This window comes from Actomonas spartinae, from assembly GCF_051209155.1.
In the GTDB taxonomy this organism is placed as follows: domain Bacteria; phylum Verrucomicrobiota; class Verrucomicrobiia; order Opitutales; family Opitutaceae; genus Actomonas.
The window spans coordinates 113664-197556 of record NZ_JBPJGB010000005.1 but is presented as its reverse complement, the minus strand read 5'-3'; the positions used below and the strand labels follow the sequence as shown (position 1 = coordinate 197556).

Below are 83893 nucleotides of genomic sequence, written 5' to 3'. Positions count from 1 at the left end.
TCCGAAGTTCATGTTCGTGAGTTCATCGAGATCACGAAAGAGCACATCCATGCCTCCCGAAACCAAGAAAGAGGCTAACCAATCGCCGGAGACAAGGCCGACAAGTCGGCCTGTCTCAGCTTAGACGTTAGGGAACCATGGCGGTAATATTCATAGCAGTTGTATGCGCCCTCCTCGGCTTCGTGTTCTTTTCCTTTGGCATTGGCAATTTGCTCGTCGACCACCTCCCGGTCTTGCGGAAGGCCAATTTGACGGATGATGAAAAGAAGAGAAAGAAGCGGACCGGGTGGAAACTGATCGCGGTTGGCGTGGTAGTGGCACTTGGAGGTTTCACATTCGCGTGGTTTAACGCACTTCCGGGTCCAAGCTTTTCTGAGGTCAAGGAAGCGATGGAATCTCATCTCCAAAATAATGAGCCTGAAGCTGAGTTTAACGGCATGGGTATTTCATGGTCACTCGACCACGGCCCGGAGGGAGTCGATCATTACACAGTTACACTTGAGACCAACGCGGTGCGAACGAAGTATTTGGTTCACTTTGATCCGGTGACGAAGGAGATTCGAACAGTTGAAAGAAAACCCTAACAAATCGACGCAGACAATGACCTACGGCTTCGCCTTCGGTCATGTCTGATCTCAAGCGTTCGGCATGCGGACTCGTGCAACTTGGCTCAGTAGCGCCTTATCGGGATTGATTGTCGGCTCCTTGGGTCGAGCAATGGCAGAAAGATCTTCAGGTATCGCCATCGGCTCATTCGTAGTCCTGCTTTTCGGGAGCTTCATCTTCGCGGTGATGGGCACTGCGCAAATCGAGCATGAACGACGAAGAGCAGGCCGAGAAACCGTATGGGCGATGTTATTTGCGATTCCAGACGACCACTTCGACAGGTATTTGTTACCTTGTCTTGGTAGGGGGGGGTATGGATTTCATCAATAGGCTTCGGGGTATTTTCGATGAATTTGTTCCTGAGATGAAAAGTCGAACCAACCACCGCAGCCAACGAGGCGCTGACGCGCCTCGCGGCTGAGTTCAGACGTTAGCCGGAGATGACCTTTCAGGACTACTGCTCGTTGATTCAGAAGTCGGTCGCGGAGTCCGGTTACGATGGTTTCCATCCGAGTGCGTGCGTGCCTGGCATTGAGTCCGACGATCACCATGTTCTCGAAAGCGAATTGACGGACGAAGGAGAAGAGGCGGTAGCGTTGTCTTGGGCGGAATCCCTTGCGCGGGGTTCGAAGACGATGTTTCTAGCGTTTCGTGGCGGAGAGCGAAGGGTCACAGTCCTCGAGCTGAAAGACGGAGCCGTAGTTGAAGGGCTCGTCATCCGCGTGAATCCGTATACCGAGGTTTCAGGATGAAAGCTCCGAAAGAAAAGAGGCGAACCAACCACCGCAGCCAACGAGGCGCTGGCGCGCCTCGCGGCTGAGTTCAGACGTTCGACATGAAAACTAAGATTTTACCGATTCTTTTGTTCGTGTGCCTGACATGCTCAGCTGAGACCACTAGCTCTTCTGAAGCACACCTTCCTCTTCCGAAGTTCGCAGCGCCGGTAGGCGCGGTTCTCGACGCGAACCTACCGGAGATATCGCGATTCCTCGACCAAGAGCTGGTCGGAAAGAGCAGAGAGGAAATTCGCGTTTGGATGAACACCGTGATCGAAAATCGAGGAGACCTCGGAGCGACAAAGGACGCGAAAAGCGAGTTCTTAGCGCTTAGTTCGGGTGGCGCACCACTGTCGATAAAGCGGTCATCACTATCCGTTCGCGTCACCTACGATGCGGATGATCGTGCGAGGAAAGTTCGATGCACACTAAAAGAATAGTCGAACCAACCAGTCGAGCCAACGAGCCACATCGCTCCGCGCTGTGACTCGCGGCTCACCTCTAACGTTCGGCGAAAGCACATCTTGATAATGGGTAGCGACCTTCGATTTCATGAAGCAACGCGCGAGGATATTCCGGATATCGTGCGCCTACTTTCGGATGATCCTCTCGGGAGCCTTCGAGAGTTGGATGTAGCGCCCCTTCCAGGAAGCTACTATTCCGCATTCGAAGCCATCAATCGCGATCCGAACAATGAGCTCGTTGTGGCGAAATCTGCCGGATCGGTTGTTGGCACCCTTCAGATCACTTTCATCCCATTTGTCACTTACTGTGGAAGTTGGAGGGCGTTGATTGAAGGCGTGCGGATCGACCGGAGATTTCGATCACGTGGAATCGGCCGGGAACTCATCTCTTGGGCTGTAGAGCGATCCAAGTTGCGAGGTTGCCACATGGTGCAGTTGACCTCGGATAAGAATCGACCTGAAGCGATTAGATTCTACGAGCGACTCGGATTTGTCGCCTCTCATGAAGGGCTCAAGCTCCACCTCCAATCCGGAGAGAAAAAAGAGCCGAACCAACCGGTTCAGACAAGACCGACAAGTCGGCCTGTCTGACCTCAAACGTTCGACATGAATCCCGGATCGACCGTCCCATTGTCCAGCGTTGAGCGAATCCGCGAGTGGTGCGGGTCAGATGTAGGCGGGGTCGTGGTTCGCGGAATGAACACCATCATCGATATCGTAGACTGGCTCGAAGAAGAGGATCTCCTAGGCGAGGTTTTCCTCTCTTTAGGTTTTTACGGATTTGTGGTGTCGGATCGGCCGGAGATCATTTGGGGGCGGAATATGCTCCTGCTGAATGCCCGATACTCCGAAGACTTAGTGATGTTCGAATACCACCGAATCGAAGGCTCCGCGGACGTCGATCATCAGCTGTGCAGGAGAGAAGAGGCGGTTGAGAAATTCAGACAGTTTCTTACCTACAAGTTCGGCATCCACCGACCGGAAAGAAAAGAGTCGAACCAGTCAGTGCAGACAAGGCCGACAAGTCGGCCTGTCTGACTTCAAACGTTAGCCGACCGGATTCGCTATGCTCATCTACTACATTTTCGGAGTGTTCTTCGTGCTCATGTTGAACATCGCGGTCGGTTTCCTCCGCACGTTTGAGGAGGTCCTAAACATCCCCTTCCTCATGTTCACGATATTGATCGCCGGGGTTACTTTGGCCGAGATCCGTAAGCTGAAGAAGAAGGCAGACCAGTATGACGCAGAATTTAGAGGCTAACCAACCGCCGGAGCCAACGACGGCCAGGGCCGCCGTTGGCCGCTCCGTTGTCCTCCAAGTGATCCGCACATTTCCTTCGCTGGTCGTTGCGGCTTAGCTTTAGCGTTCGACGTAGTTACATGAAAAGTGCACCCACTGGATTTTTTCTTTCGCTGCTCGTGCTCGTGAGCGGATGTGACAAGAAGGTCGAGTCGGTGAGCAAACCACCGATCGTCGAGAATCCCATCGTTGCGGACGATCCCGCGACTTGGCCGCGTTCGGTTGATGAAGCAGCAACTCGAATCATCGCGAGTCTTTCTGAGGAAGATAAGAAGACGGTCAGAGAGACTCCCCGTGATGAGCTGATCATGTTCCATATGGGTTGGGGCATGGGCATCCGAAACAGCACAGGCCTCTGGCGCGGAAATGAGGAGTTACTGAAGGACACTGGCGTTGAGCATCCTGACGGCGCGTCCATGGTGATCATCGAAGCAATTTGGGAGCGTCTGCAGCAGCAATGAAACAAGAGTCGAAAAAATCAGCGCAGGCAATTCGGGCCAGCTGCACTGTCCCTTCTGTCTGACCTCAAACGTTGGCAAGATATGAAACGGCCACTCGGCATATCCATACTCGCTGTTCTCTATTTTCTCGGAGGCGCTGCGATGTTCATCATGCAGCTTGGGTTCGCCTCGAGACTTGCCGAAGGATTTGGAGCCGTCGGCGTGTCCGCGGTAGTCGCCCACCTCGCCGTCGGGTTCCTCGCTCTGCTTGGACTCGGAGCGGGATACGGAATGTGGACCGCCAAGAGATGGGGTTGGTGGTTAGGAGCCTTTTATCTCACCTACTCGGTTGCCCGAAGCGCCAATGCACTGATCACGCTTCCCGGACTGATCGAGAATGCGGGGCTTTCCTCGGCAGAGGCCGCACCGCATTTCATCAAGTTCGCCGGCCGAATCATCGTTCATTCACTGATTTGTTGGTATTTTTTCAGTGAGGGAGTTGAGCGGTATTTCCAAGTTGTCGAAGCTTCGCGATTGAAGCGCCTCGGAAAGTTGGTGGGCGTCACCTTGGCGGTCGCAGCATTCTTTGGTGTTTTGAATGCCATTGCCTGAAAAAGTGCGAACCAATCGCCGGAGACAAGGGCGACAAGTCGGCCTGTCTCAGCTGCAACGTTGATATGGCGGCTTTGGATCAAGCGTAAAATGGGGATGCGTATCCAAGGCGTGGAGACGTCGGTTTGAGGGTTGGGGTATGGTCGCCGGAGGCGGCAAGGAGACAGGGGCCTCGTTGTTGTGGTAACGCGTGCATTGGTGCGGATCCCGGGTGAACCGTGGTCGCGCTGATCTGCGTGGATGGATGCCAATGGCGTTCCCATCGGTGCTTTGGTGGGTCAGGCCCGCATTCCCTCGGCTTTCCCAGACACACCCAAGGTCCCGGATTGAGCTGTTGCGCGGTCTCAGCTGAAACTTAGGTCAAGCAGGCGAGCATGCATCTCATCCTCTCAAAAGATCTGAAACCCGTAGTGGAGGCGAATCTCCCGGCGATCGCCGCTCGATTGGCGGCGCTGCTGCCGAAAGCGGAGTTTCATCATGTCGGCGCAACTGCGATTTGCGGCGCACTCACAAAAGGGGACGTCGATGTGTTGCTGCGGGTCGAGCAGGCGGACTTCACCTCTGCTGTTTCAGTGTTGCGGCGCCATTTCGCGATCAAGCAGCCCGAGAATTGGACAGAGTCATTCGCCAGCTTTGGAGACGATGACGCTTACCCTTTCCCTCTCGGAGTGCAGCTAATGGTAAGAGACTCGGAATCCGATTTCATGCTGTTCTTGCACGAATACTTCAGTTCCAACGCCGTTCGTTTGGCCGAATACAACCGTATCAAAACTGAGTCCGCCCCTTTGGGCCCCGACGCCTACTGGAGAGCCAAAGATCGGTATCTGTCGGCCATCCTCCAGTCGCGCCCCGCCATTGGCCGGCGAGCATCAGAACCCGCGCCGGGTCGCGCGACTGGGGCTGACGAGGTGGGGGAGGGGTAGAACGTAGGTAACTACCATGGCGGAGGACGATGCAGCGATTGAAGTGGTGCCCCATGACGTGGGGTGGGCCCGCCTTTTCCGGGCTGAGCAAAAGGCGCTCGGGCGGGTTCTCGGACCTTGGCTTGCAGGGCCGATCGAGCATATCGGCAGCACGGCGGTGCCGGGACTGGCGGCGAAACCGGTGATCGACATCATGGCGGGGGTCGAGTCGCTCGAAGCTTCGCACGACGCCATTCTTGCGGTTCGTGAACTGAACTACCTTTACGCTCCTTTCCGCGCCGAGGTGATGCATTGGTTCTGCAAGCCGCGGCCATCGCTTCGAACGCACCATCTTCATCTGGTGCCGGTCGGCAGCGAGTTGTGGTCAGCACAGATCACCTTTCGCGACCGGCTCCGCGCCGATGCTACGCTCGCGAGCGAATACGCCGTGCTGAAGCGCCGGTTGGCGGCGAAGTTTCCCCACGACCGGGAGGCCTACACGGAGGGGAAAACCGCCTTCGTGGCACGGGTCATTGACGGGGCCGCGCGCGGAGGTGATCGTGCGCGGTCGTCAGGCTTCTGACGGGGCGTCGACCGGGAAGTGGCAGGTGAAGGTGGTGCCCTGGCCGACGGTGCTGTCGAGCGACAGGAAACCGTGGTGGAGGTGCACGAGTCGGGCGACCGTGGGGAGGCCGAGGCCGGTGCCGCGTCCGGCCGGTTTGGTGGTAAAGAAGGGTTCGAAGAGGCGGGTGCGCACCTCCGGCGGAATGCCGCTGCCGGTGTCGCTGACGGCGACGATGAGGTAGTCGCCGGGTTTGCTTTCGGCGCTGGCGGTGAGGCTCTCCGGGGCATCGATGATGCGACGATCGAGCCGGATCGTGAGTTGGCCGCCGGTGGGCATGGCGTCCCGCGCGTTCACGCAGAGGTTCATGAAGATCTGGTGCAACTGCGAGGCGTTGGCGGCGATGGTCGGCAGGGGCGCCTGGTCGCTTTTCTGGAAGCGCACTTCGATGGTGGCGGGAAAGGTTTCCGAGGCGACGTCGGCGACTTCGCGGGCGATTTCGCCAACATCGACTTGGCGGATGTCGGTGTCGGAGCCGCGCGAGAAGGCGAGCAGTTGGCGCAGCATCTCGGCGCCGCGGCGGCTGCTGGTGAGGATGGTGCTGAGCGACTTGCGGTCGGACTCCCGGGCGTTGAGCTCCATGAGTGACGCGGTGCCCATGACGGCGGTGAGGATGTTGTTGAGGTCGTGGGCGATGCCGCCGGCGAGTTGGCCGAGCACTTCCAATCGCTGCATGCTGATGAGCTGGGCCTCGAGCGATTTGCGCTCCGTGACGTCGCGCAAACTGAAGATGATGGCGTCCCCGGGAAGGCGGGCGGCGGCGATTTCAACCTGGTTGGGGATGCGGCGGGCGTAGACCAGCTCGGTGACCACGGAGGCACGGCTGGCGGGCGCATCCTGCTTGAGTTGCCCGCTCAGGTGATCGGCGGCGTCCTGCCCGAGCAGGTCGCAGAACTTGCCGTTCACCGGCGCTTCCGGGGAGAGCAGTTCGCGCGCGGCGGGGTTGATGAGGTTGATGTTGCCTTCGCGGTCGGTGACGATGACGCCGTCGGGCGCGTGGTTGATCGCCTGCTCGAACCGGGCGCGCTCTTCGTAGAGGGTGCGAAAGCGGTTGATGCGGGTGATGGTGCGCAGGCGAATGCGCAGCTCGGCCGTATCGATGGGTTTGGTGATGAAATCGTCGGCTCCGGCCTGCAGGCCTTCGAGGCGGGATTTGCGGTCGTCGAGCGCGGTGAGAAAGAGGATCGGCACTTCGCGCAGGCCTTCGATATCGCGGATGAGGCGGCAGGTTTCGAAGCCGTCCATGCCAGGCATCATGACATCGAGCAGAATGACGTCGGGGGAGTGTTCCCGGGCCTTTTCGATCGCCTCGATGCCGTCGACGGCTTCGACGAGATGGTAGCCTTCGGGTTTGAGCAGCGAATGGAGAAGCACGCGCGACCGCTCGGTGTCATCGACGATGAGGACGGTCGCGGGGTGGTCGGACATCGGAGAAAAGGTGGGAGGAGGATTGGCGAATGCCGGGACGGGTTTTGGGCGCGGAAACGGAGTGGGGCGCGCGGTCGGAGCTCACTGTGGGAACTCGGGGCAGGCGGATCAATTAATTTGGCCGTTTTCGGGGCTGGAGGTAGCGCTGGAGGGTTTCCCTAAAGTCCGTCAATGAAAAGGGCTTACAAAGGTATTCGTCGGCGCCCGCCCGCAGGGCGCGCTGGCGGTCGGACTCCATCGCCAGGGCGGTGACCATGATGATCGGCACGGTGGAGAGGCGGGGGTCGGGCAGGCCACGGATCGCTTTGGTGGCTTCGATGCCGTCCATTCGGGGCATTTGCACATCCATCAGCACGAGGATGGGAGAGATCTGGCAGAGCAGTTCCAAGCCCTCAACGCCGTCGCGAGCGATGACGCCTTTGAAGCCGAGGATGCGGAGGTAGCTGCGGATGAGTTCGGCGTTGGTGGCGTTGTCCTCGACGATGAGCACGGTCTCGTCGTCCCGGACGGGGCTGGTTTCATCGAGCCCGGCGCCGGACTTCGCCGAGCGCGCGGGCTCGTCTGCGCTCCCGGACGTTGGCGCCGGGGTGGTGTTGCCGGCGGGCACCCGGGGGGCGACCGGCAGGTCGAGGTGGAAATGGCTGCCTTCGTTTGGCACGCTGGTGACGCTGACCTCCCCGTGGTGGAGTTCGGCGAGGCGGCGAACGAGGGTGAGGCCGAGCCCGGAACCTTCGAACTGGCGCGAGAGGGTGCGATCAATCTGATGGAAGGGTAGGAAGATGTCGGCGAGGTGTTCGGGGGCGATGCCGATGCCTGTATCGGAAACGGTGATACGAAGGTGTCCCGGAGCGGGTTGGCGCACCTGCAGTGTCACGGTGCCGCCCTCGGGGGTGAATTTGACCGCGTTGGAGAGCAGGTTGATCACCATCTGGCGAAGCCGTTTGGGGTCGGCCCAGATGAGGGTGCCCTGGTGCTGGAACGACGTGCGCACCGCGAGGTTTTTGGCGCCGGCGCGGGGAGCGATCAAGGCGATCGCCTGTTCGCATTCCTCCCGGGGATCGATGCTCTCGGGATGGAGGGCGAGTTGATTGAATTCGTCCTTGGAGTAGTCGAGAATGTCCTGGATGAGCGAGAGCAGGTGGCGACCGTTGGCGTCGATGGCGTCGACCGACTTGATCTGTTGCTCGGAGAGGCGACCGAATTCGCCGCTCAGCAGGAGCTCGACCGAGCCGAGCATGACGTTGAGCGGGGTGCGGAGTTCGTGGCTCATCATGGCCAGGAACTCGCCCTTGGCGTGGTCGGCGGCGCGCGCGGCGGTGAGTGCCTCGGTGAGGTCGGCGGTGCGCTCGCGGACGGTTTGCTCCATCTGCTTGAGGACCGATTCGAGTTTCTCGTGGGAACGGTCCCGATCCTTGATCGCGTCTCCCAGGCGTTGGTTGGCCTGATTGAGTTTTTCGGTGGCGGCGACCACATCGGTCTGGATCTGGCCCAGCTCGACGGCGACGGGGGCGTCAATCGCGGGGGCGGCGGAGGGGGCGCCGCGGCCGAGGGTCGCGGTGTGATGGGCGAGTTGGCGGAGCGGGGTGGTGATCTCGGTGGCCGTGGAGCGGCTCAGCAGATTGACCAACGCAACGGCAAGCAGGGTGAGGATGAGGCTGAGGAGAAAGAGCTTCACCGATTCCGATTGGGTGCGCCAGAGCGGGTCTTCGAGAATGAGGGTCCAGTTGGTGCCGGTGATGGGGCGCGCATGGCAGCGGAAGCGTTCGACGCGCAGGGTCTCCGGCCGCCACCGGTCGTGGGTAAAGTCGGTTTTGCCCATGCCAACTTCGTCGATGAAAACGGTCTGCAGGATGTCGGGCACGAGCTCCGGGCCGATCGTGCTGGGCAGCAAAAGGGGGTGCCCCTCGGCGTCGAGGATGAGCATGTCGTGGTCCAGCAACTCCTCCGGCAGTTGCATGCGGCGGATGAGTTCCGCGAGGTCCAGATGGCTGTGCACGGTCGCGGCTTCATTGCCATCGCGATCAGTCAGGGTGGTGGTGAAGGGAGCGGCGTTGGCCGGTGGGTGGGGAATGCGCGCGGAGACCAGCGGATTGCGGGGGTTCGCGCTTTGGAAGGTGAGGGCGGTCCAGCTCGGTCGTTTGCGCAGCCAGGCTTGAAGCTGCGCCTCGGTGGGCAGGTTGGTTTGGTTGAGGACGAACTCCTGCTCCCACTCGCTGGCGCCGACGTCCAGGATGTGGGTGACCTCGCGCTCGATCGCGGCGGCTTTGGAGCTCAGTCGTTGCGCGGCCTGCTCGGTGACCTTTGCGTCCAAGACGCCGAAGAACAGGAAGCTGAAGATGAGGATGGGGAGCGCCGTCAGAGAGGAGAACTGGGCGGTGAGCAGGCTGTGAAGATTGGGCAGCGGCGTGGGTTGGCCCAAGCTCTCGCGCAAACGTCGAAAGAAGCGACGGTCGGCGATGGCCTGCGCGACGAGCGCGATGCTGAGGCCGTTGAGCGGATACTTCACCAAAGCGAAGTAGTTCGAGGGGAAGCCAAGGTAGGAGTTGTTGAGGAAGTAAACCGCGGCGACCGGGGTGCCCCAAAGCAGCCAGAACAGGAGTGAGGCGCGGAAGAGTCGCAGTCCGCGCCGCTGCATCAGGTGGCCCACAACAAACGCCTCCAGGCCGTAGGTCGTGATCCCCCAAGGATGCAGCCAGTAGTTCCACGTCAAAACGAAGGCGGTCAGCCCGGCGACGAGCCCCACCCAGCGCCCGAAGAGTGCGGCCGCGAGCAGGGGAAACAGGCCGCCGAGTGCCCACTCGATGTTGGTGAAGAGAACCGGCCGCAGGGTGTTCAGCGCCAATCCCGCCAGACCAGCCGCCAGGGCGATACCGATGGGGAGAAGTTTACGCATATGGAGCCTGCCTGATCATCGGGGCGGTGAGATTGAGCAGTAAACTTGGTGTTTTTGCAGATGGCAGGCGATTGCGGAAACTACGGAGTGGCGAGGGTAGATTGTGCTAAGTGCTTGCTGTTTCGCGGTCTGATAAACGGACGGGTCCATTCGGACGGGCGCGCTCCACCGCCCCGGGGAATGGGGGGGCAAATCAGGCGGCGGGGATCAGCTTGCGGCGAGGGCGGGGAAAAAGCACTGGAAGCAGGCACCTTTGCCGGGCTGGGTATCGACCGTCACATGGCCGCCATGCCGTTGCGTGAGGCTCATCACGGTGGCGAGGCCCAGCCCTGTGCCGTGGTCGGGGCCTTTGGTGGAGAAGAAGGGTTCGAACAAATGGGCCCTCACCTCGTCGGGGATGCCGGGGCCGGTGTCGGCGACTTCGAGCACGGTGTAGGCCCCGGCCTTGACCGCGGCGGCGACCAACGAAGGCGCCGCATCGGTCACGGTGCGGGTGGTGACGCGCACGGTGATCCTGCCGCCGGTGGGCATGGCGTCGCGGGCGTTGACCGCGAGGTTCATGAGGATCTGGTGAATGTGAGTGGGCTCCACCAGCACCGGGGCAACCTCGTCGTCGGCCTCGAGTTTCAACTGGTAGTCCATGCCGAAGGACTTGCGAATGAGGGTGGTGACTTCGCGGGCAATGGTGCGCAGGTCGGTGGCCACGGACTCGCCGTCGGAACCGCGGGCGAAGGCGAGGAGCTTGCGCAGCATGCGCACGCCCTGGTTGGCGGAGTTGATGATGTTCTCGGCGTATTCCTGGTTGTCGTCGCCGGCCGCGAAATCCATGAGCTGCGCGTTGCCGCTCACGGCGGCGAGGATGTTGTTCACGTCGTGCACGATGCCGCCGGCGAGGTGGCCGAGGAGGTCGAGCCGCTGCGCCTGCATGAGGCTCGCTTCGAGCTGTCGCTTCTCCGTCACGTCACGGAGGTTGAATTGGTAGGCGTGATCGCGTTCCCACGGAATGAGCGCGGCCGTGATCTCCACGATCGGCGCGGCGCGGCCGGGCTCCACGACCGCCAGGGTAGTCTCAAAGGGCAGGCGGTGGGGATGAAAGTGGTGCACCCCATCGAGCCACCGGACCCAGGTGTCCCGGGTCTCCGGCGTGAACAATTGTTCGAAGGTCGCCGGGCGGCGGGCTTCGGGGACGAGTTTTTCGAAGCTGGTGTTGACGATGAGGAACTCGCCGGACTGCCGCACGACCGCGATGGGGTCGGGCGCGTTGGCCAGGCTCGACTCAAAGCGGGCGGCTTGTTCGGAGAGCCGACGGAAACGGTTGAGGCGAGTGATGGTGCGCAGGCGGGTGCGCAGTTCGCTGGAATCGAAAGGCTTGGAAATGAACTCGTCGGCGCCGGCCTCAAGTCCCGCCAGCCGGGAATCCCGATCGTCGAGCGCGGTGAGCAGGAGCACGGGCACGGATTCCAAGGCCGGGTCGGAACGCAAGCGGCGGCAGACCTCGAAGCCATCCATGTCGGGCATCATCACGTCGAGGATGATGGCATCGGGTTGGACTTGGGCGGCAAGTTGCAGGGCGGCGAATCCGTCCTCGGCCTCGACAATGCGGTAGCCGTCGCGGCGCAAGGTGGCGCTGAGCATGAGCAGCGAGCGGGGATTGTCGTCGACGACGAGCAAGGTGCTCGTGGGGGCGGGGGAACTCATGACGGGGTCTCCGGGCTGAGGGTCGGCAAGTGAAGGGAAAAGGTGGTGCCCGCGCCGGGCGTGCTGCGGACGCTCAGTTCGCCGCCCAGGAGGGTGACGAAGCGGTGGGCGATCGCCAGGCCGAGTCCGGTGCCTTCGTGGCGGCGGTCGAGCCCGCCGTCGATTTGGGCGAAGGGTTGAAAGAGCTCGGCCTGTCGTTCCTCCGCGATGCCGATGCCGTTGTCCTGAACCCTGAGCACCGCGTCGCGGGGCGACGACATCGCCACGGTCACGGTCACCTCGCCACCGGCGGGAGTGAAGGCGATCGCGTTGGTCACAAGTTCGATCAGCACGCGCCGCAGGTGGCGCGGATCGGTCAGCAGCTCGGCTTGCGCGGGGCTTTCCCACCTGAGGCACACGTCCTTGGCCTCGGCGGTGCGACGGAGAGACAACAGGGTGTTCTCCAGCAACTCGCCAAAGTGGCAGGGCTGGGCGACGACGGGCATCTTGCCCACCTCGAGTTTGGTGAGATCGAGGATGCGGTTGATGAGGCCGAGCAAGGCTTGGCTGCTGGTCTCGATGCCTTGCGCGAATTCGGCGGTTTGGGCCGGATCGGGATCTTCCCGCAACAGGGCGGCGAAGCCGATGACCGCGTTGAGCGGCGTGCGCAGTTCATGGCTCATGGTGGCGAGGAACTCGCTCTTCGCCCGGTTGGCGGACTCGGCGATTTCCTTGGCGCGGCGCAACTCGTCGCGACTGGCGCGCAGGCGTTCGGCCAGGGTGTTGGCGTCCTGCAGGGCGACTTGGTGCACCTGCAGCAGGTGCAACATGTCGATGGCCGGATCGTGCACGGCATAGTCGGCCACCTTCAAGTGATGGCGGCGCAGGTCGCCGGGATCGGTGAACCACGGCGAACCGAGCAGCACGACGCGTTCGGCGTCGAGCGAGACCATCTGGCCACGCAGTTTGACCTGGGTCTCGCGCTCGGTGAGGAGGAAGAGATCGGCCGGCGATTGACTGATCGTGGCGAAGGTGAAGGGGGCGTCGGGCCGCTCGAGGTCGAAGACCGCCGGACCGTTCGCGCCGGGTAGCACAGCCGGGCAGATACGGGCGAGCGACGCGCCGACCTCGCGGATGACGAGCTGGGCATCGAAGACCACGTGAAAGGGGAAAAGCGCGGCGAAGCCCGCCGGGCTCAATTGCACGGAGCGAGGAGGCGGCGTGGCGCCATCGGGCGGGCTGGGGGGCGAGGTGCTCAAGACCAGTCCACCAAAAAAACGTCGTGGTCGGCGCCGTCGGTTCGTCGCTCGATTTGCTGGATCGTGACCGGCGTCTTGAAGTGTTCCCCGAGGCCGCGCATGAGCCCGACCACAAATGGCGCGAGGCCCTCGCGATGGGTGTAATAGTGCAGGTGCAGAGCGGTCTCGCCGGCATCGGTGCAGGTGAAGCGCGGCGGCTGGAGCTTGGGGTAGATCATCACCACGCGGGAATGGAAGTTGGGCAAATTGAGCAGGAACTCGCGCAGGTTGCTGCCGCCGGCGTCCATGAGTGCGCCGTAGCCCTCCATGGCGGTATATTTCACCCAATGCATGCCGAAGGCCTCGAGAATTTGCTCGGCCGGCGCGCCGAGCTCCGCGCTGGCGGCGGCGACCAATTGGTAGGTGAGGTCGTCGGGGTAGGCCTGGTTGCTGATGAAGACCTCCTCGTCGACGCCGGAGCGTTCCTTGATGCGCTCCCAGGTTTCGTTCCCGTGGTGCATCCGGACCATGCCTTCGACTGCTTTGTTCACCATGCCATACATGCACCCCTTTCTCGGCTCGAATCGCGGAATCTTCAGTGTTTCCTGGCGGTGGAAACGACGAAAGTGGTGGCGGCGGGCGACTGTGGTTCGGTCGGAGGGGGAGTCGGCAGGGCACAAAAAAGGCCCAACGAGCCGAAGCTCGCTGGGCCAAATTTGGGGGGTGGGCGTTCGCCACGCGCTCTTTCCCGATGGTCTGACATTAGGCGCTCTCGCTTTCGCGGGCTGCAGACTCCCCGACGCCACTCCGCACGGCATGCGCGGCTTTCGATCTCATGGCGGGATCGCTCTGGCTGTTGCCAGCCGGAGTTTATTGAGTGAGGCCTCTGCGCCTGGTTCGACCTCTCCCTGCCGGGAGCGGTTCGCCAAACGAGGTGTCGATGTGCTTGCAAGGACGTTACCCTCACATCGGCACCGTTCTCGCGGGGTCGGCCCCGGCTTTTGGCCGGGCGTTGGCCCCGTGGGACGGGTCTGACCTCTTACCTCTCAGGCTGCCTTCCACCTTGCAATGGGGTGACGCGTTTTTCGCGCCGCTCCTTTGTCGAGACCGTGACGAGCTTTGCCAGACTCCTGCGGTCTCCTGTGTCTCGCTCCTGTTTTCGCGCCGCCGCCCTCTCGGGTGGGGCCTTTCGACGGTTTGCAGTCCGTCCAGGTTCGTTCCACAGGCTGGCTTACGGTAGCAGCCGGAACCCTCTGGGTCACCGTATCAGTGGGGCGTTCGAAACTTCCGCTCCACCTGACTCGACTCGCGCGCGGTTTCTGACTTCGCGGCTTGTCGCTCAGTTCCTGATTCGTGTTTCTAGACCGGGCACGACCCCGGCCAGAGGAACTGGTGATATATGCCTCTCGCGGCGCACGAGGCGCTCAGCATGAGGGGGTGAACCGGACCAGCTCCGATTCCCCTTTCCCCGGTTGCCCGGGCGTATCCCAGTCTCCGCTTCCGACGGGTTTTTCATGCCGTCATGCGCTTGACTGTTCTATCAAGGAACGAGGAGGAAGCTGGCTGATTTTTGCGAAAAAGTCACGAATTTGATATGCACAAGTTATTCACCATCAGAGGTATGGTGAATAAGTGGTGAATAACTTGTGCGTTGTTCACGCCTGCGTTTGGCACACCCTAGGCTTGAAATCGTGCGGGGCTCCCCGAGCGTGGCGGTCTTGGACGCGTCGCCTTCCTCACTGCCGATCTACGAACTGGAAACCGCACTGGTGCGCACCTTGCGCGACCACGGTCGTCTGTTGCTGCGCGCGCCGACCGGCTCGGGCAAGTCGACGCAGGTGCCGCGCATGCTCCTTTGTCACGGGTTTTTGGATACAGGGGAGGCGATCGTGCTCCAGCCGCGAAGGCTCGCCGCCCGCCTGCTGGCGCGGCGCGTGGCGGCCGAGGAGGGCGACGAACTGGGTGGTGTCGTGGGATACCAAATACGCATGGAGGGCCGGAGCTCGGCGCGCACGAAGATCAAGTTTGTCACCGAAGGCGTGGTGCTGCGGCAGATGTCGTTCGACGCCCGATTGAAGGGGGTGAGCGTGCTCATTTTCGACGAGTTTCACGAACGCCACCTTTACGGCGACATCACGCTGGCGCGGGCCTTGCAGATTCAGCGCGAAACGCGGCCGGACCTGAAGATCATCGTGATGTCGGCGACGCTCGAAACCGGTCGCCTGCGGGATTATCTCGCACCGTGCGAGCTCCTCGAATCGGCCGGACGCACGCATCCGGTGGAGATCCGCTACCTGCCACGCTCGCCCAACTTTGACCGGGAGCCGGTGTGGGAGGTCGCGGCGCGCGCCTGCGCCGAAGTCGCCGCGCGGAACGACGGCGACCTGTTGGTCTTCATGCCGGGCGCGTATGAGATCAGTCGCACCGTGGCGGCGGTCGAAGCGGATCGTGCGCTGCGTGATTTCGAGGTGTTTCCCTTGCATGGCGAGTTGCCCCCGGAGCGGCAGGACGCGGCGGTGTCGCGCTCGGCGCGGCGCAAGATCATCGTGTCCACCAACGTGGCGGAAACCTCGCTCACCATCGAAGGGGTGACCGCGGTGGTGGACGCCGGGCTGGCGCGGATGGCGCGTTTCGACGCGCATCGCGGGATCAACACCTTGCTGATCGAGAAGATCTCGCGGGCAAGTGCCGACCAGCGAGCCGGCCGCGCGGGGCGGACGGCGCCGGGCGTATGCCTGCGCCTGTGGAGTGAGCGCGAACACGCCGACCGGCCGGCGCAGGAATTGCCGGAGGTGCATCGATTGGATTTGGCGGAGGTGGTGCTGACCTTGAAGGCGGCCGGGATCAATGAGGTGGGGAGTTTCCCGTGGTTGGAGAAACCGGAGCCCAAAGCGTTGGCGCGGGCGGAGCAGTTGCTGGCGGATTTGGGCGCGATTCGTTTCGGCGGCGACGGCGCGATCACGCCGATCGGCAAGAAGATGCTGCGTTTCCCGCTGCACCCACGCTATGCGCGCATGATGATCGAGGCCGAGGCGCGCGGTTGCGTGCGCAGTGTGGCCCTGATGGCGGCGCTCACTCAGGGGCGAAACTTTTTGCTGCGGGGCGTGCCCCGGGAAGTGGAGCGGGCGCGCGAAGACACCTTGGGCGACGAACGCGGCAGTGACTTTTTTCAGCTCATGCGCGCGTGGCAGTTTGCGCACGAGCAGCGCTACCAGCTGGATGCCTGCAAGCGGCTCGGCATCCACGCGCAGGGGGCGCGGCAGGTGGGGCCCTTGTTGCAGCAGTTCCTGTCGATCGCGGAAAAGGAAGGTCTGCTCATCGGCGACGACCGCGGCAGTGCTGACGATGTGTGCAAGTGTGTGCTGGCGGGCTTTTCGGATCAGTTGGCCAAGCGGCTCGATCGCGCGACCCTGCGCTGTGAACTGGTGCACGGACGGCGCGGGGTGCTGGCGCGTGAATCCATCCTGGCCGATGCCGAGTTGTTGGTCGCAGCAGAGATCAGCGAAATCGAAGGCCGGGGCGGGGAAGTGAACGTGTTGCTCTCGCTCGCGACGGCGGTCGAGGAAGCGTGGTTGAATGAACTCTTTCCGGAGCACTTCGTGGAAGCGATGCCGACGGTTTACGACGAGTCGACGCGGCGGGTGGTGGTGAAACGGGAGCGGCGCTTCCGTGATCTGGTGCTGGAGAGCAAACTGACCGCGGAGACCCCGCCGGAAAGCGAGGCGGCGGAGATCCTCGCGCGCGAGGTCATGGCGGGGCGGATCAAGCTCGGCGAATGGACCGAGGTGGTGGACCGTTGGATCGTGCGGGTGAATCGCCTCGCCGAGTGGTTCCCGGAGCTGGAGGTGAGCCCTATCACGCCGGAGGATCGTGCGATCCTGGTTGAGCAGATTTGTCTGGGGAGTTTCGGTGCGCGCGAGTTGAAGGACAAACCGGTGATGCCGGTGCTGCAGCAATGGTTGCGGCAGGAGCAGTTGGCGGTGTTGGACGACTATTTGCCGGAGCGGATCGAGATGGCGAACGGACGGCGGGCGCGCATCCGCTACGCCGAGGAAGGTCCGCCGATCCTGAGCGCGCGGGTGCAGGAGTTGGTGGAGATCAAATCGACCTTCGCCCTCGGCCACGGGCGGGTGCCGGTGCGTTTCGAAGTGCTCGCGCCCAACCAGCGACCGATTCAGGTGACCGACGATCTGAAGGCATTTTGGGAGGACCTTTACCCTAACAAGATCCGGCCGGAGTTGTCGCGGCGCTATCCCAAGCACCCGTGGCCTTGAGGCCGAATTGGGGATATTCTGTTTCCATGCCGTGAGGTTCGTTCTGCAGCCGGGGACTTCACTGATTTTCACGGATACGATGTGGCGCGCAGATCCGTGCTTATCCGTGTCAACCGTGGCCCTTCGCTCCATCTGACGAGGGTTGAGCCGGGCGCTTGTTTCGAGCAGCGGCTGCCACTGTGGCCAAGGCTGCCTGCCGTTGCGCCCAACCCGACCTGAGTCAGCCCGCGCGGTGCGAGTCGACGAAGCGGCGCAGTTCCCAATCCCGAAAGCCGGCAATCACGTCGCGGCCCCAGATCAGGGTGGGCACCTGACAGCGTCCGGTGCGGCGAATGAGCCGGGTGCGCGCCTCGTCGTCGCGTGACACATCATGTTGTTCATAATCCACCTGCTCCTGGCTCAGAAGACGGATCGATTCCAAGCAACTCGAGCTGCCGGGTCCGACGAACAGAATGGGGCGATTTTTGCGAGGCATGACGACGGACTTCTTTTGATAAACCGTGCGGTGATTCTCTCAACGATACTGCCATCGTTCTGCGAAATTAGAGACCGAGCTAATTGATTCTAAATTTGGACGGAAGCGTTGCTGATATTGGGTAGTATTGGGCCTAATTGAACTTGGGGGAGATCGCCCAGTTGAGGCTTGCGAAGTTAGCCGGTCGGCGAGGCCGGGGGCCGACTGGTAAGCAGGGGGCTCCGATTGAAATGTCTGTGTAAGGTCGGAATGGGGTAGCCTGGAGGTAGCGCAGGCGGTCTCGCGACGGTGCGTTGCACGGTGACGGCATGGTCTTCGGCCGCGAGGCAGAGACACAGACAGGAATGTCGGTGTGACCGCCGCGCGGGGGAGAGCCTTGCCGACTTAGCGCTTGGTGCGGCGCTTCTTTTTCGGGGCGTGGTCGATGCGCAGGTAGGTCTTTGTTTCGAGCATCTCCTCGTAGAACTCGAGCCAGCGCACGCCCTCGCGGGGTTTGATCTCGTCGCGCTTGGTGGCGGCGTCGATCTGGTGCTTTACGCGGCGGCAGAGGTCGGTGTGCTGGTATTGCACGCCGGCGACGACATCGCGGATGCGTGAGCCTTGGAGCGTCTCCTCGATGTAGAAGCCGTTCTCTTCGTCCTCCTCGAGGAAGACGTGCAGCTCGTTCACGCGGCCGAAGAGGTTGTGCAGGTCGCCCATGATGTCCTGATAGGCGCCGGTCAGGAACACGCCGAGGTAGTAGGGCTGGTCGTTGAGCGGGTGCAGCCGGAGGTGATCCTTGGTGTCCTCCAAATCGATGAAGTGGGAGATCTTGCCGTCGGAGTCGCAGGTGATGTCGACCAGGATGGCATTGACCGACGGTTCCTCGTCGAGCCGATGCAGCGGGGCGACGGGGAAGAGCTGACCGAGGGCCCAGTGGTCGAGCAGCGATTGAAAGACCGAAAAATTGCAGACATATTGGTCGGCGAGCACGGAGGAGAGCTCGTGCAGCTCCTCGGGCGTGTAGCCGGACTCGGTGTTTTCCGAGGCGATCTCCTCGCAGATTTGCCAATAGAGCGACTCGGCGGCGGCGCGGTTTTCGAGATCGAGGTAACCGAGGTTGAAGAGCGAGAAGGCCTCCTCCTTGCGCTGCACGGCGTCGTGGAAGCGTTCGAGGCGGCCGAGCTCGGACTTGTTTTTGGCCAAGGCTTCGAGCGCGCGCACGACCTTGTGTTTGCGCTTGGGGCGCTGCTTCACGCCGAGCGTCTCACGTTTGTTGATACGTTCGAATACCTCGAGCACGAGCAGGGAGTGGGGGGCCACGACGGCGCGGCCGGATTCCGAGACGATGTCGGGCACATCCACCCCCATGTCGGTGCAGATGTCGCGCACATTGGCGACGACGTCGCGGGCGTATTCCGCCATCGAGTAGTTCATCGAACTCTCGAAGTTCGTGCGCGACCCATCGTAGTCGATGCCGAGGCCGCCACCGACGTCGAGCAGGCCCATGGGGAAGCCCATTTTCACGAGCTGGCAGTAGAAGCGGGATGCCTCCACGACGGCGTTCTTGATGGTGAGGATGTTGGGCACCTGCGAGCCGATGTGGAAATGCAGGAGGCGCAGGCAGTGGGTGAGCTTGGCTTTGCGCAGCTTCTCGGCGGCAAAGAGGATTTCGGCCGTGTTGAGGCCGAACTTGGCGTTGTCGCCAGTGGAGGTGGCCCACTTGCCCTCGCCGCGGGTGAGCAGCTTGGCGCGGAACCCGATGAGCGGTTCCACGCCGGTCTCCTGGGCAAGCTCGATGATGTGGTCGAGTTCGCTGAGCTGTTCGACGACGAGCACGATCTGTTTGCCAAGTTTGCGGCCGAGCAGGGCGATGCGGATGTAGTCCTGGTCCTTGTAACCGTTGCAGATGATGAGGCGGTTGGGCCCCTCGTGCATGGCGAGCGCAATCATGAGCTCGGGCTTCGAACCGGCCTCGAGACCGTAATCGAACTCCTCGCCCGCATCCACGATCTCTTCCACGACTTCGCGCAGCTGGTTGACCTTGATGGGAAACACGCCGCGGTAGCGTCCATCGTAGTCCTCTTCAGCAATCGCTTTGCGAAAGAGTTGATTGAGCTGCTGGACGCGATGACGGAGCAAATCCTGGAAGCGGATGACGAACGGGGCCTTGAGCCCCATCTCGACCGCTTCGTCGATGACGTCCTTGATGAGGACATTGCGGCCATCGGCCAGTGGGCTCACCGCGACGTTGCCGGTCTCATCGACGCTGAAGTGGCCGGAACCCCAGCGTTTGAATCCGTAGAAATCTTCGGATTGAGCGGTGGACCAAGAGGAGACGGAGTCGGTCTTCAACGGGTAAAAGGGGAGGTGGGTTTACTGGCTTGCTTTTTGAACTTCGAGAACGGTTAGATGCCCGTTTCTTCTTTTCAAACTAGCAACACGCAACGACGAAAATGACCTCGTTTTTCCCTCTTCTCGCCCAATCCGCCCCCGGCGGCAACGGCGGCGTTATGATCATGTTCTATGTCCTGCTTTTCGCGGCGATGTGGTTTCTCATGATCGCGCCGCAACGCAAGAAGCAGAAAGAGCACGAAAAATTGGTCAAAGAATTGTCCAAGGGCGACGAGATCATCACCAACGGTGGCGTCATCGCGACCATCGTGGCGGTAAAGGAAGATCGCCTGGTCATCCGCTCCGCGGACGACACCAAGCTGGAGCTCGGCAAGACCTTCGTCACCCAGGTGTTGAAGAAGACCGACCAGTAAGTTTCGCCCCCGTCTCCGATTCTCCGTGTAACCCCCTTTCGCAACGCCTCGTCGCGTTGAAGTCGTGGATAGAACTGCGCTGAGCCACCGCCCGCCTCTCGTCCCGGCGACCCCCTTTTCAACAAACCCAAAACACCAATGTTCAAACGCAACCTCTGGAAGATCGCGCTGACGACGTTCATCTGCGCATGGGCCGTCTCCTCGATCCTTCCGCTCCAAGACACCGAGTTCAACGACTACATTGTCGACCAGGTTCAGGATCGTCCCAGCGAGTTCAACGCCCTCATGGCGCAGGCTCGTGAGCGGGCCGAATCCGGCCAAGCCGCCAGTGTGTTCGTCGCGCTCAAGCAAATCGGTTCCGAACAACGCATCGACCTCACCCAATACTTCCCGCAAGTGCGGCTGGAGGCGTCGTTGCACAACATCGACAAGCGCAACGCCATCCTGCTCGACCACCTGCTCAAGCAGTCGAAGGGCAAACTCCAGCTCGGTCTCGACCTCAAGGGCGGTGTCTCGTTCATGCTCGAAGTCGCCGATGATGGCGTCGCCGGGGATGTCTCCGAATACGAACGCGAGGAGAACCTCTCCAAGGCCATCGAAATCATCGGCGAGCGCGTGAATCAGTTCGGCGTCGCCGAGCCGATCATCCGTCCGGTCGGCACGAACCGCATCGAGGTGCAGCTGCCGAATGTCAGCACCAAGGACAACCCCGAGGTGGTCGAAAACGTCAAGAAGCCGGCGCGCCTCGACTTCCGCCGCGTGCATCCGTTCATGTCGCCGCTTGAGACTCCGGCCAGTCAGACGCCTCCCGGCTACGAGATTCTGGTCGAGGAGCGCGAAGCCCGCGATGGCACCATGCAGGATGTGCCTTACTTCGTGAAGCGTCTCCCGGAAATGACCGGTGAGTCGATCGATGTGGCCTTCGCCACGACCGACGAGTTTGGCCGTTTCAAAATCAATCTGCGTTTCACCGACGAAGGCGCCGAGCGCTTCGCCGAGGTCACCGGCACGATCGCGCAGGAGTCGCAGCAGGGCGGCCTGCTCGCCATCGTGCTCGACGGCAAACTTTACTCCGCCCCGCGCGTCTCGCAGCGCATCAACGGCGGCTCGGCCGAGATCACCGGTTCTTTCACCCAGCGTGAGGCCATCGACCTCGCCAACGTGCTGAACAACCCGCTCGACGTGGAGCTCATCATCCGCGAGCAGAACGAGGTGGGTCCGTCGCTCGCCGCCGACGCCATTCAGTCCGGTGTCGATGCCTCCGAAATCGCGGTCATCCTGGTCGCGCTGTTCATGGTCGGTGTTTACACGATCGGCGGTCTGTTCGCGGTGCTCAGCCTCGCGGTCAACTTGCTCATCGTGCTCGGCGCCCTCGCCAGTATCGGCGCGACCATCACGCTGCCGGGCGTCGCCGGTATCGTGCTCACCGTCGGTATGGCGGTGGACTCCAACATTCTCATCTTCGAGCGTATCCGCGAAGAGTTGACCGCCGGCAAATCGCTCAAGGCGGCCTTCCTCGCCGGCCACGAAAAGGTGCTCTCCACCATTCTCGACGCCAACATCACCACGCTCATCACGTCCTCGCTGATGATCGCCTTCGGCACCGGTCCGGTGCAGGGCTTCGGTGTCACGCTCACCATCGGTGTGTTCTCCACCGTGTTCTGCGCGCTCATCGTGACGAAGCTCCTCCTCGAGTTCTTCATCGAGGGCGACATCATCAAGAAGTTCCCGATGATGCTGCCGTCGAAGGTTCCCACCTTCGACTACCTCAAGTTCGCCCGCCCGGCCTTTGCGGTCTCCTGGCTCATCGTCTTGGTCGGCATTGGCATGGTGGCCTACAAGGGGCACCGGATCTACGGTATCGACTTTGTGGGTGGTGACCAGGTGACCCTCACCTTCACCGACCGCGCGGCCTTCACCACCGCCGACGTGCGCGATACCCTCGAGGGCACCGGCATCGGCGAAGTGAATCCGATCTTCCAGACCGACTTCGATGGCGAGAACGAGACCCTGCAGGTGCAGGTTCCGGTCGGCCATGGCGACGAGGTGCTGCCGGAGCTCCAAGCGGCCTTCCCGGGCGCAGGTTTTGAGTCCATTGGCCAGTCTTCCATCGGTCCGTCCATCGGTGCGGAGATTCAGTGGAACGCCTTGATGTCGCTCGGTCTCGCGATCGTGGGCATCCTGCTCTACGTCGCCTTCCGCTTTGAGTTCGGCTTCGGTCTCGGCGCGGTCACCTCGACGGTGCACGACATCCTCATGACCGTCGGCATCTTCGTGCTGTTCGACCGCCAGTTCACCGCTCCGATGGTGGCGGCCATCCTCCTCATCGCCGGTTACTCGATCAACGACACCATCGTCGTGTTCGACCGCATTCGCGAGGAGCTGAAGGCCAACCCGGACATGAAGCTGCGCGACGTCGTCAACACCGCCATCAACCGCGTCTTCACCCGCTCGTTGCTCACCAGCGCCACGACCTTCCTGGCGTCGCTCGCCCTGTTTGTCTGGGGCGGTGGTGTCATCAACGACCTGGCCTTCACCTTCCTGGTCGGTGTCATCACCGGCACCTTCTCCTCCATCTTCATCGCGAGCCCGATCTTCTACTGGTATCACAAGGGTGACCGTAAGCATGTGGAGCGTCACCAGGACGTGAAACCGACCTACGAGTGGACGGGTTCGAGCCGCGCATCGGAGTAAGCTGACCGACCAAGCATTCGATGCGCTGGACCTACACGCCGCCCCCGGCTGAAGAGGTCGGGGCGCTGAGTAGGAGCGCCGGCGTGAGTCCGGTGCTCGCGGAGCTGTTGTGGCGCCGTGAAATCGTCGATGACGCCGCGGTGCAGAAATTTCTGCGCCCGGCGCTCGCCGAGCTCGGTGACCCCTTCCTCCTCGCCAATCTCGATGCCGCGACCGAGCGTCTCGCGATGGCCATCGCCAACCGCGAGGACATCGTCGTGCTCGGCGACTACGACGTCGATGGCGTCAGCAGCACGACGCTGCTCGTCAGCCTGCTGCGTCGCTTCGGCCTGAATCCGCGCTTCATCGTGCCGCGGCGCATGGAGGATGGTTACGGCCTCTCCGTGAGTGCCATCGAGCGCGCCTTGGAGGACGGCCGTCCGCACCTGTTTGTCGCGCTCGACTGTGGCACCAATTCGCAGGATGAAGTCGCCTTCCTGCAGGAGCGGGGCATCGACGTCATCATCATCGACCATCACCGGGAAAAAGAGGGTGCGGTGGCGTCGGCCACGCTGATCAATCCGCACGTGTATCCAGGCGATGATGACGCTGCCTGGCGCCACCTCTGCACAGTCGGTCTGGTTTTCAAACTCGCCCACGGTCTGCTCAAGCGCCTGCGCAACGAGAACCATCCGGTCGCCTACCGCATCAAGTTGCGGGATTATTTGGACCTCGTCGCGATGGGCACGGTGGCTGACCTCGTGCCGCTCACCGGCGAGAATCGTCTCATGGCCCGCTACGGGCTGCGCATCCTGCAGGGCGCCAACCGCCCGGGCATCCGCGCGCTCATGCAGGTGGCCGGCGTGCGTCCGGAGCAGGGGATCAACCCGGTCGACATTTCCTTCCGGCTCGGACCGCGCATCAACGCCAGCGGCCGGCTCGCCGATGCCGCGCTTTCGGTGGAGCTCATGTTGAGTGAGGACACGCGTTTCTGCATCCAAACCGCCGAGCAACTCGACGCCTTCAATCGCGAACGGCAGGACATCGAGCGCCAGATCACGACCGAAGCGGAGGAGATGATCGAGACGCTCTACGCCGATTCACCCGGCATCGTGCTGTATGCGGATGGTTGGCATCCGGGCGTGGTCGGCATCGTGGCCGGTCGGGTCTCGCGCAAATACAACCGCCCCTGCGTCGTGCTCGGCAACGAAGGCGAGCAAGCCAAGGGCTCGGGGCGCAGTGTCGATGGCATCAACCTCGTCGAGGTTCTGGCCGACTGTGATCAGCATCTCGGCAGTTGGGGCGGTCATCCCATGGCGGTTGGCGTGGCGGTGCCCAAGGAGCAGCTGGAAAACTTTCGCCGCACCTTTGCCGCGGCCGTGCAGGCGCACGTGGGCGGCGAAATCGAGGAGCGCGAGTTGCCGATCTCGGCCTGGATTCAACCTGAGCAGATCGGGGTGAAGCTCATGGATGAATTGGATGCGTTGCATCCGTTCGGGCAGGGCAATCCCGAGCCCGTGTTTGGCCTGCGTGGGATTGCGCTGCGCCAGCGTCCGGATGTCTTCAAGGGGCAGCACTTCCGCTTCAGCTTCGAGGACTCGCGCGGCCGTCGTTTGTTCGGCGTGGCCTGGAAGATGGCCGACCGTCTGCCGCCGGCGCGGACGCCGCTCGATCTCGCGGTGCACCTGCGGTGGAACCACTTCAACGATCGCAAGCTGTTGCAGCTGGAGCTCGTGGATTGGCGCGAAGCGCGGGTGGAGTAGGCCGATCCAAGGTGATGCCAGCCCGCTTCGGCGGGCGAGGAAGTCGGCCGTCTCCATGAACGGCTCGATCAACACACTTTAGGCGAGGCGCTTGCGCCCGCTTTCGATGGGGCGGTTTTTGGGGCGGAGGGCCGAGAGGCGAGGTAGCGCCGCGCAAGCGGGCAGCCTACCATGCAGAATCGACCGTAGGATGTGGGCCAGGCGTTTGCGCCCGCTTTCGGTCGTTCGCGGCTTGCGGCTCAATCGGTTCGAACGTCATCGGCATGGTCTCCAGACCGCGCCGGTTGCGGAAGGCCTGCCTCAGGCGATGATCGCCGTCGTTGGGCGCGGGCTCAATGCCGAGCACATCACAAAGAAATGGATACACGTGCACGTTGTCGACGGGCGGCAGGAGCAGGCCGGGTTCGAGTCCGGGACCCGTGGCGAGGAAGAGCGCGCCCATGTCCGGCTCGATGGGGTCGTAGCCATGGTCGCCGGGACTGGGCCGGTGTCCGGCCGTGAGGCGCGCGCGCGTGGTGATGTGCCAGCCGAGGTCGGGCACCAACACGATGTCGGGGATTCGCGGGTTGGACGAGTAGTGCAGGCGTTCCGGCACGTCGGCTCGAGCGTAGGCGTGCAGGTGTGGGTGGACGAAGAGTTGTCCGACGAGCGCGGTGGTGTCGGCGGGTGGTTTCACCTTCAGGCCTCCGGCGGCACCGGAGAACACGACGTCGACGGCGTCGAGATCGATCAGCTCGTCGAGCACGATGAGGTTGTCCGGGGCAACGTCGGTCATGCCGTGATCCGCCGTCACGACGAGTGTGGTGTCTGCCCACACGTCGCGCTCGAGCAGGGCCTCGCGCAGACTGCGGAGGGCGGCGTCGATGTCCCGCAGGGCGGCTCGGGTTTCAGGAGCGGTCGGTCCGTGGCGGTGGCCGGCGCTGTCGACGCGATCAAAATACAAAGCGATGAACTGCGGCCGTTCTTCGGGCGGCAAATCGATCCACTCGAGCACCTGGGCCACACGCTCCGTCGGAGTCATTTTCCCGCTGAAAGGCAACCAGGTGGTCGGGTGTTGTCCGTGAATGTCGGCCGAGGCGCCGGGCCAGAAGAGCGAGGCGGTGCGCAGCCCTTGGCGTTGCGCGGTGAGCCAGATGGGTTCGCCGCCCCACCAGCGGCCTTCCCGTTTGGCGGGGTGGGGACCGATGCCGAACCAGGCGTTGAAGTCCGCATCGAAGAAACGGTTTTGCACGATGCCGTGCGACTCCGGCCGCAGCCCCGTCACGAGGGTGTAGTGATTGGGAAAGGTTTTGGACGGATAACTGGGCCGCAGGTGGGCGGCGCGGACGCCGGTGGTGGCCAGCTCGCGCAGAAAGGGCGCGTCGTGCAGCTCGGGGTAGTCCCAGCGGGCGCCGTCGATGGAGACGAGGATGACGGTCGGCGCGGCCACCACGGCGGCGGTGGCGAGAGCGCCGTGAACGGCGAGGATGAGCAGGCGCATGAGAGGGCGTCGCAGCATGCGCGGACGGTGGGCAAGTGGACCTGACTTGGCAATGCGCCGCCCGTGACATTTGAGCTGCGGCGCGGAGCGGGGCACGCGGCGGCCTCAGCGGGACTGCGTCAGAACAACTCGACGTTGGTGGCGAAGTAGTCAGCCGCGGCTTTCTCTTTCGCGGTGCTGGGCGTGGCGGCGTTGGCGGTGCGCTTGGGCGTGGCGGTGGCCGCCGCGGGCAGATCCTGGGGCGAGCTGGCGTGGTAGCCGAACTGCGACAGGAGTTTCTTCACGCGCGACTCGAGTTCGTTGGCTTCCTGGAGAATTTCAGTCGAGGCGGCGGCCGTCTCTTCGGCGGCGGCGGCGTTTTGGCCGGCGATGGTTTCGAGACGGCCCATGGTGGAGTTCACGTGGCGGATGCTGTTGTCCTGTTCGCCGGTGGCGTGAGCAATGCGGGAGGAAAACTCATCCACTTGGGTGACGTGGCCGAGGATTTCATTGAGCCGGTCGCTGACGTGGCGGGATGCCGTCTCGCCCTGACTCATGTTGGCCTTGGAGGCTTCGATTTTATCCGCGGTTTCGCGGGCGGCCTGGGCGCTGCGGTGGGCGAGGCTGCGGACCTCCTCGGCGACGACGGCGAACCCGGCGCCGGCCTCACCGGCGCGAGCGGCCTCGACGGCGGCGTTGAGGGCGAGAAGGTTGGTTTGGAAAGCGATCTCGTCGATGGTCTTGATGATCTCCGCCACCTGCGCGTTGGCCTGGCCGAGGCTTTGGACCCGATCGAGCATGTCCTGGGTTTCGCCTTGGCCGGCTTCACTCGACTGGCGGGCGGTGGAGGCGATGGTGGTGAGCTCGGCGGCGCTGGTCGCGTTCTCCTTGGTTTTGTTGGCGAGGTCCTGCACGGCGGCAACCGTATCCATGAGGATGGAGGCCTGAGCCGAGGAACTGCTCGCGAGTTGCACGCCATTGGAGGACATCATGCGCACGTGGTCCTTGAGCACGGACACGCTGTCGGTCACGCCGGCGAAAGTGCTGGCGAGGGGGCGGATGATGAAGAAGCCGATGATGCGATTGACGGACACCAAAAGTCCGATCGCGGTGACCGCGAGGGCGATGGCGGCCACGAGAAAGCTGCGCTGCAGGGCGGCCTGCGCCGGGGCCAAGGCTTCGGCCTCGTCGATTTCGGCGGCAAGAAACCAGGGGAAATCGGGGTGCTTGAGGTAGCTGCCCACGACGGTCTGGCCTTGTGGGGTGGTGAAGTGACCGACGGTGTGTTCGCGTGACTTGGCGAGAGCAAGCGTTTCGCGGGAAAGCTTGGGCTGTGGGTCGAGACGCTCGTGCGTGATTTCGTTGCCGTTGAGGTCGGCGAGATAGAGCCGACCGGACTCGCCGAACTTGAGGCCGCGGTTGAGCATGGCGGTGATGAAATCGATGCTGATTTCCATCACGACCTGACCGCGAAGTTTGCCCGCGTCGTCGATGACCGGGGCGATCGAGAGTTGGTGATTATGGTCCTTTTCGGCGAAGGCGTGGAAGTCGGTGACGATGGGCTCACGTTGGCCTTGGCCCAAGAACGTGTTTCCGGAGAGATCCTGTCCGGAGTGCGAACTTCCCGTCTCGCGATGGCCGGGACTGAGCACGACATGCCCCTTTTCGTCGGTCACGAAGATGTGATGACTTGGGCCCCAATGGGCTTCCTGCAAGGTGCGAATGGCATCGAGCGCCGGAGCCGGGTCAGCGCCGTTGAGGAGGGCGTCACGGACGCGGTCATCGCTGGCGAGGCTGGTGACGGCGGCGATTTGTTCGTGAAGGAAAAGGTCCAGCACGCCGTGGCGTGAACGGGCGGTTTGCTCGAGTGCGGTTTCGGCCCGGTGACGCTCCTCTTGGTAGCGCGCCTGCGCGATGAAAGCATTGGTGGCCAATACCGGCACCATTGCGCAGGCAATGATCACGAGGGTAAATCGCAGTCGATTGGTTTGGGCCGAACTCATGGGATTGGGAGGGACGGCAAACCTGGGCACCGCCACCTGAGTCGAATCGGCCCGATTCGAGCGGACTTAAGATGAACTTTGGCTAAGTGGCGGGCGCCGGCGACACGTGGACGGCGCAGGCTTTGTAGCTGGGCTGCCGCGAATGCGGGTCAAAGGCGGGATAGGTCAACCGGTTCACCGTCGCAAAGTGCATGGGCAAAAAGACCTGACCGGCGGCGACAGTGGGAGTGAGCAAGGCCCGGGCCGTTAGCCGGTCGCGCCGCGAGGCCACGGTGACGAGGGCGCCATCGGCGACCCCCAGACGCGCGGCGTCGGATGGGTTGAGTTCGACGTGAAGCTGGCGAGGCGCAAGGCGATTGAGCACTTCACTCTTGTTGGTGCGGGTGCCGGTGTGCCATTGGGCGGAGGATCCGCGCCCGGTGTTCAGCCACAGGGGGTAATCGGCACAGGGCGCCTCGGGTGGCTTCGTCGGTGCCTCGAAGATCAACCGGGCGCGACCATCGGTCGTGAAGAAGTGACCGTCGGCGAAGAGCCGACGCTCCTGCGGGCACGGGTGCTCGGGCTCGGGGGCGACCGCGGCGATGCGCCGACTGCTGGAGTTGCGGGGTGGTTGCGCATTGGCCGTGGCAGGGAACGGCCATTGAATGCCGCCGGCCTGCTGCAACATGTCGTAGGAGGTGATGCCGGAGATGTCGCAGGGTTGGCCGCGCGTTAAGCGAGCCAGCGACTGAAAGGTCGCCTCCGGCGTCGACCATGCTTCAAACATCGCCCCGCAGCCCCAGGCCTCGGCGATGAGTTTAAAGATGGAGAAATCCGCCAGGGCCTGGCCGGGGGCGCGGGCGACTTTACGGACGACACCGATGCGGCGCTCGGAGTTGATGAAGGTGCCGTCTTTCTCGCCCCAGCCGGCGGCGGGCAGCACGAGGTCGGCCATGCGGGCCGTCTCGGTGGTCGCATACATGTCCTGCACCACGAGGAAATCGAGTTTCTCGCGCAGGCGGGCGAAGCGGCCCTGATTGATCCACGAATGGGCGGGGTTGGTGGCAATGACCCAGAGTCCGCGGATCGTGCCGGTTTCGATGCCGTCGATGATTTGGTCGTAGGCCATCGAAGGGCGGTCCGGAATGGTCGTCGCCGGAATGCCGAGTTCGGCGGCGACCCCGCGGCGGTGGTCCGGGTTCTCGAAACTGCGACCACCGAAGAGCGAGGTGGTGTTGCCAAAGAGGCGCGAGCCCATGGCGTTGCACTGGCCGGTGATGGAGTTGGCCCCGGTGCCCGGGCGACCGATGTTGCCGGTGACCAAAGCGAGGTTGATCAGGGCCTGGGTCAGGCGGGTCGACTGGTGACCCTGATTGACACCCATCGTCCACCAGAACGACACCGCCTTGCCTCGATGAATCAGTGTAGCCAGTTCGCGAATACGTTCGGCCGGAATGCCGCATTCCACGGCGCAGCGCTCGGGGGCGTAGTGCACGATGAACTCCACCAGGTCCTCGTAACCGGAGGTGTGCGCATCGACGAAGTCGCGATCGATCCAGCCGCGGGCGATCAATTCGTGCAGGACGCCGTGGAGCAGCCAGAGGTCGCTCTTGGGTTGGACCGCGTAGTGATCGCTCGCCGCCATCGCGGTCTCGGTGCGCCGGGGGTCGATGACGACGATGCGCGGGGAGTGGGGGTTGCGCATCACGCGCTGCCACATGATGGGGTGGGCAATGGCCGGGTTGGCGCCGACGAAGACCAACACGTCGCTGTGCTCAAAATCGGCGTAGGTGTAGGGCGGGGCGTCGAAACCGAAGGCCTGTTTGTAGGCGGTGTGGGCCGTGGCCATGCATTGCCGCGTATTGCTGTCGGCGTGCAGACCGCCCATTCCGAACTTGAACAGCGCGCCGAGCAGGGCCATTTCCTCGGTGGGGATCTGGCCGGTGGAAAGAAAGGCGATGCTGTGTTGCCCGTGTCGTTCCTGCACGCCGCTCATGCGTTCCACGAAGGTGCTCAGCGCGGTCGACCAATCGGTGGGGCGCAAGGTGCCGCTCGACGGATCGCGCAGCAGCGGCGTGGTCGCGCGGTCGTTCGCCTGCAGGGGGGTGAGCGCTTCCCAACCCTTGGGACAGGCCATGCCGAGATTGACCGGGTAGGCGGTGTCCGGGGTGAGGTTGATCGCGGCGCCGTCGCGGTCGAGGTGCACCTTGAGTCCGCAGCCGGTGGCGCAAAAGCCACAGATGGAGCGCACCGTGGCGGCGGGCGCGACCTTTGCCGGCACGCGGCCGAGGCCAAATTGCCCGGGTTGCTGCACCAATTCGGCGGTGGTCGGCCCTTCGAGCGGGCGGAGAATCTGCTGCAGCGCCGGATTCATGACGCGGCCACCCCCGGCATCTTGGCGGCGTCGACCGCGCGGAAATAAAGGTAGCGCTCCAATAGCTCACCGCTCAACCAAGCCACCGCCGCAACCAAACCCACGGCCAGTAAGTTTGTAACCCAATAGGTTACAATGGCACCGAAAGCGCTGATTAAGAGGAGGAAGCGGGCGGTGAAAACTGGGGCGAGTTGGGTGCGGAGGAGGTGGGCGGAGGGGGTGGCTTGGCGGCGTTGTCGGTGTTCAAAGACACCTTTCGCGAGCAGCAGCGCGGCGGCCAGCAGGGGGAGTCCAGGCAAGGTGGCGGCGACGGCGACGGTGCCGCCCATGCGGATGGCCGTGGCGGGCGCGCGCCAGAAGCGACGGGGCGTGTCGATGTAGATCATGGCCGAGCAGAAGACCGCGATCGTGCCGATGAGCGCGGCGGGCAGCGCCGGCACCTGCGCGGGGAAGAGCGTGGTGGCGGCGAGCAGGGGGAACCACAGACCGAAGAGGACGGCCTCACGGCTGAGCCAGGAACGGCCCAAGCCGAGGAAGACGCGCCAGGCGCGCAAGGGGCGACCCAGGTGGACGACACTGGCCAAGAGGCCGATGGCCGCGAGACCGAGGGCGGCGTATCCGATCCAGGGTGACGCTGCGAACGGCGCGGCGAAACTGAACCCGAGCGCGACCTGCGTGGCGACGAGGAGAACAACCAGCGGGAGGTGGGCCGGTTGCACTTGCGGCGTGGCGGCATCGGCGGGTCGCAGGTTGTCGGGCAAGGTGCGGCGGCTGACGTAGCGCGTGGTGGGGCGGGTGAAGTCCGGATCCGGGGCGGCGGCGAGGAAGTCCGACGTATCGACGCGGGGGCGGGAGCCGTTGAGGTCGATGGCGACCTTCACGATTTTGATCGCGCGGGTGGGGCAGGCCTGCACGCAGGCGGGGGCCTCACCCTCGGAGAGGCGGCCGTGGCACATGTCGCATTTGCGGACAATCCCGAGGCGCTCGTTGTATTTGGGCACGTCATACGGGCACTTCAGAATGCAGTAGCTGCAGCCGATGCATTGGTCGTCGAGGTGCCGCACGATGCCGGTGATCGGATCCTTGTCGTAGGCGAGCACGGGGCAACCGGTGAGGCACCCAGGATCGGCGCAGTGGTGGCAGGCCGAGGTGATGGTCTGCTGGAAGGGGTGAGCTTCGTCGCCGCCGATGAGGTGGCCGACGTCGCGCCAGGTTTCATCGTCGTCGAGTCCGTTCAGCGAGTGGCATCCGGCCACGCAGGCCTTGCAGCCGGAGCAGGAGTCGAGGTCGACCTCGAAGGCGTATTGTTCGCCCGGACCGGGGGCGGTGAGGGGAATGAGATCGCGGTAAACCGGCTCGAGGTCGGGCAGGGTCGCGGACTCATGCACGCGCGAAAAACGCGCGACCGGCGTCTGCAGCGTTTGCTGCTCGGCCAGGAGTTCGTCGACCAGCGCCAACAAGTGAGGTTTGCCCGGAGCGATCAATTCGGAGGGAGAAATGAGAGGGAAAAGTGAATGGGGAACGCGACGCGGGTGGGGTCAGTAGACGTCGCGGGCGTAACGCTTGGCGGCCTTGAGGTCGTTGACGAAAGCGCCGGCTTCCTCAGCGGTCTTGCCGCCATGGGCGGCGACAATGTCGTGCAGCGCGGCGTCGACATCCTTGGCCATGCGTTTGGCGTCGCCGCAGACGTAGAAGTGCGCGCCGTCCTCGAGCCATTGCCAGAGCTCGGCGCCGGCTTCGCGCATGCGGTCCTGCACGTAGACTTTCTGGGCTTGGTCGCGGGAAAAGGCGGTGTCGACGCGGGCGAGCACACCGGTGTCCTGCCAAGCCTTGATCTGGTCTGCGTAAAGGTAGTCAGTCGCGGCGTGTTGGTCGCCGAAGAAGAGCCAGTTGCGTCCGGTGGCACCGGTGGCGGCGCGGTCTTCGAGGAAGGCCCGGAACGGCGCGATGCCGGTGCCCGGGCCGACCATGATCATGGGTTTGGTCGGATCGGACGGTGGGCGGAAGGCCTTGTTCGTGTGAACGAAGACGCCAGCCGTGCCAGCGGCCAGGGCGCGTTCGGCAAGGAAGGTGGAGCAAACACCTTTGCGCGTGCGACCGCCGGACTCGTAGCGGACGGCGCCGACGGTGAGATGGACTTGGTCGGGGTGGGCATGGGGGCTGGAGGAAATGGAATAGAGACGAGGGGACAGCTTCCGGAGGAAGGCGGGATTTTTGATTTGGGATTTTAGATTTTCGATTGAGTCCGGAGCAGCCGCGGTGAGGGCATCGAGGACGTCGAGGATTGTATCGGTAGCGGTGAGGCCGAGCGTCTCGAGCAAGGCCTTGGTGGGCTTGCCGAGGTCGTAGGCGGTGGTGAGCGCGGTGCGCAGTGGCAACTCCCCGGTGGGCGTGTTGACCGCCTCTTCGCCATCACAGCCGAGGGCGGTGAGGACGGCGGCGACTAGTGCGGGGCAGTTTTGCGGAATGACGGCGAGCGCATCGCCGGCTTCGTAGGTGAGGCCACTGCCGGCGAGGGAAAACTCGACGTGGTTCACTTCCTTGGCCGAGCCCGCGCCATTGAGGTTGCGCACCGTCAGCACCGGGGCGGGAAACGGGTTCTTCTTCCCGTAGGTCGGTGTGGTGGTTTCAGCCGCCGCCGGTGTGAGCTCAGCGGCGGGAACCCCGGCTGCGCCCAGAGCGGAGAGCGAGGTGTCGAGCCAAGCCGCGAAGGCGTCATCATAGTCGACGTCACAATCGACGCGATCGGCGATGCGGGTGGCCCCCAGTTTGGCGAAGGCGTCGTCGAAGTTTTTGCCGCACTGGCAAAAGAGTTCGTAGTTGGTGTCGCCGAGGGCGCAGACGCTGTAGCGCAAGCTGGCGGGCAAGGCCGGCGCACCGTCGGCCAGCACCGCGTCGTGCAGCGACTTGGCGTTGTCCGGTGGCTCGCCGTCTCCGTAGGTGCTGGTGATGACGAGCACGTTCTGATGTTGGGCCAGTTCGGCAGGTGACGCGTTGGCCATGTCCACAATCGTCGGCGCGAAGCCTTTGGCGGTTGCGCTCTTGGCGGCCTGCTTGGCGAGGGACTCGGCGGTGCCGGTTTGGGAGCCCCAGAGAATGGTCAGCGGTGCTGCGGCGGGCGCGGCCGCGGTGGCTTGATCCAACGGCGCGCGGGAGAAGGCGCCGGCAAAGAAACCGTTGAGCCAGGCGCGTTGGGCGGGCGTGAAGGGGGCGCTGTCGGGAACGAAGGGCACGGTCGGGTTCATGCGGAAAAGAGCTCCTGAAGTTCGCCCACGCTGTGGCGGCGGGTCCATTGAACGAAGGTTTCGCCGCTGTCGTGGGAAGTCTGATACGTATTGAGGATGCGATCGAAGAGGGCGGGGAGCTCGTCGTGGCCGACGCCCTTGAAGATTTCGCGGGCGATGCCCTGCTCCTGGTCCATGCCGCCGCCGAGCACGATGTGGTAACCCTCGCGGCCGTCCTTGAGTTTGGTGGCGATGCCGCCGAGATCGCCGCAGTAGTGCTGGGCGCAGGAGTGGGCGCAGCCGGTGAGGTGGATATTGACGGGGAAGGCGAGCTCCTCGAGGCGACTGCGCAGGTGCTTCATGAGGGTCACGGCGTGGCCCTTGGTGTCGGCGGCGGCGTATTTGCAGCCCTGGTTGCCGGTGCAGGCGATGACGCAGCCGGCGCAGGTGGAAGCCTTGGTGGTGAGGCCCATGCGCTCGAGGCTGGTCTCCACGCTGGCGACGAAGGCGTCGTGGATGTGCGGGATGAGGAAGTTTTGCCAGACGGTGAGGCGAATCTCGCCCTGGCCGAAATGATCGGCGAGATCGGCGACGCGGCGGGCCTGCCACGATGCGAGCTGACCGACGGGCACAACCGGACCAATGTAGTTGAGGCCACGCTGGGCCTGGCGGTAGGTGCCGAGGTGGCCATGCTTGAGCACGGGCTTGCGCGGTGCGCAGGCCTCGAGCGGCAGGCGCTGGAGCGGGAAGGCGACGCGCTTGGCGCTCTCCTCGACGAATTTTTCGTCACCCCATTTTTCGAGCAGGTATTTAAGGCGGGCCTTTTTGCGGTTGGTGCGGTCGCCGTTCTCGACGAAGACGCGGACCATGGCCACGGCGAGAGGGACGGCTTGGTCGGGCTTGATCAAGAGGCCGGTGTCGCGGGCGAAATCCTGGTGGCCGGTGATGCCGCCGAGCTGAACGCGAAAGTAGATGCCAGGTTCGATGTCCGCGTGACCTTCGCCCACGCGGACGGCGAAGAAGCCGATGTCGTTGGTGTCGGCGGCGGCGGAGATGGAGCCGCCGCCGTCGAAGGCGATGTTGAATTTGCGGGGCAGGCCGTAGAGGTCGCGTTGGTTGAGAATGGTGTGGTGCAGTGCCTTGGCGTAGGGGCGCACGTCGAGGAGTTCGTCGCGATCGAAGCCGGCGGTGGGGGTGGCGGTGATGTTGCGGATGTTGTCGGCGCCGGAACCCTTGGAGGTGAGGCCGAGGTCCTGCACGCGGGTGAGGACGTTGACGATGTCCTTCGGCGCGAACTCGCGGAGTTGGATATTGTTGCGTGTGGTGATGTCGAGGCGGCCGTTGCCAAGGTCGTCGGCGAGGTCGGCGAGACCCCGCAGCTGGGTGCTGGTCAGAATGCCGGCGGGAATGCGCAGGCGGCACATGAAGCTGTTTTGGGCGGGGGCGACGTGGAAGAGGCCGTAGAACTTGAAACGGAAGCAGTCGGCTTCGTCGGGGAATTGGTTGCCGTTGGCGTGGGCGACGAGGCGGTCCCACACGTCGAGGCCGTTGAGCTCACGCTTGATGAGCTCGGGTTTGCAGAGGTCCTCGATGGGGGTGCCGTAAACCGTTTCGGTAGCCGGGTCCGATGCCGCGGGAGCGCCCGCAAGCGGGCGGCCTAGGTCGGTTGAGGCGGCGAACTGGCCCGAAGCGATGGCGCCGGCGAGGAAACCTTGGAGGTATTCCTTCTGTTCGGCGGTGAAGCCATCGGTCGGCGGCGTGGGCAGGGATGTGTTCACGGGATGGAGTTGAGCAGTGGCAGTGCCGTGGCCTCGCTTTGGGCAATTAACGCAACGAATGAAATCGCTCGAAATGATGAACAGGATGTGTCGTTTGCCTTGGCGCCCACGACCGAATGGGCCGTGGGCGCCGGTGCAGGCTAGACAGCGCCTACGGCTCAGTAGGCGAAGTTGACTTCGAAGCTGATGCGCTGGGTGTCGCGGGCGAAACCGTCGCTGTTGAAGTCGGCGTATTTCGCGATCGCGGTGAAGCGGTTGGCGAATTTTTTGGCCACGACGAAGTCGAATTCGGTGCCGTAGTCGGCGCCGCCGGACTCGGCGGAGAAGTCGTGGTAGAAGGCGGTGAGGTTAAAGCCGGCGACCGGGCCGCCGACGCTCACATAGAGGTCTTCGAGACCCGTGCCGGGCGTGCCGAGGAAAAGGTCGGCGAAGCCGTTGAAGGCGTGGAGCGTGGCGAGCGGCGTCTTGAAGCCCTGGCCGTTGTCGCTGCCGAGCACTTCGTAGCCGACCTTGGCGGTGATTTTGCCGAACTTGGCCCCGAGTTCACCGACGTAGTAGGTGGCGGTGTAGTTGAAGGGGCTGTTGCCGTAGTCGGACTGGGAGGCGGCTTCGATGCGGTAGAGCACCGAGGTGGTGTCATCGATCTTCACCGCGCCGCTGTAGCTGGCGCCGTAGGTGGCGCTGGAGTTCGCGGCGGCGTTGTCGAAATCGAGCAGGTAGGCGTAGCCGGAGAGCGTGCCGCCACCGAGCTTGAAGCCGGCGTTCACGATATGGCTGTCGGACTCGAAGTCGCGGACATCACTGAAGATGCGGTTGATCTGCCACAGGTAGCCATAGGAAAGGGTGAGCTCGGGGGTCGGCTTGCCACTGATCGTGAAGGCGTCGTAGGTCTGCTGGTCCTGGCGCCAGCCGACGTCGCCGATGAAACGCACGTTGTCGAGGACAATGCGCTGGCGTCCCAGTTTGCCGGATACGGAGTCGCCGGCATAGCCAAAGAAGGCCTGATTGACCTCGGTGCCCTCGATGTCGGCGATCACGACCTGGCCGGCGCCGCCGGGGTTGAGGCCGGCTTGGTTGTAGCTGTCGGAATCGAAAGCGTGGACGTCTTCGCCCTCCATCATGAAATACCAGCCGTTGAACTTGCCGGAGGTGAAGCCGAGGCGGTTGCGGAAGGTGAGGGCGTTGGAATCGGCGACGCCCGGTTGGTCGCCATATTCGAAGCGGAGACGTGAGTTGAGGGAGACTTTCCCCTCGGAAAACACCTCGTCGAGCGTCGAGGCGGCAGTGGCCGCGGAGGCGGCGAACACGCAGGCGGCGAGGCCGCCCAGCGAGATTTTTGGACACAACTTGGTCATGATAGGCAGATTTTGACGGTGCAGGATCGGGTCGGGTTTTCGGTCAGAACATCGCGGCAATCGCGCCGCTGATGCGTTGACGGAAAGTGGGTTGGGCGGCCGGTTGGCCGGGGCGGGCCGGGGGGGCCTTGGCCTTTTTGGCGTGCTCGCATTCGTCGAGGAAGCGGAGCAGACGTTCGCGGTAGGCGAAGAAACGATCGTCGGTCATCATGGCGTCGCGATCGCGGGGGCGGGGGAAGTCGATTTCCATGAGCTCACCGACGCGGGCGCCGGGGCCGTTGGTCATCATGCAGACGCGGTCCGACATGTAGATGGCCTCATCGACGTCGTGCGTGATCAACATGGTGGTGATCTGGTCGCGGTCGAGGATGCCGAGAATGACATCCTGCAGCTCCATGCGGGTCAGCGAGTCGAGCCGGCCGAAGGGTTCGTCGAGCAGGAGGATCTTGGGCTTGAGCGCGATGGCGCGGGCGATGCCGACGCGCTGTTGCATGCCGCCGGACATCTCGCGCGGGTATTTGTGCATGGAGGAGGCGAGGCCGACGGCGGAGAGGGCGTAGGCGACGATGTCCTTCTTCTGCTGCTTGGTGGCATGGGGATAGACCTCCTTCACGCCGAGCATGACATTGCCCCAGGCGGTGAGCCACGGGAGGAGGCAGGGGGCCTGGAACACAACCGAGCGGTCGGGGGCGGGTCCGGCGATTTCGCGGCCGTCGACCACGATACCGCCATCCGAGATCTCGTTGAGGCCGGCGATCATGGTGAGCACGGTGGATTTGCCGCAGCCGGAGTGGCCGATGACCGAGATGAACTCACCCTGGCGCACGGTGAGGTTGAAGCCGTCGACGACTTTGACCTCGGCCCCGAAGGGATTGGGGTAGGCTTTGACGAGGTTGGAAATCTCGAGGAAGCGATCGTTTTTCATGCAGCGGAGGAATCGGAGTCGTCGTTGAAACGGGTATTGGCCTCGCGGATACCCTCGCGGGTGACCGCGCGAGGGGGCTCGCGGCGGCCGGTGGAGAAATCGGCCGGCAGGACGTTGGGCATTGCGAGGGTCTGGTTGACGCGCAGGGCCTTGGCCTCGCGGTTGAGCTCGAGCAGGTAGTGGGTGATCTCGGCTTTCAGGTGTTTGAAGGCCGGGTCGTGATTCATGGCGGTGCGGTCGCGGGGCCGCTCGAGGGTATTCTCGAACGAGGTCGCGAGGGTGGCGTTCGGACCCATGGTGAGCGGGATGACGCGGTCGGCGAGGAGCAGGGCCTCGTCCACGTCGTTGGTGATGAGCACGACCGTGCGGCGGTCCTGCTCCCAGATGCGGGTGATCTCGTCCTGTAGGTTGGCGCGGGTGAGGGCGTCGAGGGCGGAGAGTGGTTCGTCGAGGAGCAGCACACCGGGCTGCATGGCGAGGGTGCGGGCGAGGGACACGCGCTGGCGCATGCCGCCGGAGAGTTCGCGGGGCTTTTTGTCGGCCGCGGGGGTGAGGCTCACCATCTCGATGTAGCGGGCGACATGGGCGCGGCGTTGGGCGGCGGTGAACTGCGGGAAGACCGATTTGACCGCGAGCTCGATGTTGCCCGCCACACTCAGCCAGGGCAGCAGCGAGTAGTTCTGGAAAACGATGCCGCGTTCGGGGCCGGGTTCGGTGACGAGCTCACCGGCCATCCGCACCTCCCCTGTATCCGGTTGTTGGAGACCCGCGAGGAGGTTGACGAGGGTGGACTTGCCGGAACCGGAGAAACCGATGATGGCGACGAACTCGTTCTCCTGCACTTGCAGGTTCACCTCGTGCAGCACCTCGGTGCGGTTGTTGGACGGTCCGTAGCCGACGTTGACCCCTTTGAGCTCAAGGTAAGGCGCGGGTTTAACCGCAGAGGACGCAGAGGTCGCAGAGGAGGGCGCCAGTGTATCTGTGTTCATCTGTGTAATCTGTGGTTGAGAAAACTGATCAGATCGCGGTCGGTGCGCCGTCGAAGGAGACGAGGCGTTGGAGGACGATCATGATGCGGTCGAAGGCGAGGCCGATGGCGCCGACCACGAAGACCACCACGAACATTTGGGCGAAGGTCTGGGAGCTGCCGTTGTTGAACATGTCCCAGACGAATTTACCGATGCCCTCGGAGGAGGAGAGCAGCTCGCCGGCGATGAGCACCATCCAGCCCACGCCGAGCGAGATGCGCAGACCGGTGAACATGAGCGGCAGTGCGGAGGGAATGACGATCTTGAAGAGGCGGGCGAAGAAGCCGAGGCGCAGGACGCGGGCGACGTTGAGGTGGTCCTTGTCGATCGAGGCCACACCGAGGGCGGTGTTGACCAAGGTCGGCCAGAGGGAGCACATCGCGACGGTCAGCGCGGAGGCGAGGAAGGCCGGATTGACGTCCATGCCGGCAAGGCCGGGGATTTTGTCGAAGAAGCGCAGCAGGGCGCTGTCGGAGGGATCGGGGATGAAGCCGCCGACGATGATGAAGATGATGGGCAGCCAGACGATGGGGGAGACCGGCTTGAAGAGGGAAATCATCGGCGTCATCGCGGCCATGAAGATGCGCGACAGGCCGCAGAGGATGCCGATCGGGATCGCGATGACGGAGGCGACGAGGAAGCCGAAGATCACGCAGCGCACGGAGCGGTCGATCTGCGCCGGCAGGGTCCAGGGTTTGGAGTAGGTGGCGGTCTCAAGCGTGGCGAGGTTACCCTCCTGCTGCTGAATCGCGGTGGCGGCCTTCAAAGCAGCGGCGGGGTCGGACGCGGCGGCGAGATCGGCGCGGAGGGCGTCGATCTGGGCTTGAGCGGTGGCGACCTTGAGGTCGCGGTTGTCATCGGTGAGGAGGTCGCGGCGCTTGCGCAGGAATTGCAGTTCCTCCTCGAGGCGGTTGGAGGCGGTGCGGGCGGCGATGAGGGGCGGGTATTTGGCGTTCTCGAGGGCGGTGCGCTCGTCGCGCAGGGCTTGGATCTCGGCGGTTTCGGCGTCGGTGGCGGCCTGGTCGGCCTGGACGGCGGCGAGCAATTGTTCGGCGGTCGCGTCGCCGGCGACGACTTGGGCGGCGAGGGCCTTCAATTCGGTTTGGCGGGCCGCGGCCGTGTCGCGGTATTCGAGGCGCTTGGCGCGGTAGGCGGCGTTGATGTCGGCCGTGCTCTCCTTGAGGTGTTCGCGGGAGGCGGCTTCGGTGGCCTTCACTTCCTCGGCCGCGGTGGCGGCGAGGGGCGTGAGTTCGGCGATGCGGGCTTCGACGGCGGCGAGGGCGGCCTCGCGGTCGGCGCCGGTGCGCAGCATATCCTCGCCCTTGATGGTTTCACGTTCGTGGAAGGTGAGCACGCCGCTGGCGGCGTCGACCACCACCCCGGGGGTCGGCACCTCACCGGATTTGGTGGTGTGACGCGGTCCGGCGTAGTTCCAGAACATGAGGAAGAGCCCGAACGTCACCAGGGGGATGACAATGAATTGGCCGATCTTCTTGAGCTGGGCTTTCGGTTCCTCGCCGTAGCAGAGGCGGACGACGGGGTCGAACACCTGGAGGCCGGCGGTATCGAGGGCTTTGAGGATCTTGTATTTCATTTCTGGAGACAGGAAGGGCGAGGCGGCGCGGCGGAGAGGGAAGGGGGCGGCGGGGCCGTTTGGTTACGGTCCCGCCGCCGCTAATGAACTACAGCTAGGGACTAACTTCGGACTGAGTTTTCTGGAATGGAGCGGGACTCAGATGGAGTCCTTGTTGCCGATGGCGAAGGAGTTGATGTAGCCGATCGGGTCGCGGGCGTCGTAGGGGTTGCCGTCGATGAACTCATCGGTGGCCGGCTTGTAGCCATCGGTGTCCCACGGGATGTCGGCCTCGGCGATGTGGCCCTCTTCGAGCAGGAGCTTGGCGGCGGCGAGGTAGACGTCGGGCAGGTAGATGTCCTTGACGGTTTCGGCATACCACTCGGCGGGTTTGCTTTCGGTGATCTGGCCCCAGCGGCGCATTTGGGTGAGGAACCAGATGCCGTCGGAATACCACGGGAAGGTGGAGTGGTATTTGAAGAAGACGTTGAAGTCGGGCATCTCGCGCACGTCGGTCTTCTGGAAAATGAAGGTGCCGGTCATGCTGTTCTTGATGACGTCGTAGTCGGCGCCGACGTAGTTGGGTTGGGCAAGGATGCGAACGGCTTCCTCGCGGTTGACGAGCTTGCCGGAGGCGTCGGTCTCATCGAGCCACTTGCCGGCGCGGATGAGGGCCTTGATGACGGCGATGTGCGTCTGGGGATTGGCGTCAGCCCAGGCCTTGGACACACCGAAAACCTTTTCCGGATTGTTCTTCCAAATGTCGTAGTTGGTGGTGACGGGAACGCCGATGCCCTTGGCGACGGCCTGCTGGTTCCACGGTTCGCCGACGCAGTAACCCTGGATGTTTCCGGCCTCGAGCACGGTGGGCATCATCGGAGGCGGGGTGACGGAGAGTTCGACCTCGGCGTCGGTGCGACCACCGATGTCGGTGGCGGTATACATGCCCGGGTGGATGCCGGCGGCGGCGAGCCAGTAGCGGATCTCGTAATTGTGGGTCGAGACGGGGAAAACCATGCCCATCTGGAGCTTGGCGCCCTTGGCGAGGTATTCGTCGACGACCGGGCGGAGGCCCTTGGCGGAAATGGGGTGCTCCGGAGTGGGCGTGTCGAGGTCGAGGTCCTCGAGCTGCATCTGCTCCCAGACCGCGTTGGAAACGGTGATACCGTTGCCGTTCAGATCGAGGGTGTAGGCGGTGACGATGTGGGCCTGGGTGCCGATGCCGATGGTGGCGGCGATGGGCTGACCGGAGAGCATGTGCGCTCCGTCGAGGTTACCGGAGATGACGTTGTCGAGGAGCGTCTTCCAGTTGGGCTGGGCGATCACTTCCACGGCGAGTCCTTCGTCGGTGAAGAAGCCCTTTTCCTTGGCGATCACGATCGGGGCGCAATCGGTGAGTTTGATGAAACCGAATTTGAGTTCGGTTTTTTCCGGAGTGAGCTGGGCGGGGGCGCGAACTGCGCCAGCGACGGCCAACAGGCCGACGAGGACGGTCGAAGCACCGCGACGCAGGCGGGTCGAGAAGCGTGGAAGGGAGCGAATCATGGCAGGATAGACAGGTTGGAATCGGGTCGCAGATGAGTGCGCGGCTTGCGCAGTCGCCCCCTGTTTTAGCCGCAGAAATGCCAAGCGTGCCAAAATGGACAAAAAGCGACATGTATCGATTCGCTGAAAATGCGTCAGATCATTCATACATGAGTCGATCCGTTGGCTGCGGTGGGGAGAAGTGGCGGCAGCATGCGTTTGGTAAATGCGCCGCGCGGACCTTGCGAGAGGCCGCGTGCGTCCGAGCGGCGCGGTGGTGAGCAAAAGCGCTCTGAGGGCTGCGATCACTTTTGCGCGATGAAGACTGCCAGGCGGGATCAGGCCGGGGAGGGCCGTTCGTCGCGACTCATGGCCTGTTGATGCAGGTCGCGGCGAAATAGATCGCGACTGAGGTTGGGAGGCACGCTCAGGCCGGGAGTCAGCACACAGTGACGCCGCAGGCTCTCGAGAATTTGATCGCCTTGGTGCGGGTTGGGCACCGCGCTCTCGCCGACACCGAAGCGGAGGAAGGTGGATTGATCGGCGGTGCGGCCTTGGCCCAGTTGCATCGGACCGACGAGAGAGGCAGCGATGACCTTGGCGGGCTGGTTGAGGTATTCGCGGCGGGCGAGCAACTTCACGAGTTCGGGGCGAAAGGTTGCCTCCTCGCAGCGGGCGGCGGCGGCAGTGAGGGCCTTGATCAGCCGGAGGTGTTCCTCGTGACGATTCTGCGCGAAGTCGGAGCGAACCATGAGCACCTTTTCCGGCTCGCCGGGATGGATTTGGTCGCTGGTGGCCGGGCACCAGCCGATGCCGTGCTGCACCGCGAGGGAGTTCCACGGTTCGCCGACGCAGTAGCCGTCGATGGTGCCGGCGGAGAGATTGCGAAAAACCTGGGGGGGCGGAACGGTGACGATGCGCACGTCGCGCCGCGGGTTGATGCCGCCGGACGTAAGCCATTCGCAGAGGTGCAGATAATGCGTCGAGCAGTGGCCGGGCACGCCCAGCACGACTTGGTGTTCGTGCCGGCGACGGATGATTTCGTCGTGGAAGGATTGCGCGTCGCGCACGCCGGCGTCCCACCAGGAATTGGCGAGTGTGATGGCGTTGCCGCCCATGCTCAACACACAGGCAGTGAGGCAGGGCGTGGCGGGCGCGCCGAGACCGAGACGGGTGGAGATCAACAAGGAGCTGATGGCCTGAGCCGCCTCCAGTTCGCCGAAGGCGATCTTGTCGCGAATGGTCGCCCAACCCAGTTCCCGGCGGAGGTTGACCTCGAGGCCTTGTTCTTTGAACAAGCCGTATTCATGCGCGACGATGAGTGGCGCGGCGTCGACCAGAGCGATGAATCCCAACCGCACACGCAGCCCGGAGACAGGGCGTTTGGTGGCTGAGGTGGTAGAACGGCGTGGCATACAAGGCGCGGCCTCAGCTAGCGGAGTGCCAAGATGATGAGCTTGGCGCATGAAATGCTAGGTGATGGTTCGTTCCGCTCATCCAACGACCCATTCGTATGCCCGCTCTCCTCGACAGTCGCCAACTCCTTGCCTTCACCACGCTGGCCCGCCACGGCAGCTTCACGCGCGCGGCCAAGGAACTGTTTCTCACTCAGTCCGCCGTGAGCCACGCCATCAAGGCGCTCGAAACCGATCTCGGCACCAAAGTTTTTGACCGGGTGGGCAAGAAGGCGCACCTCACGCAGGCCGGCGAGCGCCTGCTTTCGCACGCCGACCGGATTCTGCGCGAGATGCAGGATGCGCGCAGTGGCATCGAGGAGTTGAGCAGTTGGGGCCAATCGCGGCTGCGCGTGGGTGCCAGCACGACGGCGTGCCAATACCTGCTGCCAAGCGTGCTGCGCGAATTTAAGCAGAGTTTTCCCGAATGCGTGATCCGCATCGAGCCGGCCGACAGTCCCGGGATGGGCGATGCGCTCCGCGCCAACGAGATCGACCTGGCGCTCATGCTGCGTCCGCCGAGCCGCGAGGACATTGATTTTCGGCCGGTCTTCGTGGATGCCTTGGAGATGTATGTGGCGCCCAACCATCGCTGGGCCGGCAAACCGCAGGTGGTGCCCTCGGCGGAGGATCGGGGCAAGGAAACCTACGTGCTCTACAACAAAGGCACCTACACCTACCGCATGGTCTTCGATTACCTGCGTGGCGAAGGCGTGACGGTGCAGAATCCGATCGAGATGGGGAGCATGGAGGCTGCGAAAGAGTTGGTGAAGATCGGTCTGGGGGTGGGCGTCTTCGCCCGTTGGGTGGCGCAAAAGGAAGTCGAGGAGGGCTCCTTGGTGCCGGTGCCGCTCGGTCAGACGCCGTTGCGGCGCGAGTGGGGTTTCGGCCATCTCAAGGGCCGCCAACTCGGTCTCGCGGAGGAGACCTTTCTCGGCCTGTTTGAAGCGGCCGCCGAAATGCTGGACCTGGAGCGTCCGGAGCGCGCGGCCTAGCCCATGACGCTCGTCGGGGCTTCAGGTGGTCTTCAGCGTCCGAACCAGCACGCCGACGAACGTGGCACCGAGTAATACGGTGAGTGGCGTCGCCACGGCCTCAGGAAGATAAGTGCCGAGCAGTTCTGTTCCGGCTTGGGCCTGCATGGCAGCGTTCAACCACAAGGTTTGACCGTAAGCCGCGCGCAGCGGCGCGCCGTCGGCGAAAACCAAGAGCTCCGCGGGAACGTGAATCTGTTCCAGGATCAGTTGCAGACCCACGCCCATCGTGAAATCGAGAAGCAGCGCGGCGGCGACCAGCGATCGCGCGCGGAGCGAGAGATGCGTCAGCATGACCGCGGCGGCCGGCAGGAACACCAGCGCCACCGTGAGCAAACAAATGTGCGCGACGCCCCAAGGGCCGGCTTGGGTGTGCGCCGCGATGCCCAACAGCACCAGGGCCGCAGCGGGAACAGCCGCGATCCCGTGGCGCCGCAAGAACGGCCACCAAAGGCGATGGCCCAGGAGCAAAAGCAGCAGGCCGCCCGATCCCAGCAACCCGGGCAGGGTGCCCTGGTAAAAATGAAACGCGTGGTCCCGGGCGGCGGCCCACGGGTTGCCGGGCGGATTCCACGGTGAATCCGCCGCGGGGAGCAGACCGGCTGGCAGCATGGTGCGCTGCAGGTTGATCCAGAACGCAGTGACTGCGTCGCCTTCCTGGGCGTAGCTCACGGTCGAGTTTGAAGCGAAGGTGGTCACCCATCCAAAGCGCGTGATCGACCACGTGAGCCACGTGCCCATCACCAGCAGGAACAGTGCGGCTGCGATCGGCAGAGCGCGGAGAATAGCCCGCCGATGAGTCGCGCGCCGGGCGAGCCATGCGACGGTGCCCACGGCCACGACCAGATAGATGGCGGCCGAATAGTGACTGGCCACAGCGCCGCCAGCGAAGGCTCCGGCCCACTGCAAGTCGCGGCTCCTGCCATGCCGTAGTCCGCGCCAGGTTTCGACGCCGGCCAACAGAATCCAGGCAGCGGTGCCCAGCTTGGTCCATGGAAACGTGGCGTTTTGCGTCAAGGTCGGGGAGGCCATGAAAAGCACCAGCAACCAAGCTTCGGCGCGTTGACTGTGTTCAGAGGTCAGTTCTGCCAGCAGCAGCCGGGCCGGCAGCAAGGCCAAGGCCCCGAGGCAGAGCATGCCGACTTGAAAATGCGCGTAGGTGTCGCCGGTGGCCGCGAGCACGAACGCGAGGATGGTGTTGAGGAGCGGTGGGCGGGAAGGGAAGGGATCGGTGGCGAAGAAGCGCTCGTCGCCCGGCGCCTGGTGCAGAATGTGTTGGGTGCGATGGTAGTGGCCGATCCAATCATTGGTCCAATCGCCGCCGGAGTAGTGACGGATAAGCGCGAGACACGCGAGCAGCCAGCCGGTCCAGACCAGCAGGTGGAGCAGCAAGCCGCGAGTCTGCCGGTCGTGGGCCCAAGTATTCAGTTCGCCACGACAGAGCCACAGCGAAGCCGCCGCGCCGACGCTGGCGAGGAACCACCAACCCGCCGGAATCTGCAGGAGGTGGAGGAGGGTGCCGAGGAGGAAGAGGGACAGCATGCCCGCAAAGGGCGCCAGCGCCGCGCGCCGCCAAGGGGCCAGGTCCCGTGCGCGAACCCACGGCAATCCGCTCCCCCAAAGAAGCACGATCAGTCCCAATACGGCCATTGGGCTCAGAGTCTCAACGGACGAAGGATTCTAGGAAGCAGAATCTTGGCCCACTTTGGCGAAGAGCCAACGGGCGAGGGCGGGCAGGATGATGATGGCGGCGATCATGTTGACGAGGAACATGAAGGTGAGCAGCACGCCCATATCGGCCTGGAATTTGAGCTCCGAAAAAATCCAGGTGCTTACGCCGATCGCGAGGGTGAGACCGGTGAAAACGACCGCGCTGCCGGTGCGGGTGAAGGCTTCGAACATGGCATCCTCAAACCCCATGCCTTCGGCGCGCGCCGCCATGAAGCGGGAAAAGATGTAGATGCCGTAGTCCACGCCGATGCCAACGCCCAGCGCGACCACGGGCAGGGTGGAGGTTTTGAGTCCGATCTGCAGGGCGACCATGAGCGCGTAGCCGAGGTAGCTCACCAGCAGCAACGGCAGCACGATGCACAACATCGCGCGCACGGAGCGGAAGGTGACGAGGCACAGCGTGATGACCGCGCCGAAGACCCAGAAGACGATCGGGTATTGCGCGGCGGCGACGACCTCGTTGGTCGCGGCCATCACGCCGGCGTTGCCGCTCGCGAGGCGGAATTTGACCTTGTCCGAGGGATTGGCGGCCGCGAAGGCCTTCACCTCATCGGTGATGCGCGTGAGCGTCTCGGCCCGATGGTCGGTGAGGAAAATGAGGATGGGCATCACGCTGCCGTCGGCGTTGAGCAGGCCGGTTGAGGTCTCGATGGGAGAAACAGCCTGGGCGAGTGCCTGGGGGTGTGAGGGCAGGATGCGCCACTTGAGCGAGCCCTCGTTCCAGCCGGCGTTCACGGTCTTGGCGACGGAGGTGAGGCTGATGATCGACTGCACCCCCGGGACCTGGCTCATGTGACCTTGGAACTGATCCATCAGCGTGACGACGTCGTAGTCCACACAGGCGTTGGGACCGCCCTCGGCGATGACCTTGAGAATGTCGACCCCAATGGAAAAGCGGTCGGTGATGATGCGGCTGTCCTCGTTGTAACGGGACGTCTGACGCAGTTCGGGCACGCCGGCGTGCAGGTCGCCGATGCGAACCTTTTGGGATTGGCCGAAGGCCCACCAACCGAGTCCGACGCAGATCACCAGAATCGTGGCCGAGACGCCCGGGCGCATGACGATGCAGATCTTCTTCCAGGCGGCGTCGGTGCGGGTGCGCCGACCGGAGATCTTTTCGCGGTAATGGTCGGGCAGTTCGACGTAGGAGAGCAGAATGGGCAGTAGGAAAAGGTTGGTGATGATGATCACCGCGACACCGAGCGAAGCGGTGATGGCCAGCTCGCGGATGACTTCGATCTTGATGATGAGCATCGTGACGAAGCCGAGGGTATCGGTCAGCAGCGCCACCCCACCGGGCACCAACAACTGACGGAAGGCCGCGCGGGCCGCCTCGACGCTGCTGTGACCGGCAAAGGCCTCGGCGCGGTAGGCGCGCATCATCTGCACACCGTGGCTGACGCCGATGGCGAAGATGAGGAAGGGCACCAGGATCGAATAGGGGTCGAGACCGAAGCCGAGGGCGTTGAGGACGCCGAGTTGCCAAACCACCGCGATGAAGGCGCAGGCGAGGGTGAAGGCGGTGAGCTTGAGCGACTGCGAATAAAAGAGGACGAGCAGGCCGGTGATCACGAAGGAAACGCCGAAGAAGAAGAGCACGTTCTGCGCGCCGTCGGAGATGTCGCCGATGACCTTGGCGAAGCCGATGATGTGCACGCCGAGGCGCACATCGACGGCCCAGCCCGAGAACTGACCGCGGATGTTGTCCTCCAAGGCCTTGGCGACCTCGATGTAGTCGATGCGCTCGCCGGTGGCGGGATCGACCTCCAGAAGTTGGGCGCTGATGATGGCGCCGGAGAAATCGTTGGCGACGAGCTGCCCGAGTTTGCCCGACTTGATGATGTTCTCCTTCACCTTGGCAAAGTTGGCGGGCGTGGGAGTGAAGTCGGCCGGGATGACGTTGCCACCGGAGAAACCGCCGTCGACCACCTCGACGTAACGCACGTTGGGGGTGAAGAGAGACTGCACCTGGGCCCGGTCGACGCCGGGGAGGAAGAAGACCGCATCGGTGGCTTCGCGGAGGGCGGCGAAAAACTCCGGGGTGAAGATGTCCTGCCCGTTGCGCGCCATGAGGGCGATGACAACCTGATTGGCGCCGCCGAAGTCGGATTCGTATTCGGTGAAAGTCTCGATGTAAGGGTGGTCGAGCGGCAGCGACTTTTTGAAACTCGCGTCAACGTGCGTGCGTGACGCGAACCACGCCATGAGCACCGTGAGCAACGCGAAACACACGACCAACTTGGTGCGCTGACCGAATACGAAGTTCTCGAGCAGATCGGTGATGCGATCCTTCATGAAGAGGGGTGGGGCACAGAAGTCACAGAGGCGGCAAAGAAGTCACGGAGGCACAGGTGAAAGGAGTGCAGTGGGAGGTGGAGTGGCTCTGTGCGCTCTGTGATCAACTCAGTGTCCTCTGTGTCTGAAAATTCTGCCTACGGAGCCAGTTGCGCGCCGTGCTCTCCGAAGGTGAGGAGTTGGCCATTGGGGGTGAGAAGCAGTTCGGCGATGCCCGAGGTGGCGTCGGTCGGGGCGGTGAAACTCTTGCCGCCGTCGCGGCTGATCCACCAGGTGCGGGCTTGGCCGGTGAGGATGATGCTGTGGGCGGCGTCGAGTTCGATGCCGGTCATGAGCAGGCCGGTGCCCGGCGTTTTGATGGCGGTCCAGGTGTCGCCGCCGTCGGTGCTGCGATAGACGCGGCCGCGCAGGCCGTAGGCGAGCAGGGTGTGGTTGGAAAGCTCCAGCACGCCGTAGAGTGAACCGTCCTCGTCGGTCGACAGCGTGTCCCAGGAGGCGCCGTTGTCGGTCGAACGGAGGAGCATGCCGAGTTCGCCGGCGAGGAAGAGCGTGCCGTCGTTCAGCCGCGTGATGCGGTTGAGATGCATGTCTTCGTCGAGAATGAACTCCTGGTCCCAGGACGCGCCGGCGTCGTGGCTGACGAAGTAGGAGCCGAAGGCGCCGACGGCGATGAGGTGACCACCGTCGAGTGCCAGCAGGTCGAGGAAGGGAGACTCGGGGTCGGGGCCGGTGTATTGAAGTTTCCACGACAAGCCGCCGTCGGTGGTGCGCAGGATGACGGCGCCGTGGCCGGCGGCCCAACCGTTGCGCGCGTCGGCAAAGCTCACGGCGCACAGGGTGGTGGCGACGCCGGACGGGGTGTCGGTCCAGGTTTTGCCACCGTCGGTCGAGCGGCGGATGAGACCGCGCTCGCCGACGGTGATGATGGCATCACCGGCGAGGGTGGCGTCGAGCAGCAGCGGGCCGGAGACGGCGGCGTGGAGACCGGTGGCAACGGAAAGCGCGATCAACGCGAACAGGACGCGGGCCAGGGTGGTTCCCGCGGTCGGAGGAACCGACCCACGGGATCTGCGCTGATCGCTGGCGGTGCTCACTTGATGCCGGAACGGCGGAGGGCGGCGGGTGAGTAGTCGCGTTCGTCGCGCTGGATGCTGAAGTCATACATCGGCTGGTCGTTGTCCAAGCCAATGGCGAGGTAGCGGCCCGCGATGAGGTCGGTGTGGACCTCAAGCGTGCTCCAGAAGGTTTGGGCGTCGTAATAGTTGATGCAGTGGGCTTCGGAGACACGCCAGAGTTCGCCGCGCGAGTCGTATTGGTCGACGGCGAGGATCTGCCAGGAGTCTTCGTCGACGTAGAGGGTGCGGCGCGGGTAGAGGTGGCTGGTGCCTTCCTTGAGTTTGGCCTCCACGACCCAGACGCGGTGCTTTTCGTAGCGGGCGAGGTCCTGGTTGATGTGGAGCGGGGTGAGGATGTCGTCGGGCGAGATCTGGTCGCTGTGCAGTTTGTAACTGTTGTAGGGGACGATCATCTCGCGCTTGCCCACGAGTTCCCACGTGTAGCGGTCGGGCGCGCCGTTGAACATGTCGAACTGGTCGGAGGTGCGCATGCCGTCGGCGGCGGTGCCGGGGTTGTCGTAGGCGACCTGCGGGGCGCGGCGCACGCGGCGCTGACCGGCGTTGTAGACCCAGGCGCGGCGCGGTTCGACCACCTGATCGAGGGTCTCGTGGACGAGCAGGATGGTGCCGGAGAGACGGGCCGGCGCGAGCACGGCCTGTTGGAAGAAGATGATGGTGTTGTTGAGGTCGCCGGGACCGATGTCGTCGCGGGCGTAGTTGAACCAGAACTCGTCCTCAAATTCGACCATGGTGTAGCTGCCGTTGCGCGACGGGGCGGCCTGACCGATGCGGCGCACGGCGGCGTCACCGCGGTAGCGCAGGAGGTGGTTCCAGAGGACCTCGAGGCCGTTTTGCGGGACCGGGAAGGGGATGCCGCGGATGGTGCCTTCAACGCCGGAGCCGTCGTTGACGAGGCGGGCGGTGGGGGCGAATTCCTTGGTGGCGTCGTAAATGCGCTGCGGGGCGGACGCGCTGCGGTGGCTCGGGTAGACGACGAGTTTGTAGTCGTCGTAGGTCTCGAGCAGCGCGATGGCGCCGGCGGTGAGTTGGTCGCGATATTGGCCGAGGTTGGCGCGGGTGATCGTCACGATCGGCGCGTCGCCGGCGTAGGGATCGGGGTGATGGTCGCCGACGCTGTAGCCGGCGGGCGGCGTGGTGATGCCGCCGGTCCAGGCCGGGATGGAGCCATCGGCGTTGCCGGCCTTTTCGGCGCCGAGCGGGGTGAGGTCGTTGCCGAGGCGGGCGAGGTCAGCTTCGCTGATTTCGGCCAGGGCAAAGGAAGCGCAGGCGGTCGAAAGGAGAAGACCACCGGAGAGTCGAAGAAAGGTTTTCATATCAGGGGTGAGGTGGCTCGGGGGGGTTAGAAGGAATACTTGAGCGTGGTCGCGAAGTAGTCGCGGTCGCCGAGGAGGTTTTGCACGCCGCCACCGAAGTAGGAGACGTAGCGGACGTCGGCGGACCAGGCGTTCTGCCATACGAACTCGGCGGAGAGGCTGAGCGACTTGCGGCCCTCAAGGTAGTTGGAGAGGGGGGCCGGGCTGTTGCCGGAAACATCGTGGCTGAAAGCGACGGTGGGCAAGACGTTCACGCCGGCGAAGACGTTGTTGTATTCGAGGCGGGCGAGAAGTTGGTAGCCCCAGGCAAAGTCGTCGGCAAAGTAGCTGGTGGGCGTGGCGGGCAGGGTGCTGCCGGTGCCGATCATGGCGGTGGGGTCGCCGGAGGTATAGGTGCCCTGCACCTCGTAGCGAAGCACGTCCTTCGCCGGAATGTCGGCCCAGAGGCCGCCGATTTCACCGACCATTGTGAGCGAGCTGGCGCCGAGGGTGGGGCCGAAGACCTTGGTGAAGGTGCTCTGGGCGGTCCACACATCGTGGCGGCGATGGCCGCGGATGATCTGGCGGTATTGGCCAAGGTAATTGCCGAGCTGGTTGTTGGCGCCGAATTGAGGGGCGAGGGTGGAGAGCGCGGCGAAGAGCAGCTCCACGTCATCGACCTGCAGCGGCATGTCCTGCTTGTAGGAGACCTCGCCCTGCCAGGCGATGCCGAGGTTGGCGAGGTCGGCGTTGAAGGAGGCGCCGAGCATCGTGATGTCCTCGGGGTATTCGATGAAGTAGTTGGCGGTGGCGGCGGCGGAGAGCAGGCCGAGCTGCTTGGCGCCGGCGGCGATCTGTTGGGCACCGGGGTAGAAGGCTGCGAAATTGGCGAGGGTGGGGTGCTGCGCGATGGCGGCGAGCGGCACATCGGTGAGCGCGGCGCCGAGGAGCTGCGGCAGGATGGAGGGGATGGCCTGGGCCGGCACGCCGTTGGCGAGCATGGCCGGGACGAGCTGCTGCTGCGCGAGGGCGGAAGCCGTGCCCTGCACCTCGGCTGAGCTGATACCCCGCGAAGGCGTGAGGGCATTGATCAGCGGGAGGCGGCTGTGGAATTTGGCGAAGTAGAGGCCGAACTCGGTGTCGTTCAGGCCGGGAGCGAGGTAGCGCAGGGCGAGGCCCCATTGATTGTAGTCGTTGCCCTCGTCGTCGCGGCCGCGCGGGATGGCGCCGAGTGTGCCGGTATCGGACAGGGCGCCGAAACCGAGGTAGACCATGTCGCCGCCGCGGGAGGCAAAATCGTTGGTCGAGAAGAAGGTGCCGGCCGGCTCGATTTCGGTGTGGCGGAACTCGAGCAACCAGAAGGCCTCGACGGAGAGGTTTTCGGTGAGGTCGGCCGCGACCTTGAGCATGTTGACGGGCAGGAAAGCCTCGCGGACTTCGGCGCCCGGCACGCGGATGTTGGCGACCTCAATCGGGTTGATGATGTTGTTGCCGTTTTGCAGGAAGGTGGACTCACCCAGGCTGAGCACCTGGCGACCAAAACGGATGTCCAGCGGCACGTCCCCGACATCGAAACGGAACACGCCGTAGAGGTCGAAGTAGTCGAGGCGATTGCCGGAGTAATCGAGGGCGGCCGGCGTGAGCGGCTTGCGCAGGTTGTTGGCACCTTCAACCGCGTCGTCGTAGAACCAAGAGGCGCGGGTGAAGAGGCCGAAGGTGTCGCCCAACTGGACCTCAAGTTCAGAGGTGACCTTGAAGGCTTTGGAAACCCAACCCTTGCCGAAGTTCAGGTTGCCGTCGTCGCTGTTGACGGAGTTGGCCAGGCCGCCGTTGGAGGTGCCGATGAGCTTCGGGTCCGGATCGTCGAGACGGTATATGCCGCCGACGGAAATCGTGGTGTCGAAGCTGCCACTCAAGTCGCCTGCGGTGAAGGTGATTGCAGACAGAGACGAGGCAGTGAGGAGTGAACCCGCGAGCCACCAGGCTCGGGCTGAGGTGTATGGTTGCATGGACGTTGTGTGGTTCTTGAGTCGAGCCGCTCGGCCCGGGGGGCCGGCGACACAATCACCCGGTTAATGGGTTGGGGGTTTTACCCGCGTGATCTTGTGACGCGAAAGTTACGATCTGGGTGATGCGAGACAAGCGGTAAAAGCCCGAACGGACGGGGCCGGAAGTTACCCATTTGCTTGGATTCAACCCTTGCGGTGGCAGGCAATTGGGTAAGTTGTGCGTTTGCCCACATGCAGGCCGAAACGCACATCCACATCAAAGGTGCCCGGGAGCACAATTTGCAGAACCTCGAGCTGCGCCTGCCGCGGGGAAAGTTGGTGGTGATCACGGGGCCGTCCGGCTCCGGCAAATCCTCGCTCGCCTTCGATACGGTCTACGCCGAGGGCTACCGCAAATACATGGAGTCCTTGTCGACGTCGGCGCGGCAGGTGCTCGAGCAATTGCCGCGGCCCGACGTCGACTACGTGCACGGCCTTTCCCCGGTGTTGGCGATTGAGCAACGCACGGCCGGCGAATCACCCCGCAGCACGATCGCGACGGTCACCGAGGTGGCCGACTACGCGCGGTTGTTGTGGGCGTTGCACGGCGAGGCGCATTGCCCGAAAGACGGTGGCAAAGTCGTGCGACGCTCGCTCGATGACAACGTGGCGCGGGTGCTGGCCGAGGCCGCCGGCCAGCGGGTCATGGTGCTCGCGCCGGCATTGCGGGCGAAACCGAGTGTGTTGCGCGACGAGTTGCCCCGCCTGCGCCAACGCGGTTTTCAGCGCGTGCGGCTTCAGGGAGAGGTGAAACAGCTGGATGACCCCGCGCTGTTGCCGACGGGTTTGCCGCCGGTCGAACTGCCGGTGGACATCGTGGTGGACCGGCTTGTCGCAGCCGTCGATCAACGCAGCCGACTGGCGGACTCACTCGAGCTGGCGTTTCGCGAAGGCGGCGACCGCGCGGTGATTCTGGCGCAGGCGAATCGGGATGCACCGTGGCGCGAGATTCAGCTCAGCCAGTCGCTGGCCTGCGAGGTGTGCGGCGATGTCTTCGAGAAGCTCACGCCGCGGCACTTTTCGTTCAACCACAGCCAAGGCGCGTGCACGACCTGCGGTGGACTCGGGCGCAAGCTGCGTTTCGTGCCGGAGCTGGTGGTGCCGGACCCGAGCAAGAGCGTGCGGGGTGGTGCGATCAAACCGTGGCGCCTCGGCGGGAAAAATCTCATCATCAAACACAACGCGCTGCTCAAGCAGCTCGCGGAGCAGTTGCCCTTCGACGCCAACACGCCGTGGGCGGAGCTGCCGGAGACGGTGCGCGAGACCTTGTTGCACGGGGCGGGGGAGCGACTGTTCGCCTTCAAGCTGAAGCGCATGCGCGAACCCAAGGCGATGCCGTGGTCCGGTGTGATCCCGGCGCTGGATGAAACCTGGCGCGATACGGAGAGCGACGGCTTTCGCGCTCGGCTCTCGACCTTCATGATCAGCGGCGCGTGTCCGGAGTGCCACGGCACCCGCCTCAACGCGCGCAGTGGTGCGGTGGTGGTGCGGGCTGGGGAACGGACGCTCAACCTACCGGAATTCTTCGCCCTCGATGTGAGCGCGGCGCACGAGGTCGCGGTGGACTTGCAGGAACGATTTTCAAAGGAGGAAGCCTTGCGCGACGTCGTCACTGGGATCGAGCAACGGCTGCGTTTTCTGGGACAGGTGGGTTTGGGTTACCTGTCACTGGATCGCGACTACGGCACGCTGTCCGGCGGCGAGTCCCAACGCGTGCGGCTCGCGACCCAACTCGGCATGGGCCTGATGGGCGTCATCTACGTGCTCGACGAGCCGAGCATCGGCCTGCACCCGGCGGACAACGAGCGTTTGCTCTCGCTGCTCACCGAACTGCGCGATCGCGGCAACACGGTGTTGGTGGTCGAACATGACGAAGACACGATGCGCTTGGCCGACGAGATTCTCGAACTCGGTCCGGGAGCCGGCAGTGAAGGCGGCCGCGTGCTCTTTCAGGGCCCGCCGCGGGAGCTGATGAAGCCGTCGACCAAGGCCAGCGTGAGCGGCCCCTATCTTGCCAAGCGCGTAAAGGTCGAGAAATCGGTCGCCAACAAATCTCCCGCCGGCGCTTTCCTCACCGTGCGCGAAGCGCGGCAGCACAACCTGCGCGGCGTGGATGCCCGGTTTCCCGTCGGGTTGCTGACCTGCGTGACCGGCGTGTCCGGTTCGGGCAAGAGCACGCTCGTCAACGACATCCTCGCCGCCGCGGCCGCGAAAAAATTGAACGGGGCGAAGTCGGTGGCCGGATTGCATCGCCACATCGAACACCTCGATTTCTTCAACAAGCTGGTGCAGGTCGACCAGTCGCCGATTGGGCGGAGTCCGCGATCCAATCCCGCCACCTACACCAAGCTGCTCGACCAATTGCGCGACCTTTACGCGCAGGTTCCGTTGGCCAAGGTGCGCGGTTACAAGGCGAGCCGGTTTTCCTTCAACGTGCGCGGCGGTCGCTGTGAGCGCTGTCAGGGAGACGGCGCGATCAAACTCGACATGCAGTTCATGGCCAACGCCTACGCGCCATGCCCGAGCTGCGGCGGCAAACGCTTCAACCGCGAAACGCTCGAAGTTCTCTTCCACGGCTACTCGATTGCCGACGTGCTCGCCATGTCGGTGCGCGACGCCATGGAGCTGTTTCGGAATATCCCGCGGATCATGGACAAGCTCGAGACCCTGTCGGCGGTGGGGCTCGGTTACCTGCAACTGGGCCAGTCCGCGACCACGCTTTCGGGCGGCGAGGCGCAACGCCTCAAACTCTCGCTCGAGCTCTCCAAGCGGCAGCAGGGCGAGACGCTCTACATCCTCGACGAGCCGACCACGGGCCTGCACTGGGTCGACATCCAGCACCTGATGAATCTGCTCTTCAAACTGCGCGATGCGGGCAACACCGTCATCGTGATCGAGCACAACCTCGATGTCATCAACCTCGCCGACTGGGTCATCGATCTGGGGCCGGGGGGCGGGCGCGACGGCGGCGAGATCGTGTATGCAGGCGACCGTCGCGGCATCGTCGACGAACCGCGCAGCCTGACGGGGGCGGCCCTGCGACGCTGGGCGCAAGCGCCGGATGGATAACAACCTAGGAAGAAGTTCTTAACCCAAGTGGGGTTGCGGCCGAAGACAAAGGAGCATGCGTGAACCCCGCCCCACAAGTTCCTGGGGATGGCCACGCTGTCTCCTTCTTTCTTCATGATCGGTTCCATTAAGTTCTGCGTCGCAGGAGTGCGCACGCCCGAGGTCGCGCTCGCCGCGGCGGCGGCGGGCGCTGATGCGATCGCGGTGGAAGTTTCCCCGACGTCGCCGCGTTGCGTGGAAGCGACGGACCGGGCCGCGTGGTGGGGGCAACTACCCGAGGGCCTCACTAAAGTGGCGCTCGTGCGCAATCCCGGCTTTGGCGACCTGGAGGCCGTGGCGGGGGATGAGTTCGATCAGGTCATGATCTATTTCCCCAACGAAACCCCGTTCTTCGAGGTGGCTTTGTGGACCGATACGGTGTCGCCGGAGCGGCTGTGGTTTGCGCCGCAGGTGTTGCCGGGCGGAATCCTCGATCTGGCGTTCTTGCCGCTGGCGGATCGCATGGTGCTCGATCGCTACCGACCGAACTCGATGGACCTCGAAGCGAAGACCGGCGATTGGGGGGAATTTGCGCGCCTGCAGGCCATGCATGCCAAATGCGAATGGGTGTTGGCGGGCGGCCTCGGCACCGAGACGATCGCGGACGCGATCACCGCCGCGCAGGCCCGCAGCGTGTTGCTCAGCGGCGCTGCGATCGAAAGCGCTCCGGGCGAAATCGATCTGGCGAAGATGCAGGCTCTGCTCAATGCGGCGGAGCTGCTGGCGGCCTGAGGCGGTGCGGTGGTAATCCTTCAGCGGGCCAGGGGCCGGCCAAGTCCCGCGCAGGCTTGGCCAAGCGACGCGGCGCGCGGCTGAGGCGGTCGGCGTATCCTGTCACCATGCACCTGAACTTACATCTCCCGGCGGTGCCGCTGAGCCGGGGTGAGCGCTGGTTCCTCGCCATCGCCTGGATGGTGATCGTGGCCAAGTGCGTGTTTGTGAACTGGGCGTTCCAACACTGGAGCGTTCCGCTGCACGCCAACTGGGTCATCCTGCCCACGCTCGCCTTCGCGGCCGTCGCCACCGTTCTCTGGGTCACGCACAAGGAATAGCGCCGCGCACGCAACGCGCCGTGATCGCCGCGCCTGCTCAGCGCACGGCGGCCCAGACGCGTTGCACGTCGTCGTGGTCCTCAAGCGCCTGCAGAAACTCGCCGACCTCGGCGCGTTGGTCGTCGTCGAGGTCCGGGAACATTTTGGCCACGTAGCCGATCTCGGCCGTGACGACGGACCAGCCGTTTTGGGTCAGCCAAGTGGATACGGTGTGGGTGTCGGTGCGCTCGGTGAGGAAACGGGCGCCGAGATGATCCTCGGGGATGTCGTCGTTTTGCTCGTTGGTGAGCGTTTCGACTTCGTTGGCACCGGCTTCGATCGCGGCCTCCTCGGGGTCGAGGGCGGTGTCGGGGTGGGAGGCTTCAACGATGCCCACGTGTTCGAAGAGAAACTTGTTGCTGCCGGCGAGGCCCAGTGCGCCTTTGCGGAAGAGGACGCGGATCTCGGGCGTGGTGCGCTGCACGTTGTCGGTGTAGGCCTCGACGATGACCGGCACCTTGTGGGGCGCGTAGCCCTCGAAGACAACCTGATCCATGATCATCTTCTCGTCGCCGATGCCGGCGCCCTTGCGGATGGCGCGTTCGATGACCTCGCGGGTCACGCTGGCTTTGCGGGCCTTTTCGACGGCGGCGAAGAGGCGGGGGTTGGCGTCGATGTCCGGTCCGCCGAGTTTGGCGGCGACGGAGAGCTCTTTGACGATCTTGCCGACAAATTGCCCCTTCTTGTTGTTAACGATGGCACGTTTCGCGTGCAGCCATTGGCGACCCATGAACTGCTGCTAGAACTGCCGCGGCCGGTCGGCAAGCGCGGAGATGGGGTGAAACTATTTTGGGTTTCGGGTGAATCTTTCCCGAACCAGCGGCGTCACAAAAGGTCAGACATCCCTGCTTGTTATGAAAAAGATCCTTCTCTCCACGATCACGCTCAGCGCGCTCCTTTGGGCCTCCGGTTGCCAGACGGCGGGCGAGAATGAACGCCAGGGCGCCAAGGTCGGCGCGTTGGCCGGTGCCGTCATCGGCGCGGTCATTGGCAATCAGTCCGGCGAGGCCGGGGCTGGTGCTGCCGTGGGCGCCGCCACGGGTGCGGTGGTGGGATCCGCCATCGGAGCAGAAAAAGACAAGGAGAACCGCCGCTACGAGCGCGGCACCGTGCGGGCCGAGCCGGCGCGCGACCAATACGGCTACTCGCTCGACGATTACATGCGCCTGATGACCAACGAAGAAATGGACATCCTGCAGGCGCGCGCCGACGCCCGTCCGGAAGTGCCGATGGGCCAGTTGCTCACCGACCGCGAGAAAGCCAATCTGCGTCGTCGCGAGGTCGCTGATCGCGAGATCGGGTCCTGAGGCGCGTCTGACCAGCTTGGCCATTGCCAAGCGTCGGTGAGCTTGCGTGCATGTCCGGATGCCCGATTCGGAAAGCCCGCTGCGACCGCCGAGAGCGGGCACTGCATTCGATCCGGATGTGGTGCTCGAACGCTTTCTCGCAGCCATGTCTGCGCGCGGACTGGAGCTCTACCCGGAACAGGAGGAAGCGATCCTCGAGCTGTTTGGCGGCAGCAATGTGATCCTCAACACGCCGACCGGTTCGGGCAAATCACTCGTCGCGGCGGCGGCGCACTATCGCGCGCTCTGTGCGGGGGAACGCTCGGTCTACACCTGCCCGATCAAGGCGCTGGTGAATGAGAAGTTCTTGTCCATGTGCCGGGACTTCGGTCCGGAAAACGTGGGCATGATGACCGGCGATGCCTCGGTGAACCCCGAGGCGCCGATCCTGTGCTGCACGGCGGAGATTCTGGCCAACATCGCGCTCGCGCGCGGTCCGGACTCGGACGTGCGGGTGGTGGTGATGGACGAGTTTCATTATTACAGCGACCCGGAGCGCGGCTTCGCCTGGCAGGTGCCCTTGCTCGCGATGCCGCAGAGCCGCTTCCTGCTGATGTCGGCCACGCTGGGAGACACCGGTTTCTTTGAGCGGGAGATGACACGCGTGACCGGCGCGCCGTCGGTCACGGTGCGGAGCGACCGGCGACCGGTGCCCCTGAGTTTTGAGTATTCCGAAACGCCGTTGACCGAGCGTGTCGCCGAGTTGGTGGCGGGGGGCAAGGCGCCGGTGTATCTCGTCTATTTCACCCAGCGATCCGCCTCGGAGTCGGCGCAGGGTTGGATGAGCCTCAACCTCAATACCAAGGAGGAGAAAGCGCGCCTCGCGGAAGCCCTCGAAGGCGTGCGCTTCAACAGTCCCTACGGCAAGGACATGAAACGTTGGCTGCGGCACGGGGTGGGGGTGCACCACGCGGGGCTGCTGCCCAAATATCGCATCCTGGTGGAGCGACTGGCGCAGCAAGGGCTGCTCAAAATCATCTGCGGCACCGACACGCTCGGCGTCGGTATCAACGTGCCGATCCGCACCGTCGTGTTCACGCAGTTGTGGAAATACGACGGGCGCAAAGCCGCGGTGCTAAGTGTGCGGGACTTTCGGCAGGTGGCGGGGCGGGCGGGGCGCCGCGGCTACGACGACGAAGGTCTGGTCGTGGCGCAGGCGCCCGAACACATCATCGAAAACAAACGGGCGGAAGCGAAGGCGGCGAGCGACCCGAAAAAGAAGAAGAAACTTGTGCGCCGGACCGCACCGCCGGGGGCGGTGGTGTGGGACGAGCGCACGTATCAGAAACTTCAGGACGCACCGTGCGAGGAACTGAGCTCACAGTTTGGCGTGTCACACGGCATGTTGTTGTTGGTGCTCTCGCGCAGCGGCGACGGTTGTCGGGCCATGCGGGACCTTATTCGTGACTGCCACGAGACGCCGCACAAGAAGGCCCAGTTGCGCCGGCGCGCCTGGCAGTTGTTTCGCGGCCTCATTGAACGCGGCATCGTCGAGCCGCAACGGCAACTGGACGGGGCGAGTGGTCCGATGGCCGGTGGCCGTAAGCTGCGCATCAACGTGGAGCTGCAGGAGGACTTTTCGCTGCACCATGCGCTTTCTTTGTTCCTGATCGATACCCTGCCGTTGCTCGATGCGGAGTCACCGGATCACGCGCTCGATGTGCTGACGCTTTGCGAGTCGATCGTGGAGGACCCGGATGCCATTCTTCGTAAACAGGTCGATCGCCTGAAAACCGAAGCACTGGCGGAGATGAAAGAGGACGGCGTGGCCTATGAGGAACGCATGGAAAAACTCGACGCGATCGAGCACCCGAAGCCCCTGCGCGATTTCCTCTACGAACGCTTCAATGAATTCGCGGCCAAGCATCCGTGGGTGGAGCAGGAGAACGTGCGCCCCAAATCGATCGCGCGGGAGATGTTCGAGCGTTACGACTCCTTTGCCGACTACGTGAAACGCTACGGCCTGCAGCGCAGCGAAGGGTTGTTGCTGCGACACCTTTCCCAGACTTGGAAGGTCCTGAGTCAGACGGTGCCGGCCGGCTTCAAAACCGAGGCGGTGACGGAGTTGGAAGTTTACTTCCCGGAACTGATTCGTGGCATCGACTCCAGTTTGTTGGAGGAATGGGAGCGGATGCAGAATCCCGACTTCGTCGCGGAGGATTCTCCCGAGAAGCCGACCCGTTCCACACCGGTCGATATCACGCACAACCCGACGGAGTTCACGCGCCTGGTCCGGTTTGCGGTGCATCAGATCCTCCAGGATGCGAATGCCGGCGACTTCGATGCGATGGCCGATCGCACCGGTGCGACGGAGCGCGAGATCGAGGACGCGTGGCGCCCCTTCTTTGATGGGTTCGGTCGCTTGCGGCTCGACCCGGAGGGACGGGCCAGCAAGCACACCCACATTGAGCGGGACGCGGCGGAGTGGCGGGTGGCCCAAGTGCTGATCGACGGCGAAGGGCAGGGAGATTGGGAGCTGCGCGTTGCGGTTGATTTGGCGGCCTCCCGCGCGGCGGGTGAGGTCGTGTTGCGCTGGGAAGGCGTCGCACCCATCGGCGGCTTGGGGCCTCAATAAAGCGAGGCCGCAAAACTTTTCTGCAACCTCGGCGCGGGCAGCGGGGTGATGAAGGCAAGCGCGACTGATGTTCGGTCGCCCATACCTTCAACCCAACCTTCCCGCCATGATCTCCTCGCTCAAAAAAATCACCGCCGCCGTCACGGTTGCCTCGGTCCTCGCTGTCTCCGCCTTCGCCGCTTCGCCGGGGTATGTCGACTTCGGCAAGTTCGCGCCCGAAGCCGGCAAGCAATTCGTCGAAGTCGATATCAATGCCTCCCTGCTCAAGCTCGCCGCGGTCTTCGCCGGTGGTGAGGAGCCGGAAGTCGCGGCGCTGCTCAACAAACTCGAGCGCGTTCGCGTCAACGTCTTCGGCATGACCGAGGACACCCGCGCCGACACCCTCGAGCGCATCAATGGCCTGCGTGAGAAGCTCACTGGCGAGGGCTGGAACAAGGTCGTCACGGTGCGCGAACACGAGGGTGATGACGTGGCCGTCTTCGTGAAACAGGCCTCCGACGATGCCATCCACGGCGTCGTGGTCACCGTCCTCAGCCGCGATGGTGAAGCGGTGTTCGTCAACGTGGTCGGCGACGTGGCCATCGAGCAGATCGCCAAGCTGGGCGAGTCCCTGGACATCGAGCCGCTGCGCGAGCTGAAGATGAAGCGCTCGCCCGAAGCGGTGGAGAGCTGATCTTCACCACCCCTCCGCCATCCACGAACCCTCGACGTATTCACGAAATGACGACGCCCTCCACTCCTCCCGCCACCCCGCGCGCGCCGCGTCGCGGTTTCCGTCTCGGCCATTGGTTCTTGATCTGCTTCGCGGCCCTGGTGGTCGTCGCGGTGGTTGAAGCCGCCAGCATGTTTCGGCTGAACCGTGAGGCGGGCGAGGTGCGCGCCGCCATCGACCGGGTGATCGCCGGCGAGGCCTCGACCGAGGTGCAGTTCTCGGTGGGGTCGGGGGCGATCGGCCTGGTGCGGTTTGTGGCCGGCTTCATTGACGAGGTTCCGCCCGAAGCGCTGAAGGCGCTCGAGGCGGTCAACCACGCCAGCGTGGGCGTCTACAAGCTCACGAGTCGGCCGGACGAGGCGACCCGCGTCGAAATGATGCAGGTCACCGCGGCGCAGATGGAGTCGGAAGGCTGGCACCGGGTGGTGGCGGTGCACGACGGCTCCGACCTGGTGATGGTGTTCGCGCCGGCGGATGCGCATGATCCGGACGAGCTGCAGCTCTGCGTGGTGGTGTGCGGGGATACGGAGCTGGTGGTGGTGTCGGCCAACGGTCGCGCCGGACCATTGCGCGAGATCGCCGAGATGCACGCCGGCGAGTGGCGCCGCTCGCTGCGGCAGGATCGCGCCGACGTGATGTAAAGTTGCGCGGGTGGTGGGCTTGACCGCGGCGGCCCACCCCGCGTTGCATGCGGGGGTGAAACCCGCCGCGATTGTCCACCTCGATGCCGATGCGTTTTTCGTGTCGGTCGAGCTGGCCCTGCGGCCCGAACTGCGGGGCAAAAGAGTTGCCGTGGGCGGACGGCAGCGGGGCATCATTTCCTCGGCGAGTTACGAAGCGCGGGCGGCGGGAGTCTACACCCCAATGCCGACGCAGCGGGCGCTGCGGGTTTGTCCGGACCTGATCATGCTGCCGCACGAGGGCAACTACGGCGAGGTTTCGCGGCGCATGTTTGATTTGTGCGAGGAGGTGACGCCGCTCGTGCAGCGGAATTCGATCGACGAGGGTTACCTCGACCTGGGTCCCTGTGGGCTGCGCGATGCGGCGGCGGTGGAAGCCTGCACCCGACGGCTGCAGGCGCGGATTTGGGACGTGCTACAAATCCCGGTTTCGATGGGCATCGCGACCAATCGCTTGGTGGCCCAAGTCGCGAGCAAGCTGCGCAAGCCCCGTGGTTTTGTGGTGGTGCCGCGGGGCGAGGAGGCGGCGTTCATGGCGCCGCTCGACATCGGGGTTCTGCCGGGTATCGGCAAAAAGACGCAGGAGCGGCTGGCGAGTCGCGGCATTCACCAGATCCGCGATGTGCTGACGCGTGGGGAGGCCGAGCTGGCGTCATTGTTCGGCCGCGATTGGCGAAGTTGGGTCGAGCGTTGCCAGGGCAAGGACGAGCGCCCGGTTGATCCGGATCGCGGCGAGGCGAAGAGCTACTCGCAGCAGGAGACTTTTGGGCACGACATTCGTGAGCCGGCGGCGATTCACGCCATCGCGAAGGGCATGGTGGATCACTTGCTGCCGAAAGTGCGGGCGGACGGCAAACGGGTGCGGACGCTCACCGTGCTGGTGCGTTACCCGGATTTTTCGCAGGAGTCGGCGGGCCGGAGTCTGCCCGAGGCCGCGGATCTGGAGACGGCGTTTTACCCGCTCATCCCGGTGCTGGTGAAACAGGCGTGGACGCAGCGCCGCCCGCTGCGCTTGATCAGTGTTAAGCTCTCGGGGGTGGAAGATGGCGCGAGGCAGTTGGACATCTTTGGGGAAACGGACGAGCGCCGACGACGGCTCGCGGGCTGTCTGGATCAGTTGAATGCCAAGGGTGGGGCGGGGGTGCGTCACGGGCATCAACTTGAGGTGCCGGGCGCGGGCCGGCGGCGCGGAATGGCGCCCCCGGACCGGCGTGGGCCGTAGCGGCGGCCCAATCGGCGGCGAACGACTCACCATTGAGACAGGGTTATTTACCCTATAAACATTTCTGTCGCGTCGTTGGCCCTCGGCGTCGAACTTGCACGCACTTTACCCCGATGGCCTCCACTCTGAAGTTTGGACACCTTTTACGCTCGCGCCGATTCTTCTCGCGTCTCGGGTTCTTGATCACGTCGCTGGCGCCGGTGTGCCTGTCGGCGGCGACGATCAACGGATTTAATGTCGATGATACCTCCGTCCCGGTTGAGCACATCGTGCGGGCCGCGCCGGCCAAGGACAGCATCCCGGCCTTGACGGACCCCAAGTGGATCGACCCCGCCGACTGTGCTTTCCTGACGGACGAAGATGAGGTGTTGAGCGTTACGATCGGCGATGAAACCCACGCCTATCCGCTGCGGGTGTTGGTGTGGCATGAGATCGTGAACGATCGCTTTGGCGACGTGCCGGTGGCGGTGACCTACAGTGCCCTGAGCGGGTCGGGGCTGGCCTTTGATCCCGGTCGCGGTGCCGATGGGGCGCCGCGCACCTTTGGGGTGTCGGGGCTGCTCTATAACAGTTGTCTGCTCATGTATGACCACGAGACCGAGAGTCTTTGGTCGCAGTTGCGGATGAGCAGTGTGGCTGGGGCCCTCAATGAAACGGAGCTCACGCCGCTGCCCACCCGCCGCATGACTTGGGCGGCCTGGAAGACGGTTTTCCCGACGGGCAAGGTCTTGTCCACCGACACCGGGGTGGAGGCCGACTACCAAGGCGAATGGCCCTACGGCAACTACGCCGAGGACCGGGCAACGATTTTCCCCTTCGACATCAATCGAAACGAGTTCGGCACCAAGGAGCGCATGATCGGTTACCGCGGTGAGCACTCCGAGCGGGCGTGGCCTTTGGAGAAACTCAAGGAAAAGGGGCAAATGTATGACGCCATCGGCTCCCAGACGGTGAAGGTCATCTACGACGAAACCAGCGGCGACGTGCAGATCCAGGACATGAGCACGCGCGAGTTCCTGCCGGTGGTGTCGCTCTACTGGTTCGCCTGGCAGGCGTTTTATCCGGACACCTCGGTCTGGATTCCGCTGAAGTAGAGCTGGGGGACAGGCTTGCCAAAACGAGCGCGGCACGTGCAGTGCTGGTTCGTTTCACCTGATTTTCCTCATGCCGATCTACGAGTATTACTGTCCCGACAACAACACCGTCTACCAGTTCTACGCCAAGTCCCTGGCCCAAGGGCAGACGATCCCGAAGTGCCCCGACAATCCGAAGTTTCGCATGCGCAAGATGGTCTCGGGCTTCGCCATCACCAAGGGCGGCAGTTCGGACGAGCCGCCGCCGAACCTCGCGGCAGCGGGCGACGATCCCGATGACGCGCGCATGGAGGCGGCGATGGCGGCGATGGAAGGCGAGTTCGCGCACGTTGACGAAAACGACCCCAAGGCGATGGGGCGCATGATGCGGCGCATGGCGGAACTCACGGGCGAAAAACTCGACGGCGAAATGGAAGAGGTCGTGCGCAAACTCGAGGAAGGCGCCGACCCGGATTCGTTGGAAGAGGCCTTTGGCGATGACCCCGGCGGCGACGGCATGGATCCTTACGGAGACCCGATGGGCGGACCAGCTGGCGGCGACGCGCCGGACCCGAAGGAACCGCGGCACCGCTTTCGCGCCCGACTGCGCCCACCGCGGCGCGACCCGGCGCTCTACGATTACGAGTAGTCCCGGTGGCAACAGAGAGGGGGGGCGCCGCCCGACCTTTTTGTCGCCATCGTCCCCAAGCCTCCCGCAAGGTCGGCGTTCCATGTCCGACGTTCCGCCTGATTCTGATTCTGCTCTGCTGCAACGTATCAACGCCGCCACCACGGTGGTGCTGGGCCAGCGCTCGCGACTGCACCAGGATCTGGGGCGGGTAAGCAGCCAATGGAAAGAGGACGGGAGTCGGGTGACTGCCACCGATCATGCGATCTCCGATGCGATCCTCGCCGAACTCGCCTCGGCTTTTCCCGAGGATCAGGGCTTCAGCGAAGAGTTGCTGACCGATTCCGCCCTGGTCGCGAGCAGCGAGTTCGCCTGGGTGCTCGATCCCATCGACGGCACCAATAACTTTGCGACCGGTTTGGCGCAGTGCGCAATCTCGTTGGCCCTGCTGCGCGACGGCCAGCCGGTCTACGGCGTGATCTATGATGCGTCCCGCCGGCTGTTGATGCACGGAGGTCCCGGCCTCGGCATGTGGGATGGCGAGCGCGAGTGTCGGGTGCGCGATCGCCCCTTGAGCCGGAAATCAATCATCGGTTTTCACAGTCCGCATGAAGCCGGCAGATACCCGGGCCAGGCGGAGGCGCTGGTGGAGCGCTACAAGTTGCGCGCGCTCGGGAGCAGTGCGCTGCATCTCGCCTACGTCGCGGCCGGGCTCTACGACGGGGCGGTGGACCACAACGTGAAATTGTGGGACATCGCCGCGGGCATCGCGATGATTCGGGGGGCGGGCGGCGACGTTGTCTTCCTGGCCAATGACCCCTTGCCGCTGCGTAGTTTTGATGTGGATATGCCGCGGATCTTTTATGTCGGCGGTGCCCAAAATGTGCGCCACGAACTCGTGGCGGTTCTGACCGCGGTGGCCAATTGAGCGCCGGCGAATCGCGGCCCGGGTGGTAGGGAAAGGCCCAATACAGGCTTTTCGAGCGCTCGCGGGCCGGCAAACACGGGTCTGAACGCAGTTTTGCATTGCTACAGTGGCGATCACCGGGATTGCCTTTGCCGTCCACCTTCGTTCTTGTCCGGTTGAAACAAACCCTGCCATGGCCAAAAAAGCACCCAGCCCCGCCTCCCCCCTCACTTTTGACCTGCCTGTTTCGTTGATCGAAAAGATCACCTCCGCACAGGCCAAGATGGGTCTGGCGTCCACCAGTGAAGTCGTTCGCCTCGCGCTCGCTTCGTTTAACTTCGATCGCTACGAAAGCACCCGCGAAGAGCATCGCCAGATTTCCGTCCGCCTCCCCGGCGACATGAAGACGGTCCTGACCCGCACCTCCAAGAAGAAGAAGGTGAGCGTGGGTGAGCTGCTCCGCGCCGCTCTCGATGATCTTTCCGTGACCAAGCCGGCCAAGCCGAAGGTCGCCAAGGGCAAGAAGAAGGTCGCCAAGCCCGCCGCCAAAGCGGCGAAAAAGGCTCCGGCCAAACCCGCCGCCAAGAAAAAGGCTCCGGCCAAGAAGGCGGCCAAAAAGGCCAAGAAGAAGTCCCGCTAAGCGCGGCGCGACCTTCTCACCGCCAACCTCCCGCAAGCCCCCACCACGGTGGGGGTTTTCTTTTGCCCATATCGCGGGCGTGGCCGTAGCCAGCCCGTCGCGGGGAGGGCCCGCGATGGTCTTGATTATTTCTGAAAGGCTTCCAAGGTCTGGCCCGTTTTGACCATGAGCCAAGCCTCCGCGCCACTATCCACTTGGGCCCTGAATGTCTCGCCTTCGCCGACGCTCGCCGTCGACGCCAAGGCCAAGGCCCTGAAAGCCGCGGGTGAAGATGTCTGTGGTTTCGCCGCCGGCGAACCCGACTTCGACACTCCCGAACACATCAAGGAGGCCGCCGCCAAAGCCTTGCGCGAGGGGAAGACCAAATACGCCCCGACCCCCGGTATCCCTCCGCTGCGTGAGGCGCTCGCCGCCAAGTATACGGATGTCTACGGCCTGCCGACCGATCCGGCGCAGGTGGTGGTGAGCCCGGGCGGCAAGTTTTCCTGCTACCTTACGGTGTTGGCCCTGTGCTCACCGGGAGACGAGGTGATCGTGCCGGCGCCGTATTGGGTGAGCTACCCGGAGATGGTGAAGCTCGCGGGGGCGGTGCCGAAGTTCGTCGTCGCGACCGATGAGACCGGCTTCAAACTCACGCCGGCGATGCTCGAGGCCGCGATCACGCCCAAAAGCAAACTGATCATTCTCAACTCGCCCTCCAACCCTTCCGGCGCGGTTTACTCTCGCGAGGAGCTTGAGGCCATCACGGCCGTGGCGGTGAAGCACAACCTCACGATCATGTCGGATGAGATCTACGAGCATTTGCTCTATGACGGCGTCTCGCATGTTTCGCCGGCGAGCTTCTCCGAGGAGGCGCGTGCCCGCACCGTGATCGTGTCCGGTTTTGCCAAGACCTTCTCCATGACCGGCTGGCGTCTCGGCACCATTGTGGCGCCCAAGCATGTCGCGAAAGCGATTGCCGACCTGCAGAGCCAGATGACCTCCAACGCCACGACCTTTGCCCAGTGGGGGGCCTTGGCCGCCTACACGGAGTGGGACAAGACCAAGGCCGCGTTGGACGAGATGTTGGTGGCCTTCGACCGTCGTCGCAAACTGGTGCACACCGCCCTCAACGAAATTCCCGGCATCACCTGCCAACTCGCCCAAGGCGCGTTTTACCTCTTCCCGAATGTCTCAAGCTTTGGCGTCGATGATATGGATTTCTGCGCCCGCCTGCTCGAAACCGAGAAGGTTGCGGCCGTGCCGGGCAGCGCGTTCGGCACCGACGGTTTCCTGCGCATCAGCTACGCCACGGCGGATGCGACCCTGGAAAAGGGCCTCGAGCGCCTCGCGCGGTTCTGCGGCACGCTCTGAGCTGCGGAATCGGGCCTTGTCGGGCTGATTCGGATACAGCCGGCGCCACGGGCGCCGGCTTTTTGTTGCTATCCCCATTTTGGGGGAACGTTGGCGCGTTGAGATTGTTCCAAACCTCCATGCGCAGCGCGATGATTCTACTCAGCAGCCTGTTCCTGATCGGACCGGCGGCGACCGGCGCGGTGGCCGCCGCCCAGTCCGCGGAGCTCGGCGAGGATGTGAGCGTGCCCGGCCTGCCGGGGCGCCTTTTTGTGCCGGCGCCGGAACGCTGGGCGGATGTCAAACGTCCGCTCATTGTCGCCCTCCATGGTGGTGGGGGTGGGGGGACCGACAACCTCTCCAGTTTACGGTATATGGGGGCGCTGATGGACTCGGCGCCCGCGCGAGGTTTTTTCCTCTACGTGCCTCAGGCACCGGTGAGCTGGTCGAACGCGGCGCTGCAGCAGCGTATCGTGGACCGGATCGACGCATTGGTGGCCGGGCGAGAGATTGATCCGGGGCGCATTTATCTGACGGGATTTTCGCTGGGTGGAGGTGGAACGTGGAATCTCCTGCATGCCCATCCGGAGCAATTTGCGGCCGCGGTGCCGATCTGCGCGCAGGCACCGTTGGCGACGTTCTCCGCCAAGGGGGTGGCCGGGGTTCCGGTCTGGGCCTTTCATGCGCGCGACGACGGTTCCATGCCGGTGAGTGGGACACGAACGGTGGTGAATGCGCTGCTGGAGGAAGCGGGTTTGTCGCCGATCGACTTCCAGTTCATCACGTCCGACGATTTTGTGCTCATCGAAGATGGCGCGGGGCTGCGCTACACGGAATTTGCCCGCGGCAATCACGAGATTTGGCCGCAGGTTTATCGGGATGATGCGCTTTTCGAATGGCTTTTGGCGCAGTCTTCGCAGGGCGCGTTCCCCGCCGCCGGCGGACCGCGGGTGTTGAAGCATCCGGAGAGTCAAACGGTTCCGCCAGGGGGCACGGTCCGCCTGGCGGTGGAAGCGGTGGCCCGGGCAGGCGAAGTGCGGATCGACTGGTGGAAGGATGGCGGTCTCATTGCGGGGGCGACGGGCACCGTGCTGGACTTGACCGCAGTCACGGGCGACGACGGTGGCTCCTACCGTGCGCGACTGCGGGATGATACCGGGGAACATTGGAGCCGGCCGGCCCTGTTGCGCGTGGGCGCCGCCGAGGCGGGACCGTTGCTCAATCTTTCCGTGCGTGCCCAGCTCGACGATGGCGACGACGCGCTCGCGGCGGGATTTGTCGTGGGCGGGAATGCTCCCAGCCGTTTCCTGCTGCGGGCGGTCGGACCCGGATTGCGGGAATACGGCGTAACCACGGCGCTGGAGGATCCAATTTTGGTGCTCAACTGGCTCCGGGACGGGACGAGTGAAGTGTTTACGACCGGAGACGATTGGTCGGGCGATCCGGAATTGGCGGCGATACGACGCGAATCCGCCCTGCAGGTGGGAGCGTTCCCCCTGGAGGAAGGAAGTCGGGACGCGGCGCTGGTGGTTGACCTGCCGGCGGGGGTGTTCTCCGTCGAAGCCCGCAGCCGGGATGGAAGCGGCGGAACGGTGCTGGTGGAAGTTTACGAGTTGCGTTGACGCACCAGCTCGGCGGTGGCGCGGGCGCATTGCACCACACGGTTTTCCACCTCAGCGTTGGCGATGCGGTCGCCGTCAAAATCGGCCGGAGTAGCGTAGACGAAGCGCGGGACCACGACGCAGCGGAAGTCGAGCATGAGGCTGTTGGCCGCAGCCATGACCGACATGTAGGACGAAGCGCCACCGGCGGCGTTGAGAAAGGCGACGGTCTTGTCTTCCCACGCGTCCTTGCCGGTCAGTTCCATGAGATTCTTGAAGCCGGCGTTGAGATCGTAGTTGTAGATCGGCGCGGCGACGATGATGCCCTGCGCGGCGGCGAGGGTTTTGCCGACCTGAGCGGTGTTGGGGTGGCCGTAGGCCGCGCCGCCGTCACAGAACGGCAGCGGCAGGTCTTGGAGATCGAGCCATTCGCAATCGACTCCATCGGCTTGCAGGGTGGCCAAGGCGTGGCGTGCCAGCAGGCGACTCTTGCTCTTCGGATTGAGGCTGGTGGAGAGGATGAGCAGGGACATGGCGGCGAGTGAACACAAGTTGGCCCCGAGGGCAATGACCTCGGGGCCAACGGACTCCGTTATGGGTGACTAGGAGCGGAGAGGGAGGTGCCCCGCCCGGTTCCCACCGGACGGGGCGGTGTCGTCAACCCACACCCTCAGGGGCGTGGAAGGCGTGAAGAAGGAACTGCTGCCTTCTAGTGCGCGAAAAGCACCGGTGCCGGCTCACGGCCGGCACGAATATCGCGAAAATTCCCGGTGAGCGGGTGGATTCCTACCCGCGGTAGGCCTCGGCAAGGGCCGCGGCGACGTTGGCCGGCACAAACTTGGAGACGTCGCCACCGTAGCGCGCGACCTGCTTGACGAGGTGGGAGCTGGTGTAGCTGTAAGCCTCGGCTGGCATGACGAAGATGGTTTCAATCTTCGGGTTCAGGTGGCGGTTCATGAGGGCCATGTTGAACTCGAACTCGAAGTCGGAGAGGGCGCGCAGGCCGCGGATGATCGCGGTCGCTTCCTGTGCCACCGCAAAATCGACCAAGAGACCGCTGAACGTGGTGACCGAAACGTTCGGCAGTTCCGCGAGGTTGGGTTCGATCATGGCCACGCGTTGGGCAGGCTCAAACAGCGGCCCCTTGCCGGGGTTGTGCGCGACCGCTAGGGTGACCGTGTCAAAGAGACGGGCGGCGCGGCGGAGCACATCGAGATGGCCGTGGGTGATCGGGTCGAAAGTGCCGGGGTAGATGCAGTGGCGCATGGGGTTGCAGCGAATAGACGGCAGCGGCTTGGCCGGAGCGAGCGCAAATCGTGACGTTTCCGGGGTTGCCAGCGCGGAATGGGGCGCCGTGAATCGACGCAATGCGCTGGAATTTGCCCAACGTGCTGACGGTCTCCCGGGTCCCCATGATGTTTTTGGTCGTGGGGCTGATGATCGCGGAGTTCCACCTGGCGGCGACGCTGGCGTTTTGGCTGTTCATCGTCGCGGCCTTGTCCGACTGGCTCGACGGTTACATCGCGCGCAAGTCGGGTCAGGTTTCGCAGTTTGGCCGCTTCATGGACGCGGTGATCGACAAGGTCATGGTGCTCGGCCTCATGGTCGCGCTGATCGAGGGCGACTACTTTGGTAAACTCACCTTGGCGGCGATGATGGCCTGGCTGTGCATCCTCACCCGTGAGTTTGCCATCTCGGGTCTGCGCATGATTGCCGCGGTGAAAGGCATCGTGGTCGAGGCCGACAAGAGCGGAAAGGTGAAGACCTTCACCCAACTCAACGCCATTGGCTGGTTGATGGGCACGCGGATGCTCTCCCAGGATTTTGGCGATCTGTTTCCAGGCGACGAAGTGATCGTGATTCGGATCGTGCACATCGTGGGCCTGAGTCTTTATTTCCTTTCGGCTGTGCTCACGGTGACCTCCGGCTGGTCCTACCTTCGCCGCCACCAGCACGTGCTGGCAGACTGAATAACGCGCGATGATCAATCTGCGGCAACCAATCTGGCCGCGCTTTCTGCCGATGCAGATGGTGCTGAATTTCGCGACCCTTGGCCCGGTGGGACGCATTCGCAAAGCGCCGGGCACTTGGGGTTCCGTCGCGGGGTTGTTGTATTTCACCCTGTTCTTCTATGACGTCGGTTGGTTCGGCACGCTGCTGTTTGGTGCGGTCGGCATCTACGTGTCGGTGGCGATGTGCGGGGAGGCGGAGTTCCGGCTCGGGCGGCGTGATCCGGGCGAGGTGGTGCTCGATGAATTTGTCGCCATCCCGTTTTGCTTCTTCGGTTGGCGCGAGGTGGCCGTGTTGTTGCCCAACTGGGCGGCGCCGTGGGCCGTCTTTTTGGCCGGATTCGCGCTGTTCCGTCTGTTCGATATCTGGAAGCCGGGACCGATTGGTAAGCTGCAAGACCTACCCGACGGTTGGGGGGTGGTGGCTGATGACATCGCGGCGGCGCTGGCGGCGTGCCTGACGTTGCACGTGCTCGCGCAAATCGCGGTCCGGGTGCTCTGACCCGCCAAGTTTGTCACGTGGGACGTGACAAATGGGAAAGGGGCGGGGGCGGGGCGCGGGGCTCGTTACAGGTGTCGGGCGAGGAACTGTTCGATGTGAGAGTAGAGCTCCACGGAATTCTCGATGAACGCCGTGCCGTGGCGTTCGTCGCTGAGCAGCAACGCCTGGTGCTCGATGCCGTGATCCTCCAATTCGCGGATCAAGCGACGGGACTCGCCGACGGAGACGACTTGGTCCTCCTTCCCGTGCGCGACCAAGACCGGTATGCGAATCTGATCGACGCGGCGTAGGGGGGAAATGCGATCGTAGAACTCGGGCCTTTCACGCGGGTCGCCCAAGTGCCGGATGAGCAATTGATGTTTGGGATTCTCGTGCCGGTAGACGGCGGCGGTTTTGACCATCTCCTCCCAATCGAACACGCCCGCAAAGCTGACCGCGCACTGGTAGAGATCGGGTTCCTCGACGGCGCCCATCACGGCGAGATAGCCACCGAAGGAGCTACCCATGATCGCGATGCGGTCGGGGTCAACGTAGCCTGACGCGGCCAACGCTTTGGTGGCCCGCGTCACGTCGTCGTGCATCTTGAAAAAGTCCCAGTTGTCGTCTTTCGGGAATCGCCAGGCACTGCCCGTCGAGCCGCGAAAGTTAGGCTGAAGGACGGCATATCCGCGGCTGGCGAGAAACTGCACCTCGGGATTGAATCCCCAATAGTCTCGCGCCCAAGGGCCGCCGTGCGGCAGCACGACGAGCGGCGCGGGATGCTCCTTTGAGGCGCCGCGAGGGAGCGTGACGTAGGCGTCCAATTCAATGCCTTCGGCGGTCTTGAACTGGATGATGTTCATGCGGTTCATCCGTTCCGGATCGAGCCAGGGGCGCGTCTCTGAAATCAGCGTGACCTTCTTTTGCTTCAGGTCGACGAGGTGGTAGCTGGCCGGGGCTTGGTCGGAGTAGACTTGGACGATGAAGCGATCGACCTGATCGTTGCTGCTGCGGATTCGCACCACCCGGCCGGGAAAGAAACCGTTCAACGACTGTTGCAGCTTTTCGTAGGATGGATCGAACCACACCGAGGTCGGACCAGCTCGGTCATAAATCGCCCCAACGATGCGTTTCGTGTGTCGGTCGCGGTAGAGTGCCCCCGTGAAATTGTAGGCGGGATCCTGAAAGATGAGTTTTCCGGTTTCGCCGGAGCGCGTGTTTAGCTCGACGAGTTTGCCCGGTTCGCCGGTGGCGAACATTTCGGAAGCGATCAAGTTTCCGGGCGTGTCGGCGACTTGGTGAATATCGTAGGCATCGAGGTCGATTGGGGAGGCGTGCCACTCCTTGTCTTGGAGCGCGTGCAGTCGGGGCACGCCATCTCGCACGGTGTAGGCATAGGCCAGATTACCGGAGCGATCGGATTGGTAGTCCACGACCTGTCCCCAGTCGGATGCCAATGTCGGATATCGCCCGACGATATGTTGCTCGTTGACGTATTGAGCGAAATCCCAATCGGAAAGGTTGCGCTGCGACGGGCGACGGTTGTCGATGTTGAGCTTCGCGTTTAGCTCGACGGGCCCGAGGTCTTTCTTGCCCTTGGTTCCGCCTCGAATCCAAACGATGGGCCGCAGCGGATTATCCTCCGGAACACCGATGATCCGTGTGACGCCGAAGCGATTCAGGTAATAGGTCTTGGTGCGTTTGCCCAATTCGGCCACCAGCATGCTGTCGGCGTATCGCCTCTGGTAGGACAGGTTGAACATGATCCGATCGTCGGTGAGCCACGTGTAGCGCGAAACCTCCTTCTCGTTTTGCCCGCGCAGGAACTCGGTTTCCCACGTGGCGACATCCAGGATCATCAACTGGTGTTCATCCGTTTCGCTGACCACGATGCCGGCGATGCGCGTGCCGGCGTCGTTGATGGAGGGCGTGCGAATTCGACTGGATCGAAAAAAGTCGGCGATCGGAATCGGTTGATCAGCTGAGACCGGAGTGAGTCGGGTGAGATCGATGTCCTCGCCCCGGCCCGTGGCAGCACCAAGCAAGAAGGCCATGCACACGAGGGCCGGGTGAAGGAGTGTGGGGTATCGGGGGGCAATCATGGCGTGTGCTGATTCCGGATAGGGGAAGTCCAGCGAGGCAGAGTCCATTCGCTTTGGCGAATCCCAAGCTGTTGTTGGCGTATGGCAGCCGGCCTCCGCGCTCGTGCCGCGGCGGCATGTCGCGACCTCGAAGGTCGAGGGTCGTCACTTGGTGCGGGTGGCGGAGACGAGGGTGACGGCGGGGGCGATCCAACCTTCGCCGCAGGTGAGCACGCGAGCGTCTTTCGCGGCGCCCCATTGCTGCAGCACCTTGCGGGCCGCGACGAGTTCCTCGGGCGCTTTTTGGCCCTTCATGGCGAGGAGGCGGCCGCCGATGCGGGCGTGAGGGAGGCACCACGGTGCGAGCTTCTTCAGCGCGGCGACGGCGCGGGAGGTCACGATGTCGGCTTCGCAGGGCGCGATGCTTTCGGCGCGGCCCCAGATGACGTCGACGTGGTCGGCGAGACCGAAGGCGGCGACCATCTCTTCAAGGAACTCGCAGCGACGTTGGAGCGTATCGACGAGGATGAGATGCAGGTCGGGGCGGACGAGCGCGAGCACCATGCCGGGCAGTCCGGCGCCGGTGCCGATGTCGACGACCTTGGCATTCGGTTCGATGGCTTCGGCCATGGCGGCGCAATTGAGGAGGTGGCGGTCCCAGAGGATCGGGACCTCGCGCGGACCGATGAGGCCGCGGATGACACCGTCGGAGGCGAGGGCTTCGCCGAAGCGGGTGAGGCGATCGATCGCGGCCGCGTCCAAGCGCTCGCGGGCATGGGCGGGCACCGGCGGCAGGGGGATGAGCTCCTCGGAGGGATCGTTCATCGCGGCAGGAGTTTCAGGTCGGCCAGAGGCACCGGGACATGCAGGCCCTGCTGCAGCACGTCGACGGTGATGATGATGCCGCTGGGATTGGCGGGGTCGTCGATGACGCCTTCGAGTCCGCGCAAGGGGCCGCCGACCACGCGCACCGGGTGACCTTTGGTGAAGAGCGGGTGGACCGTGGCCTCAAAGCCGGAACTGACGATGCGCTGCACGTCGGCCAGTTGCCGCAGGAACAGCGCCTCGTCGCCGACCGGCAGGACGCGGGCGAGCAGGTCCTGCTGGTAGATGCGGGCTTTGCGTTCGTCGGGCACGCGGGCGAAGACGTAGCTCGGAAACAAGGGTTTGGTGTGCGAGCGCTCGCGGTTGCCGTAGCGCTTCACGCTGGTGTAGAGCGGCAGGTAGTGCGCCATGCGTTCGGCGCTGAGGAGGGCGGAGAATTTCTTTTCGCAGCGTGGTTTGCAGTGGCAAACCCACCACGATTCGCCTTCGGCGCTGGCGAAGGCGCTGAAGGGTTGGGGCTCGGCGTCGCTCACGCTTGCAGGAGAAAACGCACGGCGGCGTAGTAACCTTCGAGGCCGAGGCCGGTGATCACGCCGACGCAGGCGGGGCCGGTGAGGGAGGTGTGGCGAAACTCCTCCCGGCGGTAGATGTTGGAGATGTGAACTTCGACGGCTTTGAGTTTGGAACCGAGCAGCGCGTCGCGCAGGGCCACACTGGTGTGGGTGAGCGCGGCGCCGTTGATCACGAGGCCATCGATGCCGGCGTCGGCGAGGGCGGAGATTTTGTCGACGAGCGCGCCCTCGTGGTTGCTCTGGAAAAAGGTCAGCTCGGCCTGGCTGGCGAAGGCTTCGGTGAGTTGGCGTTCGAGATCGGCGAGGGTGGTGGAACCATAGATTTCGGGCTCACGTTTGCCGAGGCGGTCGAGATTGGGGCCGTTGAGAATGGCGATGCGTTTCATGGCGGAGAAAGGTCGGACAGGAGCGACGGAACCTAGAGAGGGTTTTCGGTGCGAATGAACTCCCAAGGCAAATCGAACTTCGCGGCAAGCTCGGCGGCAAGCGCCTGCACGGCGTGGACCTCGGTGGCGTAGTGACCGCAAAGGAAAACGTTGAGGCCGTTTTCCTGAGCGACATTGAACCACTCTTCGCGGAGTTCGCCGGTCACGAGGGTGTCGATGCCGGTCTTCACGAGTTCCTTCATGGCGCTGTTGCCGCTGCCGCTGCAGAAGGCGATGCGGTGTGGCGCGGCGGAACCGCAGGTGATGGTGACGACGCGATCGTATTGCGCTTCGAGGGCGGCTTGAAGCGCTTCGCGCGAGCCCGTCCACGGCGCGGAGCAGCCGACCGCCTCGCCCTCGATGATCATGAAGGGCTGATCCGGGGTGAGGCCGAGTTGTTTGGCGAGCAGGGCATTGTTGCCGATCTCGGCGTGGCCATCGAGCGGCAGGTGATTGGAGTAGAGCGCGCAGTTACCGTCGAAGAGGGTTTTGACGCGGCGGTAGACCGGCCCGGTGAGGAGCTGGGGCATGTCCCAATACATGCCGTGGTGCACGATGAGGAAATCGACGCCGGCCTCAGTCGCGCGTTGGAAGGGCACGAGTCCGGCGTCGACGGCCGCGCCGATTTTGGTGACGGTGCCGTTGTTGGCGACCTGCAGGCCATTGCGGGCGCCGGGCGCGTCGGTATAGGCGCTGAGGCGGGTGCGTTCGTTGCAGTAAGCGACCAGTTCGTCGAGAGATGCCATGGTGGGGACCTTAGGAGGAAGGGCGGGTGGCTTTCGAGGTGGATTTTTCCGGGCATGGGTCTTAGCGGTGAAGGTCATGGAGCAACCCGTTGCCGAACTCGACCTGACCAACCCCGTCGACCTGATCGCCGAAGCCGCGGCCAAGTTTGGGCAGCGTCCGTCCTGGGACGACTATTTCATGGCCACGGCGGTGCTGCTCTCGACCCGTTCCCCCTGCGAACGCCTGCATGTGGGCTGCCTGCTGGTGAGTGGCGGCGACCGTCGCAATCGTATCGTCGCCGCCGGCTACAATGGTTTTCTGCCGGGCGCGCCGCACACTTCGCGGCTGCACGACGGTCACGAACAGGCGACCGTGCACGCCGAGCAAAACGCGGTGGCCGATGCGGCTCGTCGCGGCTCGTCGCTGGACGGCTGTGTGGCCTACGTGACCCATTATCCGTGTATCAACTGCGCGAAGATCCTGGCGGCCGCCGGCATCGCCGAGATCCGTTACCGCGCCGATTATCGCAACGATCCCATCGCGGGTGAGGTGCTGGCGGATGCCGGGGTGAAGGTGACGCAACTCTGAGTCGATCCCACCGCGGCAGCCCTTCCCCTAATTCATGATTGAGAACGGCGAATCTCAGGAGCATCTGGCCGGTTCGCTGTTGCTGGCGCATCCGGGATTGAAGGACCCCAATTTCCGCCGCGCCGTCGTGTTGCTCTCCGCGCATGACAAAGAGGGCGCGATGGGCGTGGTGCTGAACCGGCCGACCGGGAAGTTTTTGGGCGATTTGGATGAAGCGTTTGGCGGGGGCGCCTTGGCGGAGGTGCCGGTGTTTGCCGGTGGCCCGGTGCAGACCGATCGGCTGCTCATTTGCGCTTTGGGATTCCATCCCGATGGCGAGGGCCTGCGTTTGCATTTTGGGATTGAACCCGCTGAAGCCGAAAAACTCGCCGCGGCACAGGGGGATGCTTTCGTCATGCGGGCCTTTGTGGGCTACGCGGGGTGGGGCGGGGGGCAGTTGGAGAACGAACTTGAGCACGACACCTGGGCCGTGAGCGCCATTCCCTCCAATCTGCTCGATCAGGAGCAGGACGAAACCCTGTGGCGACGCGTCCTCGCGCAAGTGAGCCCCGAGTGGAAACTGCTGGCCGAGGAACCGGACGACCCCGAGCGCAACTAAAACCGTTCCATGGCCGGGGCCTTGGTGGAGCCCGCGCCAGCAAACAGTGGGCGGCTCAAGGGCGCACGAATTCAGGAAGAAGGGCAGGGCTGATCTTGGGTTCGGGATATGGCGGTTGCGCCCCCGTTTTGGCCCAATGCGTGAAACAGGAGAATGGGGGCGCAAAGATAAACCGGATAAAAGTAGCGCAGATCGGGCGTGGGAATGAGGAAGACGATTGTCCCGAGCAAGGTCGCGATTGGAATGAAGGGAAGGAGGCCGCGGATTTTGTTTCTTCGCCAAGCCACGTAGGCCAGAAACAGCATCGTTAAGTTCAGGAGCGAGGGGCGAAACGCCAAAGAAAAGGGGAGGCGCTCGGTCAGGCGGCCAATGTGATTGGTGTAGCGGGCGAAAAACGGTCCCGGCCAAGGGCTATAAACCACCCCCAGGGTGTTGGATTGAACACCGTTGTAGTAGACCGCTCTCGCTTCAACGAAGGGGTTCCAGACAACGCCCGTCTGATCCACGGTCGCTCGGAGGGCGAGAGCCGGTTCTTGTTTGGCAGCTTCCCACCATGCGAGCAGAAAGGGTCTTGGCGCATCAACGACGGATTGAGCCGAAAACTCCGGGTGAAACTTCAGCCAATCGACAGAATGGGGCGAATCGCGTTCCTGCCAAACACGCCACGGCGCGACACGTTCAAACACCTCCCGTTGCTCGCTCGTCACCTTGCTGGATTTGGCAGAGATCAGCGAGATCTGCTGCAAGGGAATCGCCATCAACTCCGTGACGGGAGAATTCCGGGCGTGGAGCCCGACGCGGAGGAAAAAATTCCAGCCGAAAAACAGGATCAGGAAGCTCACCAGCAGACCCCATCCCAACTTGCGTGTCGGCAACAGGAACCAGAGGACCAGTTGGGAGACCGCGACGATTGCGATGCCTTGGTGGCGGAACAAAACAATCCCGCAGCCGCTGAGAAGCAGGGTGGCGACATCCCGGCGCGACGGCTGATGGTCGGGACGCCCCAACTGCGCCAGCGTCAAGGTGTAGAACGCCATTGCGATCGAGAAAAGAATGTCCTTGAGCATGGTGGAAACCATGTTGCCGGGCAGGGGATGCAGCACAAAAAACAGGGCCGTCGCCAGCAAAGCGGCGGGACTCGCGCGGCGCTTCGTAAGATCCCGTAAGATCGCGATAAGCAGCAGCAGCATGAGGGCAAACTGCAACACGACAAAGGATGCGGGGGACGCCCACAGCGCAGCACACGCTTTGATGACGAGCGTGTGGGCGACTGGATGCCAATTGTTGTAGTTCCCCGTTAATGCCTGATTCCATTGATCGATCGAATCCGGAGTCATGTTCGCGGGGTAGTGTCCGCCCCATGCGGCCAACCATGAGATCGCGGCCAACAGGATGGCCCCGCCGGTAAAGTAGACCGGTCGAGTTCGAATGAAGGTGTCGAGGTCGGTCATGGGCGTTTGTGTTGCTGGGCGGGCCTCTCGGTTGTTGTCAGATGCCCAGCGCGGTGCGGTAGATGCGCGGCACCCGCTTGGTCACCGAACACAAGGTCTCCCAGGGAATAGTCTCCGCCCAGGCGCTGAATTCGCCGACACTGATTTCCGCGCCATGTTGTTCGCCGATGAGGGTGACCTCATCACCCGAGGCGACGGCGTCGAGGTGGGTCACGTCGACGATGGTCTGGTCCATGGTCACGCGGCCGAGAATGGGACAGCGGCGGGCACCGATGAGCACGGCGCCGCGATTGCTGAGCAAACGGTTGATCCCGTCCCCGTAGCCGGCGGTGAGCACGGCGACGCGGGCGTCGCGGTCGAGGCGATGTGTCTGGCCGTAGCTGATGGCGGTGCCGGCGGGCAAACTCTTCACCAGGCCCACGCGTGTTCGAAAACTGAATACAGGTTCCGCGTGCACATCGGCCAGCAGGGAGCCGGGACGGGGCAGGATGCCGAATTGGAGCAGGCCGACGCGCACCGCGTTGAAGGGCCCGGCGCGTTCGATCGTTTCGAGGCCGGCGCTGTTGTCGGCGTGGACGAGCAGCGTGGCCGGATCAAGCCCGTCAAAGGTCGCCAAGGCGGCGCGAAACCTTTGGCGCTGTTCGGCGGTGAATTGCGGATCGTCGTCGGAACTGGAGTAGTGGGTGAAGATGCCGGCGAGGTGCAGACCGGCGGCGTCACGGATTTTTTGATACACGGTGCCGGCCTGTTCGTGCCAGACTCCCGCCCGGCCCATCCCGGTGTCGATCTTGAGGTGAACCGAGATGGGGCGACCGGCGCGTTCGGCCGCCGCGTCAAAGCGGGCAACCTCCTCCGGTGAAGAGACGGTGACCGCCACGTCGTAGCGAGCGATGTGATCGTCCTCGTCCGGGACCAAGGGGCTGAGCAGGAGGATGGGCCAGCCGGAGCCCAGCTCACGCAACGCGGCGGCTTCGGCCAGGGTGGCGACGGCAAAGAGGTCGGCGCCGGCGTGCATGAGGCGGGCGGCGACCTGGTGCAGACCATGGCCGTAGGCGTCGGCCTTGACGACCGCGACGTAGCGCATGTGCGGTGGCAGCGAGGCGCGGATGCGGCGCAGGTTGCGTTCGAGCGCGGCGAGATCGATTTCGGCCCAGCAGCGCAGAGGCAGTTGGGTGCGCGGCACGCTCATGCTGAGGCCTCCGGGGCCCGATGCACTTGGGGCGACCAACGGGCGTAATCCGGCGCTTCGAGCTGGAAGGCGTCGGGTTCGGGACAGTCGCGCAGCAGCGGGACATCGATCAGCTCGCTGGTGAGTTGGGCTGGCTCGTAGGGCACGATCTCCGGCGGTGGGGCGGGGAGGGGCGTCCACGTGCGAAACCCGGTGGGCATGCGCACGGTGCCGAGCGCGGTGGTCGGCACCCGTTCAATCGGCGTGAGGTTTCCGGCCCCATGGGAGACCGTGAGCTGATGCCACGACTGCCGGCGGGCATCGCAGATGAAGGCGTCGCCGGGCTGGCCGTGGGCGCGGGCGGTCAGCTCAAGGCTGCGGTAGCTCCAGATCGGGCGGGGACACAGCGCGACCCACGTTCGCAGGGCCGCAGCGACGGTGCGGATGCCGAGCATGGAGCCCGGACCTTCGCAGAAGATGAACCCGTCCATCTGGTCCGGTTTCGCCGCCAGTTCGGCCACGAGAGCGAAGAACACGGAACTGGCTTCGCCCTCGCGCCGCCGCCAGCGGACGGGGCCGTCGTTCGTGGTCACGCCGACATGGATCACAGTTGAAGCGGCGTCGATCAGCAGCAGGGTCGGGTGATGGGCTTGAATCTCGCGGAGGGATTGCACGGCGAACAGGGCAGCGGACTCAAGGCGGGCCGCCGGACTGGTGCAAGCGTGCAGCCGGACCCGGGGCGCAATCCGGCATTGACCGCGCCGAAGCCGACTCCGTAGGTTGGCCAATTCTCTCTACGAATCCTTCACCGCAAATCCGGTCGTGAACATCCAAACCCAAGACGTTTCTGAAACCCGCAAGAGCCTGGTCGTTTCCTTCGAGCAGGCCGAAGTCGCCGCCCAGCACCAAGCGGTCGTGGCGGAGTTTACCAAAATGGCCCGCCTCCCGGGCTTTCGCCCCGGCAAGGCTCCGGTCGCCATGGTGACCAAGCGCTACGCCAAGGACATTGAGGAAGAGTTCCGCAAGAAGATCGTCACCAAGGCCTACCAGGATGGTATCAAGGAGTCGAAGCTCGACATCCTCGGGGTCGTCAATGTCGAGGAAGGTGAGCTGAGCAAGGACGCCGCCGCCACCATCACGATCAGCGTCGATGTGCAGCCGACCTTCGAGCTGCCGGACTACGAGGGCATCGCCACGACCGTCGAGCCGACTGAGGCGACCGACGACGAGGTGGAGAAGGTCATTGAGAACATGCGGGCTGAGCGCGCCGATTTCTCGGAAGCCGAGCGTGCCTCGCAGAAGGGCGACTACGTGAAGATCGCCTATGAGGGCACCATCGACGGCCAAGCGATCCTCGAAATCGCGCCCGAGAAGCAGATTTACGGCAAAGTCCCGCAGACTTGGGAAGAGGTTGAAGGCGAAAACGAAGGCCTCATCCCCGGTCTGGGCGCCCAGCTCGGCGGTCTCGCCAAGGGCGACAAGAAGGACGTTACCATCACTTTCCCGGCCGAGTTCTCCGCCGTTGAGGCGCTGGCCGGCAAGCAGGCGGTCTACGCAGTCGAGGTCCTCGAGGTGCGGGAACGCGTCCTCCCGGAGCTAAACGAGGAGTTCGCCAAGGCTCACCAAGCCGACGATGTGGAGTCGCTGAAGACCAATATCCGCAACCACATCAAGATGCAGAAGGAGTCGCGCAACCGCTCCGAGCAGCGTCGCCAAGTCATTGAAGCGCTCCTGGCCAAGGTCACGATTCACGCGCCCGAGTCTTTGGTGGAGCAGGAAACCCAAGGCGTGCTGCGTCAGTTCATCGACCAGCAGATGCGTCAAGGCGTGAAGGCTGAGCAACTCGAGGCCGAGAAAGAGGCACTCTATGCCAACGCCCGCAAGACCGCTGAGACGCGCGTTCAGAGCCAGTTCCTCGTCGGCAAAATCGCGGAAAAGGAAAAGGTGAAGGTTGAGGAGAACGACATGAACCAGGTCATCTACCAGCAGGCCATGCGCAGCGGTCAGGGGCCGGACAAGTTCGTCAAGGAACTCGCAAAAGATCGCGACCGGTTGCGTTCCATTCAGCAAGGAATCCTCTTCGACAAGACCCTTGATCTGGTGGTCTCCAAAGCCAGTGTCACAGAAGCCGCGGCGGAAGCTAAGTAAAGTTACGCTGACGGCGACCGATTAAACCAACGCCCGTGAGCTCCTACTACATTCCCTACGTCATCGAAAACACCGGCCGCGGCGAGCGGTCGATGGACATCTACAGCCGTCTTCTCAAGGACCGCATCATTTTCATCGGCACGCCCATCGATGACGGCGTGGCGAACAGCGTGATCGCCCAGTTGCTCTTCCTGCAGATGGAGGATCCGAAGAAGGACATCCACCTCTACATCAACTCGCCCGGTGGCGTGGTGACCGGAGGCATGGCCATCTACGACACGATCAACTTCCTGCAGTGCGACGTGGTGACTTACTGCATCGGGATGGCCGCTTCCATGGCCACCGTGCTTCTCGCCGCCGGCACCAAGGGCAAGCGTTTCGCGCTCCCGAACAGCCGCGTGATGATTCACCAACCCTCCGGCGGGGCTGGGGGCCAGACGGCCGATATCTCCATCGCCGCCAAGGAGATCCTGCGCTGGCGCGAGACCCTCAACGCCACCATCGGCAAGCATGCCGGCAAGACGGCGGAGCAGGTCGCCAAGGACTCGGATCGCGACTACTACATGAGCGCGCACGAGGCCAAGGACTACGGTCTGGTCGACCACGTGGTCGAATCGACTCGGGAAGCGCAAAACCTCGCGGAACCCTCCGCGGCCTAAGCCGGAGCGATAGATTTCCTGATATTTCAAAGACGGACCAAAAGATTTTTGGTCCGTTTTTGCATTTTCCCCCCTCGACAGAGCAAAACGTGCCGATAACCCTCCGATATGGCTAAATCGTCCCGGATGACGCTCTGCTCCTTTT

The 83893-nt window shown here is 63.7% G+C and carries 69 protein-coding genes (1 of these 69 running past the window's edge); 34 read left to right on the top strand and 35 right to left on the bottom strand.

The window, feature by feature from the left end; translation table 11 throughout:
- Positions 1–137 precede the first annotated feature (137 nt).
- The 8 genes from AC0MRV_RS19690 (at position 138) to AC0MRV_RS19655 (ending at position 5683) form a co-directional block, all read left to right on the top strand.
- Positions 138–584: a hypothetical protein gene (locus AC0MRV_RS19690; protein ID WP_472766226.1), complete on the top strand. Its 447-nt coding sequence runs from the start codon at positions 138–140 to the stop codon at positions 582–584.
- A gap of 1328 nt (positions 585–1912) precedes the next feature.
- Positions 1913–2437, top strand: coding sequence for a GNAT family N-acetyltransferase (locus AC0MRV_RS19685; protein ID WP_472766225.1), 525 nt, complete (start codon positions 1913–1915; stop codon positions 2435–2437).
- A 15-nt stretch (positions 2438–2452) separates the two neighbouring features.
- Positions 2453–2884 carry a hypothetical protein gene (locus tag AC0MRV_RS19680; RefSeq protein ID WP_472766224.1) on the top strand — a complete coding sequence of 144 codons (432 nt, stop codon included), beginning with the start codon at positions 2453–2455 and terminating at the stop codon, positions 2882–2884.
- Positions 2885–2912: 28 nt separating this feature from the next.
- Positions 2913–3107 (top strand): hypothetical protein, encoded by a 195-nt coding sequence (locus AC0MRV_RS19675; protein ID WP_472766223.1) that lies wholly within the window; start codon positions 2913–2915, stop codon positions 3105–3107.
- A 119-nt stretch (positions 3108–3226) separates the two neighbouring features.
- A complete protein-coding gene (locus AC0MRV_RS19670) occupies positions 3227–3607 on the top strand; it encodes a DUF6794 domain-containing protein (RefSeq protein ID WP_472766222.1) in 381 nt (126 codons plus the stop codon).
- An 81-nt stretch (positions 3608–3688) separates the two neighbouring features.
- Entirely contained in the window at positions 3689–4198 is a 510-nt protein-coding gene (locus AC0MRV_RS19665) for a hypothetical protein (RefSeq protein WP_472766221.1), read from the top strand.
- A 374-nt stretch (positions 4199–4572) separates the two neighbouring features.
- The gene (locus AC0MRV_RS19660; RefSeq protein ID WP_472766220.1) at positions 4573–5121 is read left to right on the top strand and encodes a GrpB family protein; all 549 of its coding nucleotides are present in this window, start codon (positions 4573–4575) and stop codon (positions 5119–5121) included.
- A gap of 16 nt (positions 5122–5137) precedes the next feature.
- A complete protein-coding gene (locus tag AC0MRV_RS19655; RefSeq protein WP_472766219.1) occupies positions 5138–5683 on the top strand; it encodes a GrpB family protein in 546 nt (181 codons plus the stop codon).
- Here the strand turns inward: AC0MRV_RS19655 and AC0MRV_RS19650 are convergent.
- From AC0MRV_RS19650 to AC0MRV_RS19630, 5 genes are all read right to left on the bottom strand, one after another.
- The gene (locus AC0MRV_RS19650) at positions 5672–7150 is read right to left on the bottom strand and encodes a response regulator (RefSeq protein ID WP_472766218.1); all 1479 of its coding nucleotides are present in this window, start codon (positions 7148–7150) and stop codon (positions 5672–5674) included. The genes AC0MRV_RS19655 and AC0MRV_RS19650 overlap by 12 nt on opposite strands.
- A gap of 112 nt (positions 7151–7262) precedes the next feature.
- Complete coding sequence (locus AC0MRV_RS19645; RefSeq protein ID WP_472766217.1) at positions 7263–10043, bottom strand: ATP-binding protein; 2781 nt, start codon at positions 10041–10043, stop codon at positions 7263–7265.
- Between the two features lie 207 nt (positions 10044–10250).
- Positions 10251–11741 carry a response regulator gene (locus tag AC0MRV_RS19640; protein WP_472766216.1) on the bottom strand — a complete coding sequence of 497 codons (1491 nt, stop codon included), beginning with the start codon at positions 11739–11741 and terminating at the stop codon, positions 10251–10253.
- Positions 11738–12979, bottom strand: coding sequence for a sensor histidine kinase (locus AC0MRV_RS19635; protein WP_472766215.1), 1242 nt, complete (start codon positions 12977–12979; stop codon positions 11738–11740). The genes AC0MRV_RS19640 and AC0MRV_RS19635 overlap by 4 nt, the downstream gene beginning before the upstream one ends.
- A complete protein-coding gene (locus AC0MRV_RS19630; RefSeq protein WP_472766214.1) occupies positions 12976–13512 on the bottom strand; it encodes a heme NO-binding domain-containing protein in 537 nt (178 codons plus the stop codon). Before AC0MRV_RS19630 ends, AC0MRV_RS19635 begins: the two co-directional genes overlap by 4 nt.
- A 1137-nt stretch (positions 13513–14649) precedes the next feature.
- On the opposite strand from AC0MRV_RS19630, the gene hrpB reads away from it, so the two are divergent.
- Complete coding sequence (gene hrpB / locus AC0MRV_RS19625) at positions 14650–17232, top strand: ATP-dependent helicase HrpB (protein ID WP_472766213.1); 2583 nt, start codon at positions 14650–14652, stop codon at positions 17230–17232.
- Between the two features lie 220 nt (positions 17233–17452).
- Here hrpB and AC0MRV_RS19620 read toward each other — a convergent pair whose 3' ends face one another.
- Both AC0MRV_RS19620 and speA read right to left on the bottom strand, forming a co-directional pair.
- Positions 17453–17707, bottom strand: coding sequence for a glutaredoxin family protein (locus AC0MRV_RS19620; protein ID WP_472766212.1), 255 nt, complete (start codon positions 17705–17707; stop codon positions 17453–17455).
- Between the two features lie 384 nt (positions 17708–18091).
- Complete coding sequence (gene speA, locus AC0MRV_RS19615) at positions 18092–20041, bottom strand: biosynthetic arginine decarboxylase (RefSeq protein WP_472766211.1); 1950 nt, start codon at positions 20039–20041, stop codon at positions 18092–18094.
- A 101-nt stretch (positions 20042–20142) separates the two neighbouring features.
- On the opposite strand from speA, the gene yajC reads away from it, so the two are divergent.
- The 3 genes from yajC to recJ all read left to right on the top strand — a co-directional run bounded on the left by yajC (position 20143) and on the right by recJ (position 24890).
- Positions 20143–20454: a preprotein translocase subunit YajC gene (gene yajC / locus AC0MRV_RS19610; protein WP_472766210.1), complete on the top strand. Its 312-nt coding sequence runs from the start codon at positions 20143–20145 to the stop codon at positions 20452–20454.
- A 138-nt stretch (positions 20455–20592) separates the two neighbouring features.
- Positions 20593–23148 carry a protein translocase subunit SecD gene (secD, locus tag AC0MRV_RS19605; protein ID WP_472766209.1) on the top strand — a complete coding sequence of 852 codons (2556 nt, stop codon included), beginning with the start codon at positions 20593–20595 and terminating at the stop codon, positions 23146–23148.
- A gap of 83 nt (positions 23149–23231) precedes the next feature.
- Complete coding sequence (recJ, locus tag AC0MRV_RS19600; protein WP_472766208.1) at positions 23232–24890, top strand: single-stranded-DNA-specific exonuclease RecJ; 1659 nt, start codon at positions 23232–23234, stop codon at positions 24888–24890.
- 166 nt (positions 24891–25056) lie between these two features.
- Here the strand turns inward: recJ and AC0MRV_RS19595 are convergent, their stop codons facing one another.
- The 12 genes from AC0MRV_RS19595 to AC0MRV_RS19540 all read right to left on the bottom strand — a co-directional run bounded on the left by AC0MRV_RS19595 (position 25057) and on the right by AC0MRV_RS19540 (position 43527).
- Entirely contained in the window at positions 25057–26388 is a 1332-nt protein-coding gene (locus tag AC0MRV_RS19595) for an alkaline phosphatase family protein (protein ID WP_472766207.1), read from the bottom strand.
- Between the two features lie 101 nt (positions 26389–26489).
- Positions 26490–28352: a methyl-accepting chemotaxis protein gene (locus AC0MRV_RS19590; protein WP_472766206.1), complete on the bottom strand. Its 1863-nt coding sequence runs from the start codon at positions 28350–28352 to the stop codon at positions 26490–26492.
- A gap of 82 nt (positions 28353–28434) precedes the next feature.
- Positions 28435–30705: a molybdopterin oxidoreductase family protein gene (locus tag AC0MRV_RS19585; RefSeq protein ID WP_472766205.1), complete on the bottom strand. Its 2271-nt coding sequence runs from the start codon at positions 30703–30705 to the stop codon at positions 28435–28437.
- On the bottom strand, positions 30702–32189 hold the full coding sequence (locus tag AC0MRV_RS19580; protein ID WP_472766204.1) for a DmsC/YnfH family molybdoenzyme membrane anchor subunit: 1488 nt from the start codon (positions 32187–32189) through the stop codon (positions 30702–30704). Before AC0MRV_RS19580 ends, AC0MRV_RS19585 begins: the two co-directional genes overlap by 4 nt.
- 54 nt (positions 32190–32243) lie before the next feature.
- On the bottom strand, positions 32244–33938 hold the full coding sequence (locus tag AC0MRV_RS19575; RefSeq protein ID WP_472766203.1) for a sulfite reductase subunit alpha: 1695 nt from the start codon (positions 33936–33938) through the stop codon (positions 32244–32246).
- 8 nt (positions 33939–33946) lie between these two features.
- Positions 33947–35707, bottom strand: a complete 1761-nt coding sequence (locus AC0MRV_RS19570) for a NirA family protein (RefSeq protein ID WP_472766202.1) — start codon at positions 35705–35707, stop codon at positions 33947–33949.
- 158 nt (positions 35708–35865) lie between these two features.
- A complete protein-coding gene (locus tag AC0MRV_RS19565) occupies positions 35866–37062 on the bottom strand; it encodes an alginate export family protein (protein WP_472766201.1) in 1197 nt (398 codons plus the stop codon).
- Positions 37063–37105: 43 nt separating this feature from the next.
- Positions 37106–37987, bottom strand: a complete 882-nt coding sequence (locus tag AC0MRV_RS19560) for an ABC transporter ATP-binding protein (RefSeq protein ID WP_472766200.1) — start codon at positions 37985–37987, stop codon at positions 37106–37108.
- On the bottom strand, positions 37984–38976 hold the full coding sequence (locus AC0MRV_RS19555) for an ABC transporter ATP-binding protein (RefSeq protein ID WP_472766199.1): 993 nt from the start codon (positions 38974–38976) through the stop codon (positions 37984–37986). The genes AC0MRV_RS19560 and AC0MRV_RS19555 overlap by 4 nt, the downstream gene beginning before the upstream one ends.
- Before the next feature lie 28 nt (positions 38977–39004).
- Positions 39005–40609, bottom strand: coding sequence for an ABC transporter permease (locus AC0MRV_RS19550; RefSeq protein ID WP_472766198.1), 1605 nt, complete (start codon positions 40607–40609; stop codon positions 39005–39007).
- A 138-nt stretch (positions 40610–40747) separates the two neighbouring features.
- Complete coding sequence (locus AC0MRV_RS19545; RefSeq protein ID WP_472766197.1) at positions 40748–42133, bottom strand: CmpA/NrtA family ABC transporter substrate-binding protein; 1386 nt, start codon at positions 42131–42133, stop codon at positions 40748–40750.
- A 317-nt stretch (positions 42134–42450) separates the two neighbouring features.
- Positions 42451–43527, bottom strand: a complete 1077-nt coding sequence (locus AC0MRV_RS19540) for a CmpA/NrtA family ABC transporter substrate-binding protein (RefSeq protein WP_472766196.1) — start codon at positions 43525–43527, stop codon at positions 42451–42453.
- Between the two features lie 98 nt (positions 43528–43625).
- Between AC0MRV_RS19540 and AC0MRV_RS19535 the strand changes: the two genes are divergently transcribed.
- Positions 43626–44561, top strand: coding sequence for a LysR family transcriptional regulator (locus AC0MRV_RS19535; protein ID WP_472766195.1), 936 nt, complete (start codon positions 43626–43628; stop codon positions 44559–44561).
- A gap of 21 nt (positions 44562–44582) precedes the next feature.
- Here the strand turns inward: AC0MRV_RS19535 and AC0MRV_RS19530 are convergent, their stop codons facing one another.
- The 5 genes from AC0MRV_RS19530 to AC0MRV_RS19510 all read right to left on the bottom strand — a co-directional run bounded on the left by AC0MRV_RS19530 (position 44583) and on the right by AC0MRV_RS19510 (position 53063).
- The gene (locus AC0MRV_RS19530) at positions 44583–46142 is read right to left on the bottom strand and encodes a hypothetical protein (protein WP_472766194.1); all 1560 of its coding nucleotides are present in this window, start codon (positions 46140–46142) and stop codon (positions 44583–44585) included.
- 138 nt (positions 46143–46280) lie between these two features.
- Positions 46281–48626 (bottom strand): efflux RND transporter permease subunit, encoded by a 2346-nt coding sequence (locus AC0MRV_RS19525; protein ID WP_472766193.1) that lies wholly within the window; start codon positions 48624–48626, stop codon positions 46281–46283.
- Positions 48627–48763: 137 nt separating this feature from the next.
- Entirely contained in the window at positions 48764–49636 is an 873-nt protein-coding gene (locus AC0MRV_RS19520; protein ID WP_472766192.1) for a WD40/YVTN/BNR-like repeat-containing protein, read from the bottom strand.
- A gap of 80 nt (positions 49637–49716) precedes the next feature.
- Positions 49717–51075: a DUF1329 domain-containing protein gene (locus AC0MRV_RS19515; protein ID WP_472766191.1), complete on the bottom strand. Its 1359-nt coding sequence runs from the start codon at positions 51073–51075 to the stop codon at positions 49717–49719.
- Positions 51076–51101: 26 nt separating this feature from the next.
- Positions 51102–53063 (bottom strand): DUF1302 domain-containing protein, encoded by a 1962-nt coding sequence (locus tag AC0MRV_RS19510; protein WP_472766190.1) that lies wholly within the window; start codon positions 53061–53063, stop codon positions 51102–51104.
- Positions 53064–53294: 231 nt separating this feature from the next.
- Here AC0MRV_RS19510 and uvrA point away from each other — a divergent pair, with 231 nt between their 5' ends.
- From uvrA to AC0MRV_RS19495, 3 genes are all read left to right on the top strand, one after another.
- On the top strand, positions 53295–56171 hold the full coding sequence (gene uvrA, locus AC0MRV_RS19505; protein ID WP_472766189.1) for an excinuclease ABC subunit UvrA: 2877 nt from the start codon (positions 53295–53297) through the stop codon (positions 56169–56171).
- 114 nt (positions 56172–56285) lie between these two features.
- Entirely contained in the window at positions 56286–56942 is a 657-nt protein-coding gene (locus AC0MRV_RS19500) for a hypothetical protein (protein ID WP_472766188.1), read from the top strand.
- Positions 56943–57049: 107 nt separating this feature from the next.
- On the top strand, positions 57050–57262 hold the full coding sequence (locus AC0MRV_RS19495; protein ID WP_472766187.1) for a hypothetical protein: 213 nt from the start codon (positions 57050–57052) through the stop codon (positions 57260–57262).
- Between the two features lie 37 nt (positions 57263–57299).
- On the opposite strand, the gene AC0MRV_RS19490 is transcribed toward AC0MRV_RS19495, so the two are convergent.
- Positions 57300–58031 carry a YebC/PmpR family DNA-binding transcriptional regulator gene (locus AC0MRV_RS19490; RefSeq protein WP_472766186.1) on the bottom strand — a complete coding sequence of 244 codons (732 nt, stop codon included), beginning with the start codon at positions 58029–58031 and terminating at the stop codon, positions 57300–57302.
- A 124-nt stretch (positions 58032–58155) separates the two neighbouring features.
- Between AC0MRV_RS19490 and AC0MRV_RS19485 the strand changes: the two genes are divergently transcribed.
- From AC0MRV_RS19485 to AC0MRV_RS19435, 11 genes are all read left to right on the top strand, one after another.
- On the top strand, positions 58156–58608 hold the full coding sequence (locus AC0MRV_RS19485) for a glycine zipper domain-containing protein (protein ID WP_472766185.1): 453 nt from the start codon (positions 58156–58158) through the stop codon (positions 58606–58608).
- A gap of 145 nt (positions 58609–58753) precedes the next feature.
- Positions 58754–61222: a DEAD/DEAH box helicase gene (locus AC0MRV_RS19480; RefSeq protein WP_472766184.1), complete on the top strand. Its 2469-nt coding sequence runs from the start codon at positions 58754–58756 to the stop codon at positions 61220–61222.
- A gap of 106 nt (positions 61223–61328) precedes the next feature.
- On the top strand, positions 61329–61895 hold the full coding sequence (locus AC0MRV_RS19475) for a DUF4252 domain-containing protein (protein ID WP_472766183.1): 567 nt from the start codon (positions 61329–61331) through the stop codon (positions 61893–61895).
- A gap of 47 nt (positions 61896–61942) precedes the next feature.
- Positions 61943–62575, top strand: coding sequence for a hypothetical protein (locus AC0MRV_RS19470; RefSeq protein WP_472766182.1), 633 nt, complete (start codon positions 61943–61945; stop codon positions 62573–62575).
- A 55-nt stretch (positions 62576–62630) separates the two neighbouring features.
- Positions 62631–63836: a Y-family DNA polymerase gene (locus AC0MRV_RS19465; protein ID WP_472766181.1), complete on the top strand. Its 1206-nt coding sequence runs from the start codon at positions 62631–62633 to the stop codon at positions 63834–63836.
- A gap of 179 nt (positions 63837–64015) precedes the next feature.
- Positions 64016–64930 carry a DUF3179 domain-containing protein gene (locus tag AC0MRV_RS19460; RefSeq protein ID WP_472766180.1) on the top strand — a complete coding sequence of 305 codons (915 nt, stop codon included), beginning with the start codon at positions 64016–64018 and terminating at the stop codon, positions 64928–64930.
- 70 nt (positions 64931–65000) lie between these two features.
- On the top strand, positions 65001–65558 hold the full coding sequence (locus AC0MRV_RS19455) for an FmdB family zinc ribbon protein (RefSeq protein ID WP_472766179.1): 558 nt from the start codon (positions 65001–65003) through the stop codon (positions 65556–65558).
- A gap of 82 nt (positions 65559–65640) precedes the next feature.
- Positions 65641–66465: an inositol monophosphatase family protein gene (locus AC0MRV_RS19450; RefSeq protein ID WP_472766178.1), complete on the top strand. Its 825-nt coding sequence runs from the start codon at positions 65641–65643 to the stop codon at positions 66463–66465.
- A 172-nt stretch (positions 66466–66637) separates the two neighbouring features.
- Positions 66638–67084: a hypothetical protein gene (locus AC0MRV_RS19445; protein ID WP_472766177.1), complete on the top strand. Its 447-nt coding sequence runs from the start codon at positions 66638–66640 to the stop codon at positions 67082–67084.
- A gap of 165 nt (positions 67085–67249) precedes the next feature.
- Complete coding sequence (locus AC0MRV_RS19440) at positions 67250–68437, top strand: pyridoxal phosphate-dependent aminotransferase (RefSeq protein WP_472766176.1); 1188 nt, start codon at positions 67250–67252, stop codon at positions 68435–68437.
- Between the two features lie 131 nt (positions 68438–68568).
- Entirely contained in the window at positions 68569–70038 is a 1470-nt protein-coding gene (locus AC0MRV_RS19435) for a hypothetical protein (protein ID WP_472766175.1), read from the top strand.
- On the opposite strand, the gene AC0MRV_RS19430 is transcribed toward AC0MRV_RS19435, so the two are convergent.
- Both AC0MRV_RS19430 and coaD read right to left on the bottom strand, forming a co-directional pair.
- Positions 70023–70550: an NADPH-dependent FMN reductase gene (locus AC0MRV_RS19430; protein ID WP_472766174.1), complete on the bottom strand. Its 528-nt coding sequence runs from the start codon at positions 70548–70550 to the stop codon at positions 70023–70025. The genes AC0MRV_RS19435 and AC0MRV_RS19430 overlap by 16 nt on opposite strands.
- Before the next feature lie 253 nt (positions 70551–70803).
- Positions 70804–71283, bottom strand: a complete 480-nt coding sequence (gene coaD, locus AC0MRV_RS19425; protein WP_472766173.1) for a pantetheine-phosphate adenylyltransferase — start codon at positions 71281–71283, stop codon at positions 70804–70806.
- A gap of 101 nt (positions 71284–71384) precedes the next feature.
- On the opposite strand from coaD, the gene pgsA reads away from it, so the two are divergent.
- Together pgsA and AC0MRV_RS19415 are read left to right on the top strand one after the other, a co-directional pair.
- Entirely contained in the window at positions 71385–71987 is a 603-nt protein-coding gene (pgsA, locus tag AC0MRV_RS19420) for a CDP-diacylglycerol--glycerol-3-phosphate 3-phosphatidyltransferase (RefSeq protein ID WP_472766172.1), read from the top strand.
- 10 nt (positions 71988–71997) lie between these two features.
- On the top strand, positions 71998–72528 hold the full coding sequence (locus tag AC0MRV_RS19415) for a phosphatidylglycerophosphatase A family protein (RefSeq protein ID WP_472766171.1): 531 nt from the start codon (positions 71998–72000) through the stop codon (positions 72526–72528).
- 65 nt (positions 72529–72593) lie between these two features.
- Here the strand turns inward: AC0MRV_RS19415 and AC0MRV_RS19410 are convergent, their stop codons facing one another.
- The 5 genes from AC0MRV_RS19410 to AC0MRV_RS19390 form a co-directional block, all read right to left on the bottom strand.
- The gene (locus tag AC0MRV_RS19410) at positions 72594–74561 is read right to left on the bottom strand and encodes an alpha/beta hydrolase family protein (RefSeq protein ID WP_472766170.1); all 1968 of its coding nucleotides are present in this window, start codon (positions 74559–74561) and stop codon (positions 72594–72596) included.
- A gap of 192 nt (positions 74562–74753) precedes the next feature.
- Positions 74754–75413 carry a 16S rRNA (guanine(527)-N(7))-methyltransferase RsmG gene (gene rsmG, locus AC0MRV_RS19405; protein ID WP_472766169.1) on the bottom strand — a complete coding sequence of 220 codons (660 nt, stop codon included), beginning with the start codon at positions 75411–75413 and terminating at the stop codon, positions 74754–74756.
- Complete coding sequence (gene nusG, locus AC0MRV_RS19400) at positions 75410–75946, bottom strand: transcription termination/antitermination protein NusG (protein WP_472766168.1); 537 nt, start codon at positions 75944–75946, stop codon at positions 75410–75412. The genes rsmG and nusG overlap by 4 nt, the downstream gene beginning before the upstream one ends.
- Positions 75943–76371 carry a type II 3-dehydroquinate dehydratase gene (gene aroQ, locus AC0MRV_RS19395; RefSeq protein ID WP_472766167.1) on the bottom strand — a complete coding sequence of 143 codons (429 nt, stop codon included), beginning with the start codon at positions 76369–76371 and terminating at the stop codon, positions 75943–75945. The genes nusG and aroQ overlap by 4 nt, the downstream gene beginning before the upstream one ends.
- 32 nt (positions 76372–76403) lie before the next feature.
- Complete coding sequence (locus AC0MRV_RS19390; RefSeq protein WP_472766166.1) at positions 76404–77156, bottom strand: Nif3-like dinuclear metal center hexameric protein; 753 nt, start codon at positions 77154–77156, stop codon at positions 76404–76406.
- Between the two features lie 76 nt (positions 77157–77232).
- Here AC0MRV_RS19390 and AC0MRV_RS19385 point away from each other — a divergent pair, with 76 nt between their 5' ends.
- Together AC0MRV_RS19385 and AC0MRV_RS19380 are read left to right on the top strand one after the other, a co-directional pair.
- Positions 77233–77724, top strand: a complete 492-nt coding sequence (locus AC0MRV_RS19385; protein WP_472766165.1) for a deoxycytidylate deaminase — start codon at positions 77233–77235, stop codon at positions 77722–77724.
- 34 nt (positions 77725–77758) lie between these two features.
- Entirely contained in the window at positions 77759–78322 is a 564-nt protein-coding gene (locus AC0MRV_RS19380) for a YqgE/AlgH family protein (protein WP_472766164.1), read from the top strand.
- 71 nt (positions 78323–78393) lie between these two features.
- Here AC0MRV_RS19380 and AC0MRV_RS19375 read toward each other — a convergent pair whose 3' ends face one another.
- From AC0MRV_RS19375 to AC0MRV_RS19365, 3 genes are read right to left on the bottom strand one after another with little or no spacing between them, the layout of a single operon-like run.
- The gene (locus AC0MRV_RS19375; protein WP_472766163.1) at positions 78394–79773 is read right to left on the bottom strand and encodes a DUF6020 family protein; all 1380 of its coding nucleotides are present in this window, start codon (positions 79771–79773) and stop codon (positions 78394–78396) included.
- 37 nt (positions 79774–79810) lie between these two features.
- The gene (gene alr, locus AC0MRV_RS19370) at positions 79811–80962 is read right to left on the bottom strand and encodes an alanine racemase (protein WP_472766162.1); all 1152 of its coding nucleotides are present in this window, start codon (positions 80960–80962) and stop codon (positions 79811–79813) included.
- Positions 80959–81615 (bottom strand): hypothetical protein, encoded by a 657-nt coding sequence (locus tag AC0MRV_RS19365; RefSeq protein WP_472766161.1) that lies wholly within the window; start codon positions 81613–81615, stop codon positions 80959–80961. The genes alr and AC0MRV_RS19365 overlap by 4 nt, the downstream gene beginning before the upstream one ends.
- A gap of 148 nt (positions 81616–81763) precedes the next feature.
- On the opposite strand from AC0MRV_RS19365, the gene tig reads away from it, so the two are divergent.
- The 3 genes from tig to clpX all read left to right on the top strand — a co-directional run.
- Positions 81764–83089, top strand: a complete 1326-nt coding sequence (gene tig / locus AC0MRV_RS19360) for a trigger factor (RefSeq protein ID WP_472766160.1) — start codon at positions 81764–81766, stop codon at positions 83087–83089.
- A 35-nt stretch (positions 83090–83124) separates the two neighbouring features.
- Entirely contained in the window at positions 83125–83748 is a 624-nt protein-coding gene (locus tag AC0MRV_RS19355; protein WP_472766159.1) for an ATP-dependent Clp protease proteolytic subunit, read from the top strand.
- Between the two features lie 108 nt (positions 83749–83856).
- Positions 83857–83893, top strand: the 5' portion of a protein-coding gene (gene clpX, locus AC0MRV_RS19350; RefSeq protein WP_472766158.1) for an ATP-dependent Clp protease ATP-binding subunit ClpX. Its footprint extends 1250 nt past the window's final position; the window shows 37 of its 1287 coding nt (coding positions 1–37); it begins with the start codon at positions 83857–83859; its stop codon lies off the right edge, out of view.

What these genes read in the sequence shown, in the direction of transcription:
- AC0MRV_RS19690 (WP_472766226.1), top strand. Translation starts at nt 138, where the DNA reads ATGGCGGTAATATTCATAGCAGTTGTATGCGCCCTCCTCGGCTTCGTG.
- AC0MRV_RS19685 (WP_472766225.1), top strand. Translation starts at nt 1,913, where the DNA reads ATGGGTAGCGACCTTCGATTTCATGAAGCAACGCGCGAGGATATTCCG.
- AC0MRV_RS19680 (WP_472766224.1), top strand. Translation starts at nt 2,453, where the DNA reads ATGAATCCCGGATCGACCGTCCCATTGTCCAGCGTTGAGCGAATCCGC.
- AC0MRV_RS19675 (WP_472766223.1), top strand. Translation starts at nt 2,913, where the DNA reads ATGCTCATCTACTACATTTTCGGAGTGTTCTTCGTGCTCATGTTGAAC.
- AC0MRV_RS19670 (WP_472766222.1), top strand. Translation starts at nt 3,227, where the DNA reads ATGAAAAGTGCACCCACTGGATTTTTTCTTTCGCTGCTCGTGCTCGTG.
- AC0MRV_RS19665 (WP_472766221.1), top strand. Translation starts at nt 3,689, where the DNA reads ATGAAACGGCCACTCGGCATATCCATACTCGCTGTTCTCTATTTTCTC.
- AC0MRV_RS19660 (WP_472766220.1), top strand. Translation starts at nt 4,573, where the DNA reads ATGCATCTCATCCTCTCAAAAGATCTGAAACCCGTAGTGGAGGCGAAT.
- AC0MRV_RS19655 (WP_472766219.1), top strand. Translation starts at nt 5,138, where the DNA reads ATGGCGGAGGACGATGCAGCGATTGAAGTGGTGCCCCATGACGTGGGG.
- AC0MRV_RS19650 (WP_472766218.1), bottom strand. Translation starts at nt 7,150, where the DNA reads ATGTCCGACCACCCCGCGACCGTCCTCATCGTCGATGACACCGAGCGG.
- AC0MRV_RS19645 (WP_472766217.1), bottom strand. Translation starts at nt 10,043, where the DNA reads ATGCGTAAACTTCTCCCCATCGGTATCGCCCTGGCGGCTGGTCTGGCG.
- AC0MRV_RS19640 (WP_472766216.1), bottom strand. Translation starts at nt 11,741, where the DNA reads ATGAGTTCCCCCGCCCCCACGAGCACCTTGCTCGTCGTCGACGACAAT.
- AC0MRV_RS19630 (WP_472766214.1), bottom strand. Translation starts at nt 13,512, where the DNA reads ATGGTGAACAAAGCAGTCGAAGGCATGGTCCGGATGCACCACGGGAAC.
- AC0MRV_RS19620 (WP_472766212.1), bottom strand. Translation starts at nt 17,707, where the DNA reads ATGCCTCGCAAAAATCGCCCCATTCTGTTCGTCGGACCCGGCAGCTCG.
- yajC (WP_472766210.1), top strand. Translation starts at nt 20,143, where the DNA reads ATGACCTCGTTTTTCCCTCTTCTCGCCCAATCCGCCCCCGGCGGCAAC.
- secD (WP_472766209.1), top strand. Translation starts at nt 20,593, where the DNA reads ATGTTCAAACGCAACCTCTGGAAGATCGCGCTGACGACGTTCATCTGC.
- AC0MRV_RS19595 (WP_472766207.1), bottom strand. Translation starts at nt 26,388, where the DNA reads ATGCTGCGACGCCCTCTCATGCGCCTGCTCATCCTCGCCGTTCACGGC.
- AC0MRV_RS19590 (WP_472766206.1), bottom strand. Translation starts at nt 28,352, where the DNA reads ATGAGTTCGGCCCAAACCAATCGACTGCGATTTACCCTCGTGATCATT.
- AC0MRV_RS19585 (WP_472766205.1), bottom strand. Translation starts at nt 30,705, where the DNA reads ATGAATCCGGCGCTGCAGCAGATTCTCCGCCCGCTCGAAGGGCCGACC.
- AC0MRV_RS19565 (WP_472766201.1), bottom strand. Translation starts at nt 37,062, where the DNA reads ATGACCAAGTTGTGTCCAAAAATCTCGCTGGGCGGCCTCGCCGCCTGC.
- AC0MRV_RS19560 (WP_472766200.1), bottom strand. Translation starts at nt 37,987, where the DNA reads ATGAAAAACGATCGCTTCCTCGAGATTTCCAACCTCGTCAAAGCCTAC.
- AC0MRV_RS19555 (WP_472766199.1), bottom strand. Translation starts at nt 38,976, where the DNA reads ATGAACACAGATACACTGGCGCCCTCCTCTGCGACCTCTGCGTCCTCT.
- AC0MRV_RS19550 (WP_472766198.1), bottom strand. Translation starts at nt 40,609, where the DNA reads ATGAAATACAAGATCCTCAAAGCCCTCGATACCGCCGGCCTCCAGGTG.
- AC0MRV_RS19545 (WP_472766197.1), bottom strand. Translation starts at nt 42,133, where the DNA reads ATGATTCGCTCCCTTCCACGCTTCTCGACCCGCCTGCGTCGCGGTGCT.
- AC0MRV_RS19540 (WP_472766196.1), bottom strand. Translation starts at nt 43,527, where the DNA reads ATGCCACGCCGTTCTACCACCTCAGCCACCAAACGCCCTGTCTCCGGG.
- AC0MRV_RS19535 (WP_472766195.1), top strand. Translation starts at nt 43,626, where the DNA reads ATGCCCGCTCTCCTCGACAGTCGCCAACTCCTTGCCTTCACCACGCTG.
- AC0MRV_RS19530 (WP_472766194.1), bottom strand. Translation starts at nt 46,142, where the DNA reads ATGCTGTCCCTCTTCCTCCTCGGCACCCTCCTCCACCTCCTGCAGATT.
- AC0MRV_RS19525 (WP_472766193.1), bottom strand. Translation starts at nt 48,626, where the DNA reads ATGAAGGATCGCATCACCGATCTGCTCGAGAACTTCGTATTCGGTCAG.
- AC0MRV_RS19515 (WP_472766191.1), bottom strand. Translation starts at nt 51,075, where the DNA reads ATGAAAACCTTTCTTCGACTCTCCGGTGGTCTTCTCCTTTCGACCGCC.
- AC0MRV_RS19510 (WP_472766190.1), bottom strand. Translation starts at nt 53,063, where the DNA reads ATGCAACCATACACCTCAGCCCGAGCCTGGTGGCTCGCGGGTTCACTC.
- uvrA (WP_472766189.1), top strand. Translation starts at nt 53,295, where the DNA reads ATGCAGGCCGAAACGCACATCCACATCAAAGGTGCCCGGGAGCACAAT.
- AC0MRV_RS19500 (WP_472766188.1), top strand. Translation starts at nt 56,286, where the DNA reads ATGATCGGTTCCATTAAGTTCTGCGTCGCAGGAGTGCGCACGCCCGAG.
- AC0MRV_RS19495 (WP_472766187.1), top strand. Translation starts at nt 57,050, where the DNA reads ATGCACCTGAACTTACATCTCCCGGCGGTGCCGCTGAGCCGGGGTGAG.
- AC0MRV_RS19490 (WP_472766186.1), bottom strand. Translation starts at nt 58,031, where the DNA reads ATGGGTCGCCAATGGCTGCACGCGAAACGTGCCATCGTTAACAACAAG.
- AC0MRV_RS19485 (WP_472766185.1), top strand. Translation starts at nt 58,156, where the DNA reads ATGAAAAAGATCCTTCTCTCCACGATCACGCTCAGCGCGCTCCTTTGG.
- AC0MRV_RS19480 (WP_472766184.1), top strand. Translation starts at nt 58,754, where the DNA reads ATGTCTGCGCGCGGACTGGAGCTCTACCCGGAACAGGAGGAAGCGATC.
- AC0MRV_RS19475 (WP_472766183.1), top strand. Translation starts at nt 61,329, where the DNA reads ATGATCTCCTCGCTCAAAAAAATCACCGCCGCCGTCACGGTTGCCTCG.
- AC0MRV_RS19470 (WP_472766182.1), top strand. Translation starts at nt 61,943, where the DNA reads ATGACGACGCCCTCCACTCCTCCCGCCACCCCGCGCGCGCCGCGTCGC.
- AC0MRV_RS19455 (WP_472766179.1), top strand. Translation starts at nt 65,001, where the DNA reads ATGCCGATCTACGAGTATTACTGTCCCGACAACAACACCGTCTACCAG.
- AC0MRV_RS19450 (WP_472766178.1), top strand. Translation starts at nt 65,641, where the DNA reads ATGTCCGACGTTCCGCCTGATTCTGATTCTGCTCTGCTGCAACGTATC.
- AC0MRV_RS19445 (WP_472766177.1), top strand. Translation starts at nt 66,638, where the DNA reads ATGGCCAAAAAAGCACCCAGCCCCGCCTCCCCCCTCACTTTTGACCTG.
- AC0MRV_RS19440 (WP_472766176.1), top strand. Translation starts at nt 67,250, where the DNA reads ATGAGCCAAGCCTCCGCGCCACTATCCACTTGGGCCCTGAATGTCTCG.
- AC0MRV_RS19435 (WP_472766175.1), top strand. Translation starts at nt 68,569, where the DNA reads ATGATTCTACTCAGCAGCCTGTTCCTGATCGGACCGGCGGCGACCGGC.
- AC0MRV_RS19430 (WP_472766174.1), bottom strand. Translation starts at nt 70,550, where the DNA reads ATGTCCCTGCTCATCCTCTCCACCAGCCTCAATCCGAAGAGCAAGAGT.
- coaD (WP_472766173.1), bottom strand. Translation starts at nt 71,283, where the DNA reads ATGCGCCACTGCATCTACCCCGGCACTTTCGACCCGATCACCCACGGC.
- pgsA (WP_472766172.1), top strand. Translation starts at nt 71,385, where the DNA reads ATGCGCTGGAATTTGCCCAACGTGCTGACGGTCTCCCGGGTCCCCATG.
- AC0MRV_RS19415 (WP_472766171.1), top strand. Translation starts at nt 71,998, where the DNA reads ATGATCAATCTGCGGCAACCAATCTGGCCGCGCTTTCTGCCGATGCAG.
- AC0MRV_RS19410 (WP_472766170.1), bottom strand. Translation starts at nt 74,561, where the DNA reads ATGGCCTTCTTGCTTGGTGCTGCCACGGGCCGGGGCGAGGACATCGAT.
- rsmG (WP_472766169.1), bottom strand. Translation starts at nt 75,413, where the DNA reads ATGAACGATCCCTCCGAGGAGCTCATCCCCCTGCCGCCGGTGCCCGCC.
- aroQ (WP_472766167.1), bottom strand. Translation starts at nt 76,371, where the DNA reads ATGAAACGCATCGCCATTCTCAACGGCCCCAATCTCGACCGCCTCGGC.
- AC0MRV_RS19390 (WP_472766166.1), bottom strand. Translation starts at nt 77,156, where the DNA reads ATGGCATCTCTCGACGAACTGGTCGCTTACTGCAACGAACGCACCCGC.
- AC0MRV_RS19385 (WP_472766165.1), top strand. Translation starts at nt 77,233, where the DNA reads ATGGAGCAACCCGTTGCCGAACTCGACCTGACCAACCCCGTCGACCTG.
- AC0MRV_RS19380 (WP_472766164.1), top strand. Translation starts at nt 77,759, where the DNA reads ATGATTGAGAACGGCGAATCTCAGGAGCATCTGGCCGGTTCGCTGTTG.
- AC0MRV_RS19375 (WP_472766163.1), bottom strand. Translation starts at nt 79,773, where the DNA reads ATGACCGACCTCGACACCTTCATTCGAACTCGACCGGTCTACTTTACC.
- alr (WP_472766162.1), bottom strand. Translation starts at nt 80,962, where the DNA reads ATGAGCGTGCCGCGCACCCAACTGCCTCTGCGCTGCTGGGCCGAAATC.